Source organism: Tahibacter harae (genome assembly GCF_024437735.1).
Lineage (GTDB): Bacteria > Pseudomonadota > Gammaproteobacteria > Xanthomonadales > Rhodanobacteraceae > Tahibacter > Tahibacter harae.
The window spans coordinates 1-100,907 of sequence record NZ_JANFQO010000022.1; the positions used below are offsets into that span (position 1 = coordinate 1).

Consider the following 100,907-nt stretch of genomic DNA (forward strand, 5'->3'; position numbering starts at 1 on the left):
GGCCGCCTTGGCCGGCGCGGCGGCCGGCGCGGCGGCCGGTGCGTCGGCGGGTGCCGCCTGCCCGGCCGGCGGCGCCGGCGCGGCGCTTTCCTGCGCCCAGCTCGCGCCGCTCAGCAGTGCCGCCAGCAGGACCAGCCTGCGCCACGAATGCTTTGCTGCGGTATTGCCCCTGGAACCCATCTGCACATCCCCTCGCAGTCTGTGGGAGGAAGGCAGTTCTGCATTCCGTCCCGCGGCACGGCCGTCGCCGCGCCCCTGTTCAACGATGCCTGGCGGCCTGTCGCAGGCCGCGCTGGCGCTGGTCCGATTTCACCCCGCCTGCTGCCGCTCCACCTTAGCGCAATCCGCGCCCGTCGCGGAATGCCGGCGCTGCGCAAAATGTGCCTGCAGCAGCGGCAAAAACGCGATCAGCCGCCCCGGAACGGCGGCGGCTGATCGTGACGGTTGCACCCGTACGGCTTACTGGAAGCCGCGCTGGCGCAGCGATTGCGGGGTGAACATGTCCGGCGTGGTCTGGTACGAGAAGTCGTACATGGACTCCTGGTTGTCCAGGCCCGAGACGATGTAGCGGCCGGATTTGAGGTCGTGATGGGTTTCCAGCGTCGACCAGAACAGCGGCACTTCGTAGTAGTTCACGCTGGGCGCCTCGGAATAGCGCCACAGCTTGCCGGCGGCGTCGTAGTGGTCCATCACCAGGATCTGCCAGCTGTCCTCGTCGATGTAGAAGGTGCGGCGCGGATTGATGTGGCGCTGGCCGGCCTTGAGCGTGGCTTCCACCACGTAGACGCGGTGCAGTTCGTAGCGCAGCAGGTCCGGATTGATGAAGCCGGGCTTGACCAGGTCTTCGACCTTGACCTTGTCGCTGTGCGCCTTGTACGAGTTGTACGGCACGTACATCTCGCGCTTGCCGACCAGCTTCCAGTCGTAGCGGTCCATGGCGCCGTTGAACATGTCGGTCTGGTCGTTGGTGCGCAGACCGTCGGACGCCGTGCCCGGGTTGTCATAGGCGACGTTGGGCGCGCGGCGCACGCGGCGCTGGCCGGGGTTGTACACCCACGCCTGGCGCGGCTCCTTCTTGGAATCCAGGGTTTCGTGCACCAGCAGCACCTGGCCGGCCAGGCGCGGCGGCGCGACCACTTCCTGGTAGAAGTAGATCAGGACGTTGTTGATGTCCTTGAGCGTGTTGCCGGGCTTGTAGTAGAGGCCGAGCAGCTCTTCCTTGATGCGCGTCATGGTGTACGCGCCGGTCGCGGTCGGTGCGGCCTGGTTGGCCCAGCGCAGGCCGGCCACGCCCTTGTACTTGAGCTTGTGGTTCCACACGGCCTGGTAGCCAGCGGTGACCGGATCCTTGTCCAGGATCGGGAACGGCACGCCTTCGGCCACGTTGGCGACACCTTCGCCGGCATCGACCAGTTCGCCGGTGGCGGCGTTCTTGATCGACATTTCGTAGGTGCGCGCCGGGTACGAGGCGCTGCGGCGGGTCGGGTAGACCACCATCTTCCAGTTCTTGTACTTCTCGAACATGGCGGCCTGGCCGGCGCCGATCTTGTCGCCCTGTTCCTTGTAGTTGGCCGCGGTGATGGTCAGCACCGGCTTGTCGTCGGCGAAGGGATCCGGGTGGTGGTCGCCCACCTTGTAGCCCGACGGCGGCGAGGTGATGCCGCCCTTCCATTCGGGAATCGTGCCGGCGGCGTTGCCGGCGCGTTCGGCACCCATGGGCGTCAGCGGCGTGCCGCTGACGCCGAGCTTGGCCGCGTCCTGCGGACTGACCTTGGCCAGGGCCGCGGTGGATACCAGCGCCAACGCCACCAGGGCCGCAGTCCGGGTCTTCTTGAGCATCGTCATGTATTTCCCTCCCGCAGAAAACGCTTAGAACGAGTACTTGACCGAGAACGCGACGAAGTCGCGGTCGCTGATCAGGTTCAGATTGCCCGCGCCGAAGAAGTTCGTGTAGCTGACGTCGAAGGCCACCTTGTTGAGGTAGTTGGCTTCGGCGCCCAGCGTGACGGATTTGCGGTCTTCGATGAAGTTGCCGCCGGGGCCCGGGGTGATGCCGTTTACGTCATGGTTGAAGGCGATGCGCGGCGACAGCGTGAAGGCGCCGCCGAAGGCGTTGTTGTAGTCGGCGCGTGCGGCGATGCGGTAGCCCCAGGAGAACGCCGTCGGGAAACCTTCGGTCTGGGTCATCGGGTTGCGCAGCGCGCCGGAGGTCACGTCGTAGCCGCCGCCGGTGTCGGTACCGTCGCCCTGGTAGCGCATCACCGAGGGTTCCGGCAGATCCCAGATATTGGTGAAGCCGACTTCACCCACCAGCGAGATCTGGTCGGCGCCGACGAAGTTGCCCGGGCCGAACACCTTGGTCGCGGTGAGCTGCAGCTGCGAGACCTTGTGGCGTTCCCAGCCGCGCACTTCCTGGCCCGGTGCGAACTGGCCGAGCTGGCTGCTGAAGCGCAGGCCCGGCGCCGGGATCACGGCATTGAGCGGGCTCAGGGCGGCGAACAGCAGTTCCACGTCGTCGATCTGCAGCGGCTGGTTCGGACGGTAGGACAGTTCGCCCTGCAGTGCGACGCCCGGGCCTTCCAGCGGCATGTTGAAGCTGACCGCGTACATGCGGATGTCTTCGGGGTATTCGGCGAAGTAGCGGCCGGTGTTCACCGCCGTGCTGGTCACCGCCGTGCCCGACAGCAGCGGCAGGCGGCTGTGGTAGTTCAGGGCGTAGAAGCCGAATTCGGCGTTGTTGAGCCAGTCGGCCAGGTAGTTCAGGCGCAGACCGTACTGGCCCGAGTCCTTGGCGAAGCGGTCCGGCGAACGCGGCACGGCTGCGCCGCAGGCGGCGGGCTTGAGCGCGGCCGGCAGGTTCGGGTTGTCGGTGCCGGAATTGCCGAAGCAGTAGCCGTAGTAGAAGTCGGGATTGATGACCGGCTGCGGGATGGTGCCGAAGTTCAGCATCACGTAGCTGCCGCCGAGCGTGGCGAAGTCGTTGGTCGAGAAATAGGTACCGGCCGGATCGGCCTCGGTCTGCTCGAACTCGAACATGTACAGGGCTTCGGCCGACAGGTTCTCGGTCAGGTTGAACGAGCCCCAGATCATGTTGACCGGCAGGAAGGCTTCCTTCAGTTCCGCACCGGCCACGCGCAGCTTGGACACGTCGATCGGGTTGATGACGTTGGCGCCGCCCTGGATGAAAGTGCTTTCGCCCCAGCTCACCACCTGCTGGCCGAGGCGGATGGAGCCGGCCTTGTCGCCGATGTTGAAGTTGTGGAAGACGAAGGCGTCGAGGATCTTGGTGTCCTTGCCGACCTTTTCCTTGGCTTCGTGCGAGAGATCGTAGCGGCTGGCGTTTTCCCAGTCGTAGAAGCTGTAGCCGCGGAAGAAGGCGCCGCTGTTGGCGCCGTACATCAGGCTGAGTTCGATGGTGGCCTTGACCGCGTTGGAGAAGACGTCGCCGTCCTGCCACTTGAGGTCGGCGTCGTCGCCGTTGACCGAGTAGCGGCCGCGGGCGGCGCGCTGTTCCGGGCTGCCCAGGGCGAACGGCGGCTGGCTGATGGCCGGATTGAACTGCGCCTTGCCGATCAGATCATCGTCGGGCGAGGCCACGCGCCAGGACACGCCGTAGGTCACGGTGGTATTGACCGTGCCGTGGAAGCCGTCCTGCTCGCCGAATTCGAAGGCCTGGGCGGGCAGCACGGCGCCGCCCAGGGCCAGGGCGACCGCCACGGACAGAGGACGCATGGCGCGGAAGCTGGTGTTCTTCTTCATGTTGGTTATCCCCAAGTTCCTGGTCGCTGCTTACTGCGTCTTGATCACGGAGGTGTCGGTGACCTGCACGGCGGCGCCGCCGCTGACCAGCATGCTGGCCATTTCGCGCTGCATTTCCACCGTGGCCGCGGCCGAGGCGGTCGGATCCAGCAGCGAGCCGTGGTTGCCTGCGGTGAAGCGGGTCGCGCCGCGCACGCCGGTGGCCGACTGCACCGTGCCGGTGATGCTGGACAGGCCCAGGGCGCGGATCAGCGCCTCGGTGCCGGCCAGCGGCGCGCCGGCGACCGTGTTCGGAATGACCTGGTCGGGCAGCACGCTGCCGCCGCCGACGACTTCATGCAGCAGCACGCGCTTGCCGGCCAGGGCGAAAGCGGTATTGAGCGGATCGGCGCCGTCGATCGCCTGCTGGGCCGCGCCCAGGAAGCGGTCGTAGTCCGGCGTGCCGGCGCGCACGCCGGCAGCTTCCAGGCCGGCGCGGATGCGCGGACCGAAGGTGGCCGAACCGTCCAGCAGGCGGGCGATGCCGCCGCCCGGCACGCTGAACACGGCCGTGTTGATGCTGGGCTCGAACGCCGTGAAACTCACGCCGATGATGCTGCCCAGGGACTGGCCGACGAAGCTGATGCGGCCGCCGTCGAAGTCCGCGCCGGCGGCGCCGTCGTAGCTGATGGTCGGGATGGCGCGGGCCAGCGAGAACAGGTCGACGATGCCCTGGCGCAGGTTGTCGCGCGAGGTCAGCAGGCTGCCCAGGTTGATCATGTGCGTGCCGGAGGCATCCGGCTGGCCGTCCGGGCACACGGACTGGCCGGTCGGGCAGGCCGTGCCGTCGTTCTTGACCAGGTCGACGTTGAAGGTGCGCTCATGCGCGCCGGTCGCGGCCAGCGGGGTCGATTCGATATTGAACGGATGGCCCGGCGGCAGGCCGTGCAGCGGAATGTCAATCGCGATCACGGCGAAGCCCTGCGAAGCCAGGGTCTGCGAGATGGCGAAGGCATCGGTGCGGTTGCGCGTGATGCCGTGCTGGTAGATCACGATGGGCCAGCCGGTGGACGGGCGGGTCTTGCCCGAAGCGGCGTTGGGCACGGTCAGCAGCAGCGGGATGGTCTCGGTCTTGGTGGCGACCGGGAACGGATTGGCGAAGGTGACGTTGGTCGAGGTCGACGACAGGCCGGCCTGGTTGAACGGCGGCACGTAGGCGCCCGGCGCGGCCTGCCAGAAGCCGGTCAGCACCGCGGCGGCCTGGGCCTGCGGCGTGGCCGCGGCCGGCGCCTTCAGGTAGTACGGCACGTCGATGGTGCCGATGTAGATGTCGGCGATGGGCGGCAGGCCCAGGCCGAGGTCGCCGATGGTCTTGCCGGTGGGCGCGACGCGGGTCAGCGGAGCCGGCGTCTGGCCGACCTTGCCGACGGCGGCCTGCAGCACCGGGGTGATGGCCTGGGTGGTGAACACCCAGCTCACCACCACCTTGTCGGCGCTGATGCCCTGGCCCGCGGCGGCGGCCAGGTGGGAATTGGTCAGCCGGCGCAGCGGCTCCAGCGCACAGGCGGTGGCGGCCGGCAGCAGCGGTTCGGTCGAGGCGCCGTCCACGCACAGGGCGCTGGTGCGCTTGGACAGGAAATAGGTCTGGTCCGGCGTGGCGTCATTGCCGTTGTTGTCGGTGACGCCGCTGGTGACCACCGCCATGTAGCTGGTCAGCTGCTTGAGCGGCTTGGTCGGCACGATGGCGACGGTGCGGGCGGAACTGTCCGAGGGCGCGATGGCGGTGACGAAATCGCCCGGTGCGGAGAGTTCGCGCACCACGCCGGTGACGCCGCCGCCGGGGCCGCTGAGGGTCACTTCAAATACGCGGATGGTCTGGCCCGGCACCACGGTGCTGGCCTTGGGCGCGGCGGAGAACTGCACCTGGCCCGGGCCTATCGTGCTCCAGCCGTCCAGCGCGTTCACCGCGACCTGCGGATCGGCGAAGTTGTTCGGATTGGCGACCGGGATGTTGAGGGTGAGGTCGGTGGTGCCCGACAGCAGCAGGTTGTTCGGCAGCGGGATCACACGCTGGGCCGGATCTGCATTGGAAGGATCGAAGCGGGCCGCGATCACGCCGGTGACCGGCGTGCCGTTTCCATTGTTCGCCGGCGGTGTCGGCGTGGCGCGGGGACTGTTACTGCCGCCGCCACAGGCGGCAAGCAGCGCGGACGTCAACGCCAGTGCCAAACTCTTTCGGGCCTGCATAGGGAATTCCTTAGCCAAGGTGGATACACAACGCTTTCGTATCTTAGGGAGTTCAAACGCTCGTTGGCAACGCTGATTTAACGAACTCTCCGGGACAGTTTTTACTGTTGCAACGCAACAAATTTAGCTGACTTTGCATTCTTTTCCACAATTCATGATGCATCCGCGACAGCCGCATGACCGGCCGCTTGCGCAGCGGCGATCCAGCAGTCTGGCCCGGGCCTGAAGCTGCGCGGATTGACGCCGAGCAGGGCCTGCAAAGGACCGTTGTCGGCGACCAGATCCTGCTTGAGGCGCTGCACCATGCCGCCGCCGCGGCCTGTGATCCAGGTCACTGCACGCAGAAGATTAATGTCCAGCGGCAGGGCCAGAGTGGGCCGTCCGAGTCCGGCGCGCACGCGGCAGAGCATCTGCGCGTAGCTCAGGCGCTCGCCGCCGCCCAGCTCCAGCACCTGCCCCGCCGCCGTCCCCGCCAGTGCCGCGACGCAGGCCGCGGCCACATCGTCGGCATGTACCGGCTGGCGCAGGCCGCAGGCCGCGGGCAGCAGCGGAAACACGCGCCAGCGCTGCGCGCGCCGCGCCAGCGGGGTGAGGCTGCGGTCCAGGCCCGCGCCGTAGATCAGGGTGGGACGCAGCACGATCCAGTCCACGCCCAGCGCGGCGCAGCGCGCGGCCAGATCCTGCTCGGCCCGGCCCAGGCGCGCGGCCAGTTCGCGCTCGGCCGGATCGGACGAGGCGAGCTTGCTCGCCGCGCTCATGGAACTCAGCGCGACCACGCGGCGCAGCCGGCCCGGCGCCGCCTGCCGCAGCCAGGTGGCGAACTGGTCCAGCGGACCGGCGCTGACGATGCTGTCGCAGTCGGGCATGGCCAGCGCCGCGTCCAGGCCGCCGTGCAGCCAGCGCAAGCCGGCCGCATCGGTGCGGGCGGTGCGGCTCAGGGCGAGGATGTCGTGGCCGGCCGCGCGCAGGCGCGCGAGCAGGAAGCCGCCGACGGCGCCGCTGCCGCCTATGACCAGCACTGCAGACATCGAGGAAATCCCGCGGGAGAAGGCGCGAATGTAGCCGCTGGGCGGCGGCGCGGACAGCTGTGGCGGATCAGTGCGGGATCGCCGGGCTGTGCGCGTCAGGCCCTCGCGGCGGAACAATCGCCGCGGAAACCGCCGCGGTGGCAACGACCGCCAGTGAAACAGCCGCTTTGAAAACGGGCGCGGCGGAAACGGCCATCAACCCTGGAAATGGCCGCCGCGGCGACAGCGGCCGCGGAACAGCTGCCGGAGAACAGCGCGGCACGGATCGCCGCGCGGGAACGGCGGATCAGATCCGCACGCCGCCTACGCCGAACAGCCGCGCCGGCAGCGAGCGGATGCGGCTGAGCAGGGAGTTGGGCAGCTTGGTCTGGGCGCGCACGGTTTCCTCGCTCGGCGTCACGCCGTAGCGGCGCACCGCCTTGGGCTGCTGCTTGAGCTTCCAGTAGCGGCCCAGGGCCGAGTCCACGCTGAGCCGGCACGAACCCATGCGCACGGGCTTGATCAGCATGCGATAGACCTGGCCTTCGTTGATCAGCTCGATCACCGTCTGCGCGTTGGCGCGCTCGGTGATGACGACCGTGGCGATATGCGGGTGGTATTGCTTGAGCGCCTTGAGCATCAGGGTGAGATCGGCGCCGTGGTTGGTCGCGGTCTCGGAAATCACCACGCCGGTCTCGTGCTGTTCCAGCACCTGCAGCGCGCGTTCGGCGGTGCTGGCGAAGCGCACCTGGTAGTGCGGCTGCAGGATCTCGCGCAGGCGCTGCTGCACGGTGGTGTCGTCCTCGATCACCAGCACGCCGACCTGGGAACGCGCGGTGTTCTGCTCGTTCGGGCTGAGCTGGTCGCCGATGGCGGGGGACTCGCGCGCGATCTCGCCGGCTTCCAGCACGAGGGCGCGCAGGTCGGCGTTGATCCAGGGCTTGTTGACGAAACGGTAGACCTCGCCCTCGTTGACCGAGCCGAGCACGGCCTTGAGATCGGAATAGCCGGTCAGCAGTATGCGCATTGCGCGCGGATGCTGTTCGCGGATCTCGCGCAGCACATCCACGCCCAGCATTTCCGGCATGCGCTGGTCGCAGACCACCACATCGACATTGTGCTTGAGCGCCAGCGCCGGCGCCTCGCGCGGCTCGGTCGTGAAATACACCTCGAGATCGCGGAACAGCGCCTTGAGCGCGCGCAGGATGCGCGCCTCGTCGTCGATGAACAGTACCCGCAGCGGCCCCCGGTTGGGGTCGGCGGCGGGCATCTCGAAATCCTGTCCTAACATGTACTGGCCGCCTCAGTGCAGGGTGGGACGCGCCGCTTCCGACGGCAGCATGACAGTGAATTCGGAACCGCGGTTGGGCGTAGTGCGCACTTTGATGGAACCGCCGTGCGACTTGACGATCTTGTGCACGATGGAAAGCCCCAGGCCGGTGCCTTCGCCCGGCGCCTTGGTGGTGAAGAAGGGATCGAAGATCTTGGGCAGCACGTCGTCGGGAATGCCGCAGCCGGTGTCGGCGAAGGCGATTTCCACGCCGCTTTCGCTGCTGCGCGTGGTCACGGTCAGGGTGCCTTCGTCTTCCATCGCCTGGGCGGCGTTGGTGATGAGGTTGAGGAAGACCTGGTTGAGCTGGGAGGGCATGCCGCGCACGCGCGGCACCTGCTGTTCCAGCTTGCGCACCACCTGGATGCGGTCGCGCAGCTGGTGCGCGGCGATCATCAGCGCGCTTTCCACGCCTTCGTTCACATCCATCAGGTCCATGCCGTCGCGGTCGACGCGGGCGAAGCCCTTGAGGTTCTGCACCAGCGAGGCGAGCTGGGTGATGCCGTCGCGCGAATCGGCCAGCAGTTCCTTGGCCTCGTTCAGCAGCGGGCTTTTCTCCACCGCGCGGCGCGCCTCGAACAGGCGGCGGCGGGATTCCTCCACGTGCTTGACCAGTTTGTCCAGCGATTCCTTGTCGGCGCTGAACATCAGGTCCACCGGCTGCTGGCACAGCTGCACGGCGACATCGTAATCCTTGACCAGTTTGCGGTAGTCGTCGAGCAGGTCGCCGACCACTTCCACATTGCTCTTGACGAAGCCCAGCGGAGTGTTCAGCTCGTGCGCGACGCCGGCGACCATCTGGCCCAGCGAGGCCAGCTTGGTGGTGTGGATCACCTGCGCCTGGCTGGACTGCAGCTGCTTGAGTTCGACTTCGGCCTGCTGGTGCTCCGCCGCCAGCTGGGACTTCGCCGCCTCGGCCTGGCGCAGGCGCCAGAACAGCGCTGCCGCCGCTCCCGCCAGGATCAGCACCAGTATGACGAGCACTACAGTCACGAAACTCTCCCCATTACATTCCCCCATGATCCACAGCCCCGCCCTGGCCGTGGTGGATTGCTGGCTGGCGTCCGGCCTGTCAGCGAACCCGGGTGGCTGCATCAAGCAATTGACGGATCCTCGACACGCATCCGTTGCCTACAGTTCCAGCCGCAGTATAAACACGCCTGCCGCCAGCATATTCCGGCTAATGTACCGTCTGTCGGCGCTTTCGTGACCGGGGTCACCGAAAAGCCGCGCCGGCCGCGCGGCCGCCGGGCGCGCCGGCCGATTCCCAGCCAAAAGCGTTTCCCCTAAGCTGCCGACGCCGACTGCGTCCGGAGATTGCGCATGATTGCCCGTATCTGGCGTGGTGTGACCCTGGCTTCCCGGGCCGACGAATACCTCGAACACCTGCGCGAGACCGGCCTGCGCGACTTCGCCCAGACCCCGGGCAACCGCGGCGTGCAGGTGATCCGCCGGGTGCAGGGCGAGCATTGCGAGTTCCAGATCATCTCGCTGTGGGATTCCATGGAGGCCGTGCGCCTTTTCGCCGGCAAGGAAGCCGAGCGCTCGCGCTACTGGGACGCCGACGAGGAATTCCTGCTGGAGATGGAGCCGCTGGTGCGGCACTACGAAGTGGCGGATCAGATTCCGGATCCGACCGCCAGCAGCGGCAAGGACTGAACGCTTGCCGCTGGTCCAGCGCAGCCGCGCGAGGCCCGCAACGCTGTTTCCTGCCTGATCGCGCAATCGGACCGGACGCCGGCGCCCGCCGTCCAAGGCGAGCGCCAGCTGCGCAGCCATTGCGGCCGCACCACTCCGACCCATTGCAGGCGCACTGCGCCCAGCCGTGGGCCGAACTCGCGCCAGAGTGCGTCGCGCCGACGGCGATACAGTCACCGGCAACGCAAGGGCGCGGCGGAAACCGTCAGCAGCATCATGTCCCGGAAAACCAGCAGCGAGACGTCGTTCACCTGCCACCTGCCCATCCCTGTCCGTGACAGGCTCAGCTTATCGGCCGGCAGCGGACCTGTCAGCCGCGCACCGCCGGTCCGCGGCGGTGCGCAGCGGGCGGCATCAGGCCGCCTTCTTGGCCTTGGCCTCCACTTCCAACGCCTCGGCCACGGCCGGACGCGCGGCGACGCGGTCGACGTAGCGGGCGATGGCCGGCCACTGGTTCAGGTCGATATGGAAGTACTTGCTCCAGCCCAGCACCGTGAACAGGTAGGCGTCGGCGACGCTGAACTGGCTGCCGGTGAGGTAATCCTGCTTTTCCAGCACCGGGGCGATCTCGGCGAAGCGCTGCGCCAGCTTGGCCTTCTGCGCGTCCTTGACCGAATCGGGGTTGGCCGGATTGAACAGCGGGCTGAACTGCTTGTGGATTTCGGTAGAGATGAAATTCAGCCATTCCTGCAGGCGGTAGCGCGGCATGCTGCCGTTGGCCGGGGCGAGGCCGGCTTCCGGCTTCTGGTCGGCCAGGTACTGCACGATGGCCGGGCCTTCGGTCAGCACTTCGCCGCTGTCCAGCTGCAGCGCCGGCACATAGCCCTTGGGATTGACCGCGCGGAAATCGGCGCCGTCGGCCGTGGTCTTGCTGGCGAGATCGACCTTGATCGCCTCGAACGGCAGGCCCAGCTCGCGCAGCACGATATGCGGCGACAGCGAGCAGGCACCGGGGGAGAAGTACAGTTTCATGCGGACACTCCTGTGAAAGGGAAAGGCGGGAATCGGAAAGGACACGCACGCCGTCCAGGGACTGCCGTCGCGGCGTGGCGCCGTCAGCAGTTGCGGCTGCGGCACGGCGCGATCAAGGGCACGGGGCGAGCCGGGCCGTGAAAGGACTGTTCACGCTGGTGCAACGGCACGCGCGGCACCGGCCGGACAGCACGGCTGGCGCGGCATGGGACGGGAGTGCGCAGGCGCGGACTGCCGGGTCTTGCCGCTGCGGGCAGGGCGACGGCACCGGCCTTATCCGGACTGCGCCGGCCGCCTAGCCGGCCAGCGCCCAGTCCGCCGCCGCCTCGGCATGGATGCGGGCGGTATCGAAGGTGGGTACGGTCACGTCGCCGGGGCCGACCAGCAGGCCGATCTCGGTGCAGCCCAGGATGATGCCCTCGGCGCCGGCGGCGACCAGTTCGGCCATGACCTGGCGGTAGACCTCGCGCGAGTCCTCGCGCACTTCGCCGCGGCAAAGTTCCTCGTAGATGATGCGGTGCACCGCCTCGCGCCGGGCCGGCGGCGGTACGACCACGTCCAGGCCGTGGCCGGCCAGGCGGCCGCCGTAGAAATCCTGTTCCATAGTGAAGCGCGTGCCCAGCAGGCCGACCCGGACCAGCCCCGCCGCGCGGATGCGCGCCGCGGTCGCGTCGGCGATATGAAGCAGCGGCAGGCCACTGCCCTGCTCCACCGCAGCAGCCACCTTGTGCATGGTGTTGGTGCAGATCACGATGCCTTCGGCGCCGGCCCTGGCCAGCCCGGCGGCGGCTTCGCCGAGTTCGCGCCCGGCCTGGTCCCAGTCGCCGCGCACCTGCAGTTGCTCTATGCCGGCGAAATCGACGCTGTGCATTACCAGCCGCGCCGAATGCAGGCCGCCCAGGCGTTCGCGCACGCGCTCGTTGATGATGCGGTAGTAGGGAATCGTCGATTCCCAGCTCATGCCGGCCAGAAGACCCAGGGTACGCATTGCATGCGGCTCGCAGTGGAGGAATCCGCTGACCTTAGCGGATTTGCCGTGCCGGCTTCAGCCACTGCGCGCGCCAGATCCGGTATGCGATCACGCCATCGGCCGGCAGGCGCCTGGCGCTGGCGCGGGAATCGGGCCGCGCCGGCGCGCAGGCCGCGTCAGCAGGTGCCGCCGCAGCCGGAGTGCAGCGCGCCCACCTCCTGCGCGCTGCCGGCGGCGGACGGAGCTCAGATCGGCAGGCCGGCGGCGTGAGCCAGCTTGACCAGCACGTAGGCCAGCGTGGCGGCGATGGGCAGGGTCAGTATCCAGGCCCAGATCATGCGCTCCACCACCGTCCACTTGATCGCGTTCAGGCGCTTGGCCGTGCCCACGCCCATGATCGCGGCGGAAATGTTGTGCGTGGTCGAGACCGGAATGCCCATGCTGGAAGCCGTCAGGATCATGGTCGCCGAAGCGGTTTCCGCGGCGAAGCCGTGCACCGGATGCAGCTTCACCATCTTGTGGCCCAGGGTCTTGATGATGCGCCAGCCGCCGGCGGCGGTGCCCGCGGCCATCACCACGGCGCAGGCGACCTTGATCCACAGCGCGATCTCCAGATTCTTGGGATCGCCTTCCACGCGCAGGAAATTCAGCCACTGCGGCAGGCCGTCGAGCTGGCCGGCCAGGGTGGCCGAGGCCAGCGCCAGGGCGATGATGCCCATGGTCTTCTGCGCGTCATTGGAACCGTGCGCCCAGCCCATGGCGCTGGCCGAGAGGATCTGCAGCTTGCCGAACAGCGAATTGGCGAAGCGCGGCCGGCCTATCTTCTGCAGCGTGCCCTTGCGGTCGGCGAGGAAGGAGAACAGCGCGAACAGCAGGCCCATGATGACGATGCCGAGGATGAAACCCGCCAGCGGCGAGAGGATCATTGGGATCACCACCTTGGGCAGCAGGCCCTTGCCCTGCCACCAGTGTTCGCCGCCGGGCACGTTCCAGATGATCGCGTCCCAGTTGTCGCCGGCCGCGGCGAAGGCCGCGCCGCAGAGGCCGCCGACCAGGGCGTGCGAGGACGAGGACGGCAAGCCCCACCACCAGGTAATCAGGTTCCAGATCACGCCGCCGGACAGGGCGCAGATCAGCACCATCGAGGTGACGTTGATGACGCCGGTATCGATCAGACCCGAGGCGATGGTCTTGGCCACCGCGGTGCCCATCAGCGCGCCGATCAGGTTCATGCCGGCGGCCAGCATCACCGCCTGGCCCGGGCTGAGCACCTTGGTCGCCACCACGGTGGCGATGGAGTTGGCGGTGTCGTGGAAGCCGTTGATGTATTCGAACACGAGCGCAATGACGATCACGCTGATGACCAGGGTCAGTTCCACGGCGCGGGCCTCAGGAGTTCTTCAGCACGATCGCGTAGACGACGTTGCCGGCGTCGCGGCAGCGGTCGATGGCTTTTTCCAGGATCTCGAACAGATCCTTGCGCAGCAGGAAGCGCACCGGGTCGCTCTCGTTGCGGTACATGTCGCGGTACAGCTCCAGGATCAGGCGGTCGGCCTCGTTCTCGATCGCCTGCAGGCGGTCGTTGAGATCCTTCATCGGCTCCAGCTTCATGGCGCGCAGCTGGCCGACCATCTGCTCCAGCACCTCGCAGGCCTTTTCCAGCATGCGTGCGCGGGAGACGAAATCCACGTCGCCGAGGCGGTCGCCGACCAGCGAATAGCGCTCGGCGAATTTCTCGATCACCTTGGGAATCTTGTACAGGGCGCTGGACAGGGCCTCGATATCCTCGCGCTCCAGCGCGGTGACGAAGGTGTTGACCAGGGCCTGGCTGATCTCGGCTGCCAGCTCCTTTTCGCGCTGGCGCGCCAGGCGGAACTCGTCCAGCGAGCCGGCGGCGCCCTTGTCGGCGAGGAAGGTGCTCAGCGCCGCAGCGCTCTTGCGCGCGGCGCCGGCGCTGGCCTCCAGCAGGCCGTAGAACTTGTCGCCCTTGCCGAAGATAGTCTGCAGGGAAAACATGGCGTAGCGGCCTCCGGGGTCGGCAAAACAATGAATTACAAGGGAAATGGCGGCACGACAGGATTCGCCGCCGGGATCTGGGTGGCGAAAATATGTCGTTTACATGACAGTCATGTTACAGCAGCCCCGGGGCCGGCCGCACCGGCGACGCATGACCGCCGGGCCACAGGGCCGTCACTCCGGGCTGTTACACTGGCCCGCCCGGGACTACACGCCGCGCGATGCTGACCGAGATACTGGTTGTCCTCATCCTCATTCTGCTCAACGGATTCTTCGCCCTGTCGGAGATGTCCGTGGTGACGGCGCGCAAGTCGCGCCTGAAGCAGATGGCGGAGACCAGCACGCGGGCGCAGAACGCGCTGCGCCTGAGCGAAAGCCCGGAGCGCTTCCTGTCCACGGTACAGGTCGGCATCACCCTGATCGGCGTGCTCACCGGCGTCTACGGCGGCGCCACCATCGGCGCACGCATCGGCGAGCTGCTGCAGGCCAACGGCGTGGAACGCGATTTCGCCAACGGCCTGGGCCTGGCGCTCAGCGTCGGCGCGATCACCTATGTCTCGATCATCGTCGGCGAGCTGCTGCCCAAGCGCCTGGCCCTGGTCGCACCGGAACGCTTCGCGGTGTGGATCGCCTTCCCCATGCGCCTGTTCGCCGTGGTAGCCGCGCCCTTCGTCTGGCTGCTGTCGTTCAGCACGCGCGTACTGCTGCGCGCCCTGCGCCTGGACCGCGGCACGCGCGATCCGGTCACGGAAGAGGAAATCCGCCTGCTGGTGGCCGAAAGCGCCGAACAGGGCGTAATCGACAGCGACGAACACAACATGGTCAACCGCGTGCTGCGCCTGGGCGACCGCCAGGTCGCCAGCCTGATGACGCCGCGCACGCGCATCGCCTGGCTGGACGTGGCCGCGCCGCTGGCGGAAAACCTGGCCGTGATGCGCGATACGCCCTACTCGCGCTATCCGGTCTACCGCGGCGGCAATGAGCAGGACGTGGTCGGCATACTGGAGACCAAGTCCCTGCTGGATTCGCTGGGCTCGCCCAACATCGACCTGTTCCGCACCCTGAACAAGGCCGTGTTCGTGCCCTCGGTGGCGCGTGCGCTGGACCTGCTGGAAGAACTGCGCGAATCCGAGGCCACCGTCGCCCTGGTGGTGGACGAATACGGCGACATCGAAGGGCTGGTCAGCCTCAACGACATCCTGGGCGCGGTACTGGGCAAAACTGCCAGCCTCAACGTGGAAACCGTCGGCGCGCCCATCGTGCGGCGCGAGGACGGCAGCTATCTCGTCGACGGCGCCCTGGGCACCGACGACCTGCGCGAACTCTTGAGCCTGAGCCAGCTGCCCAACGAAGAGGATCACGATTTCCGCACCGCCGCGGGCATGGTCATGGCCCAGTTCGGACGCATACCCGCCGTCGGCGAGTCCTTCCGCTGGCGCGACCTGCGTTTTGAAGTGGTCGACCTCGACGGCCCGCGCATTGACAAATTGCTGATCGCCCGCATCAACGCCGAAGCGGCGCCCTAGGCGAACGCGCCTAGCCACGGACCACGAGAGCCAGGGATGACCGTTCCGCACGATCCGCGCACCACCGAACTGTTCCAGCGCGCGCTGGAACAGAACACCGGCGAGACCATTTCGCTGGAGCAGTTCATCGCGCCGCTGGAAACCCGCGCCTACGGTTTCCTCGTCGTACTGCTGTCCCTGCCGAACTTCATTCCCATCCCCATGGGCGTGGGCGGCGTCTGCGGCACCCTGCTGATCGTGATCGGCGCACAGATGCTCTGGGGCCTGCCGCGGCCGTGGCTGCCGCGCTTCGCCCGCCAGCACGGCTTCCCGCGCAGTTCGGTGGAGACTTTCGTCAGCCACATGACGCCGATGTTCAACCGGCTGGAGCGGGTCTGCCGGCCGCGCTGGGAACAGATCACGCACAAGCCCTACAGTCATTTCAGCGGCCTGATGCTGATTCTGCTCGGCATCCTGCTGGCGCTGCCCATCCCGTTCACCAACTACCCGTTCGGGCTGCTGATCATGGGCTTCGGCGTGGCCCTGATCGAACGCGACGGCGGCCTGCTCGCGGTGATCTGGGCAGCAACGCTGACTTCCAGCGTGACGGTGGCGAGCCTGAGCAATCTGATGGTTTCGATCGTCAGGCACTTCTTCGGCTGACGCGGGCGCCGCCGCCTGCTTCAGCGCTTGTCGCGCGCCAGCCGGGCCATGCGCTGCGCATCCGCCAGGATGCCGCGCAGTACGCGCAGTTCGCGTTCGTCCGGCGCCGCGCGCAGGAACAGCTTGCGCAGGCGCAGCATGATGACCTCGGGCGAGCGGCCCTTGTGGAAATCGATCTCGTCCAGCGTCGCATACAGATGATCGAAGAAGCCTTCCATCGCGCCGGCTGAAGCCGGCGGATCGGCGCGCTGCGACTGCGACGGCGGCGCCGGATCGTCAAGCAGGCGCACGCGCAGTTCGTAGGCCAGCACCTGCACCGCCTGGGCCAGGTTGAGCGAGCTGTAGTCCGGCGCGGCCGGAATATGCACGGCGCCGTGGCACAGGGCGAGTTCGTCATTCTCCAGCCCGGTGCGTTCGTTGCCGAAGACCAGGGCGACCTCGGCGCCGGCCAGGGCATCCGCCTGGATCCGCGCGGCGACCTGGCGCGGCGTATGCTCCGCCAGCGCCACCGCCCGCTGCCGCGCGGTGGCGCCGTAGACCGCTCGGCAATCGGCGATGGCGCTGCGCAGGTCGGGCACGATCACGGCCTGCTGCAGCACATCGTCGGCACCGGCGGCGAAGGCGGTGGCTTCCGGATCCGGATAACGCTGCGGCGCGACCAGGACCAAGCGCGAAAACCCCATCGTACGGATGGCCCGCGCCGCCGCACCGATATTGCCGGGCTGGGAGGTGCGGACCAGGACGTAGCGGATACGCGCGGTGATGTCGGAAAGGTCAGGCATGTGGGTCGACGGACAGACGGGGCGGCAAGGATACCGGGGAATCGGCGCGGCTCGGCGGTTCGGGTTGTGGGTGTCCCGATCCTGCCCTCCCGATCCTGCCCGGGTGTCCCGATCCTGCCCCGATCCGGCCGAAGGGAATGGAGGCGCCTGGGCTGGCAGGGATTGCGGGGGTCCCGTCTCTTCGGCCTGCGGGAGGTTGCGGCTCGATCCCGGCGGACCGGGAGATCGCGGACATCCCGGAACTCGTCCCGAATCTCGGCAGTAGCTGCCCGCACCCGCGCGCTCCGGAGCCCGCACGCCCCGGCGACTTCTGCTACCCTTCGCGCCCCGCCCGGCCCTGACGCCGGTGCCGCTCTTTCAATTCATCTGTTCGGAGTTTCCATGCCCAGACCCGCCATCAATGTCGCGGTCCGCGCCGCGCGTGCCGCCGGCAACCTGATCGTGCGCAATATGAACCGCGTGGAAGGCCTGGCGGTGATGGAGAAAGAGCGCATGGACTTCGTTTCCGAAGTCGATCGCATGGCCGAACAGCTGATCATCCGCGACCTCAAGCGCGCCTATCCCGGTCACGCCTTCATCGGCGAGGAAACCGGCGAGACCGGGCGCAGCCGCCAGACCTGGGTGATCGACCCGCTCGACGGCACGCACAATTTCCTGCGCGGCTTTCCGCATTTCTGCGTCTCCATCGCCATGCTGGAGAACGGCGAGCCGGTCTACGGCGTGATCTACGACCCGCTGCGCGACGAAACCTTCACTGCGAGCAAGGGCGACGGCGCTTTCCTCAACGAACGCCGCATCCGCGTGACCACGCGCGACGGCCTTTCCGGCGCCCTGCTCTGCACCGGCTTTCCCTACCGCCAGCGCCGCCACCTCGACGCCCAGATCGGGATGACCAGGACTCTGCTGGCCAGTGCCGAGGACATACGCCGCACCGGCTCGGCTGCCCTGGACCTGGCTTACGTGGCCTGCGGCCGCCTCGACGGCTACTACGAGACCGGGCTGAAGCTGTGGGACATGGCCGCGGGCTGCCTGATCGTGCGCGAGGCCGGCGGCCGCTACTGCGACATGGCCGGGCGCGAGGGAATTCCGGAGTCGGGCAATCTGATCGCCGGCAACCACAAGGTGGCATTCGCGCTGGTGGATGCGCTGCAGCCAGTGCTGACGCCGGAGCTGCTGGCGGGGTAAATTGATTTCCACCTGACGGCCGCCCAGGCATCGCCGGGCGCCGTCATGGGTAGGGATTCGCGGGAATGGCTCGTCTAGGTGGGGGCATCGCGCGAACGCAGCAGGTCCGTTGGCTTCCCTCCCTCCGATTCTTGCCACGTTACTCGCCCTTTGCCTTCCCCCCCTGGTGGGGGCGGCGTTCGTGCGGTGCTCTCTATATTGTGCGCGCTCTTGGCGCCAACCGTTTGATTTAGAAAGCGTTTTGTCCGCTGCAGCGGCGGGCCTTCCCGAAACCCGAAAAACCAATCCCGACTGATCGCTTCGTCCGCCTGCGGCGGCCGACCTACTTTCTTTTGCTTGTGCAAAAGAAAGTAGGCAAAGAAAACACACCCCCAGAAGCCGCGGCCTACGGGCATCCTGCCCTTCGGCTTCGCGAGGCGGCTACGGGGTCCGCTGAAGGGCCATCCTGGCCCTGCGGACTCGCGCTGCGCGCGGGCTGTTCCTGCGCCGCCTCGCCACGGCTTATGGGGCCCCGCCAAGGCGGCGCACATCCTTGTGCACAGAAACAACAGCAACGGCAAAAGCCGCCCGCAGGCTGCGGGACCGGGCTGGGCAGATTGACGCACAACCAGCTTCTGTGGGTGTCCTAAAAAGAAGCGGGGGTCCTAAAAAGCGATATTTGTGGGTGTCCTGAAAAGAAAGCGGGTGCCCTGAAAGGCGATAACCATTTGATAGATCTGGCAACGCTGTCGGAGCTGGGAGAGTCTGGCAGGTCAGTGCTTTTGGGGCGCCCTGAAATAGTGGGTGTCCTGAAATCCCGTCTCCTGAAATCCCGTCCTGAAATGCCGGGATGCCCCCTCGACTCGCCCGCAGCGTCTGCTACCCAGCTCCAGCATTTCCACACGCCACTCCCCGCTTCTGGCCGCCCCCCAGCGCTCCCGGCGCACACTCAGCTTTTGCCTTTCCGCGGCAACTGCAAATGCTGCTCGACCGGCTGCTCCGGCTCGGGCGCGGATGCGGGTGGCGGGACGCTGTCCCAGCAGTTTGCGCGTGTGGTGTTGTTGGTGACCCAGTACCGGGTCGTCGCCGGAAGGCTGCCGTTCGCGTAGTAAGCCCAGCCGCCGTAGCTTGGGTGACCGCTTTCGGCGCTGCCGGTGATCAGGCCGTCGTGGAATTCGGCCATGCGCCAGCCGTCGCCGAAGTGTCGCCGGCACAGGGCGTCAGCGGCGAGGCGGCTGGTCAGGGTGGTGCCGGCCAGGGGCGGGGTGGCGGCGAGTTCGCCGGCGGCCCAGCCGGAGTAGAAATTGCCGGGCATGGCCAGGTTCGGGCTGTTCGAGCCTTCGGCCAGGCCGGGCGGTCGCGGGCGACCGTCGACCTTGAGGCAAAGCAGGGGCAATTCGACGTGACAGGCGGTATCGCCGTTATGGGGCTCGCAGCTGCCGAAGGGGCTGGCTGGTTTGCCGTGGCAGCTGACCAGCACTACGCCGTCGGCGCCGGACGGGTTGCTGCCCCAGGTCATGCCGCGGGGCTCGGCGGCGATTTTCGGTTCGGCGGCGGTCGCCGGTATGGCGGCGACAAGCAGGACGGCGACGGCGATCAGACTACGCATGGACGGTTCCCGGGCTGGCGGCAGGTCAGACGCAAACGCAGGGATCGCGGCAGCGGGGTTTGCGGCATCCCATTTGCCCGGGTTCAGCGCTTGCTGCGGCCGATTCTGCCTGCCGCAAACCCGGCGTCATCGTGACCGGTTCCGCAGCAGGCGTGCCGCCTGCCGCACCCGATGCTGCCGCCTGCAAAACCATCGTCCACAAAAAAGCCCGGTCGCCCGGGCTTTCCTGTGAATTCGCGGTGCCGCTTACGGCCGGCGCGCGAGTTCCGGATCTTCCTTGGACCTGGGCATCAGGTCCTGCTTGGACACGCCCAGCCACAGCAGGATGGGGTTGGCGAAGAAGATCGAGGACAGCGTACCGACCGCAATACCGATCAGCATGATCAGGCCGAAGTTCTCCAGCGCCGGACCGCCGACGAAATACAGCGTGCCGACGGCAAGGCTGGTGGTCAGGCCGGTCATGATGGTGCGCGACATGGTCGAGTTGATCGAGCGGTTGAGGATCTCGTACGGCTCGCCCTTGCGCGAGGAGCGGAAGATTTCACGCACGCGGTCGAATACGACGACCTTGTCGTTGATCGAGTAGCCCACCACCGACAGCACCGCGGCCAGGGCCGGCAGGTCGAACTCGCGCGCGGTCAGGGCGAAGATGCCGACGGTGATCAGGGTATCGTGGATTTCGCTGGCCACGGCCGCCACGGCGAAGCGCCATTCGAAGCGCATCCACAGGTAGACCATGATGCCGAGGATCACGAACAGCACCGCGACCAGGCCCTGCTCGCGCAGTTCCTCGCCGACGCTGGAGCCGACGAAGTCGCTGCGCTTGATGCTGGCGTCGGCGCGGCTGACCTTCAGCGCCTTGAGCACTTCGGCGGCGATCTTGTCGGTTTCGGTCTTGCCCGCGCTTTCGGGCTTGGCCGCTTCCGCCGGCGCCGCCTTGTCGGCTTCAGGCTTGGGCGCTTCGGCCGCGGCTGCACCGACGTGGGCGTCTTCCGGCTTGATGCGGATGGAGTATTCCGTCGCCGTGCCCAGGCTCTGCACGACGGCGCTCTTGAGGCCGCCGGCTTCCAGCGCGTTGCGGATGTCGGCGATCTCGGCCGACTTCTCGTACTTCACCTCGATCATCACGCCGCCTTCGAAATCCATGCTGTAGTCGAGGCCGCGCCCGAAGATGATGGCCAGCGACAACAGGCAGAGGATCGCCGAGATGACCAGGCTCGGCTTGCGCCAGGCCATGAAGTCGAAATTGGTTTCGGACTTGAAAAGTTCCATGTTTCGAGACTCCTGGCTCTCAGACCGACAGCGTCTTGAGGCGGCGGCCGCCGAAGATCAGGCCGACCAGTACGTGGGTGACCATCACCGAGGTGAACATCGAGGTCACGATACCGATGGCCAGCGTGATGGCGAAGCCCTTGATCGGGCCGGAGCCGAAGGCCATCAGGCCGATGGCGGCGATCAGGTGGGTGACGTTGGCGTCGAGAATGGTCGCCCAGGCCTTGTCGTAGCCGCGGCTGATCGCGGCCATCGGCGTGGAACCGTTGCGCAACTCCTCGCGTATGCGCTCGCAGATCAGCACGTTCGCGTCGATGGCCATGCCCAATGTGAGCACTATGCCGGCGATGCCGGGCAAGGTCAGCGTGGCCTGGAAAACCGACAGGATCGCGACCAGCAGGATCAGGTTGAGGACCAGCGCCACGTCGGCGATCAGGCCGAACAGCTTGTAGTAGATGCCGACGAACAGCACCACCAGGAACACCGCGATGAGCACCGCGTGCATGCCCTTCTTGATGTTGTCCTGGCCCAGGCTGGGACCGATCACGCGCTCCTCGACGATATCCACCGGCGCGGCCAGCGAACCGGCATTCAGCAGCAGGGCGAGTTCGTTGGCTTCCTTCATGCTGTCCAGGCCGGTGGTCTGGAACTGCGGACCGAACACGCCCTGGATGGTGGCGACGTTGATCACTTCTTCCTTGACCCGCTTGGTGCGCACTTCCTTGCCGTCGACGATCTTCACCTCGGGGATGGTCTCGGTGTAGACCACGCCCATGGGCTTGCCGACGTTCTGCATGGTGAAGTCCAGCATCTTCTGGCCGCCCTTGGCGCTGAGCTTGATCGACACGGCCGGCGTGCCGCTCTGCGGGTCGGGCAGGGCCGCGGCGCTGACCAGGTCGGCGCCGCTCACGATGAGCTTCTTCTTCAGCAGCACCGGCGAGCCGTCGCCACGTCGGGTATAGAGCTTGGAATCCGGCGGCACGGCGCCGCCGTTGAGCGCGTCCAGCGCGTTGGAGCTTTCGTCGACGGCGCGGTATTCCAGGGTCGCGGTCGCGCCGATGATCTTCTTGGCCTGGGCCGGATCCTGCAGGCCCGGCAGTTCCAGCACGATGCGCGAATCGCCCTGCTGGGCAATGATGGGTTCGGCCACACCCAGCTCGTTGACGCGGTTGCGCAGCGTGCCGAGGTTCTGCTTGATGGTGTTGGTGGCCAGCTCGCGCACCTTCTCGTCGCTGACGCGCACCATCAGGGTATAGGCGTCATCGCTGGTATTGCCGTTGCTGACGCGCAGTTCCGGCATGCTCACGCCGATTTCCGAGGCCAGGCGGTCGCGATCCGCGGCGCTGCGCGCGGTGGCGATGATGCCCTGGGTGCCGCGGTTGGCGGTGACGCGTGGGATCTTCTTGTCCTTGGCCAGGCTGACGATCTCGCTGGCGTAGTGCTGTTCCTGCTTCTCCAGCACGCTCTTCTGGTCGACTTCCATCAGGAAGTGCACGCCGCCCTGCAGGTCCAGGCCCAGCGGCATGGAATTGGCGCGGATCGCGGCCAGCCAGTGGGGCACGGTCGAAGCCAGGTTCAGGGCCACCACATAGTTCGACCCCAGGCCCACGCGCAGCACGTCCGATGCCTTGGTCTGCACGTCGGTATTGGCCAGGCGGATCACCAGGCGATCGCCGTCGATGTCGATGGACTTGAAAGGAACCTTGTCGGTTTCCAGCATGCCCTGCGCTTTTTCCTTCAGCGCCGTATCGATGGTGAAGCCGCGGTTCGCGGAGATCTGCACCGACGGTTCCTTGGGGAACAGGTTGGGCAGCGCGTAGAGGAAGCCGAACACCAGCGCCAGCACCACCAGCGCGTATTTCCAGCGGGGAAACTCGTTCATGCCTTGAATCCCAGGTTGATCCTGCGTGCATGCGTCATGTCATGCACTCGATTGGGTACAGCGGTACAGCCGGTGCCGCCGCCGGCGGCGGCGCGGTCTCAGGCCGACTTCAGCGTGCCCTTGGGCAGCACGGCGGTGATTGCCTGCTTCTGCAGCTTGACCACCACGTTCGGTGCGATCTCCACGCTGACGTAGGACTCGCTGATCTCGGTGATGGTGCCCAGCATGCCGGTGGTGGTGGCCACTTCGTCGCCCTTGTTCAGGGCCGCGATCATGGCGCGCTGTTCCTTGGCGCGCTTCATCTGCGGGCGGATCAGCATGAAATAGAAGATCGCGAACATCGCGACCATCATGAAGATGGAACTCATGCCGCCGGCCGCACCGGCCGGAGCACCCTGCGCGGCCTGGGCCTGCGCGGTGGAAATCAGGAAGTCCATGGGTTTTCTCGCTGGTTGGAGCCGGGGCCATGAGACGCCCAGGCTTGCAAAGTCGCGCAGTATGCCATGCAGGCCAGTCCCGCGCACCGCAAGTGGCGTGGTGGCGGGGCGCGGGCGATTCAAGCCCGGGCCCCGGCCCGCCTACAATCCGGCCATGACCTTGCTGCGCATACCCGGCGGCCTGGTGCTGCCGCCGCCGCCCGCGGCCGCCGCCGGCCCCCTGCTCCCCTGCCCGCTGCCCGCCTGCCTGTACCTGCCGCTGGTGCAGGCGGACGGACGGCCGCTGCAGCGCCTGGCGGCGCCCGGCCAGACCGTGCGCCGCGGTACGCCGCTGGCCCTGGGCCAGGACGCCGCCGCGACCGCGCTGCCGGCACCGGCCTCGGGGCGCATCGTCGATCTGCTGCCGCTGGACCTGCCCGGCGGCGGCCAGGCTCCGGCCCTGCTGCTGCAACCCGAAGGCCGCGACGAGGCCGCCGCCTTCGCGCCGCTGCCGGACTGGCAGGCCCAGTCCCCGGCCGCCTTGCGCCGGCGCCTGGCCGAAGCCGGCCTCACCGGGCTGGGCGGGGCTGGCTTTCCGGCGGCGCTCAAGCTCAATCATCAGGTTCGGACACTGATTCTCAATGGCGCCGAATGCGAACCGTATATCGGCTGCGACGAGGCCTTGCTGCGCGCCAGGGCCGCAGAAGTCGTCGCGGGCGCGGCCCTGCTCGCGCGCATCGTGGATGCGGCCGAGGTGGTCATCGCGCTGGAAGACCGCATGCACGAAGCCGCCGCGGCGGTCGCCGCCGCCCTGGCGCAGTGGCCGGGCCTGCGCCTGCAGCCGGTGCCCACGGTCTATCCCCAGGGCGGCGAGCGCCAGCTGATACAGGTGGTGTGCGGCCGCGAAGTGCCCAGCGGCCGCTGGCCGCCGGCCATGGGCGTGCTGGTACACAACGTGGCCACGGCGCAGGCGGCCTGGCGCGCCGTGGTCCATGGCGAGGCGCTGACCACGCGCATCGTCAGCGTCGGCGGCCGCGGCGTCGCGGTGCCGGGCAATTACGAGGTGCGCCTGGGTACCCTGGTCGAAGACCTGATCGCCGCGGCCGGCGGCTACACCGCCCAGGCCGCGCGCCTGGTGCTGGGCGGCCCGCTGATGGGCCAGGCCCTGCCGCACGACCGCATCGCGCTGGATGCGCGCGCCAATTCGGTACTGGTGCTGGGCGAGGACGACATCCGCCCGCACGCGCCGCAACAACCCTGCATACGCTGCGGCGACTGCGCCCGGGCCTGCCCGGTGCAATTGCAGCCGCAGGAGCTGCTGCGGCTGCTGGACGGCGGCGACCTGGACGGCGCTGCCGCGCTGGGCCTGCGCGATTGCATCGAATGCGGCTGCTGCGCCTATGTCTGTCCTTCGCAGATTCCGCTGGTGGACAGCTATCGCCGCGGCAAATCGGAACTGGCCCGGCGCGGCGCCGAACGCGCCCGCGCCGACCTGGCGCGCGCGCGCTACGAGGCACGCCAGCGCCGCCTGCAGCGGGAGCAGGCTGAAAAGGTCGCGCGCGTGGCCGCACGGCGGGAAGCAGTGCAGCAGGAGCAGGCGACTGCCGCTTCTGCGGCGGCGGTGGTTGCGCCGGGTGCGGACAGCATCGCGCCAGGCGCGCCCGCCGTATCCAGCGCAGCGGTGGCTGCGGACAACACGAACCCGGCGAACACCGCTTCCGCGGTGCCGGCGCCTTCGACAGCGATGGACAAGTCCGCCGTACTCGCCGCGATCGCCCGCGGCCGCGCCAAGCGCGCGGCGGCGGCAGCCGCGCCGGAAAGTACGGCACCGCCGCACGCCGCGGCGGCCGACGGCGCGCCGGCGCCCGCGACCGGGAATCCAGCGACAGCGTCCGCGGCGCCGGATGACGCAGAGGCCAGGCCTCCAGCGCCCGCGCAAAAACCGGCGGAACCCTCGCCATGAAGACCTTCGCCACTGCTGGCGCGCCCCATCTGCGCGCAGCGGCCAGCGTGCGCCGGGTCATGGCCGATGTGCTGCTGGCCCTGCTGCCGGGTATTGCCGTCCATGTCTGGGCGTTCGGGCCGGGCCTGCTGTTGCAGCTCGGGCTCGCGGCCGGCTTCGCGCTGGCGTTCGAGGCCGCGCTGCTGCGCCTGCGCGGAGGGCCGGTGCGGGCCGGGCTGGAAGATCTGTCGGCCCTGGTCACGGCGGTACTTTTCGCCTTGTGCATTCCTCCGCTTTGTCCCTGGTGGGTGAGCGCGCTCGGCCTGCTGGCGGCGCTGGGCCTGGCCAAGCACGCCTACGGCGGACTGGGCGCGAATCTGTTCAATCCGGCCATGGTCGGCTATGCGGTGGTGCTGGTCGCATTTCCGCGCGAGCTGTCGCAATGGACCGGTGCCGGCCTGACGCCGCCGGACCTGGCTACCGCCGCGGCCGCCGTCTTCGCCGGCCAGCTGCCGCCGCACTGGGACACGCTGGCCTCGGCCACGCCGCTGGATGCGCTGCGCCAGGCCGCAGCGGCGCAGCGCACATTGGCGGAGATCCGCAGCCAGCCGGTGTTCGGCCATGCAGGCGCCGCCGGCTGGGAATTGATCGCGCTGGCCTATGCCCTGGGCGGGCTGTATCTGCTCTGGCGCCGCGTGATCGGCTGGCAGGTGCCGGCCGGCGTGATCCTGAGCGTGCTGCTGCTGACCGGCGCGGCCTGGCTGTTCGATGCGGAACGCAATCCGCCGCCGCTGCAGCACCTGCTCAGCGGCGGCCTGATGCTGGCCGCCTGGTTCGTCGCCGCCGATCCGGTGACCGGTTGCACCTCGCCGCGCGGCCGCCTGCTGTTCGGCGCCGGCGTCGCGGTGCTGACCCTGGCCCTGCGCCGCTGGGGCCTGCACGCCGACGGCGTCGCCTTCGCCGTGCTGCTGATGAACGCCGCCGCGCCGCTGATCGACGAATTCACCCGGCCGCGCATCTACGGACACGGCCGGCATGACTGAGCCACGCCGGCCGCTGCACTACCTGGTCCTGAGCGCCGTCTGCGCGCTGGCGCTGCTGGCCGCCGCGCTGTACAGCCACGGCCGCATCGCCCGCGCCCGCCACCAGCTGGCCCTGGACGCGCTGGCCGGCGTGCTGCCGCGCGACAGCTACGACAACGATCCGCTGCGCGACCGCATCCTGCTCACGCATCCGGCCCTGGGCAGCGCCGCGCCGCTGCCGCTGCTGCGGGCGCGCCGCGGCGGTGCGCCGGCCGCGCTGGTGGTCGAGGCCGTGGCGCAGGGCTATGCCGGCCCCATCCGCCTGCATGTGGGCATAGCCCGCGACGGCCGCGTGCTCGGCGTGCGCGTGCTGAGCCAGCAGGAAACGCCGGGCCTGGGCGATGCATTCCAGCGCGACGGCGGCTACTGGCTGGGCCGTTTCGACGGCCGCTCGCTGCAGGATCCCGTCCCCGAAGGCTGGCGCCTGCGCCGCGACGGCGGCGAGTTCGATCAGTTCGCCGGTGCCACGGTCACGCCGCGCGCGATCGTACTGCGCCTGCGCGATGTGCTGCAGGCCTATGCCCAGGACGGCGAACAATGGTTCGCACAGCCGGCCCAGCCTTGATGCGGTCCTTGCACACCGGCCCCGTGGACGCCGCGAGCCCTCCGCGGCCGATCCGCTCAGCCGCGCTGCGCCCCCTCAGCCCGGCGCCGCGCCCCGCACCTACAATCCGCCCATGCCCGCCCATCCGCTGATCGCCCCCGCCCTGCTCGCCCTGGCGCCCTTGCTGCTGCTCACCGCCAACCCGCGCACCGGCGTGGCGCCGGCCCTGGCCGTGCTGCCCTTGTTCGGCACGCTGCAATTGCTGCTGATGCTGCTGCCGCGCGTACTGCGCCGCGACGCCTTCAGCGCCGCCGTGGTCGCCGCCACCGCGACGGCCTGCACGAGCTGGGTGCTGGGCGCGCAGCAGCCGTATGCACAGGCGCAGCTGGCCCAGTTCCTGCCGGTGCTCGCGGCCAATGCCGCCTGGTGGCAGCTGGCGCGCAGCGACGAACCGCCGTGGCGCCTGTTCGCCCTCAGCCTGCTGCTGGCCGCCGCGCCCTGGCTGCTGATCCTGCTGCGCGCGGCACTGGAAGAAGCGCTGCGCTGGCTGCCCGCGGCCGGTCCCGGCCTGGGCCGGCTGCTGCATTCGGCGCCGCTGCAGCTGATGCTCGCCGCCGCCCTGGTCGCACTGGGCCAATATCTGCGCCACCGTTACGCCGCCCCGGAAACCCCAACCGCATGAACAATGCCAAACGTGCGGAAATCTTCCGCCGCCTGCGCGAACTCAATCCGCAGCCGACCACCGAGCTGGAATACACCACGCCGTTCGAACTGCTGGTCGCCGTGACCCTGTCGGCCCAGGCCACCGACGTGGGCGTGAACAAGGCCACGCGGCGCCTGTTCCCGGTCGCCAACACGCCCCGGGCGATACTGGACCTGGGCGAAGAAGGCCTGAAGAAATACATATCCACTATTGGCCTCTACAACGCCAAAGCCAAGAACGTGATCGCCACCTGCCGCATCCTGCTGGAGCAGTACGGCGGCGAAGTGCCGCAGACGCGCGAGGAACTGGAAGCGCTGCCCGGCGTGGGCCGCAAGACCGCCAACGTGGTGCTGAACACGGCCTACGGCCAGCCCACCATCGCGGTGGACACGCATATCTTCCGCGTCGCCAACCGCACCGGCCTGGCCAAGGGCGCCACAGTGCGCGCGGTGGAAGACAAGCTGGAAAAAACCACGCCGGCGGAATTCAGGCAGGACGCCCACCACTGGCTGATCCTGCACGGCCGCTACGTGTGCAAGGCGCGCAAGCCCGACTGCCCCGCCTGCGTCATCCGCGATCTGTGCGAATACCCGGACAAGACGCCGCCGGCCGCGGCGAAAACGGTATAAGTACAGGAGTCCTCGCTACTTCGGCCGCCGCGGGCGGGGTGTTGCAATCTCACCACCTTCTTCTACAGCCCGCGAAGATTTCCATGACCGAAGCACTATCGCCCCGCCTGCCGCCCGCCGCCGTCCGCTCCGCGCTGGGCCTTGCCCTGGCCCTCGCGCTGACCGCGCCGGCCCAGGCCTATGACCTGCTCAACGAGTGGCCGACCAAGTTCAAGACCAAGTCCGGCGTCGAATTCGGCACCCGCGCCACGCTGCAGTACGACACCAACCATTTCTCCGACGACACCCTGCCCAACGGTACGGCGCGCTTCGAGGACCTGGAAACCTGGCGGCGCAAGGAGGTCTATCTCTACGCGCGCAAGAGCGGCTCCTGGGAACTGGCCGCGGGCTACGATTTCCAGTCCAAGCTCTGGGTCGACGCCTATCTGCGCCTGTTCAACAAGGAGATCGGCGACTTCCGCATCGGCCAGATCAAGACGCCGGTGGGCTTCGACGAAGGCGCCATCGGCTCGGGCTCGACCACGTTCATGGAGCGCGCGCTGGCCGTGCAGGCCGTGAACCAGGGCCGCCGCATCGGCCTGGACTGGACTTACGAGAAAATCCCGGGCTGGCTGCTCAATGCGGGCTTCTTCAGCGGCGGCGATCTCAACGGCGACAACGATGGCACCACCTGGGCCGCGCGCGCGGTCTACAACCCGGTCAAGACCGAGGACAGCGTGGTGCACCTGGGCATCGCCGGCTCCATCGAGGACCGCGACGACGAAGTCGCCCGCATCCGCGCCCGCCCCGAGGCCAACCTGACCGCGATCCGCCTGGTCGACACCGGCAATCTCAGCCGCACCGAGCAGATCCGCCGCTTCGGCCTGGAAGGTGCCTGGGCGCAGGGGCCGTTCTCGCTGCAGGCCGAATACCTGACCATCGGCGCCGAACGGCGCAACGCGGCGGATTTCAGCGGCAAGGGCGCCTACGCCTATGCCAGCTGGGTGCTGACCGGCGAGAACCGGCCGTACAAGAGCGGCGCCTTTTCCAACGTCAAGCCGAAGAACAGCTACGGCGCGGTGGAAGCGGCACTGCGCTTCTCCACCCTGGACCTCAACGACGGCCTGACCCGCGGCGGCAAACAGCACGACTGGACGCTGGGCCTGAACTGGTACCTGGGCCAGCACATCAAGCTGCAGGCCAACTACATCCGCGCCTTCAGCGATCGCGGCAATCTCTCGCTGGATCCCAAGATCACGGAGCTGCGCGCGCAGGTTTATTTCTGAACGATTGCGGGATTCGTACGCTGCCGCACTGGCCGCGGCGGGGCGGCACGCAGCGGGGATCCGGGATTGGCAATGACATCGGCGGCGGCAGGATCTTATCGGGCTTGCCGCCGCCGATGGCGTTTCGCTGCGCCTGTACCGCCTCGCCTGCCGCCACTGCCCCGAACCTGGATCAAGAGTCCACACCCGCGCCCCGCATCCCGAATCATCCTCAATCCCGAATCCCCGCCCCACTGTGCAATTCCCGCCTTTCCGCAAGGCACTGCAACCTTCTCCTTCCCGCCGGGCACAGACATCGCTCACCATCGGCGGCATCGCAGGTTCTTAACCGGCATATCGGTATGAAAGAATTTGCGTGACCGCCCGGTCTGCTAGTCCAAGCTGACGCGCTGCAGTGCAACAAATCCACGTTGCCGCAGCGCGCCGGCCTACTGTCTGCGCGCCAGCACGAACGGAGGGCAGAACCCCGGCACACCGGCAGGTTCTCCGGCTTCTGGCGCGTTACTGCTGCATGTCGCAGCCGTTACCCCTGCGGGCGGAAACGCCCGTCCACCACGGAGAACTTGCAATGTCCACCAAGATTGCGAAACCGCTGACGCTCGCTCTCGGCACCGCTTTCATCGGCACCCTGTCGCTGTCGCAGATGGCCAGCGCCGACACGGCCTTCCAGCTCAACCAGCTCGCCAGCGGCTACATGGCCACCGGCTTCGGCGAAGGCAAGTGCGGCGAAGGCAAGTGCGGCGAGGGCAAGTGCGGCATGGCCAAGATGGACACCAACAAGGACGGCTCGGTCTCCAAGGCCGAATTCGACGCCGCCAAGGGCCAGCACTTCGACAAGATCGACACCGACAAGAACGGTTCGCTGAGCCAGGCCGAGATCGACGCCCACCACAAGGCCATGGGCGCCGAAGGCAAGTGCGGCGAAGGCAAGTGCGGCGGCGACGCCAAGAAGGCGAAGGAAGGTTCCTGCGGCGGCGACAAGAAGGCCAAGGAAGGTTCCTGTGGCGGCGACAAGAAGGGCAAGGAAGGCTCCTGCGGCGGCGACGCCAAGAAGGGCAAGGAAGGTTCCTGCGGCGGCCACGCTTCCTGAGACCCGCCATGAGCCCGCGCTCACTTCCCTGCGGCGCGGGCCTGGGCCTGCGGCGGGCCCTGCTGGGCCCGCTTGCCGACCACGGCTATCCCGCGGCCGCCGCCCCGGCGGCCGCGATCGATTTCTTCGAGATCGCGCCGGAAAACTGGATCAATGTCGGCGGCGCCCTGGGGCGCAAGCTGCGCAGCTATACCGAACGTCACGCCTTTGCCTGTCACGGGCTCTCGCTGAGCCTGGGCGGCCCGGAGCCGCTGGACGAAACCCTCCTGGTGAAGATCCGCCGCCTGCTCGATGCCCACGGCATCGCGCAGTACAGCGAGCACCTGTCCTACTGCTCCGACGACGGCCACCTGTACGACCTGATGCCGATTCCGTTCACCCGCGCCGCGGTGGACTGGGCCGCCGCGCGGGTGCGCCGCACGCAGGACCTGCTCGGCCGCCGCATCGCCATCGAAAACGTGTCCTACTACGCCGCGCCGGGACGCGAGATGGACGAGGCCGACTTCGTGCGCGAAGTGGTGCAGGCCGCCGACTGCGACCTGTTGCTGGACATCAACAACATCTACGTCAACAGCATCAACCACGGCTATGACGCCGAGACTTTCCTCGACGCCATGCCGGGCGATCGCATCGCCTATTTCCACGTCGCCGGGCACTACGACGAGGAACCCGGCCTGAAAGTGGATACCCACGGCGCAGCCGTGATCGACCCGGTCTGGCGCCTGCTGGAACGCGCCTACGCCCGCTTCGGCCCGCGCCCCACCCTGCTGGAACGCGATTTCAATTTCCCGCCGCTGGCCGAACTCACGGCCGAGCTGGAACACATCCGCCGCCTGCAGCGCGCCGGCGCCGGCACCGCCGGGGAGCGTCATGTCGCCGCTGGCTGAATTGCACGCGCTGCAGCGCGATTTCGCCGCCTGCATACGCCAGCCCGAGCGCGCGGACCTGCCGCCCGGCGTCGCCGCCCGGCGCATGCAGGTCTACCGCGAGCTGTTCTTCAACAATGTGGAAGGATTGCTTTCGAGCAATTTTCCGGTGATACGCACCTTGTACGGCGAGGACGACTGGCTGGCCCTGGTCGGCGTGTTCCTGCGCGAGCACCGCGCGCAGACGCCGCTGTTTCCGGAGCTGGGACGGGAATTCCTGCGCTTCGTGCAGAACCGCGCCGAGGCCGGCTGCGCCGATCCGCCGTTCCTGACCGAGCTGGCGCATTACGAATGGGCCGAGCTGGCGCTGTCGCTGGACGAGCAGGAAATCGGCGATCTGCCGCACGACCCTCGCGGCGACGTGGTCGAAGGCGTGCCCGTGGTCTCGCCGCTGGCCTGGCCCCTGGGCTACCGCTTCCCGGTGCACCGCATACGCCCGGACTTCCGCCCCGACGACGCGCCGGCCGAGCCGACCTTGCTGCTGCTCGTGCGCGGCCGCGACGACGAAGTGCGCTTCCTGGAGATCAATGCGCTGACCGCGGCCTTGCTCGAACGCCTGCAGGCCAATACCGGGGCCAGCGGCGGCGCGGTGCTGGATGCGCTGCTGGCCGAGGTTGCCCCGGCGAACGCCGACGCACTGCGCCCGGCCGGCCGCGCCATCCTGCGCGACCTGCACCAGCGCGCCGCCCTGCTCGGCACGCGGCGCTGAGGAAAAAATCCAGTCTGCGGCGAAAGCAAGCGCGGCCTGCAGCGGTCCTTGAAGCATCTCCCACGCCGCAGGCCGCTTCGCCATGACCGCACCGTTCGCCCGTCTGATCACGCTCTGGGAACTCCTGGTTTCGCGCCTGCAGGGCATGGCCGAAGTGATTCCGCCGGCCGTGCTGCGCCTGGTCATGGGCTGGGAGTTCTACGAATCCGGCCTGGAGAAACTGCACGGCGACAACTGGTTCGCCGATATCCAGGGCAAGTTCCCCTGGCCGTTCAGCGTGATCCCGACGGACCTGTCCTGGCAGCTGGCGACCGGGTTCGAGATCGTCGGCGCGCTGATGCTGTGGCTGGGCCTGGGCACGCGCTTTTTCGCCTTTTCCCTGGTGTTTCTCACCTTCGTCGCGACGGCGGCCGTGCACTGGCCGGACATGTGGAGCATGTGGGGCGACCTGCTCAAGGGCTATTCCGTCAGCGATGCCGGCCACGGCAATTTCAAGCTGCCGCTGCTGTTCGTCATCATGCTGCTGCCGCTGATCTTCGGCGGTCCCGGCAAGCTCAGCCTGGATCACGTGCTCGCGCGCCGCCTGGGCACGGCGCAGCCCGCGGCGGTGAGCGACCTGTGGGCCTGGGCGCTGGCCCTGGCAGTGCTCGGGCTGCCTTTCCTGATGCTGATTCCGAAGCTGGGCTTCGCCCTGCTCGCCACGGCGGCGGCGCTGGCCGTCGCGGCGCGCTGGCTGCGCAGCTGAACGCAGGCGCGCACACAGTCATGGGCGGCCACGGAATCATCCGGTATCCTGCCGCCATGTCCGACGCCAAATCCGTCAATTTCGCCCAGCGTTTCCGCGGTTTCCTGCCCGTCGTCGTCGACGTGGAAACCGGCGGATTCGACCCCGATCGCGATGCGCTGCTGGAAATCGCCGCCGTCGCCATCCGCATGGATGCCGACGGCTGGCTGCATCCCGAGCCGGTCATTTCCACTCACGTGGTGCCGTTTCCCGGCGCGAACATCGACCCGCGCGCACTGGAGATCACCGGCATCGATCCCACCCATCCCTTCCGCGCCGCGCTGGACGAGAAGGAAGCGCTGGACCACATCTTCCGCCCCGTGCGCAAGGCCATGCGCGAAGCCGACTGCCAGCGCGCCATCCTGGTCGGCCACAACGCCTCGTTCGACCTGAGCTTCCTCAATGCGGCCATCCGCCGCACCGGACACAAACGCAGCCCCTTCCACTTGTTCAGCTGTTTCGACACCGCCACGCTGGCCGGCCTGGCCTACGGCCAGACCGTGCTGTCCAAGGCGCTGACCGCGGCCGGCTTCGACTGGGACAGCAACGAAGCGCACTCGGCCGTCTACGACACCGAGCAGACCGCGCGCCTGTTCTGCCGCATCGTCAACCGCTGGAAGGCCATGGAAGACGCCTACCGCGCCGCCGGCGGCGACGCCCTGCCGGCGTTGCTGGGCACGGCGGCCGACAGCGTCGCCGTGGCTTGAGGCCGGCCGCCGCCGCCCTCACCTGCCGCAGCAGCCCACGGACACCGCCATGCCTATCTACGAATACGTTGCCACCGGTCCGGGCTGCGACTATTGCAGCCCGGGCTTCGATCACCTGCAGAAACTCAGCGAAGCCGATCTCACGGCCTGCCCGCGCTGCGGCGCGGCGCTGCAGCGGCGCATTTCCGCGCCCAATACCATCATCGGCAACAGCCACCTGACCAGCGAAGGCCACGCCGCCAAGCACGGCTTCACCCAGTACCGCCGCGCCGGCGGCGGGGTGTACGAGAAGACCGCGGGCAAGGGCCCGGACTACATCAGCGGCGACTGAAGCGCCTCAGGCTATGCCCAGGCCCTCGATCGCGGCGATGGACTGCGGATCGAAACCGGCCAGCTGGGTGAAGGCGCGGCCGCGATCGGCGTAGTCGTGGAACTGGTCGAAGCTGGGCGCGCCCGGCGACAGCAGCACCACGCCGCCGGCCGGCGTGAGCTGGCGCGCCGCGGCGACCGCCTCGGCGAGTGAAATGCGCTGCTCCAGCCGGAACGCCGGCTGCGCCGCGGCCAGCTGCTGCGCGATGCGCACGCCGCTGGCGCCCAGGCAGATCACCGCCAGCGGCGGATGCAGCTGTACATGACGCTGGAATTCGCCCCAGTCCAGCCCGCGGTCGAAGCCGCCGACCAGCACGCTGACCGGCCGCCCTTCCAGGCTGCGCAGGGCTTCTATCGTCGCCTGCGGCGTGGTGGAAATACTGTCATTGACGAAGGTCAGCCCGGCGCGTTCGCCCAGGGTCTGCAGGCGGTGCGGCAGCGGCACGAAATCGCGCACCGCCGGCAGGGCGGCGCGGGCGTCCAGGCCCAGTGCCTCGATCGCGGTCAGCGCGGCGCAGAGGTTGAGGCCGTTGTGTTCGCCCGGCAGCGGCAGCTGCGCCAGCGCGAACAGGACTTCGCCGCCGCAGCAGACCTGTCCGCCGGCCAGATGCCAGCCCGCCTCGCTGCCGAACACGCGCCGCGCCGCATGCGCGGCGGTGCGCGCCAGCAGTTCGGGCTGCAGGCCGTTGAGCACCAGCACCGCGGCGCGGTCGGCCAGGGCCAGCTTGTCGGCCACGTAGCGTTCGCGCGAGCCGTGCCAGTCCAGGTGTTCCTCATAGACGTTGTTGACCAGACCCACGGCCAGGTGCGTGGGCGCGGAAGTCTGGAAGCTGGACAGTTCCACCACCCAGAAATCCACTTTTTCCGGCGTATCCAGCAACTCCAGCAGCGGCAGGCCGATATTGCCGGCCAGGGCCACGCGCCGGCCCAGGCGGCGCAGCAGATGGGCGATCAGCGCGCTGGTGGTGCTCTTGCCCTTGGTGCCGGTCACGCCGATGACGCGGGCGTCCGGGTTTTCGCCGAACCACAGCGCGGTCGAGGACGTGAAGCGCACGCCGGCGGCCTCGGCTTCGCGTATCGCCGGCAGATAGGCGCTGATGCCGGGCGACTTCACCACGATGTCGAAACTCCACAGCAGCCCGGCGTAGGGCTCCTGGGTGATGTAGTCCAGCGCATCGCCGTGGAAGGTGCGCGCCTGCTCCGCCTCGGCCTCGCTGCAGATCAGGCTGACGCGCTGGCCCGGCAGGCGCCGGCGCAGCGCGGCCAGGGTGGCGCGGCCTTCGCGGCCGTAGCCCCAGACCGCAACCTTGCGCCCGGCCAGCTCAGCGAAGCGCATCGACGATCCCGGCCAGGCGCGGCGGCAGGCCGTGCGGTCCTTCCACCTGGAGCAGCGGCTCCAGCGCCAGCTCCGCGGCGTCCAGCTGCGGCAGCAGCAGGCGGGCGAAGCGCGCGACCAGGGCGTCCTCGCGCCATTCCGCACGCTGGCTCAGCGCGTACATGGCGGCGCGGGATTCGCGCCCTTCGCCCACGCACTCGAACGGCTTGTGGCCGTTGAATTCCATCAGCGCGTCGAAACCGGCCTGCTGGGTCTCGTCATCGAGCAGGTTGCGGCCGAAGATCGCAAGCAGGCGCGGCTTGGGCAGGAACGGCGCCAGGGCCAGGAATACAAAATGGCACTTGGGACATTGTCCACACCAGCGGTCGGCCGGGCGCGGCCCCAGGATGCGGAAGTTGCGGTTGCAGCTGGAGAACACGCCGTCGTAGCGCGACTCGCGCGCGAACAGGCGCGTCACCGCCAGCTCCGACAGCGGGCGCAGCAGCGAGCAGTAGTTCAGGTCCGCCGCCACATGGCTGCGCAGCCAGGCGGCCAGGGACTGCTCGAACTCCCAGCCCTTGCTCCACTGGTGGTTCACCGCCTGGCCCTGGTATTCCAGAGTGGCGCTGGAGGCGGAACGCTCGTTGGAGAACACGATGCTGTCATAGCCGTACAGCAGCGCCGCCATCACCAGGATGGCCGAGTTGATCGCGGTCACCGGGATATGTCCGTTCCAGGCGCCGGCCTTGTTGTACTCGAACAGTTGCGGCGCCAGCTGACGCTGGATGTTCAGGCCGGAAAGCCCGGTCGTGGCCACACAGGCGGCGATCAGCGGCGAATTGCCGACCCACGCCGCCGTGGCCGGCTCGCCCGCCTGGCGCAGCAGTTCCACGGTGACCAGCGAATCCTTGCCACCGCCGACCGGCACCAGGCTGCGCGCCGGCAGGCCCAGGCTGGCGGCCGGCACATGGCTGCCGGCGTGGGGAAAGTGAATGTGTTCGCGCAGATCCAGCTTGTTCTGGTAAGCGAATTCGCCCAGGCCGTTCAGGTACAGCGCATCCAGCAGCCGGGCCGTGGCGGCATCCAGCGGGCTTTCCTCGATCTCGATGCGGCGCGGCACGCCGGCCTTGTAGTAGCTGATGCCGGCGATCAGGTGCAGCAGCTTCAGCGCCGCGGCCAGGCCGGCGCGGCGCTCCGGCAGCACTTCCGGCGCGGCCGGGAACACGATGCGCTCCGCCAGCTCCGGCCCGCCGTCGAAGGCATAGACCAGCTGCGCCTCGCCATCGGCGTAGGCGGCACGGACGAAACGGAAGGCCGCGGCTTGGCGCGGATCAGGCAGGGACACGGGCAGGCTCCTGGCGCAGCGGAATCGGGGCGAGAGCGGCGCGGCTCTGGCGGGAGGCGGACAGGCAATCTAAAAGTATAAAAAACAAGAAATTATTCCAGTCGCGGCCGGCGGCGCGCGGATTGTACTGCCAAGCCGGCGGGATGCCGCAGCCGGCGGTTTTCAGTTACCGGCCGGCGCCGCCAGCTCCCCGCGCCGCAGCCGGCACAGCCCGGCGGCCAGGCCCATCAGGGCGGGCGCGGTGGCCCAGCCGGCCAGCATCAGCGAAAGAAATACGAAGAAGACCATGCTGCGCAGCAGCTCGCCCAGGTCGGACAGGACCGCATGCTTGAGACTCAGCCCCAGCGACAGCAGCACGCCGAACAGCACGTGGGTCAGCACCGCCATGAACAGCCCGGCCAGGACAGGCCGCACCAGACCGGGCCGCCGCGCCGCGCTGTCCAGCAGCGGCCAGCCGGCCAGCGCCGCTAACTGGGCCGCGAGCATGGCGAAGCCCGCCAGCGGCGGGATCTCCGCCGCATTGCCGCCGGCCACGCCGACGGCAATGCCGATCACCAGCGCCGGCAACACCAGCGCGGCAGCGTGCAGCAGCAGGCGGGTGAAGCTCATGCGCGGTCTTCCTGCTGCGGCCCCTTCATGGCGCGACTTCCGCCGGCGCATCCGCCAGGCGATGCAGATCCGCGGCCCCGGCCAGCTCGGCGCGGCGGCGCCGCTGCAGCAGCACGCACAGCAGCATCACCGCCGGCGCGGTGGCCCAGCCGACGAAAGCGCACGACAGACCGGCGACCAGGAGAACGCCTTGCAGCCGTAGGTACAAGCCAGCCAATCCCGCGCGCTCGGGGCCGGCACCACTCAGCGTCACCCACAACTCCATCACCACGCCGGACAGCAGATGGGTCAGCAGCGCCATAGCCAGGCCCGCCAGCGCGGGCCGGATCCAGCCCCGCCGGCGCGCGCTGCGATCCAGCAACCACCAGCCCGGCAGCACCGCCAGCTGCGCCGCCACCACCGCCACGCCGGCGAGCAGGAAAAACTCGTCTGCGCCCTTGAAGAACACCGACAGCATGAGCGCGCCCGCCGCCAGCACCGGCAGCACCAGCGCGGCCAGATGCAGCAGCAGGCGCGCCCGGCTCATATCACCACTTCCGCGGCCGGGGCGCGCAGGTTGTAGTGCGACGCCATGGCCGCGCCGTAGGCGCCGGCCTGGGCGATCAGCAGCACATCGCCATCGGCGCATTCGGGCAGGCGGCGGTTGGAGCCGAGCACGTCGCCGGATTCGCAGATCGGGCCCACCACCTGGTACAGCGTATCGGCCGCCTCATCGCAGCGGCTCAGGTTCACGATCTCGTGCCAGGCGTCGTACAGGGCCGGACGAATCAGCGAGTTCATGCCGGTATCCACGCCGACGTAGCGGTAGTCGCCCTTGCGCTTGAGCTGGGTCACCCGCGCCAGCAGCACGCCAGCGTCGGCGACGAGGTAACGGCCGGGTTCCAGCCACAGTTCAAACTGCGGATAGGCGGCCTTGATCTCGGCCAGCTGGGCGTCCAGCGCGGCAAGGTCCAGCGGCGTATCCAGCGGTTGCGAGGGCACGCCCAGGCCGCCGCCGATATTGATGGCCTCGACCCGGTTGAAGCCCTGCGCCAGGGCGGCGAGCTGGGCGTAGACCTCGCGCCAGTGGCCGCTGTCGAGGATGCCCGAGCCCAGGTGCGCATGCAGGCCGACCACGGCCAGGTCCAGCTCGCGCGCGAGGCGGCGGAATTCATCGAGCTGGTCCAGGCTGAGGCCGAACTTGGAGCCCGCGCCGCCGGTGCGCACCTTGTCGTGGTGGCCGCGGCCGCTGCCCAGGTCGACGCGCAGCATCACCGCGCGGCCGCGGAAGGTCTCGCCCCAGTGCTGCAGCGGATGCAGGTTGTCCAGGGTGACCCGCGCACCGCGGGCAAAGGCCGCGGCGTATTCGGCCTGGGGCGCGAAATTGGGCGTGAACAGCAGGCGTTCCGGGCCGACCAGGCCGGCGGCCAGCTCCAGCTCCGGCAGCGACACGCATTCCAGGCCCAGGCCGGCCTCGGCGATGACGGCCAGCACGGCCGGATGGCTGTTGGCCTTGAGCGCATAGAACCAGCGGTCCGGCGCCTTGAGCGCGCGCAGCGCGGCGGCGCGTTCGCGCACGCTGGCCAGGTCGTAGACATAGCGCGCGCCGTCGCGGGCCAGTTGCAGCAGTTCCTCGCGCCGGCGCCGCCACCAGGGCTGCGCCTGGGGCGCCTGGGCGTGGGCGTACAGCTCGCGCCAGGCCGGTCCGAACACGGCCGGATCCTCCGCGCGCAGCGCCTCGGCCTTTATCAGGGCCGCGTGCAGATTCGGCACCAGGCCGTCGGCCGCGGCTTCGTCCAGCACGATGGTCAGGTTGAGATTGTTGGAGGACTGCGACACCAGGTGCACGCGCTGCAGGTCGAACTCCGCCAGCACCCCGGCCAGGCGCGGCAGCAGCGAGCGCATGCCGCGGCCGACCAGGGTCACCGCGGTACACGGCGCGATCACCTTGACCCGGCAGACCTCGGCCAGGTCCACCGCCAGGGCCGAGAGCACGTCGGAATTGACCAGGTTCTCGGACGGATCCAGCGACACGGTGACGTTGGTCTCGGCCGAGCTGATCAGGTCTATGGACAAGCCGTGCCGCTTGAAGCGTTCAAACACATCCGCCAGGAAGCCGACCTGCTGCCACATGCCGACGGATTCCATCGAGATCAGGGTAATGCCGCGGCGCTCGCTGACCGCCTTCACGCTGGGCGCCGCGGCGCCGGCCGAGGCGCCGATCTCGGTGCCGGCCAGTTCCGGCCGGTTGGTGTCGCGCACCAGCAGCGGCACGCCGGCCTCGCGCACCGGATTGAGGCAGCGCGGATGCAGCACCTTGGCACCGGTGGTAGCGATTTCCTGCGCCTCTTCGTAATCCAGCCGCGACAGCAGCCGCGCCGCGGGCACGATGCGTGGATTGGCCGAGAACATGCCGGCGACATCCGTCCAGATTTCGACTTTTTCCGCCTTCAGCAGGGCGCCGAAATACGCCGCCGAGGTATCCGAGCCGCCGCGGCCGAGGATGACTGTCTCGCCGGCGGCATTGCGCGCCATGAAGCCCTGGCTGATGAATACCTCGCCCTGGGCGGCCAGCGCGGCCGCCAGCGCCGGATCCGGCGCCGTCGGCACCGAGGCCGACAGATAGCAGCCCCAGGCGTTCTGGTTGGGCAGCGCCTGGGCCAGCAGGTGCTGGCGCGCATCCAGCCAGCGCGCCGGCAGGCCCTGGGCGCTGAGATAGGCCGCGCCCAGGGTGGAGGAAAGCTGCTCGCCCAGGGCCAGTACCTCGGCCTGCCAGGCCAGCGCACCGGTTTCGGCGCGCGCATCGGTGCTCAGCGCGGCGAGGCGGTCCAGCCAGTATTGCAGGGTGGCGCGATCGTCCAGGCCCAGTTCGGCGAACATGGCTTCGTGGCGGGCCAGGATTTCCGCGTGCAGGGCCTGGCGCCGCGCGGCGTCGCCGCCGGATTCGGCGATGGCCTTGAGTTTGTCGGTGATCCCCGAAAGCGCCGACACCACGATCAGCACCCGTTTTCCCTGCGCATGCCAGTCGCGGGCGATGCGGCAGATGGTGTCCCAGCGGGGGCGCGTGGAGACGCTGGTGCCGCCGAACTTCACGACGACCCAGCCGCCGTGTGCGGCGTTTGCAGATTCGAGGGTGTTCACACCGTTCCTTTCGTTTTGCCGGTACATGCGCGCGCTCGCGCGGAACCGACGATTCTTTCCGTGGGCGCAGCAGAACGCAATGAAACCGCCATGGCGAGGCGGAATAAGGGCAATTTGCCGGCACGCGCCGGCGGCGGGCAATGCGCGGCGGACGGGCGCGGCAGGCAGGCGGGGCGGCGCACGGCGCGGCCGGGGCTACGGGGTTGGTGCGGGCGGCCGATGCGGCATGGCACCTGGGGCCGCGCCGTTCAGGGCCGGCGGCGGCAGCGGTTCGCAACTGAACGCGGCGGGCGCGGCCGCGACATCGCGCCGGCGGCCGCACGTCGTCAGGGGACGAGATAACGCGGCAGTGCACAGCAGCCGAAGATTCGCCGTGCACCGCCGCCGTGTGCCTCCGCCCCTCGGCGGCGGCACACGCCGTAGTCATTCATTCAAAGCCGTTGCAGTACACCGAATCCTGCATCACGCCGTTCACATCCGCGCCGGCATCGCGCAGGGCCTGGATCTGCGCAGCGGAGAAATTGCGCAGATTGAAACCCGCCTGGCCGTTCATGCCGACCACGCTACCGGTGACCTTGTAGCAGCCGGCGATGGTGTTGGCGTCGGCGGTCAGGGTGACTTCGCCGTTGCTGTCGGTGAAGGCCACGACGACGCGGCCGGATTGGCCGCCGATGCCGTACAGCGTCGCGCTGGGGCCGCTGGCCGGCGCTTCCAGCGTGACCAGCACGTCGGGCACGGGATTGTTGTTCTCGTCCTTGACCAGGGCCTTCATCGTGAACGGGAAGGGCTGGCCCAGGGCCGCGCCCTGGGAGCCGCCGCCGCTGACGGTCAGGGTGGAATTGCCCGACGGCACCGTGCTCTGCGCCAGGCGCACGCCGGAAAATTCGGCCGTGTCGATCAGGCCGGCGGTGAGCAGGCCCTGGGGCCGGTCGAACAGCTGCACGGTGACGGGGCCGGAGGCGATGGCGCCGGTGTCGTAGGTCAGGGCGATGCGCGCGGTCAGCGCGTCGATCGTATCGGCACGCACATGAGTCGAGGGCGCGGTGGTGCTGCTGGCGACGGGGCCGGTATTGGACAGCAGCATGATGCCGGTGCCGGCGGCGCTGAGCAGCGGCAGATCGAGCACGACGCCGGTGTCCAGGTTGGCGATCAGGGTATAGCGCTTGTTCGGCTGCCAGTTGCTGCTGAGGGTCTGGCCGAAGTGGCCGCCGTTGTTGACGATGCTCAGGGCGTTGATGCCGAGCAGGCCGTCGATGACGGCGGTGCCGTTGACCGAGTTGATTGCCAGCGTCGGCGGCGCGAGCAGGCCGATCACGCCGTTGTAGGTGGCCGTCCAGGGACCCGCGCCGATCGGCACGTTGGTGCCCGAGGCGCCGAGCACGCCGCCGCCGACGGAACCCGCATTGCCGGCATCGCTGAAATCGCCGTTGGGGACGGTGAGGAATCCTGCGCTGACGCCGCCGCAGCAACCCGCGGCCAGCAACGCCACCAGCATCGCGCGCATCCGCAGCGAGCGGCGCACGACGGGACGTTCAGAAACGAAATCCTGAGTAAGTTTCATGACGCTCTCCGGCTTCTGGCGAGCACACGCCACCCGCAACGGGAGGAAGGACCGCGGCCGCTCGCCTACGAGATAACTGCCGGAAAACCGATGTATTCCTTCACTTTTGCGTGGCGGATTTCCGGGTTAGGCCGCACCCGTACGGCCGGGTACGCCTTGCGGGCCACCCTAGTCCCGCGTACCGAAATTTACAATCTATTAAACCAATGGATTTCTTCACACGGTTGATAAATTGCACTTATCGACCCCGCTCCGCGCGCAGGTCGTTTCACCGGCTTCGGATGAGTAAAAACCCGGATCCGTGCGCAGCAGAAATGCAAAGCCGGCGCGGCGGCGCGGCCAGGTTCCGTTGAAAATCAGCGCATTGGAACAAGCGGCCGGCAAAGGCGCCGGCGCGGCCGAAAAATGGCCTCAGCGCGGCGGCGGCAGCGCGCCGTACATGAATCTGCCGTCGACCAGGGTTGCCGCGACTTTTGCTGAGGGAATTTCACCGGGCCGGATGAGGAACACATCCGAGTCCAATACCGTGAGATCCGCCGTCTTGCCTGCGGCAATACTGCCCAGACGCGCCTCGGCGAAGCCGGCGTAGGCCGCGCCGAGTGAAAAACCGCGCAGGGCTTCAACCATCTTCAGACGCTGGTCCGGCAACCAGCCCCGCGCCGGCTGGCCGGAAAGATCCTGCCGCGTGACCGCGGCGTAGAGGCCCAGCAGCGGGCTGAACTGTTCCACCGGAAAATCCGAACCCAGCGCCAGCGGCACGCCGGCGTCGAGGAAGCGCCGCCAGGCATAGGCGCCAGGCAGGCGCGCGCGGCCGATGCGCGCCTGCACCCAGGGCATGTCGCTGGTGGCGTGGGTGGGCTGCATGGACGCGATCAGGCCCAGCCTGGCGAAGCGCGCGATATCCGGCACCGCGACGATCTGGGCATGCTCGACGCGCCAGCGGTGATCGCTTTTCGCCTGCGCGCCCAGCACCGCGGCATAGGTGTCCAGCACCAGTTCGTTGCCGCGGTCGCCGATGGCGTGCGTGGCGACCTGGACCTTGCAGCGTTGCGCCTTTTCCACGCTGCGGCGGAATGCCTGCGGCGAAGTCACCAGCAGGCCGCGGTTGCCCGCATCGTCGCTGTAGTCGGCCTTGAGCGCGGCGCCGCGGCTGCCCAGGGCGCCATCCACATAGAGCTTTACCGCGCGCATCTGCAGGCGCCCGCCGGCATGGGCGTAGAGGCCGTCGCGGCACAGCGCGTCCAGCGCCGGGCCGTCCGCATCGGCCATGGTGTAGAGGCGCAGCGGCAGCTTGCCGGCGTCGGCCAGTTCGCGCAGCACGGCCAGGTCGTCCAGGCTCACGCCGGCGTCGTGCACGCCGGTCAGGCCGGCGGCGAGCAGTTTGTCGAAGGCCAGGGCGTAGGCCTTGCGCTTGAGCGCCGCATCCGGCTTGGGCACCGCGCCGTCGAGCAGATCCATGGCGGCGTCGACCAGCACGCCGCTGGCCTTGCCGTCCCTGCGTTCTATGCGGCCGCCTTCGGGCTGCCAGTCGCCGTCCAGATCGCGCGCCGCGCGGCGCAGCGCCGCGCTGTTGGCCCAGCTCGCATGGCCGTCTATACGGCTGAGATAGACGGGGCGGTCGGGAAACGCGGCGTCCAGGTCGGCCGCCGTGGGAAACACTTTCTCCGGCCAGTCGTTCTGGTCCCAGCCGCGTCCGAGCAGCCAGCTGTCCGGCGGCAGTTGCTGCGCGTGGGCGCGCAGCCGCGCCAGCACCTCGGCCTTGCTCGCCGTGCCGCGCAGGTCGGCATTGAGCAGGGACAGCCCCAGGCCGAGCACATGGCCGTGGGCGTCGGTCAGGCCGGGCAGCACGCTGCGACCGCCGGCATCCAGGCGCTGCGCCGCGGGGAACTGCTGCTGCAGGGCGGCGCTGTCGCCGACGGCGAGGATGCGTCCCGCCTCGTCCCAGGCCAGGGCCTGGGCCTCGGGCACGGCCGCATCCAGGGTATGGATGCGCGCGTTCAGCAGCAGCGTATCGGCGGCGGCCGGGACGCAGGCCAGGGCGATGAACAGGGCCAGGGTGGATCGCAGCACGGCGGACTCCTCGCACGGTGTCCGGCAACTGTGGCCGCCGCCGGCAAGACTGACAAGCCATGGCGGCGCGGCGGGAACAATCGCATCGGCACCCGCAGGCGGCGTCCTGCCCACCCGCGCCGCAGCCGCATTGCCAATGCCGCAGGCCTGCCCCATCCTCCGCCATCCCCGCAGAGAGCCGCCGATGAGCGACAGCACCAATCCCGGATATGCACGCCGTCTGGGCGTGCTGGACGCCACCATGGTGGTCGTCGGCGGCATCATCGGCTCGGGCATCTTTCTCAACCCCGCCCTGGTTGCGCAGCGCACGGATTCGTCCGGCATGACCCTGCTGGCCTGGGCCCTGGGCGGCGTGTTCGCCCTGGCCGGCGCCTTCATCTATGCCGAACTCGGCGCGCGCCGGCCCCAGGCCGGCGGCGGCTACGTGTATCTGCGCGAATCCTACGGCCCGCTGATCGCCTTCCTGTTCGGCTGGATCATGCTGCTGGTCAACTATTCCGGCTCCATCGCCGCGGTGGCGACTACGTTCGCGGTGTATGCCTGCCAGGTCGCCGGCCTGTCCGACAATCTGGTCAAGCCGCTGGCGGTCGGCGCCATCCTGCTGCTGGCCGGCATCAATTTCTTCGGCATCCGCGCCGGCGCCCTGGTGCAGAACCTGGCCACGGTGCTCAAGCTGCTGGCGGTGGTCGCCGTCGTCGTGGCCGGCCTGGCCTTTGGCGGCGCGGCCGCGCCGCCGCCCGCCGGTGCCGCGCCCGGCGGCGGCAGCCTGGGCAGCGCCATGCTGCCGGTGCTGTTCGCGTACAGCGGCTGGTTCTACGTGAACAACATCGCCGGCGAGATCCGCGAGCCGCAGAAGAACATCCCGCGCGCCCTGGTGCTGGGCATGCTCACCTGCACCGCCTGCTACCTGCTGGCCAACTACGCCTATCTGCACGTGCTCGGCCATGCCGGCCTGGCCGCAAGCAAGGCGCCCGCGGCGGAACTGATGCAGGGTGCGTTCGGCCCCACCGGCGCGGTGCTGATCGCCGCGGGCATCGCGATCTCCACCTTCGGCTTCTGCAATATCTCCATCCTCGGCGGCGCACGCATGTTCCAGGTGATGGGCGCCGACGGCGTGTTCTTCCGCGCCGCGGCCCATCTCAATCCGCAGTACCGCTCGCCCGATGTGGCCCTGGCCGGGCTGGCGCTGTGGGCCTGCGTACTGGTGCTCAGCGGCAGCTACGGCCAGCTGCTGGACTACGCCACCGTCGGCGACTGGATAGGCAGCGCCATGGTCGCCGCCACCCTGTTCCACTACCGTCGCCACGACGCCGGCAACCATGTGTTCCGCGCGCCGCTGCATCCGCTGCTGGCGCTGGGCTTCATCGCCGCGGTGGCCTATGTGGTGGTGTCCAGCGCCATCGCCCAGCCGCAGCAGACCCTGATCGGCCTGGGCATCATCGCCGCCGGCGTGCCCGCCTACTACGCCTGGCGCCGCAGCAACGCCGCGCGCTGAAGCGTGCGCCCAACCGCGGCCGCGGCACGGCCGGCGGCAGCCCGGCCCCTGTTCGCCTTCCGGCGCTGCTGCGACAATCCCGGCCTGCATTGCGGAGAGTCAAATGCCCTCACCCCCTTTGAAGACCGGGAAACAGCCCAGCGCGCCCGTCGCTGCGGCCGAGCCCGGTCCTATCGAGCTGACCATCAACGGCGAGACCTACCGCCACTCCGGCGCGCCGGACATGCCGCTGCTGTGGTATCTGCGCGACGTGCTGCGCCTGACCGGCAGCAAGTTCGGCTGCGGCGTAGGTCAGTGCGGCGCCTGCACCGTGCATGTGGACGGCAAGGCGCAGCGCTCCTGCCTGCTGCCGGTGAGCGCCCTGGCCGGCCAGTCCATCACCACGATCGAAGGCCTGGCCAGCGGTGAGGACCTGCACGCCGTGCAGCAGGCCTGGGTGGAGGAAGACGTGCCCCAGTGCGGCTACTGCCAGGCCGGCCAGATCATGGCCGCGGTGGACCTGCTCAAGCGCAAGGCCCAGCCCAGCGACAGCGACATCGCCCAGCTCACCAACCTGTGCCGCTGCGGCACCTACCCGCGCATCCGCAAGGCGGTCAAGCGCGCCGCCCAGCTGATCGCCGCCGCACGCACGGCCGAGGCCAAGCCATGAGCGGACTGAGCCGGCGCCAGTTCATCCGCGTGATGCTGTCGGCCAGCGGCGCCCTGGTCGTGGGCGTAGGCCCGGCCTCCGCCGCGTTCACGCCCACCGTGCCCATGGAACTGCTGGGCGAGGCGCTGACCTCGCTCGGTGCCTTCGTACGCATAGAACGCAACAACCGCATTGTCATCGGCGCGCGCGGCTGCGAGATCGGCCAGGGCGTCATCACCTCGCTGCCCATGCTCGTGGCCGAGGAACTGGACGCGGACTGGACCCGCGTGCGCGTGGAACAGCTGCCCTACGGCTACGAGATAGGCCCGGACGGCCCGACCAACCGCTACGGCCCCCAGGGCGCCGGCGGCAGCACCAGCATCACCGACGGCTGGAAGGATCTGCGCCAGGCCGGCGCCGTCGCGCGCTGGCTGCTGATCGAAGCCGCCGCGCAGCACTGGCAGCTGCCGCACGAACGCATCAGCACCGAGGCCAGCCACGTCGTCCACCCGGACGGCACGCGCATGCCCTATGCCGAACTGGTGGAGCGCGCCGCGGCGATACTGCCGCCGGCCGAGCCGGTGCCGGTGAAGACGCCGGACCAGTTCCGCGTCATCGGCAAGCCCGCGCGCACGGTGGACGCCCGCGCCATCGTCACCGGCCAGGCCCAGTTCGGCATCGACGCCTATCTCGGCGGCGCGCTGGTCGCGGTCATGCTGCGTTGTCCGCATCTGGACGGCAGCGTGGAATCGGTCGACGACAGCGATGCGCGCAAGGTCGCCGGCGTGCGCGAGGTATTCGCACTGGACGGCCCGGTGCCGGGTTCGTCCTTCGACGGCAACCTCGCCGCCGGCGTAGTCGTGCTGGCCGACAACACCTGGGCCGCCCTGAAGGGCCGCAACGCGCTCAAGGTGACCTGGAAGCCCGGTCCCTGGGCCGAGGAATCCACCGCGAAGCTCGAAGCCCAGGCCGCCGAGGCGTTCAAGGGCGAAGGCGTGAACGTGCGCACGGACGGCGACATGGCCGCGGCGCGCAAGGCGGCCAAGCGCGTGCTGGAAGCGCGCTACCAGGTGCCGTTCCTGGCCCACGCCACCATGGAACCGCCGGCCGCGCTCATCAAGATCGAGCCCGACCGCGCCCTGTTCATTGGCTCGCTGCAGAACCCCAGCGGCGCCTCCAGCGTCATCGCCAACCTCACCGGCCTGGCGCGGGAGAAGATCGAGATACGCATGACCCGCGCCGGCGGCGGCTTCGGCCGGCGCCTGGAGAACGACTACGTCGCCGAAGCGGTGATGATCGCCAAGAAGGCGGGCAAGCCGGTCAAGCTGCTGTGGACCCGCGACGACGACCTGCGCCACGACTTCTACCGCCCCTTCGGCGTGCACCAGATGAGCGCGACGCTGGACCGCAAGAACCAGCTCACCGGCTTCGCGCACCTGTGCGCGGCGACCTCGCTGAACTACCGCATTGCGCGCAAGAAGGAACGCCCGCCCGGCCAGGGCTGCCTGGAAGCCGACGATTTCCCCGCCGGCCTGCTGCCCAACCTGGACAAGCGCTTCTTCAGCCTGGAATCGGGCATGCCGCGCGGCCCCTGGCGCGCACCGCTGCATACCTTTCATGCCTTCGCCGTGCAGAGCTTCATCGACGAGATCGCGGTGGAGACCAAGCAGGATGCCGTCGCCCTGCGCCTGGCCCTGCTCGGCGAAGCGCGCGAGCTGGATTACTCCGGCCACGGCGGGCCCAAGTTCGATACCGGCCGCCTGGCCGCGGTGCTGAGCCGCTGTGCCGAGGCGATCGACTGGAAGCGCAAGCGCAGCGACGGCCGCGGCGTGGGCATCGCCTGCCATTTCACCTTCGGCGGCTATGCCGCGCACGCCTTCGAGGTTTCCGTCGACGGCCGCGACCTGCGCATACACCGCGCCATCTGCGTGGCCGACGTGGGCCGCGTGGTCAATCCGCTGGGCGTGGAAGCGATGATGATGGGCGGCACCATCGATGGCATCTCCACCGCGCTGAACCTGGCCATCACGGTCAAGGACGGCCAGGTGCAGCAGTCCAGCTTCGGCGACTACGCCCTGGGCCGCATGGCGCAGATGCCCAATGAGGTCGAGGTCATCATCCTGCCCAGCGAACTCGAACCGTCCGGCGCCGGCGAAATGGGCATTCCCAGCGTGGCGCCGGCCCTGGCCAACGCGATCTACGCAGCCACCACGGTGCGGGTGCGCAAGCTGCCGATATTGCCGGAGCTGAACCGGTTGCTTTGAGGCCGGGATTCGGAATTCGGGCGAGGCTGACCTAAAGCTGCGCCGCCGGCGACGGCGGCGCAGCTTTTTTGCCATTTAGCGATTGCCGAGAATTTCCAAGGTATCCGCCAGCAGGCCCTGCGCCGTGACATCGGCGCCAGCACCGGGACCGACCACGACCAGCGGACGTTCGCGGTAGCGCGTGGTGGTGAAGGCGAACAGGTTGTCCGCGCCGCGCAGCGCGGCGCAGGGATGGTCCGCATCCACCGCGCGCAGGCCGACGCGGGCACGGCCGGACACATCCAGCGAGGCGAGGTAGCGCAGCACCTTGCCCTGGGACCGGGCTTCGCGGAAGCGGCGCTCCACATAGGTGTCGATCTCGCCCAGGCGCGCCTGGAAGGCCTTGCTGTCCAGCGCGGCCAGGTGCGGCGGCACCAGTCCTTCGACCTCCACTTCCGATTCCTCCAGCTCCACGCCGGCGACGCGGGCCAGGATCAGCAGCTTGCGCGCCACATCCGCGCCGGAAAGGTCCGCGCGCGGATCCGGCTCGGTATAGCCGCGCTCGCGCGCCTCGTGCAGCAGGGCCGAGAACGGCTGGCTGCCGTCGTAGCGGTTGAACAGGAACGAGAGCGAACCCGACAGCACGCCGTCCAGCGCCAGCAGGCGGTCGCCGCTGCGGCACAGCCGGCGCAGGCTGGACAGGGCCGGCAGGCCGGCGCCGACCGTGGCGCTGTCGCCGTAGCGCGTATCGCCGTGGCGGCGCGCGCGCTGCACTTCATGCCAGTCGGCCAGGCGGCTGCCCTGGGCGATCTTGTTGGCGGTGACCACGTGTATGCCCTGGGCCAGCCAGCGCGCATGGCGCTGCGCCACGGCCTGGGCCGGGGTGGCGTCGATCACGATGCGCAGCGGCAGCTCGCTGGACTTGAGCACCGCGGCGACGGCGTCGAGATCGCAGCTGGCCGAATCTTCCAGCCGCGGCAGCAGGTCGGCGCTGGCCAGCCCGGCGGGATCGAACAGGCTGTGGCGCGAATTGGCCACGCCGAGCAGGCGCAGCGGCGCGACATCGGCCGCGGTTTCTTCCAGCAGGCGCAGCAGCGCGCCGCCGACCAGGCCGGTGCCGAGTACGACGACCGCAGCCTGGGCCGCATCCGGGGCGAGCCGCGGCGTGGAATGGGTGACCGCCAGTGCCACGGCGCTCATGCACGTATCCTCTGTTTGGCGTTGGCCGCGGCTTCGGCGCGTTCCAGGCCGGCGCGGATATCGGCCACCAGATCCTGCGCATCCTCGATGCCCACGGACAGGCGCAGCAGGTTGTCGGCGATGCCCGCCGCGCGGCGCGCTTCCACCGCCATGGCCGCATGCGTCATCGAGGCCGGATGCGCGACCAGGCTTTCCACGCCGCCCAGCGATTCGGCCAGCGAGAAACACTTCAGGCCGTCCAGGAACGCGGCGATGCCGTCATTGTCCGCCGCCAGCTCGAAGCTCAGCATGGCGCCGAAGCCGGACTGCTGGCGCGCCGCCAGCGCATGGCCCGGATGATCGGCCAGGCCCGGGTAGTAGACCTTCTCCACCGCCGCATGGCCCTGCAGCAGTTCCGCCAGAGCGGCCGCGTTCTCCTGGTGTGCGCGCAGGCGCGGGCCCAGCGTGCGCAGGCCGCGCAGGGTGAGGAAGCTGTCGAACGGCGCGCCGGTCAGGCCGATGCAGTTGGCCCACCAGGTCAGCTGCTGCGCGACCGCGGGATCCTTGGCCACCACCGCGCCGCCGACCACATCGCTATGGCCGTTGATGTACTTGGTGGTGGAGTGGACGACGATGTCCGCGCCCAGGGTGATGGGCTGCTGCAGCGCCGGCGAGAGGAAAGTGTTGTCGACCACGACCAGGGCGCCCGCCGCGTGCGCGGCCTGGGCGACGTGGCGCACGTCGGTGATGCGCAGCAGCGGGTTGGACGGCGTTTCCACCCAGACCAGGGCCGGCTTGTCGGCCAGCGCCTCGGCCAGGGCCAGCGGATCGGTCAGGTTGACGAAGCGCACCTGGAAGCGGCCCTTCTTCTGCCAGGCGTCGAGCAGGCGCCAGGTGCCGCCGTAGCAGTCGTGCGCGGCGATCACGGTCGCGCCGGCCGGCACCAGTTCCAGCACCAGGGCCACCGCCGCCATGCCGCTGGCCGTCACCACCGCGCCGGCGCCGTGTTCGAGTTCGGCCAGGGCGTTGCCGAGCAGGTCGCGGGTGGGGTTGCCGCTGCGCGAATAGTCGTAGGCACGCTTCTGGCCGAAGCCGGCGAAGGTGTAGTTGGTGGACAGGTGCAGGGCCGGTACCACCGCACCGTGCTGGGTGTCGGATTCGATGCCGGCGCGCACGGCGCGGGTGTTGGCGGTCAGTTCGCTCATGATCGGAGAGTCCTTGCAATCAACAGCTGGAGAGAGCGGCGGCAACCAGCGCGCCTATGCGGGCGGTTTCCTTGAGAAAAGCGTCGTGGCCGTAACGCGAGTCGATCTCGTGGTAGCGCGCGCCGGCGGCGGCGGCCAGATCGCGCAGGTCCTGCACCGGCACCAGGCGGTCGCTGCTGACCGCAACCACGTCGCAGGGCAGGCGCAGGCCGGTCACGTCGACGCGGTGCAGGTCGATGGATTCGGACAGGCTGAGGTAGCGCTGCGCGTCGAAGCGCGCGACGAACTTGCGCCCGGCGGCGGCGAGGTAATCCTCGACCGGAAAATGGAAGCGGCCGTCGCGGAATTCGGGCTCGGCGTCGAAGCGCTCGGCGAATTCGTCGGCGCCGCGGTAGGTGGTCATGGCCAGCTGGCGCGCCAGGCCCAGCGCCGCGTCCACCGTGCCGGCGGCGACGCCGGCGCGCACGATCTCGCGCTGGATCGCACGCAGCGCCGTAGCCAGCGGGTGGGCGCGGTGGGCGCCGCTGATCGCGACCAGGCGGCCCAGGCGCGCCGGATGGCGCGCGGCCAGGGCCAGGCCGACCATGGCGCCGTAGGAGGAACCGATGAAGGCCTTGGCCTGGACGATGCCCAGCGCATCGAGCAGGGCGACCAGGGCCTCGGCCTGGTCCTCGCTGGACACCGCGGCGGCGCCGTCCAGGTCGGCGGCGGCGAGCCAGTCGATGCTGAGCACGCGGTGGCTGGCCAGGTCCAGCGGCTTGCCGGTGCCGACCAGGTCGTCCCACCAGCCGGCGCTGCCGGCATGGCTGCACACGTCGCGGCTGGCGGAGATACCGCCCTGGACGATGACGGTGGGCGCATCGGCCGCGCCATGCCAGAAATAGCGCAGGGTGACCGTGCACGGGCCGCGGCCGTAGCGCGGCGTGATGCGGACCACGGCTTCACTGTGCGCCGGGCGCGGAATCGGCTGCAGGAAAGCGGCGGATTCGTAGGCGAACGGCGCCGCATCGAAAGCGGCGAAGGAAGTGGCGCTGGTGAGGCTCATGCGGGTCTCCGGCAGTGGTCGAGCCTCCTGCGGGAACCGGCGACGGCGGCGGCAGCGGCGCCCGGAGACACCGGACGGCTGCGGCTACCCATCTCTCGGCATGGCGCGTGCGCGCCTCCGTAGGAGTTGGCACCGTGCGGTTTCCCGTCGGTTGCCCCGGCTTCCAAGGGCCTTTCCCTCAGCCGGTCTCGATGGATCGTGGGCGGCACTTTAGTTGCCGCCCGCCGCTTCGTCAATAGACGTTTAGACGGCTAAACGTCCATATGGCCAATCGGACTATCGCCGGGAGCGGCCCCAGGTACGGGCGGCTCAGGCGGGAAGCTGCCTGCACGTCCGCGATCCCGGCCTGTGCCGCCGCGGCGCGGGGCAGTTCCGGCCGGCCGCCGCGGCGCGGCGCCCGACGGGCGCGAGGCGAGCCGGAACCTGAAGGAATGCGACGCGGCTGCGGCCGGCAGTCGGCGGAGCGCGGCTTGCGGCGCTCCGCACGGCGTGCCGCTGAAGCGCCGGGCGGCGCCAGTCAAAATCAATTCGTATACAAAGAAGAAAGAAATGCCGGGCGGCGCTGCGCCGCCGAAGATGCGCGGCAAGCGTGCCGCGCGCGCCGCGGCACCGACGGACTGCGCCTGGCGCCACATCGGCTGCCGGAACCACCTGGAACCGGAAAAGCCGGCCGCGCGCCGCCGGCACACGAAACCGCCTGCGGCAGAACCCATCGGCGCCCAGGACGCGCCGGGCGCGGAATCAATCCTCGCGCGTGACCCTGAGCACCTCGTCCACCGAAGTGACGCCGGCCAGGCATTTCGCCCAGCCGTCCGCCGCGATCGAGGCCGCGCGCGTGCGCACGTAGCGCTCCATCTCGGCCTCCGACGCGCCTTCGTGGATCTGCCGGCGGAAATTCTCGTCCACGCCGATCAGCTCGTAGATGCCGGTGCGGCCGCGGTATCCGGAAGCCCGCCCGACCAGCCCGTCCGCCGGCTTGTACAGGATCGCGTGCGCATCGGCGGGCTGTCCGAACGCTGTCAGCTCGCGCACGCTGGCCGGATAGGCCTCGCGCGTGACCGGGTCCAGCACCCGCACCAGCCGCTGCGCCAGCACGCCGATCAGCGACGAGGACAGCAGGAAGGGCTCCACGCCCATGTCGCGCAGGCGCGTCACCGCACCCACCGCCGAATTCGTGTGCAGGGTGGACAGCACCAGATGACCGGTCAGCGAAGCCTGGACCGCGATCTGCGCGGTTTCCAGGTCGCGGATTTCGCCCACCATCACCACGTCCGGATCCTGGCGCAGGATGGCGCGCAGGCCGCGGGCAAAGGTCATCTCGACCTTGGTGTTGACCTGGGTCTGGCCGACGCCGTCGATGTAGTACTCGATCGGGTCTTCCACCGTCATGATGTTGCGGCTGGCGTCGTTGAGCTTGAGCAGCGCGGCGTAGAGCGTGGTGGTCTTGCCCGAGCCGGTGGGGCCGGTGACCAGGAAGATGCCGTGCGGCCGCGAGATGATCGCCTCCAGCCGCGCGCGGTCGTCGGCGGCCATGCCGAGCTGCACCAGGTCCAGCCGGCCGGCCTGCTTGTCCAGCAGACGCAGCACGACGCGCTCGCCGTGACCGGCGGGAATGGTGGACACGCGCACGTCGACCGGACGCCCGGCGATCTTCAGGCCGATGCGGCCGTCCTGCGGCAGGCGCTTCTCGGCGATGTCGAGCTTGGCCATGACCTTGATGCGGCTGACCACGGCATTGGCGACGGCCTTCTGCGGCGAGAGGATCTCGCGCAGCACCCCGTCGATGCGGAAGCGCACGACCAGGCGGTTCTCGTAGGGCTCGATATGGATGTCGGACGCGCCTTCCTTCACCGCCTCGGTCAGCAGCGCGTTGATGAGGCGGATGATGGGCGCGTCGTCGTCGCTTTCGAGCAGGTCTTCCGGCTCGGGCAGGTCGTCGGCGATGGAGCGCAGGTCCAGCGACTCGTCCATGTCCGAAACCACGCCGCGCGCGTCGTCGCCCTGTTCGTACAGGCGGCGCAGCAGCTGCTCGAAATCCGCCGCGCTGTGGCGGGTGAGTTTCAGCGGCGCGCCGAGGTAGCGGCGCAGCTCCGCCAGCACTTCGGGCTTTACGCCCTCGCGGCAGGCGACTTCGGCGTGATCGTCATGCCAGGCGACCAGGGTGGCGCCGTTGCGCCGGGCGAAGCCGAAGTTGGGCCGGGCCGGGCGTGCCGGCCGGGCTGCTTCGTCCGCACCGGCTTGCGGCGGGCGCGCTTCACTCACTTGCTGCCTCTGGCCGCGGCGGGCTTCTTGGCGCCGGCCTTGGCCGCCGGCCGCGGCGGCGGCGCCGGCGTGGCCGGGCCGTTCGGATCGGCCATGAAATCGTGCATTTCCGGCGCGACCGGCTGGCGCGACACGGGCGTCAGCGCCTCGCGGTTGGTGCGCATCTGGATCTGCTCGGTGCGGATGTAATTGTATTTTTCGCTGGATACCGCCTGCTCGGTGGCCGCATCGCGCAGGATCTTGGGATGCAGGAAGATCATCAGGTCGCGCTTGGACGCCTTGTTGCTGCGGTAGCGGAACAGGTTGCCCAGCACCGGGATGCTGCCCAGGCCGGGCACCTTCTGGTTGCTGTCGTTGGCGCTCTGGTCGATCAGGCCGCCCAGCACCAGGGTGGCGTCATCGGCGACCAGCACGCTGGTGGACAGTTCGCGCTTGTTGGTGATGAGGTCGACCGCGCCGTCCACGGAAGGTGCCAGCGAGGACACTTCCTGGTGCAGGTCCAGGCGCACCGAATCGCCTTCGTTGATATGCGGCGTGACCTTCAGCGTCAGGCCCACGTCCTTGCGCTCGATGGTCTGGAATGGATTGAGCTGGTTGTTGTTGCCGCCGGTGCCCGAGGCATTGGTGTATTGGCCGGTCTTGAACGGCACTTCCTGGGCGACCTTGATGGTGGCCTCGGTATTGTCCAGGGTCAGCACCGACGGCGTGGACAGCACGTTGGACTTGCCATCGCCCTTGAGCATGCGCAGCAGGAAGCCGAGATTGACGATGTCGCCGATGCCGGGAATGTTGGTGGTGCCGGTGATGTAGCCCAGCGACAGGCCGGAACCCAGCGCGCGCGGATCCTGCGCCACGTCGATGATGTTGCCGCGGCCGTCGGAGCCGGTGAAATTGGTGCCGCCTATCCAGTTGTTGTCGGTGCCGTTGAGCGGCGCCTGCCACTGCACGCCGATCTCGCTGGCGGTCTCGTCGGAGACCTCGGCGATGATGGCTTCGATCAGCACCTGGGCGCGGCGCACGTCGAGCTGGCGGATCACGCCTTCGAGCGAGCGGAACACCGCGGGGGCGGCGCTGATGATCAGCGCATTGGTTTCCTCGTGCGCCTGGATGGTCGCCGTATTGCCGCCGGCAGCACCGCCGGGGGCCGCTGCGCCGCCCGGGGCCACCACGGGCGCGCCGCTGGCGGTCACTTCGCCATTGAGCGTGGCGGCCACGCCGCTGAGTATGGGCACCAGGTCCTTGGCCTTGGCATAGCGCAGGTAGACCACGTTGGTGCCGCCGCCGCTCTGCAGCGGCGTATCCAGGTGGGTCACCAGGGTGCGCATGCGCAGGCGGCCGCTCTTGGCGCCGGCAATCAGGATGGAATTGGTGCGTTCGTCGGCCAGGATGCGCGGCGCTTCGCCGCTGGCCTGGGTGGACTTGTCCTCGGCCAGGATGGTCAGGGTGCGCGCCATCTCCGAGGCGTTGGCGTGCTGCAGCGGCAGCACTTCCACTTCCGCGTCGGAAACGGTGTCGATGCGCGCGACGATGCCGGCCACGCGCTGGATGTTGCTGGCGCGGTCGGACACCACCAGCGAGTTGCTGGTCTGGTGCGCGATCAGCTGCGCGCCCTGCGGCAGCAGCGGACGCAGGATGGGCACCAGCTCGGCCGCGGCCACGTGCCGCAACGGCAGGATCTGGGTGACGATCGCATCGCCGGATTCGGCGGTGGCGACACTGTTGGTGCCTTCGGCCTGGGCCATGGCCTCGGGCACGATCTTGATCATGCTGCCGGCCGGCACCGCGGCGTAGCCGTGTACGCGCAGCACCGACAGGAACACGTCGTAGATCTCGTCAGGCTGCATGGGCCGGGCCGAGATCACGCTGACCTTGCCCTGCACATTCGGGCCGACGATGAAGTTCTTGCCGGTGATTTCCGACACCGTCGCGATCAGCGCCTGGATGTCGGCATCCTTGAGATTCAGCGTATGCGTACCGGGCGGGTTGCCCGCGGCCGAGGGCGGCGGCTGGGCCACGGAAGCGCCGCCGGCCAATACCAGGGCCAGGGCGAGTGCGCAGGCGCGCAGATGGAAGGTCGGGGTGCGCATCATTTGATGTTCACGCTCAAGGTGACGGGCTTGCCGTCGCGGTTCACCGTGACGGTGACGCGATTGGCGTTGGTTAGGCTTTGCACGACTTGGTTCGCGCGCGCCATGGAATCCAGCGGCACGTTGTTGATCGAGGTGACGATGTCGCTGGGCTGCAGGCCGAGCTGGGCGACCAGCGCCGCGTTCGGACCGCCGGAAAGACGCACCCCGGCCATGCGGCCGTTCTCCATCACCGGCTGGGCGTTGATCTGGCGCATCAGCTGGGCCGGATCGGGCACGCCCAGCTGCTGCTGGATCTTGGAAAAATCCACCGCGCCCTGGGCCATCTGCGGCGGCACGAACACCGGCGCGGCGGCGGGAATCTGGTCGGGCGCAGGTGCGGAGGCCGAGGCCGCCGCGGCCGCGCGGCCATGCATGGCCGGCGCGGGCGCCGCGGCAGTCGCGGCCGGCGCGCTGGCGGACGGCACGCCGGGCTGGTCGTAGGGCAGGCCCAGGGTTTCCTGCGCGCCTTCGTGCAACAGGATCACGCGGTCGGGATAGACGCCGTCGAGGCTGGCGCCGCCGGGCAGCGCATCGCCGACGCGGTAGGCACGCTCGCCCGAGACCGGATCGGCGATCACCGCCATGCCGGCGCGGGGATCGGCTTCGGCCAGGGTGCCGCGCAGTTGCAGCTGCAATTGCGTCGCCGGCGCGCTGCGCGCGAGCTGGGCGTTGGTCAGGCCGGCGCTGCCGAACAGATGCCACTTGGACACGCTGACCGCCGCCTTGCCGCCGGACACCGGCACCGCCGCGGCGGGCGGCAGGGCCATTTCCGGCTCCGCCGCACCGGGCAGCACCAGCCAGATCAACTTGACCGCCAGCCACAGGCAAGTCAGCGCCAGCACGGCGCAGGCGAGCATGCCGCCGAGCAGGGAAATCCGCTCGACCTGGGCACTGCTCAGTTCCCGCGTGGCCATGACTGCCATCACCCTTCCCCCGACTTACCTTGCTTCAACGTGCCTTGCCTCGATCCCTGTCCGTCACGCTTCCGGTGCCGGCGGCGCGGCGCTCTCGCCGGCAGGGCCGGCGTTTCCGCCTTCGCTGCCGTTGCCGCGGCTGCCACCCCGGCCGCCGCGGCGGCGGCGGCGGCGCTTGGCCGCAGCCGGCTGGCTGCCTTCGCCGGACGCGGCTTCACCGGCACTGGCCTCGCCGCCCGGGTTTTCGCCGGACGCGGCAGCAGGCTGGGCCTCGCGCTTCTTTTCGCCTTCGCCGGAACGGCCGCCCGGGCGGCCGCCGCCGGAGCGTCCGCCACCGGGACGGCGGCCGGACCTGTCGCCGCGCGGGCGCGGCGGACGCGGCGGCGCATCCAGCGCGTCGGCCTCGTCATCCAGTGCATTCTGTGCATCGGCCGGGTGCTCGGCGCGTTCGCGCCGCGGCGGCGGCACCAGCAGTTCCCGCGTCACCGTGGCAACCGGGATCTTCTGCTGGATGAATTGCTCGATATCGGGCAGGCCCATCGCATACAGGTCGCAGGCGAAGCTGATCGCATCACCCTCGGCGCCCAGGCGCGCGGTGCGGCCTATGCGGTGGACATAGTCTTCCGGATCGTGCGGCAGGTCGTAATTGAAGACATGGCTGACGGCCGGGATATGCAGGCCGCGCGCGGCCACGTCGGTGGCGACCAGCACGTCGACCTCGCCGCGCTGGAAGCGCTCCAGCAGCTTCTGCCGCTTCTTCTGCGGCACATCGCCCGACAGCGCGCCGACGCGGAAGCCGTGCCGCTCCAGCCGCGTGGTCACGCGCTCGGCGGCGATCTTGGTGTTCACGAACACGATGCTGCGCTGTACGTCGGCAGCCGACATCAGGTTCAGCAGCAGCGGCATCTTTTCCTCGGTGGCCGGGAAATAGACGCTCTGGCGCACACGCGAAGCCGTCACCGATTCAGTCTCGGCCGACAGCTTCTCGGGGTTGTTCATATGCTCGTAGGCCAGCTCCAGCACGCGGTAGCTCAGCGTGGCGGAGAACAGCAGGCCCAGGCGCTTGTCGCGCGGCGGCAGGCGCCGCATCAGGAAGCGCACGTCCTTGATGAAGCCCAGGTCGAACATGCGGTCGGCTTCGTCGATGACCATGACGTCGACCGCGCGCAGGGCGAATACGTGCTGCTTGAAATAATCGATCAGGCGGCCCGGCGTGGCGATGATGATGTCGACGCCGCCGCGCAGCTGGTCGCGCTGCTTGTCGTAGTCCACGCCGCCGTAGATCAGGGCCGACTTCAGCCCGGTATGCCGGCCCAGGTTCTTGAAGTCCTTGTCGATCTGGATGGCCAGTTCGCGGGTCGGCGCCAGCACCAGGCAGCGCGGATCGGTCTCCTTGCGCTCGGCCAGGGCCGGCTGGGTCAGCAGGCGCTGCATGGCCGCGATCAGGAAGGCGCCGGTCTTGCCGGTGCCGGTCTGGGCCTGGCCGGCGACGTCGCGCCCGGCCAGGGCCACCGGCAGGGTCAGCGCCTGGATCGGCGTGCAGCGCGTGAAGCCGGACTCGTGCAACCCTGCCAGCAGGCTGGGATGCAGGTCAAAATTGTCGAAAAAAGAATCGGTTAGTACTTGCTCGGACATTCAACTGGCCAGATAGGCCGGGCGTTCTTCACGAAACGCACCGGGGGACTTGAGGACTATTCCACGAGGCCCAACTTGAAACGTGCGGCCGGTTGGGCTGAAATGCCGCCCCGCCTTCCGCGCCTGCCACGCTCCGCGTTTGCCCAGCAACGCGCCGAGTGTAGCCTAAACCCAAACATTTCCGCAGCTTGGCGGAAACTCTTAAGACGGAGAATTCCCTTGAGCCAGCTCATCGCCGAGACCAGCGACGATACCTTCGAAACCGATGTACTGAATTCGGCTGAGCCGGTACTGGTCGATTTCTGGGCCACCTGGTGTGGCCCCTGCAAGGTGATAGCGCCGATGCTGGACGAAATCGCGACCAACTACCAGGGCCGCATGAAAGTCGTCAAAGTCAACATCGAGCAGAACCCGAAGACGCCGCGCACCTATGGCATCCGCGGCGTGCCCACGCTGCTGATCTTCAAGAACGGCAAGGTCGAAGGCACGCAGCTCGGCGCGCCGCCGACCAAGAACCACCTGACCCAGTTCGTCGACCGCACCCTCTGATCCCTGCCGCCGCGGCGCCGCATCCAGCGCGCGCCGCGGCCGCCACGCACCCGCCCGCCGGCGTGCCGCCCCTCCGGATGCGGCACGCTCTGCCGCCAGCGCCGCACAGGCGGACGATCGGCACAGGTTCGGTGGCATTCATGGCTTTACGCTGCACTTTCACAGTGCTAACGTAATTGACAGTTGCCGGGGCGCAGCGCCCCATCCCTTCCGGTTCACCCCCTGATTCCATCCCGCCGGCGCGACACATGCCGGCCAACGGCGCCCATGCGAGGTTTGCCCGTGTCTGATATCGAGAACAAGGAAAACGGCTCGGCCGCAACGGCTGACGCGCGTCCCGAAACCACGGCTGCGGCCGAACCGCGCGTGTCGCGCCGCGAAGCCCAGGCCGCGCGCGCCGCCGCCAAGGCCGAAGCCGCCGCCCGCGCCGAAGGCGCCGCCGGCGGCGAAGCCCCGCCGCCGCGCGAAGAACGCGCCGAGCGCAGCGAACCGCAGGAGCGCGCCGAGCGTCCCGAACGCCAGCACCGCCCCGACCGCGGCGAGCGCCAGGACCGCGGCAACGAGCGCCCCGCGCAGCCCAGCAACGATCTTTTCGCCAATCCGGGCCAGGGTGGCGGCAACAATCCCGGCAACGGCAACACCCCCGGCAACCCGGGTTTCCAGGGCAGCCAGGGCAATGACGGCGGTCACGACGGCGGCGATGCCCAGTACAGCGGCAACGGCAACGGCAACAACGGCGGCGGCGAAGGCGGCCAGAATCCGAACAACCCGAACCAGAATCAGGGCGGCCAGCACCAGGGCCAGGGCCGCCGCGAAGGCCGCAACCGCAACCGCAACCGGCAGAACCGCCAGCAGCAGCAACAGATGCGCGGCGGCAACTACGAGGACGAGATCCCCGACGAGCGCAACGGCGGCGGCAACGGCCCGCTGATCAACCTCACCGAACTCAAGCGCAAGCCCGCCGCGGCCGTGCTGGAGATCGCCGAGGGACTGGGCATCCAGGAAGGCGTGGCCCGCGCGCGCAAGCAGGACGTCATCTTCAACATCCTCAAGGCGCACGCCCGCTCCGGCGGCGGCATCTGGGGCGAAGGCGTACTGGAAATCCTGCAGGACGGTTTCGGCTTCCTGCGCTCCGGCGACGAGTCCTACCTGGCCGGCCCCGACGACATCTACGTCAGCCCCAGCCAGATCCGCCGCTTCAACCTGCGCACCGGCGACTACATCACCGGCCGCATCCGCCCGCCGAAAGACGGTGAACGCTATTTCGCCCTGCTCAAGGTGGACGACATCAACGGCGAGCCGCCGGAAGCGTCCAAGAACAAGGTCCTGTTCGAGAACCTCACCCCGCTGTTCCCGCGCAAGGCGTTCCGCCTGGAACGCGGCAACGGCTCCTCGGAAGACATCACCGGCCGCATCCTCGATCTGATGTCGCCGATCGGCAAGGGCCAGCGCGGCCTCATCGTCTCGCCGCCCAAGGCCGGCAAGACCATGATGCTGCAGAACGTGGCCCAGGCCATCGTCAACAACCATCCGGAAGTGCACCTGATCATCCTGCTGATCGACGAGCGCCCGGAAGAAGTGACCGAAATGGTCCGCGGCGTGCGCGCCGCCGAAGTCATCAGCTCCACCTTCGACGAGCCCGCCGCACGCCACGTGCAGGTCGCCGACATGGTGATCGAGCGCGCCAAGCGCCTGGTCGAGCACAAGAAGGACGTGGTCATCCTGCTCGACTCCATCACCCGCCTGGCGCGCGCCTACAACACCGTGGTGCCCAGCTCCGGCAAGGTGCTCACCGGCGGTGTCGACGCCAACGCCCTGCAGCGCCCCAAGCGCTTCTTCGGCGCCGCGCGCAATGTGGAAGAAGGCGGCTCGCTGACCATCCTCGCCACCGCGCTGGTCGATACCGGCTCGAAGATGGACGAAGTGATCTACGAAGAGTTCAAGGGCACCGGCAACATGGAAGTGCACCTGGACCGCCGCATCACCGAAAAGCGCGTCTACCCGGCCATCAACATCAACCGCTCCGGCACCCGCCGCGAGGAACTGCTGATCGAGCCGGACATGCTGCAGAAAATCTGGATCCTGCGAAAGCTGCTGCATCCCATGGACGAACTGGCGGCAATGGAATTCCTGCTCGACAAGATGAAGAACACCAAGTCCAACGACGAGTTCTTCGCCACGATGAAGCGCGGCTGACACAGCCCGCGGCATCCGGCGGCATTACGAAGGCGCGGCCCATGGGCTGCGCCTTTGTCGTTTCTGGAGCCGCGATTCGGGATTCGGGATTCGAGATTCGAGATTCGCAGGGAATGTGCGGCGGAACCCACGGTTCTTGGCATCAGGAATTGCCGCGATTTTGAAAAAAAAAAAGAAAGCTCCCTCTCCCCCGAGCTTGCTCGGGGGAGAGGTTTGGGGTGAGGGGGCGACGATCAACGCGCCTCGACGTTTGGATTCTCGCCAGATTCTTCAATGACCCGGAAACCGCGAAAACCATGCTGCTTCGCAAACTGACGCGGCGCCCCCTCACCCAACCCTCTCCCCCGAGCAAGCTCGGGGGGAGAGGGCTAAAGCGGCGGAACTCCGGCAGAGGAACTCCGGCAACGGAACTCCGGCAGCAGGACTCCGGCAGAGGAACTCCGGCGACGGAACTCCGGCAACGGAACTCCGGCAGCAGGGCTCCGGCGACAGGACTCACGGCTTCGCAGCCTCGCAAATACCGCGGCGCTCAATACGCGCCATCAAGGCGCAGCCCTCAGCTCCCGATCCGTCTTCTCCGCCGCCACCCGCGAAATCTCGGTCGGCATCAGTGTTTCCCGCAGTACCGGCAGCGCCGTATCCAGCAGTGTGCGCGCCGCGGTGCGCTCGGCGTCTTTCAGCGGCGCGGCGACCAGTCCGGCGTTCCTGAGCCTTGCCGCCGCCAGCTCACTGCGCGCAATCGCCAGGTCCACCGGCTGCGCCGCCGCGGCCTCGAAGCCTTTGACCGCGGCTTCCAGCTCCCGCGCCGCCAGCGCCACATCCCCCTGATCCAGCGCGAACGCAGCACGGGCGCGGCGCATATGCAGGAAGATCGGATGCGTGGCGGGGATCAGCGGCGGCCACAGTTTTTCGGCTTCGCCCAGCAGGGCCAGCCCGCGCTCGGGGTCGTGCATCTGCCGCGCCAGCAGCACCAACTGCCAGGTCACCATGGCGTATTCGATCGAATCCTCGCCGTCCAGGCGTGCCGCGCGTGCGCGCAGATCGGTCAGCATGGCCTGGGCGCGGCTGAATTCGCCCGCGCGGCCCAGGGTGCGCGCCTCGCTGCGGGCCAGGCGCCGGCGCACTTGGTGGTCGGCATCGATGCCGCCTTCGTCGAGCGCGCGCATGGCCTGGCGGAACTCGGCCAGGGCGGCCGTATAGTCGCCCGCATTTTCCAGAATGCCGCCGTAATTGCCGTGCGATACCGCGCGATCAGTCGCGCCGCTGAGCCCGGCCTCGCTCATATGCCGGTCGGACTGGCGCAGCGCCTCCACCGCCTCGCGGTAGCGGCCCTGGTCGTTCAGCGCCAGCGCCAGGTCGTTGGTCAGCACCATCATGCGCGAGCCGCCCGGATCGACCACTTTCTGCTGCAGCGCGATGGCCCGGCGCAGCAGCGTCTCGGCCGCGGCGGGATCGCCGTCCGCGCTCAGCGCCATGGCCTTGGCGCGCAGCAGCAGGATATGTTCCGGCGATTCCGGCGGACGCTGCAGATTCACCCGCTTGAGCGCCTCGTCGACCACCGCCAGCGCCGCGCTGGCCTCACTGGCGGTGGCCAGCAGCGAGGCCAGTGGCTGGGCCACTTCCACATACAGCGCCAGCGGCACGTCGCTGCGCGTGCGGCCCAGCTCCAGCGCCTGGCGCAGCAGGGCGATGGCTTTCTCGTCGTCGCCGCCGCGATGCTGCGCCACGCCCAGCCCCAGCAGCGTGCGTACCTGCGCCACCGCGTCGTCGGGCGCGAAGCGTTCGCGCCAGGCGCCGGCCTGCTGCGCCGCGGCCAGCGAGGCGGCGGCATCGCCTTCCATGCCGAGCAGATTGGCGAAGTCATCGTAGTCCTCGGCCAGGCGCAGCGCCTGGGCGCGGTCGACCGGCTCCACGCCGGCGGTGCCGGCGCGCATCAGCTTCAGCGCCGCGGCCACATCGCCGAGTTCGCCGTACAGCTTGCCCAGCAGGCGCTGCATGGACTGCACCAGCGACGGATCGGTACGCGCCGACAGCTGCGCCTGGGCCGCGTCGAGCAGGCTGCGCACGCTGACGTCGCGGCTCATCGCGTTGTCGGGCGAGGCCGCCTCGAACGCATCGGTGAGGAATGCCAGCGCCTCGCGCGCCCGCGCCGCCTCGCGCTCGGACGCGGCCAGCGCCTGCTGCGCCGCGGCTTCCGCGGCGAGGGCGCGTTCGCGCGCCAGATCCAGGCGCCAGACGAAGAATGCCGCCGCCAGCAGCGCCGCGGTCGCGGCGGCTGCGCCCCAGCGGTGACGCTGCAGGAATTTGCGCAGGCGGTACCAGCGCGTCAGCCGCGCCGCGCGCACCGGACGGCCGTCGAGATAGCGCTGCAGGTCGTCGCGCAGCGCGCCGGCGCTGGCGTAGCGGCGCGCCGGGTCGGCGTCGGCGGCCTTGGCCACGATGCCGGCCAGCTCCGCATCCGGCGTCAGCGCAGCGAGTCCGTCCTGGGCCGGGCTGCCATCGGCGCGGCGCGCGGTGATGAGTTCGCCCAGCAGCACGCCCAGGCTGTAGATGTCGCTTGCGGTGGTGACGGCGCGGCCCTGCTGCTGCTCCGGGCTGGCATAGCCGGCGCTGAAGATGCGCGTGGAGGCGTCGTCGGCGCCGTCCGTGCTGTCGACCGCGACCAGGCGCGCAATACCGAAATCCAGCAGCTTGACCTGGCCGCCGCGGGCGACCATCACATTCGCCGGCTTGAGATCGCGATGCACGATCAGGTGCTGATGAGCATGCCCTACCGCCTCCAGCATCGCGTCGAACAGGGCCAGGCGTTCGCGCAGCCGCGGCGCGTGCTGCGCGGCGTGTTCCAGCAGCGGCAGGCCGTCGACGTATTCCAGCGCCAGCCAGGGCTGGCCGTCCGCGGTCTCGCCGCCGTCGAGCAGGCGCGCGATATGCGGATGATCCAGCGCGGCAAGGATCTGCCGCTCCTGGCGCAGACGGCGCAGGCCGTCGCTGGTGGGAAAGCCGCGCAGCAGCTTGATCGCGACCTGCTGGCTGAAGCCGCCGCTGACGCGCTCGGCCAGCAGCACCGTGCCCATGCCGCCGGAGCCGAGTTCGCGCAGCAGGCGATACGGCCCCAGTTGTTCGACCCGCTCCGCGCCCAGGCGCGCGGCGCTGGCGCTCAGCGTCTGCGCCAGCGGATCGCCGGTCTGCGCATCGGCGGCGAGCAGGCGCGCGAGTATGGCGCGGTCCTGCGGCGCGAGATCCAGCGCCTCCAGCGCCGCCGCGCGCTGTTCCGGCGGCAATCCGCGCAGGCGGTCGAACTCGGCGGCGAAGCGGTCCAGCGAGGCCATGGCTAGTTCCCGCGACGGCGAACGGATCGCCCGGCATTCCCGCGCGGCGCGCCGCGCTCAGTCGGCGCGGGCGTAACACACGGCAGCGTGGGCGCGGGCATCGGTGCGGCTCAGGGCCAGACCGGCGGCCGCTTCACACGCTGCCAGCGCGCCAGCGCCTCGCGCGTGCGCTGGCGGCCTATCTCGATGACTTCCTCGGCGCGCTGGAATTCGTAGAAAGCGCAGACATTGCGCGGTATCGGGATCACCAGATCCGGCGGCTGCGCCGCGAGCTTGTAGCGGGTGAGCGTTTCCTGCACCACGTCCAGAGAACGCGCGAACAATTCCAGCATGCCCGGCTCGTTGATTACCACACGCTTGCTGCGCTGGCCGACATAGCGCTCCCACAGCGCGCCGAGACGGGCCAGGCCGGTCGCCCGGACGCGCTCTTCCTCGGCTTCGGGATCGGCCAGTTCGGGCTGGGTGATCGGCGTCTCGCGTTCGGCCACGCCTTCGGCTTCGGCGTTCACATCGACGGCGATGGTCGCGTCGGTGAGGTCGCGCAGGGTCGGCGTCACCGGCACCGGATTGAGCAGGCCGCCGTCGACCAGGCGCCGGCCCTGGTACAGGTGCGGCCGGAACACGGTCGGTATCGAGATCGAGGCGCGGATCGCATCGAACAGCGAACCGCGCGAGAACCACACCTCGCGCTGCGCGTCGATATCCACCGCCACCGCGGTATAGCTGATCGGCAATTGCTCAATGTTGATCTCGCCGACCAGCTCGCGCAGCGCGCCGATCACGCGATGCCCCTTGATCAGGCCGCCGCCGCGCCAGGTCCAGTCGACCAGGCGCAGTACGTCGAAGGTTTTCAGGCCGCAGGCCCAGTCGCGGTATTCGGGCAGCTTGCCTGCGGCGTACACGCCGCCGACCAGCGCGCCCATGGAGCTGCCGGCGACAGAGCGGATCTCGTAGCCGCTGGCCAGCAGTTCCTCGATCACGCCCACGTGCGCATAGCCGCGCGCGCCGCCGGAACCCAGCACCAGGGAAATGGCGCCGCGGCGCGGCGGCTCGGTGACGCTGGGCGGATTCTCCACGCGGGGCTCCACGAAGGACGGCGCTACTGGTACGCGCCTATGGACAACTGCAACAGGATCTTCATTTCCTCGCGCAGGCTCAGCGGCGCGATCACTTCCGCATCGGGACCGTACTTGAGCACGTCCATCAGCAGTTCCTTGGAATTGCTGTAGGGCACCTTGAGTTCGTAGCGGCCGTCGCTGAGGAAACTGCCCTGCTGCTGCGAATGCCAGTGCTCGTCGGCCACCCAGCGCGCCGCGTGCGGCGAGAAGCGCAGCGTGGCCCAGGCCTTGGGCGGGCCGGAGAAGATGCCGTAGCTCGCGGCCAGATGCTGGTTCAATTCGGCGTCGTCGCGGTCGATGGCGGCGGCGTCGAGCATCTGCGGCGCGCTGATGCGGTCCACCGCGAAGCTGCGCAGGCCTTCGCGCTCGTGGTCCCAGGCGTCCAGGTACCAGTTGTCGCGGTAGTGGGCCAGGCGCTGCGGCGAAACCAGGCGTTCGGTGGTGGAGCCGGTGGAACGCGCCTTGTAGCTGAACTTGAGCTGGCGCCGCGCCATCACCGCGCCGGCCACCACGCGGAAACTGATCTGGTCCAGCTTGCGCATGCCGCTGGCGATCACGCGGATGCGCTCCACCGGCAGGCGCGCGCCGCTGGCGTGATCCGAGAGCAGGCTTTGCATGCGCTTCTCGAACGGCGCCAGCGCATCGGCCAGTATGCCCGGCCCGCTGCGTGCGACCAGCTCGTTCAGCGCAAGCAGGGCCGAGAGTTCATCGCTGGTCAGCCACAGGCCGGGCAGTTCGAAGCGCTCGGCCTCGGCCGCGTCGTAGCGGAACGCGGCCTGGTCGCCCTCGCCGCTTTCGATGGGCGCGCCCAGCGCATCGCGCAGGAAGGCGATATCGCGGTACAAGGTGGCGCGGGAACACCCCAGTTCGTCCTTGAGGCGCTGCAGGCTGACCGGATAACGCGCGGTCTTCAGCAGGCGGTGCAGGCTCAGAATGCGTTCGTATCGGTCCATATCCCGATTGTGGCGGCAGGCCGGTGACAGACGCTAGTGGTAAGCGCGGGAGGCAAAGCATGCCGGACGGCCGTCTCAGCGGCCGCGACCGGGAAACCCCGCCGCGGCGCGGCGCGCGAACCTGCGCCCTGCGCCGCCGGTCGACCGGATCGCCGCGCTCGCCCGCTGTCGTCCGGCGCCGCCGGAATCCGTATTAGCATGCCGCCGCCCCTGAACCCGGAGACCGCCATGTCCCTGCCCCAGTCCCTGCTGGCGCTAGCCCTGGCCCTGTGCGCCGGCACTATCGCCGCCGCGCCCAAGGACGACCTGCACCAGGCCTACAGCCGCTTCCTCGCCGCCCGGAGCTTCCGCGCCAGCGTCACCGACGTGAACAAAGGCCAGCAACTGTCCAAACTGCAATTTGTCGCCCCGGACCGCTACCACATCGAAAACGGCCAGGGCCAGATGGAGCAGATCCTGATTGGCGCGGATGCCTACACCCTGGTCGACGGCCGCCGCCTCAAGCTGCCCATGCCCATCCAGGTCGAGCGCATCGTCGGCCAGTATCGCAACCGCGACACGCTGGACCAGCTCGCCAACGGCCTGGAAGTGACCGACCTGGGCAGCGAGACCGTCGACGGCATCGCCACCCGCGTCTATACCTACCGCGTGACCCAACCGTCCAAGGCCGACGTCAAGGTCTGGATAGACAGCGCCAGCGGCCTGCCGCTGCAGCTGGAATCCTCCGGCAGCTTCCTGCGGGTGAAATCGACCACGCGCATCCGCTACTACGACTACGACGATCCCGGCATACGCATAGAAGCGCCGCAGTAAACCGCACGGACGCAAAGCCGCAAAAGCGCAAAGAAGGGAAAATCGCGAAGGCGGGCCGCTGCGCCGCGCACGGGCGCAACGTCAAGTCGGCTATGCTGCGGCCATGCCCGCCCCTTCCGTACACCTGAGCCTGGACGCCGTCATCGTCGCCGTGACGGCCGAAGCGCCGCGCGTGCTGACCGTGCGCGGCGACAGCGGCGACGATGCCCTGCCCTCCGGCCCGCTGGACCTGGAAACCCACCAGACCCTGGAACGCGGCGTGCGCGACTGGGTCGCCCAGCAGACCGGCCTGGCCCTGGGCTACGTGGAGCAGTTGTATACCTTTGGCGACCGCTTCCGCGATCCGCGCGAACGCGCCGGCGGCGCCCGGGTCGTGTCCATGACCTATCTCGCCCTGGTGCGCGAACAGGCCCTGCCGGCGGAGTTGAGCGCGCACTGGCGCGACTGCTACGCCTTCCTGCCCTGGGAAGACTGGCGCGGCGGCCGGCCCGCACTGATCGCGCGCGAGCTGGCGCCTCGCCTGCACGCCTGGGCCGGCGCCGACGCGCGCAAGCACGAGCGCGTCGACCTCACCTTCGGCCTGGACACTGCGCCCTGGGATCCGGAACGCACGCTGGAACGCTACGAACTGCTGTGGGAAGCCGGCCTGGTCGCCGAAGCCAGCCGCGACCGCGACCAGAGCGCCGCCTCCGCCCCCGGCAGCGGCAGCGCGCTGGCCCTGGACCACCGCCGCATCCTGGCCACCGCGCTGGGCCGCCTGCGCGGCAAGCTGAAATACCGTCCGGTGGTGTTTGAACTGCTGCCGCCGGAGTTCACCTTGCTGCAATTGCAACAAGTGGTCGAGGCACTGAGCGGCAACCTGCTGCACAAGCAGAACTTCCGCCGCCTGGTGGAAAGCGCCGGCCTGGTCGAAGGCACCGGCCGCCTGGCCACCGGCACCGGCGGGCGTCCCGCGGAGCTTTTCCGCTTCCGCCGCGAAGTGTTCCGCGAACGGCCCGATCCCGGCGTGTATTTCCCCGGCGCGTGGTGGAGCCGCTGAGGCAGCGGCATTCGTGCGGTTGCGCGAACGCCGCCGAGGCTCAGCCGGAAAACTGCGCAGCTGCGCGCTAGCGGATCGTCAGCAGATAAATGCCCATGTCTCCGGTGCTCTGCGTGGTGTTGCCGATGTTGCATACGCGCACCTGCACCGTATCGGCGGCGACCACGCGCAGCGGCTGTATCAGCATGTTCGGCGGCAATGCGGCGCTGCTCTGCAGATTGAACAGCAGCAGATCATTCAGCTGCGCACCGGGAATGCTGAGGTTGTAGTCATTGCAGTCGTTCGCGCCCACGGTAAAGGCGACCGCACCGTTGCTGTAGCCGCCGGCCATCTTGCTGCGGGTGATACTGTCGCTGGCGATCTTCGACGTATCCACCGCGCCGCCGGCGATCTTGTCGCTGGTAACCGCGGCATTGGCCAGGTCGCTGTTGCCGACGGCGCCGCTGGCGATTTTCGACGAGGAAACCGAATCCGCCGCGAGCTTGGAATTGGTCACGGCGGCGAAAGCAATCGCGGCATTGTCGACCGAACCTGCCGCCAGCCCGGGATTGGGATACGTGCCGGCCAGCGCGCCGCCGGCCGGCCCGCTGATGCTGCCGCTCAAGCTGTACTGCGCCACCGGTGCCGTAGCGACGGCCTGGCGCGGCAGCAGCGGCGTACCTTCGACGCTGACCTGCAGATACAGCTGCGTACCGGTGAATGCGCCGGGAAAGCTCAGCGAAACGCTGAAAATGCCGTCGGCCACGGGAAAATCCGCCTCGTTCACCGTGGCCCCCACCTGGCTGCCGCCGCTGGGCTGGTCGTACAGCGCAAACGCGAGGTCGAAATTGCCGTTGGCCGGCGCGCCGTTCTGCTGCAACCGTCCCTGATAGGTGAAATCCGGCAATTGTGGAGAAGGCTGCGCAACGGCCGCAGCGGCACAGACCAGGCCGGACGCAAGCACCAGGCAGCGCAGCAGCGCGCGAAAAGACCGCTGTTCGTTCATCACGTGCACTCCTCGAAACCCGCGGAAAACACACTGTCGCGCTGCTGGCTGCCAGGCCCCGCCCAATAGCCCGCCCGCAACGTGAACCCGCCGCCGCTGGCCGCGCCCGCGGCCGGCTCGCCGATGCTGCCCTCCAGCACCCGGCAGCCGCCCGGCGAACGGCTGACGCCGCCGCCGGCGGCGATGAGATGGCTGCTGATCTGCTGAGCCAGGGCCGGGGCCGCCAGCACGGCGAACGCGAGCAGAAGAAATCCGAATCGCGGTGGACGCGGATGCCGCCGCCGACATGTCGATGCGTTGCGCATGGAAAGCCTCCCCGTGCCGAGACGATGTCACCAGGGCAAACGTGCGCAAGCGACCGAACGAACATTGACTATCCGCAACCGTGACGACCTGCACAAAAAACCCCGTTACGGCAGGCAGAAACGTGGAAAATCACGACCAGGGGCCAAGCGGGCAATCCGCATCGAACGACGCTTTGCACGAGCGCGGATCAGCTCGTCATCCAGCGCCGCGCTTCGCTGCTTCCGCCGAGGGCAGACAACAATCCGGCTGCACATTCACACCGTGTCAGCTGTGCCGGCCGTTGACGGTTTTATACGCCCGCCATGGCGCTCATCGTCTCCAATGCAAAGCCTTCGTCGATCCAGCCCGTGATACCACCCGCCATCACCTTCACCGGCCGCCCCAGCTGCGCCAGCCGCAGCGCCGCGCGTGCGGCACCGTTGCAGTGCGGACCGGCGCAGTAGGTGACGAACAGCGTTGCCGCCGGCCATTGCGCCATCTTCGACGCGATGATCTTGCCGTGCGGCAAGCTGATCGCGCCGGGCACATGGCCCCGGGCATACAGCGCCGGGCTGCGCACATCCAGCAGCACGAAGCCGGGATCGGGCTGCTGCAGTGCTTCGTGCGTGTCCCAGCAGTCGGTCTCGTAGGCGAACAGGCGCTCGAAATGCGCCAGGGCGTCGGCGGCAGCGGCGGCGGGAACGGCGGTGACGTTGTTGCGCATGGGCGGTCTCCAATGGCGATGGACCGATTGTGCGCGGCGCCGCCGCGGCGGAGAATTGGCGGCAATGCCAAGATCCGATCAAATCCCGCCAAAGCCCGACCGCCGCGTCGCCGTGCTGGTGTACGACGGCCTGTGCCTGTTCGAATTTTCCTCGGCCGCCGAAGTATTCGGCCTGGAGCGGCCGGAAGCGGGCAAGGACTGGTACCGCTTCGGCACGGTATCGACGAACGGCAAATCCGTGCGCACGCAGTACGGCGGCAGGCTCGAACCCGACGCCGGCCTCGGCGCGCTGCGCCGTGCCGGCACCATCGTCATTCCGGGCTGGAGCGGCATCGACGTACCGGTGCCGCAGGAACTGGTCGGCGCCCTGCGCGCCGCCCATCGCCGCGGCGCACGGCTGTTGTCGATCTGCTCCGGCGCCTTCGTGCTCGCCGCCACCGGCCTGCTCGACGGCCGGCGCGCGACCACGCACTGGCGCTATGCCGAGGTCTTCCGCCGCCGTCATCCGCAGATCGCACTGGACCCGGACGTGCTCTATGTCGACAACGGACAGCTGCTGACCTCCGCCGGCAGCGCGGCGGGGCTGGACCTCTGCCTGCACCTGGTGCGCCGCGATTTCGGCAGCGCGATGGCCAACGCCGTCGCGCGCCGGCTGGTGATTGCGCCGCATCGCGAAGGCGGCCAGGCGCAGTTCGTGCCGCAGCCTGTAGCGCAGCAAAAGAAGGATGCGCTGTCGCCGCTGCTCGACCGCCTGCGGCGTACGCTCGATCGCCCGCACACCGTCGCCGGACTTGCCGCCAGCGTCGCCATGAGCGAACGCAGCTTACTGCGCCGTTTCCATGCCGCCACCGGTACCTCGCCCGCCGCCTGGCTCACCGAAGCGCGCCTGCAGCATGCCCGCGACCTGCTCGAACGCACGGCGCTCAGCGTGGAACAGGTCGCCGAACGCAGCGGCTTCGGCACGGCCATGACGCTGCGGCATCATTTCCGGCGGAAGCTCGGGACCAGTCCGCTGGCTTATCGGCGCCGGTTCGGCGCAAGGGCGCCGAAGCGACGGAAATCCTGAAATCCGCGGACTGCCCAGTGCGCGGCGAGAACAACCCAACCCCGATCAAACCGGTTGACACGGCGTGCACGGCAGCTGGGCTATCCCTGTTCCCCATCTCCGCTTTTCCGGATAACGCCATGCACCGCCACCTCTTCACCGCCGTCGCATTGCTGCTTTCCGCCGGCGCCGGCAGCGCGGAACCGCCCTCGACCAGTGCATCCGACACCCCGCTGGCGACCGGCTTCCCCAACATTCCCGCCGATGCCCGCCGCGTCGCCGAGCGCCTGGCCGCCTGCAATCACTTCGCCGGCGAGATCAACGGCGACGGCGGCGAGCGCGACAAGGAAGTCGGCGTCAGCATGACCGGACTGGGCTGCGCCACCATCGAGAAGGACGTCGCCGCAATACGGCGCAAGTACGCGGCGGATCCGACGGTGGAAGAAGCGTTGAAGCAGGCGGAGGAGCAGTAGCTGCTGCCTGCCGGACCGCGCGCAAGCTGGCGGTGCGCCGACCTTCGCAACGGCAATCCCGGCTATCTGCCGCGGGGATTCCGAAGCCAGTACAGGCAGTGCGTGCAGTAATCAACATCCTGCAGCGGCAGGCGATTCCAGCTGCCCGCCGGAGGCTTGCCGCAATTCGGGCATCGCAGATGCGCGGCGTAGCCGTAGCGGATCGTGACGGCCGCGGCCAGCACCAGCAGCGCCAGCGCCGGAAGATAAGGAACTGGCGGCAGAACGCCCGCGGCGGCCGGCGCAACGACAAGCGCCGTCACGACACCCAGGATGATCCAGCGCCGCTTGCGCGATTTTCGAAGCCCGGCCACGCCCTGTTCCCAGGCATCCACGACAGAAGGATCGAATTTGCTTTCCATAGGTGTCTCCTGCTATCGGACCGGCCGATACATCGCCGTCCTGTCACAGCGGCCGCCGCCGTCGGAGAAGGGACGTCATCGGCGACCGCTCCTGTCTTCCCTCACGCGCCTGCGGGCGGCGTGATCTCCACCTTGACATCGTATTCGTAGTCGATCTGCGTGACGGTGGTGGTCGCTCCCATCGTGAGCGTGTCGATACGTTGCAGCGGCCGCTTGCGCGCGGTGTCGAGCACCAGCGTGGTTTCGCTCTGGCCCGACAGCTGCAGCACTTTCACCGCGCGACCGTCGCGCATTTCGCTGCGCACGGCGGTGATGATGGCATCGCCTATGGGAGAAAGCCCTGCCAGGGCGGCGCTGCCGTCGTCATCGGGCATGGCCGTCCAGGCCGTACCGTCCGCGCTGGTCCAGACCTTGGATCCGCTGCGCAGGAATACGACCTTGGCGGCGCCGGTCTCGAACGTGGTACGGCTGTGCGTGGCGTCGGCGTATTCGACGATCTGGCGGGTGGTGCCGCCATCGGCCTGTCCGCCGCGGGTGCTGGAACTCAGGGTGGAGCGGTAGTTCTTCGTCTTCTGCAGACCGGCCCAGGCCTGTTCGAATTCCTGCACCAGCGCCTTGCGCTCCGCGGCGCCGACGCCGTCGCCGGCCTTGCTGTTCTGTGCATCGGCCTGGCTGTGTGCGGCCATGCCGGCGAAGTCGGCGGCCAGGGCCACCTCGGCGCGCACGAACGAGCCGCGATTCCTGCCGCCGGGGTTCGGCTTCGGCTGCCACAGATAGGCCGAGGAATAGGTGGGCACATCATCGAAAGTCAGCAGTGCGTCGGTAGTGCGCGCGGCAAAGGCTTCATCTTCCACCGTGCACACGACCGGCCCCTGTTCGCCCATATGGTGGCAGGTGAGGCTGTTCCTGCCTTCGGGCAAAGTGATGACGCCGGCGATGGGCATGGTGGCCAGATCTTTGCCGGAAATCTGATAGCGATTGCAGGGCGCGCCTTCCTTGCGGCCGAACATCACGCCCATCATCCAGCGCTTGCCGGCCTTATCGACGATGACCTTGGCCACGTCCTGCAAGCCGTCGCCGTCGAAATCGCCCCTGGCTTGCCAGGGCGTTTCGCTGCCGGTGTACTTGCGCCAGGCGGCCCAGCCGGTACTGGCGTAATCGGCAGCGGTGGCATCGCGCCAGAGTTCCGCTTCGGTGGTCAGCGAGATGCAGGCATCCTTGTCGGGATTGGCCAGCAGCTTGCCCAGGCGCTCGGCACCGGAGGGTTCGGCGGCCAGGACCGGGGCCGCAAGAAGAGCCAGCAGCGGCAGTGCGAACGTGACCTTCATACTCGCTCCTTGAGTGGTGGGCGGCTTATCGTACGCGAGCGCAAGCCGGTTGCCGAATCAGCCGGGGCCCTGGTGCAGCTGGCGGCGATCCTGGAGACAATCGAGGCGGGTCCTGCGACGGCGGAGCCAGCGCGCAAGCCCACATCGCGCGACTGATGTTCAGCCCGTGCCGATCGAAGTACGACGATTATCTGGATGTCAGTCCTGCGGCGAATGCGCGGCACCGGGGCAACGGAATGTCCGGTTCAGCGCCGCAATGCAGATCCGCCGGTCTTCCGGCGGCAGCGGCGTCAGTCGGCCTATTCGACACTAGCGGTCAAGGAGCATGGGCCACTGCGCCAACCGGCCGCAGGCTTTTGCAGAGACCAGGCCCCTCGCTCCTTGCGCCGGCCGCTCTTGGGTTCACTCGTCCGCCTCGGCCTTGCTCAGAATGTCCGATACCACCGTCCATTGGTGGCCTTCGTCCAGCGTCGCCGTCAGTGCGTAGACGTTGGGCGGGAAGCTGACCGGAAAGGTAGGCAAGGCCGCCGGATCGACCACTTCGCTCTGCGTCAGGTTGCCGAAAGCGAGCCGGTAGTCCGGGCGCGGTGTGAAGCGGTACATCATGTTCGGCTGGGCGGACATGACCGCGCTGGGCTTGCCGGCCATGCCGATGCCGACGGCAACCGCGTCTACAGGCACGGTGTTGTCGGCGCGGATCATGAGAGTGCCAGTGGGCGTGCCGCTCTGGGGCTTGCCGAAGAAAAACGTGCGGTTGGGCGCGTCGTAGGAAAAGTCGATCTGATTGTTGTCGTTCGGGCTGGCCGGCACGACCTGGGAAACGTCGAGTATCACGCCGGGCGAAACCTGACCTGTGCCGGCCCAGACGAAGCAGTAATCCGTATCGTCCCAGGTAAAGCGTACCTGGGTGCCGGGATAGGCGTACTTGGCCAGCCAGATCACGCTGTCGCCCTGCAGCAGGGCAAGCGCAGTCGGCGCAGTGGAATTGTTGACGAGGGTGATCTGGCGTTGGGTCATGGCTTTTCCCCTTTTGACGTAGGCGGCGTGTTGGCGCGTGAGCGGCCGCGGCGCGGCAGCGCTACGTAACGCTAGCGCTGAAACGGCGGCGCGGGCATCACGGGCATGCCAGCAAGCCGGTCCATTGAATACGTTGGAGGGAGATGGCTGCCGGCGCGTACGGCCACGGTGCAGCAGGACGACAGGGAATCGGCACAGGCATTCATCCGCTGCCTCAGCGCTATCCACCTGCCCCGGATTGGCGCAAAGGCGGCCGCGCCGGTGCGGCGCGGAACTTCCTGCCGCCCGGGCCGTCAATCTCCGCCGCACCGTCATGCCGGACAATCAATGAACCCGCGCTCGAAGACCGGAGTTTTGCTGTGTTCTTTTCTGGCGACGATGCTGCCGGCGGCGCCCGCCTCGGCCAATGTGATTTTCCCCGCGTTCGCAGCGCCTTATCTGGCACCGGTAATAGCACCCTGGCTGATTGCCGCCGTCCTCGCCATCGAGACGGCGGTGCTGCTCTACCGCGAACGCCATCTCCAGCTCGGCGGAGCGTTCTTCCTGACCCTACTGACAAACGTCGTGTCCTGGATCGCGGGCATGCTGCTCGCCGCGACGGTGTTTCCTTCGGGGATTGTCCATGACCCGGTGCGGCCGGGCCCGCAGTTCGGGATGTTGCTCTGGTTCGCCTTTCCCGCGGCGCTGGTGCTGAGCATCTTGATCGAGGCGGCCGTGCTCAAGCTGTTCGCGCGCTGGCTGGGCCTTCGCACACCGCTGCAGACCATGCTGATCGCCAATGCCGCCAGCTACCTGCCGGTGGCGCTAGTGTTGCTGGTTCCTGGCCTCCGCTAGCGGAAGCCGCCGCGGCGGACGCACAGCGCGGGGCTGCGCGTCCTGACATCGCCGGGCACAGCCCCGTTCAACGCCACCGCGCCAGCGCCGCCTGTCCGTAGCGCGGATGCACGACACGCCGCCGCGCCAGATCGGGCTCGCCGGTCTTGCCGTCCAGCGGAAACACGGTCAGGTGGCGCGGCTGCACCGTCACCGTCATGCCCGCCTGCAGCGAACGGCGCTGGGCTTCCTCGCCGCCGAGTTCGGCTTCCAGCGTCTGCCCCAGCCCGGGCACGTCCAGTTCCAGGTGGGCGACGCTGCCGGACAGGTATACATGGCGCAATGTCGCCTTCCAGCCGTTTTCCAGCGGCGTCGTGCTCAGGGCCAGGTGTTCGGGACGGACATAGGCGACGGCGCTGCCGTCGGCCAGCCCTTCCAGCGCATCGGCTTCGAAGCGCTGGTCGCCGGCCTGCAGCCGCGCACCGTGGATACGCACCGGGACCTTGTTGGACTTGCCGATGAACTCGAACACGAACGGCGTCGCCGGCTGCTGGTAGATCTCGTCCGGCGTGCCGACCTGTTCGATGCGGCCGCGGTTCATCACGACGACACGGTCGGCGAGTTCCAGAGCTTCTTCCTGGTCATGGGTGACGAAGACCGTGGTCAGGCCCATCTCTTCGTGCAGATGGCGCAGCCAGCGGCGCAGGGCGACGCGGACCTGCGCATCCAGCGCGCCGAACGGCTCGTCCAGCAGCAGCAGGCTGGGTTCGATGGCGAGCGCGCGGGCCAGCGCCACGCGCTGGCGCTGGCCGCCGGAGAGCTGCGCGGGATAGCGCGCAGCCATGCCGTCCAGCTGCACGCGCTTGAGCAGCTTGTCCACGCGCTCGGCGATCTCGGCCTTGCTCGGGCGGCGCGCGCGCGGGCGCACGCGCAGGCCGAAGGCGACGTTCTCGAACACGGTCATGTGGCGGAACAGGGCGTAGTGCTGGAATACAAGACCGACGCCGCGGTCGCGCGCGCTGACTTGCAGCAGATCGCGGCCGTCCTGCAGCAGGTCGCCGGAGTCGGGGAAATCCAGCCCGGCGAGAATACGCAGCAAGGTGGTCTTGCCCGAACCCGAAGGGCCGAGCAAGGCGACGAATTCGCCCGGCGCGATGCTCAGGCTGACATCGTCAAGGGCGCGGAAATCGGCGAAGCGGCGGGCCAGTCGATTGATGGTGATGGTCATGTCAGTGTCCGCGCGGCGCCTTGGCGGCCAGTTCCGAGCCGTAGCGCCATTCCAGGAAGGTTTTCAGGCCCAGCGTAATCAGGGCCAGGAAGGCCAGCAGCGAGGCGACCGCAAACGCGCCGGCATAGTTGTAGTCGTTGTAGAGGATTTCCACATGCAGCGGCAGCGTGTTGGTCAGGCCGCGGATATGGCCGGACACCACCGACACCGCGCCGAACTCGCCCATCGCGCGCGCATTGCACAGCAGTACGCCGTAGAGCAGCGCCCATTTGATATTGGGCAGGGTCACGCGGAAGAAGATCTGCCAGCCGCCGGCGCCGAGCACCCGGGCGGCTTCTTCCTCGTCGCTGCCTTGCGACTGCATCAGCGGAATCAGCTCACGCGCGACGAAGGGCAAGGTGACGAAGATCGTGGCCAGTACCAGGCCGGGCACGGCGAAGATCAGCTTGATGTCGTGTTCCAGCAGCCACGGCCCGAACCAGCCCTGGGCGCCGAACAGCAGCACGTAGATGAGGCCGGATACCACCGGCGAGACCGAGAACGGCAGGTCGATCAGCGCGCCAAGCAGGGCTTTTCCGCGGAACGCGAAGCGCGTCATGGCCCAGGCCGCAGCCACGCCGAACACCGTGTTGAGCGGCACGGCGATGGCCGCGACGAGCAAGGTGAGTTTGATCGCCGCGATGGCCTCGGGATGGACCAGGGCCGCGGTATACGTGCCCAGGCCCTTGCGCAGGGCCTCGACGAACACCGCGGCCAGCGGCAGCAGCAGGAACAGCAGCAGGAAGCCCAGCGCCGCGGCGATCAGCAGCAGCGGCACCAGGCGGCCGGCGCCGGGACGGGAACGGGTCAGGCTTAGCACGGCGTCCATGTCAGCGCTCCGCCCAGCGCCGGCTCCAGCGCTGCAGCAGGCCTATGGCCAGCAGCAGGACGAAGGACAACGCCAGCATGATGACGCCGACGGCAGCCGCGTCGGCATATTTGAATTGTTCCAGTTGTTTCACGATCACCAGCGGCAGGATTTCCGATTTCATGGGGATATTGCCGGCGATGAAAATGACCGAACCGTATTCGCCCACCGCCCGCGCCAGCGCCAGTGCAAAGCCGGTCAGCAGCGCCGGCAGCAGCAGCGGGAACAGCACGCGGAGGAAGGTCTGCAGGCGCGTGGCGCCGAGGCTGGTGGCGGCTTCCTCGATATCGCGGTCCAGCGATTCCAGCACCGGCTGCAGCGTGCGCACCACGAACGGAAAACCGACGAAGATCATCGCGATCAGCACACCCAGCGGCGTGAACGCCACCTTGATCCCCAGCGGCACCAGCCATTCGCCGATCCAGCCCTTGGGTGCGTACAGCGCCGTCAGCGCGATGCCGGCGACGGCGGTGGGCAGGGCGAACGGCAGGTCGACCAGGGCATCGAACAGGCGCCGTCCCGGGAAGGAATAGCGCACCAGCACCCAGGCCACCAGCAGGCCGGCGGCGGCATTGATCAGCGCAGACACCAGCGCCGCGCCGAAGGAAAGCTTGAGCGCCGCCAGTACCGGCGGCGCACTCAGCGTATTCCACAAGCCGGCCAGGCCTATGCCCGATGCCTTGACCGCGAGCGCGGCCAGCGGCAGCAGCACGAGCAGCCCGAGATACGTCAGCACATAGCCCAGGCTGAGGCCGAAACCCGGCAGTACACGGCGCGCCATGGCGGCCTTACTTGCCTACGCCGAGCTGGTCGAACACACCGCCATCGGCGAAATGCGTGGCCTGGGCTTTCTTCCAGCCGCCGAATTCCGCGTCGATGGTGAACGTGTTCACTTTGGTAAAAACGCTGGCGTACTTGGCCGCGGCGGCCGCGTCGTACGGACGGTAGTAGTGGCGGCCGGCGATGTCCTGGGCGGCCGGGCTGTAGAGGAACTTGAGATAGGCCTCGGCCACGGCGCGGGTGCCGCGGCGGTCGACCACCTTGTCGACCACGGCCACCGGCGGCTCGGCCAGAATGGAGAGCGACGGCACCACGATCTCGAACTCGTCCTTGCCCAGTTCCTGGCGGGCGAGCAGGGCTTCGTTTTCCCAGGCCAGCAGCACATCGCCTATGCCGCGCTGGACGAAGGTGGTGGTGGAACCGCGCGCACCGGTATCGAGCACGGGCACGTTCTTGAACAGGGCAGCGACGAATTCCTTGGCCTTGGCTTCATTGCCGCCGGGCTGCTTGAGCGCATAGCCCCAGGCGGCCAGGTAGTTCCAGCGCGCGCCGCCGGAAGTCTTGGGATTGGGCGTAATCACCTCGACGCCGGGCTTGATCAGGTCGTTCCAGTCCTTGATGCCCTTGGGATTGCCCTTGCGCACCAGGAACACGATGGTGGAGGTGTACGGCGTCGAGTTGTGCGGCAGGCGCTTCTGCCAGTCGGGAGCGATCAGGCCTTTCTCGGCGACGGCGTCGATGTCGTAGGCCAGCGCCAGGGTGACCACGTCGGCCTCCAGGCCGTCGATCACCGAGCGCGCCTGCTTGCCCGAACCGCCGTGGGAGGCGTTGATGGTGACGGTCTCGCCCTTGTCGGCCTTCCATTGCGCGGCGAAGGCGGCATTGACGTCCTTGTACAGCTCCCGGGTGGGATCGTAGGAGACATTGAGCAGGCTGGGATCGGCGGCCTGGGCGGCAATCGCCCCGAGCCACAGCAGGGAACCGAGCAGCGTCTGACGCAAGGTGATGAACATGGCAGTGGTACCGGCGGGGAAGTTGAAGGCAGCCTAAACCGGGTGCGGTTAAGCCGGAATTGACACCCTGTTATCACCTTATGCCATGAGTGCTGTTGCAAGGCGGCGCACGCCGGCCGGGCGCAACCCCGCGCGGCGGAGCGCGCCGTTGCAGCTCTCCGACGGCAGCCCGCCGGCGCAGGGGAAACACCATGACAAGCGCAGTCCTCACCCAAGGTTTCCAATGGAAACGCAGCTCCGCCATCAGCGTGACGCTGGCCCTGCACGGGCTGGCCCTGATCGCGATACTGGCGCCTCCGGCCTATGTGGCCGTGGAGCGGGCCGCGCCGGCGCCGGTGCTGGCGGTGACGGTCAAGAAGGAGGAACCGCCGCCCCCGCCGCCGCCGAAGGACCTGGAAGTGGTGAAGTTCAAGCCCAAGGCCGCGGTGCGGCCGCAACCGGTACCGCGGCCGGCGCCGGTGCAGCCGGTAATCACCCAGGAAACCACGCCCATGTCCACGCCGGCGATCGACACGCCGCCGGAACCCGGCCCGGTCGAGGCCGCACCGGTGGAACCCGCACTCGGCGTGCTAGCCTACCGCTCCCGTACCACGGTGCCCTATCCGCGGGAATCGACCCGGGCCAAGGAAGAAGGCACCGTGATCCTGCGCGTGCTGGTCGGCGTGGACGGCGTGCCGCAGGAAATCGAGATTGCGCGCTCGTCCGGCTACGCCCGGCTGGACCGGCAGGCCAAGAACAGCGTGATGAAATGGCGCTTTGAACCCGGCACCCGCAACGGCCAGCCCATCGCCGCCTACGGCCTGGTGCCGGTCGCGTTCAAGCTGACCGAGCTGTGACAGCACCGGGGGCGCGGCGGGGAGCCGCGCCCCCGGCTTTTCGCCCTGTTCCCGCGGGCGCGCCATTAGCGCATTCCGGCATGCTGCCGCAGCACTCCTGCACTTGAATTGCTGCATCGCGAATGCCGAAGATGGGCCATGCGCACCTTCATTCCTGCTCTCGCCCTATTCAGCCTGCTCGCCGCTTCCGCCCCGGGATGGACAGCGACCTTGCAGGTCACCACCACCAGCGACAGTGTCGCCAACGACGGCGCCTGCAGCCTGCGCGAGGCCATCACGGCGGCAAACAACCAGGCCGCCTCGGGCGCGGCCGCCGGCGAATGCGGCGCCGGCGTGCCGGCGCCGTACGATGAGATCCTGCTGCCCGCCGGCAGCTTCCGCCTGGAGCGCACCGGTGCCGCCGACGACACCAATGCCAACGGCGATCTGGACGTCCGCCGCGGCGGCCTGCACATCGTCGGCGCCGGCGCGGACCTGAGCGAGATCCGCGGCGACCGCAACGAGCGTGTCTTCGACATCGGCGCCGGCCTGGCCGCACCCGCCGGCCCCGCCGTGACGCTGCGCGGCCTGACCATCCGCAACGGCCGCGCCGACAGCGGCGGCGGCATCCGCAGCGCCGCGGGCTGGCCTGTCCAGATCGACGCCTGCACCATCGCCAACAATTCCGCCGATACGGCGGGCGGCATAGACGCCGCCGGCCCGCTGGGGCTGACCTTAAGCACGCTGCACGCAAACTCGGCCACCGCGCCCACCGGCCCCGGCGGCGGCGGCCTGCGCTATACCGGCACCACGCCGGCCCAGCTGCGCAACGTCAGCTTCGAGGCCAACGACAGCCTGACCGACGCCGGCGCCGCGCTGTTCGTCGGCCCGGCCCAGCTCAACAACGTCACCGTCGCCGGCAACAGCAGCGACAGCGATTTCAACGACAGCGGCAGCGGCGCCGTGGTGGCGCAGGGCGTTGTGGAAATATCCAATACGCTACTCGCCACCAACATCGATTTCAGCATCGTCGTCGGTGGCAGCGTCAGCCCGGACTGCGTCGGCGGCTCCAGCCAGCTCGTCTCGCGCGGCCACAACTTCATCGGCAACCCCGGCGCGGGCTGCCTGCCGACGCCGCAGCCCGGCGACCAGATCGGCACCCCGACCCAGCCGCTCAACCCGCGGCTGCTGCCGCCCGGCCCCAACGGCGGCACCACCGAGACGCAGATGCCGGCGGCAGACAGCCCCGCCGTGGACGCAGGCGCGCCGGCAGTTTCCGACTATCCCTGCGAAGCAACCGACCAGCGCGGCAGGCCGCGGCCGCTGGGCCCGCGCTGCGATATCGGCGCGGTGGAATCGGACGACCGGATTTTCGCGGACGGGTTCGAGCTGCCGCTGTGATCTGGGGGGATTCGGGATTCGGGATTCGGGATTCGGGATTCGGGATTCGGGATTCGGGATTCGGGATTCGGGATTCGGGATTCGGGATTCGGGATTCGGGATTCGGGATTCGCAGGGAGTGTGCGGCGGAATCCGGAGTTTCCGGCAAGTGAAATTTGCCGGGTTTCTTCGAGAAAAAGCGGAAAGCTCCCTCTCCCCCAAGCTTGCTTGGGGGAGAGGGCTGGGTGAGGGGGGCAGCGACCAACGCGCCTCGCCATTTGGATTTCCGCCAAAATCTTCAACACACAGAGAACACCGCAAAAACCGGAATTCTTCGCAAACTGAAACGTCACCCCCTCGCCCCCTCACCCCCAGGCGCGTTCCGCGCTTGGGAGAGGGCTCAAGCAAGGACATCGCTGCGCTGAAAAAGCCCGGCGCCGACTCTCACTCCCAACCCTCACCCCTGCGGCCTGCGCCGCGAAGACAGCGCGCCGCCGTCATCGTCCCAATACCCGAACCAGCGCCGCGCGATGTACTTGTACAGGCGCTTCCCGGTTGCCTTCCAGGTGCGCGCCAGCCAGGAGCGCCGCTTGAGCAGGCGCCATTCCACCGGCGTCAGCGCCTGCGGGCAATAGGTACGCTTGTGCTTGAGCAGATGGCGCAGGTCTTCCCGTGCCAGCATGCGGAACCATCCGCCGCGGCGCCGGCTGATCCAGCAGATCTGCAGATCCAGCACGGCCGGCGAGCCGTCGGCGCGGACCAGCCAGTTCGGCTCCTTGGCCAGGTCGTTGTGGGCCAGGCCGCGGGCACGCAGAGCCTTGACCAGGCGGTGGGCGGCGCGGTACCAGCGTGGATCGCGCGGTTGCGCCACCTGCATGGGCGCACCGGCGATGTAACTGCGCTCCAGCACCCGGCCGTCCCAGCGGCGCAGCTGCGGCACGCCATCCAGGCCCTGCAGCCGCTGCAGGCCGCGCGCCTCGTGCGCGGCGGCCCAGCGCGCCAGGCCGCGCAGCAGCCAGTGGGCGCTGCGGGTGTCGCGGCGCACGAAAATCTCCGCGCCGTCTTGTACGCGCTCGATATGACCAAACGTATCGGCCTTGAGCAGTTCGCGGGTTTCCGTCGGACTATCCTTCATCGGCGCAGCGTAGCATGCGCCTGCAACGCGGCCCGGCCGCCCAGGAATCCGCCCCATGACGATTGCGCTGTACCTGCTCGCCGCCGTATTGATCGTGGTCGGCCTGCTGGGCACGGTATTGCCGGCCCTGCCCGGCATCCCGCTGATGTTCGTGGGCATGGTGATCGCGGCCTGGGCGGATAATTTCGTCCACGTCGGGCCCATCACCCTGGGCATACTCGGCGTAATCTGCGCCTTGGCCATCGCCGCCGACGTGATCGCCAGCCTGCTCGGGGCCAAGCGCGTGGGCGCCAGCCGCTGGGCCCTGGTCGGGGCTGCCATCGGCACGCTGGCCGGTTTCTTCTTCGGCCTGCCCGGGCTGGTCCTCGGCCCCTTCGTCGGCGCCCTGGCCGGTGAACTGATCGCCGGCGGCACCCTGCGCCGCGCCGCCCATGTGGGCCTGGGCACGTGGCTGGGGCTGCTGTTCGGCACCCTGGTCAAGGTGGCGCTGGCCTTCATGATGATCGGCATTTTCCTGTTCAAGCTGTTCCTGCCGGTGGGCTGAGGCGGTTCGCGCCGCACCGGCACCGAATCGCCTGCGATGCCTGTCTGCCGCACCGCTGGCAAAGCTCGTGCGGCTTCGTATATTTCCTCCGCGCGCTCGCGACCTCCGGCACATACCCTGCGCCGGCCCGGCCGCGAAACTGCCCCCTTGCCCCTGGAGAACTACCGCATGAAACGCCTGCGCTGCCTTGCCGCCGCCTGCCTGCTCGCCCTCGCCCTGCCCGCCGCCGCCGCCAAGAACGACTGGGTCGCGCGCAGCAACGACTACGCCAAGCCGGCGCTGAAGGCGCTGGCCGACGCCGCGCCGGAACTCGCCAGCAGCCTGGGCCTGCCCGGCTACGACGGCGGCGTGCTCGATCTGAAGGCCAACAACGCCGAACGCTTCCGCAGCGCCCTGGCCGCGGCCAAGACCCAGCTGGAAAAGCGCCGCGCCGGTGAAAAGGATGCTCGCCTGCAGCAGGACCTGGACATCATGATCGCGGCCATGCAGCAGCAGATCGAATCCAGCCAGATCAATGAAAAATACCTTTTGCCCTATGTGGACGTGGGCCAGACCACGTTCCAGGGCCTGTTCGCCCTGCTGCAGGACGACGTGCCGGCCAAGCGCCGCGCCGCCGCGCTGACCCGCCTCAAGCGCTACGCCGGCCTGGAATCGGGCTACGAGCCGCTGACCGAGCTGGCCAAGCAGCGCTACAACGAACAGGCGGGCAAGCCCGGCCTGCTCGGCCCGGTCAAGGCCCAGGTGGAGCGCGCGCTGGCCAGCACGCCGCAGTACGTGAAGGGTCTGCGCGATCTCTACGCCAAGTACAAGATCAAGGGCGCGGACAAGGCGCTGGACGCGCTGGAAGCCCAGCTCAAGGACTACGACGAGTGGCAGCGCAGCACCGTGCTGCCGAATGCACGCGAGGACTTCCGCCTGCCGGCGGAGCTGTATGCGGACAATCTGCGCAATGTCGGCCTGGATATCCCGCCGGAAGCGCTGATCCAGAAGGCGCGCCTGTCCTATGCGGAAATCCGCAACGAGATGCAGACCATCGCCAGCCAGATCGCCGCCCAGCGCCAGCTGCCGGACAACGACTACCGCGCCGTCATCAAGCACCTCAAGCAGGAACAGATCCCGGCCGACCAGGTCGAGTCCACCTATCACGAGGTGATCGGCAAACTGGAAGACGTGATCCGCAAGGAACGCATCGTCACCCTGCCCAAGCGGCCCATGCTGATGCGCGTGGCCTCGGCCGCGGAAACCGCGGCGCAGCCGGCGCCGCACATGGATCCACCGCCGCTGATCGGCAACAAGGGCGAGCGCGGCACCTTCGTGCTGACCGCCGGCAATGTCGCCGGCGACGCGGCCGAACGCTATGACGACTTCAGCCACAAGGGTTCCACCTGGACCCTGACCGCGCACGAAGGCCGTCCCGGCCATGAGCTGCAGTTCACCGCCATGGTCGAGCGCGGCGTGTCGCTGGCGCGCACGGTGTTCGCGTTCAACAGTGTCAATGTGGAAGGCTGGGCGCTGTACGCCGAAGCCGAGGCCAAGCCCTACGAACCGCTGGAAGGCCAGCTGTTCGCGCTGCAGGCGCGGCTGCAGCGCGCGGCGCGGGCGATACTCGACCCCATGCTGAACCTGGGCCAGATCAGCAAGGAGCGCGCACACCAGGTGCTGACCGACGAAGTCGGCCTGTCCAATGCCATGGCGACGCAGGAAGTGGACCGCTACACCTTCCGCGCGCCGGGCCAGGCAACCAGCTATTTCTACGGCTATACGCGCCTGATGGAACTGCGTGCCAAGACCGAGATCGCCCTGGGCGCCAAGTTCGACCGGCTGGCCTTCAACGATTTCGTCATCGGCCAGGGGCTGCTGCCGCCGGATCTGCTGGAGAAGGCGGTGGAGGAAGAATTCATTCCTGCGCGCCGCAAGTGAAAGTTCCACGGAAGAAGCCGGCGCGAGCCGGCTTCTTCGTCTGTGTGGCGGAAGCGCTGCCCGGCGTCAGCCGTTCGGCAGCAACAGGATCTTGCCGCTGCGTTCGCCTGCCGCGGCCGCAGCGACGGCTTCCTTGATCCGGTCCAGCGGATAGGTCGCCTGCACCGGCGCACGCAGGGTGCCGCTGGCGATCAGTTTGCCGATCTCGCCGAACACTTCGGCACGGCGCTTCGCATCGGCCGTCTTGAACCATTGCGACAGCCAGAAGCCACGCAGGGTGATGTCGCGGAAAACGAACGAGGCCGGCGAGATCTGGCAGGGTTCGCCGCTCATGGCGCCGTAATTGATCAGGGTGGCGCCGGGGGCGAGGCAACGCGCCAGGTTATCGGTGGCGGCGCCGCCGACGGCGTCGATGCCGAGCCTGATCGCGGCCGAGCCAGTGGCTTCGGCGACGCGCTTGGCCAGTTTTTCGCCGTCGACCAGCACGATCTCGCCGCCGGCCGCGCGCACGGATTCCACCGCCGCTTCGCGCCGCACGATGTTCACGCAGTTGAGGCCGCGCGCCTTGGCAATACCGATCAGATAGCTGCCCACGCCGGAATTGGCCGCGTTCTGGATGACCCAGTCGCCGGGCTGCAGATTGACGAATTCGCTCAGCATCAACAGCGCGGTCGGCGGATTGATCGCAAGCATGGCCAGCTGCTGCACGTCCACGCCGTCGGGCAGCGGCACCAGTGTCGCCGCCGTGGCCAGCAGATGCGTGCGCCAGGTGCCGCTGCCCACCGGCAGCAGCACGGTGCGGCCGCGCCACTGCGCGTCCACGCCGGAACCGAGTTCGACCACGCGCCCGACGCCTTCATTGCCGCCGATGGCCGGCAGCGGCGGCAGCTGGCCGTATTCGCCGGTCAGGGTCAGCACGTCGGAGGGATTGATCGGCGCCGCCAGCACCTCGATCAGCACCTGGCCTTCCGCCGGCGGCGGCAGGTTCATTTCCACGGTGCTGATGACGTCCTGCGGCACCGGGCCGCGGCTGGCGTATTCGGCCTTCTTCATGGGCTGTCTCCGCAAACAGGGATGCACGCCGGCTCAGAGGATGTCGGCCGGCACCACATAAAACAGGATGGAAAAGAAATGCAGGATGCTGCCGAGCAGCACGAAGCCGTGCCAGATGGCATGGCTGAACGGCAGACGCCGCCACAGGTAGAACGGCACGCCCAGGGTATACGCCGCGCCGCCGAGGAACAGCAGCCACAGGCCGCCGCTGGGCACCTTTTCCAGCAGCGGCCCCAGCGCGGCCAGCGCGCTCCAGCCCATGCCGATGTACAGCGCCACGGCGGCGCCGCGGAAACGCTTGAGCGGCGACAGCTCGCAGACTATGCCCAGCACGGCCAGCCCCCAGACCACGCCGAACAGCAGCCAGCCATAGGCGCCGTGCAGGCTGATCAAGGTGTAAGGCGTATACGTGCCGGCGATCAGCAGATAGATCGCGATATGGTCCAGCGCCCGCAGGGTGGGCTTGGCCACTTCGTTGGGAATGCCGTGGTAGAGCGTGGACGCGGTGTACAGCAGCACCAGGGTGGCGCCGAACACGGCGACGCTGCTCACATGCCAGGCATTGCCGTCCAGCGCTGCAAACGCGACCAGCACGGCCAGGCCGGCGATGCTGAGCACGATGCCGACGCCGTGGATGGCGCTGGAGATGATTTCCTCAAGCAGCGGGTAGCGCGGTCCTGCGGCGGGATGCGCCATGGCGGCGTCCTCTGGAATGGCGCAAACGGTGCGGCGACCTTAGCGCAGCCGCCGGCAAAATCCAAACGATCGTTTGATATTGCGACAGTAGCCCGGCGCGGCGAATCGCCGCAGCGGATGGAACGCCTGCCGCACACACGATGGCGGTGCGGGAGCCGCGTCCGCGGAAGTGCGCGATGGGCTGGCGGATTACCGCGCCTCGCCGGATATACAGCGGCATTCTGGTCCGCCCGCAAGCGGATCACGCGGCAGCCGTGACGCCCGCGCAAACCCGTACCGCTCAGGCGCGCAGCCGCGCCTGGTCGCGGATCCGCCGCAGGTAATCCAGCACCCGCCCGGACAGGCTGACCTCGCGCGGCCTCTCCACCGCATGCCGGCGCAGGCGCTGCGGCTCGCTGCGCAGTTCGGCGTGCCGTTCCAGCGCTGCCAGCAGGGCGCGGCGCAGCAGCTCGCGGCCCAGCGGCTTGGGCAGGAAGCGAAACACCTGGCCCTGGTTGATCAGCTCGATCAGCAGGCGGCCGTCGCGCAGCGGGGAACAGGCGATGGACAAGGTGCGCGGGCTGGCCTGCTTGAGCAGCTTGAGCGCGCCGATGACATCGTCGCTGCTATGGCGCAGCTCGGCCAGGATCACGCCGAATTCCTGTTCCTCCAGCCGGGCGAGCGCGGCCTCCACCGTCGCTGCCGTGGCGACCAGACAGTCCGAGGGCAGCAGGCTGCGCACCAGGGTCGCGGTCAGCGGATCTTCGTCCAGCACCAGCACCGGCGCGGCGGCGGCCGGCGCGGCCACGGCGGGCGCCGCGGGCGTATCGGCGAAATCGGCCACGGCGATCTGCGCAGCGGTGGCGATGGCGTCCTGCAGCCTGAGCGCATCCCAGGGTTTTTCCAGGAAGCGGAAGATCTCGCCTTCGTTGACCGCGGCCTCGACCGCGGCCAGGTCGGCATAGCCGGTCAGCAGCAGGCGCATGCTGCGCGGCGAATGTTCGCGGATCTGGCGCAGCAGGGCCACGCCGGTGATCGCCGGCATGCGCTGGTCGCTGACCACCACATGCACCGGGCGCGAACGCACCCATTGCAGCACCTGCACCGGATCGGTGCTGGCCAGCACTTCGTAGCGGCTGCGCAGCAGCAGCGCGAGCGAACGCAGGATGCGCTCCTCGTCGTCGATCAGCACCACGCAGGGCTTGGCGGAAGTCATGGCGCGCTCCTTGCGGCGGCACCGGCCAGCGGCAGCGCCACCACGAAGCGCGTGCCGGTTTCCGGCGCCGAGGTGGCGGCGATGCGGCCGCCGTGGGACTGCACGATCTGCTGGCAGATGGACAGCCCCAGCCCCGTGCCCTGCCCGACCGGCTTGGTGGTGAAGAAGGGTTCAAAGATGCGCGGCAGCACGTCCGGCGGAATGCCGCGGCCGTTGTCCTGTACCGCGATCATGGCGTAGCCGCCCAAGGTCTGCGTGCGGATGGTGACCATGCCGCTGTCGTGGTCTATGGCCTGGGCGGCATTGCCGATCAGGTTCAGCAGCACCTGGTTGATCTGCGCCGGCGCGCAGCGCAGCGGCGGGATCTGGCCGTAATGGCAGCGCACCTGCACATTGTTCTTTTTCAGCAGATGGCCGGCGATGCGCAGGGCCGCGTCGATCAGGCCGTGCAGGTCCACCGCTTCGGCATGGGCCGAATCGACGCGGGAGAAATCCTTGAGATGGGCGACCAGGTCGGCGATCTGGCCGACGCCGTGCAAGGTGTCATCCAGCAGCGCGGTGAGGTCGGCAAACATCGCCGGATCGAACGCGGCGCGCGCGGCGGACAGCTGCTGCAGACTGCTTTCCAGCGCCGCGGCGTCTTCGCCCAGGGCTGCATCCAGCACGGCGGAACCCGCCTGCACCAGGCTGTCGGCCGAGGGCAGCAGGTCGCGCGTCATGGCGAGATTGTTCTGCACATAGCCCAGCGGCGTGTTGATCTCGTGAGCCAGGCCGGCGACCAGCTGGCCCAGGGTGGCCAGCTTCTCCGACTGCACTAGGCGATGCTGCGAGGCCTTGAGGCGCCGGTAGGCATGCTCCAGCTCCTGTGCGTGCTGGCCGACCCTGATCTCCAGCGCGCGCAGCACGTCGAGCACGATGCCCATGCCGGCGTAGCAGCCGTCGGCGCCGGTGAGGACGAAGTCTTCGGTAATGGGCCGGCGCAGGCGCTGGCCGATCAGCTGGCCGGCGGCCTCGATGGACGTTGCGAGGCTGAGACTCAGCGGCTGCGCATTCATCAGTGTGGTAACCGGACGCCGGCCGTGCAGCTCGCGTCCGTACGGCGCCATGTAGACGCGCAGCATCAACTCATGCCGCGTGATGCAGCCGAGCACGCGGCCGGCATCGACGATGGGCAGCGACAGCAGGTTTGCGTGGGCAGGATCGAGGAAGCGCTCGCCGGCTTCGGCCACGCTGCAGCGCGGCGTCAGCGGCGTCGCCGGGATCAGCAGCGCAGCCAGTGCGGCGTCGCCCGCAACCGCGGCCGGCGCGGCGGGGAGACTGGACGGCGAAGTATTCATGACACGCTGGCCTGGTCGGGTTGCGGCAACCCGGCGAGGCTAGCGGTGGCATGCGTCATGCGTGTGACGCGGAAAAATCCGCGGCGAATCGGAATAAGCGCGCGCGCCGCGGGCATATGCCGCGGCGCGTGCAGGGCGCAAAGTCAGCGGCGGCTGATGACGAACTTGCCGAAGTCGATGCCGATATCGACACCTTCGCCGGTGCCGGCCAGGGCGAGCGACACATCGCCCTTGGTCACTACGCTGGCAGCGGAGGATTTCACCGCGCCCGCATGCGCGCCGCCGCTGGCGTAAGTGCCCAGCAGATCCTTGATGTTGTTGACTTCGGAGAATTTGCCGCGGCCGTTGTCGATGCGCTGCTTGCCGAAGGTGATGCCGCCGCCCTTGGTGCGGATGCTGACCTTCATGCTCTGGCCGTTGTTGCAGCGGATGGTGCCGCTGCCTTTGGCGGTCTTGTAGAACGCCGACCAGCCCGACATGCTGAAATCCATCTCGCAATCGATTGCGGCGCTGGCGCTGCCTGCGCCGGCGAGGAAGAACAGGGCCGTGCCCGCTATACCGATCAACCTCTTCATGAGTGAACTCCGTTGGCTAGGGCCAAACCAATGATGCCCGCAAAAAGCCCGGCGGTCATGCCTGCGCAGGGCCGGTGCGGCGTTCGTGCCGGCGGCGGAGCCGGCCGTCGTCCCCTGCTAAGCTAAGCCCTGGTCCGCCATCGCGAGGTGAACGACATGCGCACCCTCGATATCCTGGTACATCTGCGCCAGTACAGCGGCGATCCGCCGGCGCTGCGCGCCGCGCTGGCGCTGAGCCGCCGCCTCGACGCCTGCCTGCACGGCCTGTATGTCGCGCCGATCCCTCCGGCGGCGTTCACCTCGCCGGAAACCGTCGCCGTGCTGGTGCATGAATCCGACCGCCACTACCGCGAAGCCGGCGCCGCCGCGGGCTGGTGGCAGCAGCGCCTGGAAGCCGCCGGCGCGCGCGGCGAATGGTTGGTGGCGCAGTCCGACGCGCTGGATGCCATCGCCTACGCGGCGCGCTGGAACGACCTGATCGTGATTGAACGGCCGCAGCAGCAGCCGGATGCGCCGCTGGGCTGGGGCCTGGTCTCGCGCAGCGCCTTCGCCGCCGGCGCGCCGCTGCTGGTGATACCCGAGAGCGCCGAAGTGACCGAACTGGGCCGGCGCATCGTCGTGCTGTGGAACGGCAGCCGCGAGGCGATTCGCGCGGTGCACGGCGCGCTGCCGCTGCTGCGCAAGGCCGACAGCGTCGTCGTGCTCGACGGCGAAAACCGCGGCAATAGCGGCGGCCTGCTGCAGCTGCCGCCGTTCGACCTGCGCCGGCACCTGGCCGACCACGCCGTGCAGGCCGAATTCCAGCCCTTTACCGCACCGGACGACCGCGGCGCCGGCCTGCTCGCCGCAGCCCGCAACACCGGCGCGGATCTCATCGTCATGGGCGCCTGGGGACATTCGCGCATCGCCGAGCTGATCGTCGGCGGCGTGACCCGGCACCTGTTCCAGCACGCCGACCGCGCGCTGTTCGTCGCACACTGAAACCCACGCCCCTTCCATGGCCCAGCCGATACTGATCGACGATATCGCCCATGTGATCCAGCTTTCGGTTGCGCCGGTGTTCCTGCTCACCGGCGTGGCCGCCCTGCTCGGCGTGCTGACCAGCCGCCTCGCCCGCGTGGTGGACCGCGCGCGGCGCCAGGAGGAACGGCTGGAACACCTCTCCATCGAACGCCACCCCGAACTGCTGGACGAATTGCGCAAGCTGTCACGGCGCGCGCGCTTGATGAACTGGTCCATCAGCCTGGTCACCGGCTGCGCGCTGCTGGTGTCCAGCACCATTGTCGTGCTGTTCGGCGGCGCGCTGTACGGCATCGACGTGAACCTGCCCGCCGCGGCGCTGTTCGTGCTGGGCCTGGTCTGCCTGATCCTGGGCCTGGTGATCTTCCTGCGCGAAATCTATCTGGCCACCATCCATCTGCGTCTTGGACCGTTCCAGAACGGCAAGCGCGACCAAAGCCCATGAGCGAACACCACGCCCGCATCCACTGGCAGCGCAACGACGCCGTCTTCACCGACCAGCGCTATTCGCGCGCCCACCGCTGGCATTTCGACGGCGGCGCGGAGGTCGCTGCGGCGGCCTCGCCCGCGGCGGTATCGCCGCGCTTCACGGATGTCAGCGCGGTCGATCCCGAAGAAGCCTTCGTCGCGGCGATTTCAAGCTGCCACATGCTCTGGTTCCTGTCCCTGGCCGCAGCCGCGGGCTGCTGCGTGGACAGCTACGAGGACGAGGCCGTGGGCTTCCTGCGCGAAGTCGACGGCAAGCTGGTGATCGCCGAGGTGGTGCTGCGGCCGCGCCTGCGTTTCAGCGGCACGCCGCCGCAGGCGGCGCAGCTGGACGAACTGCACGAGGCGGCGCATGCGCGCTGCTTCATCGCCCATTCGGTGCGCTGCGCGATCCGCGTCGAAAGCGCGGACTGACGCACGCCGGCCGCGTAGCGCGGGGCTTCAATCCCCGCCGCCTTCGTCCTTGCGGTCGGAGACGTAGGTCACCTTGCCTGCGGCGATCCAGATCTGGATCAGGCGGCCGCGGCGGCGATACGTCCATTGCTCCGGCGCCTCGGCCTCGCCGGTTTCTTCCTTGGCCACGCTGTCGGGCGCGCCGGCCACTTCGCGCACCCGCTCCACGGTATCGCCGCGGGAAACCATGCGCGAGCCGAAACGCGCGCTTTGCGCCGACAACGGCAGGCTGACCAGCAGCCCGAGCAGCAAGACCCAGTGCTTCATACCTGACTACCCCGGTTATTGCCGCCAAGTATGCATGGGAGCGGTTGCGGTGGCTTTACGACTCTGGTCAGGTGGCGGATCGCAGCGCAGGTCCGACCGGAGACTGAATCCGCGGCGTGACGGGCGCCACAGTTAGCCGGCACAGCTGCAGACAGTTCAGCCAGCATCGTTTTCAATCCGCCCGGAATTCCAGCCGCAGGAGATCCTTCATGGACAGCAAGCTGATGTTGGGCCTCGGCGCGGGCGTCGTGCTCGCGGTGGGCGGCATGGCCGTGGCGCAGCGCTATGCCAGCGAATCCCAGGCCGCCGAGCAGGCCGCGCGCGAAGCCGAGCAGTTCGCCGCGGTGCGCCGGGTCAGTCCGGTGATCGAACAAGTGAGCACGCCGCGCAAGGAGTGCGAGCAGGTCACGGTCAGCAAGCGCCAGGCCGAGCGCGACGGCAATGTCGGCGGCACGCTGATCGGCGCCGTGGTCGGCGGTGCGCTGGGCAATCAGGTCGGCCGCGGCAACGGGCGCAAGGCTGCCACCGTGGCCGGCGCGGTCGCCGGCGGCATGGTCGGCCATGAGATGGACAAGCGCCATCAGGGCGGCAAGGTGGTCAACAGCACCGAAACCCGCTGCCGTACCGTCAACGATGTCAGCGACAAGGTGGTCGGCTACGACGTGACCTATACCCACAAGGGCCGCGAATACACCACCCGCATGGACCACGATCCGGGCGACCGCATCGAGGTCGAGGCGACGATCCAGCCGGTGCAGAGCGCCCGCTGACCGCACTCCGCAACGGTTCGGCGCTTGCCTGCAACGCCCCGGCGCTGGCCCGCGCCGGGGCGTTTGCGTTTGCAGAACTCGCGCGCGGCGCCACAGTCCGAAACGCCCGGAGCGTCCCGATGACCGGGGCGCGGCGCGGGAGGACCTGATGGAGCAGAATCGGCGGTGGATAATGACAGTGCTGCTGGGCCTGGCGTCCGCACTGGGCGGCATCGCGGCACAGGCGGCGCCGGAAACGGCCAAGGCGGCGAAAGAAGCCGTCAAAGTGACAATGTACGTGATGCCGCACTGTGGCTACTGCGAGAAAGCCCGCCAGCAGCTGGCCCGGCGCGGCGTGCAGTGGCAGGAGCTGGACATTCTCGCCTCCGACCAGGCCAGGCAGGAATTCACCGCCCACGGCGGCGTGGGCACGCCGCTGCTGCTGATCGGCGACAGCGTCATCAAGGGCGTGGACCCGGCACGTATCGACGCGGCGCTGCGCGCCAGCGGCCTGCTGGCGCAGTGAAACGGGCGCCTCGCTGCCGTGACAGCGAGGCGTCTGCATTGCCTACTTCTTCTTGCCTGCCGGCGGCAGCCGGGCCGGATCCAGCCCGCCGACTTCGAATTCCAGCGTGCGCTTGCCCTGGTCCTTCCAGTCGGTGTCTATGCTCAGCGTCTTGCTCTTGAGCAGGCGCGCGATCAGCGCCTCGTTCTTGTCGATGAAGATGGCCGGCTCGCCAGTGGGCGGTATGGTGCCGGCCCAGCGTTCGGGCTTGCCGCCGTCGAAACGCAGGGTCAGGGTGCAATCGGCGGGGCAGCGGAAGCCGCTTTCGTCGCGCATCAGGTAAGTGCTCTGGCCCCATTCCGGATGCTGGCGTATGAACAGGGTGACGCGCTGCGGACTTTCGGCCGTAGGCCCGCCCTTGGCGTAGATAGACACGTGGTACTGCTTGCCCTTGCCGGCCGGCGATTCCTGGTAGCTCCACAGGCGCTGCAGGCGGCGCGTCTCGCCGGCTTCCCGCGCCTGCTTCTGCAGTTCGGGCAGGGTCTTGGCCACTTCCTGCGCCGCCGGCGTGCCGGCAAAGCGGGTGGTTATGTCGCTACCGATCTCGGCAGCCAGGTCGTTCTTGCCGGCCGCGCGCAGTTGCTCGTACATCTTGAGCTTCTCCGCCGCCTGCGCGGCGGCCTGCGCTGCCTGCTGCTGGGCCGGCGTGGGCGCGGGCGGCGGCGGCGGCCCGCTGCCGCCGCAGGCGCTCAGTGCGGAACATGACAACAGCAGCGCCAGGGATCGCAGAGGGAGCATGGCCGGACTCGCTAGACGGGGAACGGCCTAAGATAGCAAAGCCGCCGCGGCGCAGGCGGCTACGCGCCGGTATCCAGTCCCGCCGCGTGCCTGAGCGCCGACCAGGCTGCCAGCTTGTCAGCCCGGCTCATGCTGGCATGGGCCGGGCTGGTCGACGGCAGCTCCAGCAGGGTCAGGCCGGATTTGCGCGCTGCGGGTATGTGCGCGGCCACATGGCGCCGGAAAGCCTGGGCCGCCTTGGCGCCGTTGAGCCCCACGGCGCGGATCTGCGACCGCTGCAGCAGCAGTTCGGCGATGGCGTTGGGCACTTCGCTGACGCGGGTTATCGCGCTGTCCAGACTGCCGCGGCGCTCGCAGCCCTGCAGCACGTCCCACAGTCCCACGCCGGCTTCGTGCAGCCGCGCCAGGCGCTGCGCATAGGGCAGCTCCCGCGGCACCGCGTAAAGCGCCTGCATCAGCGGCCAGAACAGGTTCTGCGGATGGGCGTAATACTGCACGGCAGCCAGCGAAGCGACACCGGGCATGGAGCCCAGGATCAGGGTATGGCAATGCGCGCCCAGGCTGGGCGCGAAGCTCTGCACATAGTCCGCGCCGCGTTCGGCGACGCCGGGCGGCGGCTCAGGGCGCTGGGATTTCCGTGGGCGCGGCATCGGCTTCGTGGCGGCGCGCGACGCGGTCCTTGAGGCGGCCGAGGATGATCTCGTAGAGGGTCAGCGCATCCTGCGCCGCCATATCCGGGCGGGCGCCTTCGATCGGGTAGCGGCCCGAGGAAATGATGGCTGCCGCCAGTTCCAGCGCGATCTGCGAAGCACTGGGCGCGGTGACGGTATTGACCACGTTGGAATTGGCCATGGACGGCTCGCGCTGTGGACGGAAAGGTGGCCGCATAATCGTCCACCGGCGCTGCCCGCTGCAAGAGCGGCGCGGCGTTTCCGCGCGGGCTGTCGCATTGTGGGCGGCCGGCCCGCGCCGCCGCGCTGGCCGCGGCGGTTGCGCTGTGCCAGCATTCGCCCCCGAAACCCTCTGCACTGCGCCCCATGCGTCTCAACAAATACATCAGCGACACCGGCCTGTGTTCCCGGCGCGAAGCCGACGATTTGATCGAAGCCGGTCGCGTCACCGTGGACGGCAAAAAGGCCGAAGTCGGCGCAGTGATCGAGGCCGGCGCCGAGGTGCGCGTGGACGGCAACGCGCTGCGCCTGAAGAACAGCCGCGGCGGCGCAAAGTCGGTCTATATCGCGCTGAACAAGCCGGTCGGCATTACCTGTACCACCGAGTCCCACGTCAAGGGCAACATCGTCGATTTCATCGACCATCAGGAACGCATCTTTCCCATAGGCCGGCTGGACAAGGATTCGGAAGGCCTGATCCTGCTGACCAACAACGGCGACATCGTCAACGAGATCCTGCGTTCGGAAAACCGCCACGAGAAAGAGTATCTGGTTGCGGTCAACAAGCCGGTCACCGATGAATTCGTCGTCGGCATGTCCCGCGGCGTGCGCATCCACGGCCAGATGACCAAGCCCTGCAAGGTTTATAAATTGGGCAAATTTGGATTCCGCATCATCCTGACCCAGGGCCTGAACCGGCAGATCCGCCTGATGGCGGCCGAGTTCGGCTATCGCGTGAAGCAGCTGTGCCGGGTGCGCATCGTCAACATCCGCCTGGGCAACCTCAAGCCCGGCCAGTGGCGCAACCTGTCGCCAGCCGAACTGCAGGGGCTGCTGCCGCAGCGCAAATCCTGGTAGGCCGCGCCCGCTTTTCTTGCGGCTTGCACTGCGAGCCGCCGCAACCGTGCAAGTTGCGCAGCCGGCGCCGCTACAACCCATTGATTTCCTAGAATTTCGCTGCTGGCACGAAGCCTGAAGCAGGGAACCAGCGCCGGACTTTCCGCAGTCCCGGCCGAATCCCACTGACAGGAGACTGACCATGCGCTTTCCGACCATTCAGAAGACTGCCGCCGTTCTGCTGCTGAGCGCGACCGCCACGTTTGCCTGGGCGGCTGACAAGGCGCCGGTGAACGACAAGCCCAACTCCCATGAGTCCGAGCAGCCGGTGGGCGATACCTGGATCACCACCAAGGTGAAATCCGAACTGCTGGCCGACAGCGCCGTGAAGGGCACGGATATCAACGTCTCCACGACCAACGGCGTCGTGACCCTGGCCGGCGTGCTGGACAACCAGGCCGCCATCGACAAGGCCATCACCATCGCCAAGAACGTCAAGGGCGTGACCGACGTCGATACCCGCGCGCTGAAGCTGCGCAAGTAACGGCGCCGCCGCACCGCGAATCCCTGCAGGCCATGACGGCCTGTTGCCACGGAAACCGGCATGGCACAGGATCAGCCGGCAACCGCGCCCGGTCGCACCGCGACCGGGCGCTTTCGCGCTGGGCGTTTCATCATTCCTGTTTTCCGGCGAGGGAGATCGCGTGTTCGGCACTGTGCTGAAGTTCTGGTTCGGCGAGGAAGGCCTGCCTGCGGCGGAGCAGGAAACACTGGCGCGGCGCTGGTTCGTCGCCGATCCGGCGTTCGACCAGGAGATCCGCGCGCGCTTTGGCCATCTGGTCGATGCCGCCCGCGCCGGTGAACTCGACAGCTGGGCTGCACAACCGCACAGCTGGCTGGCCCTGCTGCTGGTACTGGACCAGTTCCCGCGCAATATCCATCGCGGCACGCCGCTGGCATTTTCCGGTGATCCCAAAGCCCAGCATTTCGCGCTGGCCGGTATTGCCCGCGGTGACGACCTGCGGCTGCCAGTACAGCAGCGCTGCTTCGCCTACCTGCCGCTGGAGCACGCTGAAGATCTGCGCCTGCAGCAGCGCTGCGTACAGCTGTTCGAGCGCCTGCGCGAGGATCCGGCGGCGACGCCAGCGGAGCCCTACGCCATGTACCTGGACTATGCGCGCCGGCATCTCGACGTGATCCAGCGCTTCGGCCGTTTCCCGCATCGCAATGCAATCCTCGGACGGAGCAGCAGCGCCGCGGAGAAGGCCTATCTCGAAGCGGGCGGAGGGTTCTAGGTGACGCGGATCCGGCGGTGCAGCGGCCTTATACGGTGAAGCCAGAAGCAGGGCATCCGTGAACCCGCCGGTTTTGGGCGGGGCGGCGCGGATAGGCTATCGGCATTGAAATCCGTGGGGAGGCAAGCCGTGGCAAGCGAGCGCCCGGCGCCGCCGGGGCGCCGTCCGGCAGCGGCGTAGAACGGCCGAATCTGCGACAATGGGGATCCGCTCGCGTATCGGAGCGGTCCACCCAACCGTCCAACAGGATTCCGGCTCCAATGTCTGCATTGATCTGCGGCTCGCTCGCGTACGACACCATCATGGTGTTCCAGGACCAGTTCAAGAACCACATCCTGCCGGACAAGGTGCATATCCTGAATGTGGCATTCCTGGTGCCGCGCATGCGCAAGGAATTCGGCGGCGTCGCCGGCAACATCGCCTATAACCTCAAGCTGCTGGGCGAGGATCCGGTGCCGATGGCGACGGTGGGCCAGGATTTCGGTCCGTACCATGAGCATTTCGTCCGTTGCGGCATCCGCCTGGACCAGGTCAAGGTCATCGACGATCTGTATACCGCCCAGGCCTTCATCACCACCGACCTGGATGACAACCAGATCACCGCGTTCCATCCCGGCGCCATGATGCGTTCCTATGAGAACCATGTGCGCGACGTCGAAGGCATCAGCTTCGGCATCGTCGGCCCGGACGGCCGCGAAGCCATGCTGCAGAATGCGGACGAATTCGCCGAGCGCGGCATTCCCTTCATTTTCGACCCGGGCCAGGCCATGCCGCTGTTCAGCGGCGATGAATTCCGCTCCTTCATCGACAAGGCCCAGTACGTCACGGTCAACGACTACGAATCGCAGCTGCTGCAGCGCAATACCGGCTGGAGCGAAGCGCAGATTGCCGAGCGCGTCAAAGCCTATATCGTGACGCGCGGCCCCAAGGGGTCGGTGATTCACACGACCAAGGAAACCATCGAGATCCCGCCGGCGCACGAGCGCCGCGTGTCGGATCCGACCGGCTGCGGCGATGCCTACCGCGCCGGCCTGATCTACGGCCTGATGCGCGACATGGATTTCGCCACCGTCGGCCGCATGGCTTCGCTGATGGGCGCGCTCAAGGTCGAGCATCCGGGCACGCAGAATCAGCGCTTCACCTACGAGGAATTTGCCGATCAGTTCCGCCAGCAGTTCGGTTACGCGCTGGACTGACAGCTCGGCGTCTGCGTAGCAAAAAAGCCCGGGAAAGCGCTGCTTTCCCGGGCTTTTCTTTTGTCACTCTCCACTTTCGCTTAACCCACTGGAACGAATGGAATACCGCGCGGCAGGGTCGGTGTGGCCAGGTAGTGGTCCGCGAGCAGAAAGGCGAACAGGGCCATCAGATAGATGATGGAATAGTTGAACACCTTCATCGCGAAGAACTCATCCGGCGGATTAAGCAGCTTGAAGGCGTAGTAGAGGAACACACCACCCAGCACCAGCGCGCCGCCGAGATAGAACAGACCGCTCATCCCCGTCAGCCAGGGCAGCACGGTGACGACCAGCAGCAGCACGGTGTAATACAGCACGTGCCAGCGGGTGTATTCAACGCCATGGGTGACCGGGAGCATGGGCACCTGCGCACGCGAATAGTCATCGCGCCGGAAGATGGCCAGAGCCCAGAAATGCGGCGGTGTCCATACGAAGATGATCAGGAACAGCAGCAGCGCATACGGATGCACTTCGCCTGTGACCGCGGCCCAGCCCAGTATCGGCGGCGCCGCACCGGCCGCACCACCGATCACGATGTTCTGCGGCGTGGCGCGCTTGAGATAGGCGGTGTAGATGACCGCGTAGCCGATCAGCGAGGCGAAAGTCAGTACGGCGGTAAGCCAGTTGACCCCTAGCACCAGTATCAGCATGGAGATTGTGCCCAGCAACAGGGCGAAGATCAGCACCTGCCTGGGCGACAAGGCCCCGGTCGCCAGCGGCCTGTGCGCAGTGCGCGCCATCACGCGGTCTATGCGCTGATCGATCAGATGATTGATCGCTGCGGCTGATCCCGCGGCCAGCCAGATGCCGATGCCGCCGAGCACGGCCGGCCAAAGCGGCGGCCAACCGGGCACGGCGAGGAACATGCCGATCACCGCGGTGAACACGATCAGCGCAACGACTCGCGGCTTGGTCAGTTCCAGATACTGGTGAAACATGGATGTCTGCATCACTGACTCAATGGCCGCACAAAGCTGCAGAGAATTGTAATGACCCAGCGGTTTCTGCACAGGTCACGCCGCTAATCGATACGCCTCGGCGGGTGTCTTCATGCCCAGCGCCTGATGCGGTCGCCGGGTGTTATAGAACTGGATCCAATCGCTGATCACGCGGCTGGCGTGCTGCTGGCTTTCGAAGCGGTGGCGGTGGATGCATTGCTCCTTCAGTGTCCGGATCACCCGCTCGACCATGCCGTTCTGCTGCGGGCAGTACGGTGTGATGAATTCCTGCTTCAAGCCATAGCTGCGCACCAGTGCGGTGTAACGTCGACTGGAGAACACCAGTCCGTTGTCCGAGCGCAGCAGGAACGGCGTGGTCACACGCCCCAGTGAGCCGAATCGGGCAATCAGCGCCTGCTCCAGTGCCGCTGCGGCCGTCGTCGCCTTGCCGCTGCGCGAGAGCTGCCAACCCAGTAACTGGCGGGTGTAGCAATCGATCACCAGCGCCAGTACCAGCCAACCGTCATGCCCGCCCCAGACGCGACACAGATCCGTCGCCCAGCGTTCGTCCGGCCGCTCCGCCACCGACACTTTCGCCTCAATGCGCGGCCGGCTACCTACGGCGCGTTTCTTCACTTGCCAGCCATTGAGCTGGAAAATCCGCTGCACCGTGTTCTTGTTCAGGCCGAGCAAGCCGGCTACCGTCCGATAGCCGAACGACGGCTCCTGTTCGATGAGTGCCTTGATCGGCTCGGCCAATGTGGCCTGTACCTTCGAAGGCGCCTTGGTTTCGCGGTAATACACCGTTCGCCGTGGCACCTCGAACCAGCGGCACAACTGACTGGTAGTGACCACCACACCATCCGCTTTCAGTCCCTGCTGGAGAGACACAATCAGGTCTCGTCCTTGCCCAGCAGGGACGCCAATTTTTTTCGGGCGCGCAGCTCCAGCATGGCCTCGCCGTAGGCTTCCTGCAGGTCTTTCAGCTGCCGCTCGTACTGCTCGCGAACGT

Annotated in this window: 92 protein-coding genes, 3 pseudogenes and 1 riboswitch; of the genes and pseudogenes, 39 read left to right on the forward strand and 56 right to left on the reverse strand. The window is 68.5% G+C overall.

Annotated features, from left to right (window positions below; all coding sequences use genetic code 11):
• From NM961_RS19195 to NM961_RS19225, 7 genes are all read right to left on the reverse strand, one after another.
• A partial coding sequence (locus NM961_RS19195; protein WP_255916032.1) for a hypothetical protein occupies nt 1-180 on the reverse strand: 180 nt, incomplete at its 3' end.
• A 279-nt stretch (nt 181-459) separates the two neighbouring features.
• Nucleotides 460-1,845 carry a DUF1329 domain-containing protein gene (locus tag NM961_RS19200; protein ID WP_255916033.1) on the reverse strand — a complete coding sequence of 462 codons (1,386 nt, stop codon included), beginning with the start codon at nt 1,843-1,845 and terminating at the stop codon, nt 460-462.
• A gap of 24 nt (nt 1,846-1,869) precedes the next feature.
• Nucleotides 1,870-3,759, reverse strand: a complete 1,890-nt coding sequence (locus NM961_RS19205; protein WP_255916034.1) for a DUF1302 domain-containing protein — start codon at nt 3,757-3,759, stop codon at nt 1,870-1,872.
• A gap of 30 nt (nt 3,760-3,789) precedes the next feature.
• A complete protein-coding gene (locus NM961_RS19210) occupies nt 3,790-5,985 on the reverse strand; it encodes an Ig-like domain-containing protein (RefSeq protein ID WP_255916035.1) in 2,196 nt (731 codons plus the stop codon).
• Between the two features lie 152 nt (nt 5,986-6,137).
• Nucleotides 6,138-7,013 (reverse strand): SDR family oxidoreductase, encoded by an 876-nt coding sequence (locus NM961_RS19215; protein ID WP_255916036.1) that lies wholly within the window; start codon nt 7,011-7,013, stop codon nt 6,138-6,140.
• Between the two features lie 286 nt (nt 7,014-7,299).
• Complete coding sequence (locus tag NM961_RS19220) at nt 7,300-8,262, reverse strand: response regulator (RefSeq protein ID WP_255916037.1); 963 nt, start codon at nt 8,260-8,262, stop codon at nt 7,300-7,302.
• Between the two features lie 33 nt (nt 8,263-8,295).
• Nucleotides 8,296-9,315, reverse strand: a complete 1,020-nt coding sequence (locus tag NM961_RS19225; protein WP_255916038.1) for a sensor histidine kinase — start codon at nt 9,313-9,315, stop codon at nt 8,296-8,298.
• A gap of 330 nt (nt 9,316-9,645) precedes the next feature.
• Here NM961_RS19225 and NM961_RS19230 point away from each other — a divergent pair, with 330 nt between their 5' ends.
• Nucleotides 9,646-9,981 carry an antibiotic biosynthesis monooxygenase family protein gene (locus NM961_RS19230; protein WP_255916039.1) on the forward strand — a complete coding sequence of 112 codons (336 nt, stop codon included), beginning with the start codon at nt 9,646-9,648 and terminating at the stop codon, nt 9,979-9,981.
• 393 nt (nt 9,982-10,374) lie between these two features.
• Here the strand turns inward: NM961_RS19230 and gstA are convergent, their stop codons facing one another.
• The 4 genes from gstA to NM961_RS19250 all read right to left on the reverse strand — a co-directional run bounded on the left by gstA (nt 10,375) and on the right by NM961_RS19250 (nt 13,978).
• Nucleotides 10,375-10,992 (reverse strand): glutathione transferase GstA, encoded by a 618-nt coding sequence (gene gstA / locus NM961_RS19235; protein WP_255916040.1) that lies wholly within the window; start codon nt 10,990-10,992, stop codon nt 10,375-10,377.
• A 295-nt stretch (nt 10,993-11,287) separates the two neighbouring features.
• On the reverse strand, nt 11,288-11,980 hold the full coding sequence (locus NM961_RS19240) for an aspartate/glutamate racemase family protein (RefSeq protein WP_255916041.1): 693 nt from the start codon (nt 11,978-11,980) through the stop codon (nt 11,288-11,290).
• 227 nt (nt 11,981-12,207) lie between these two features.
• Nucleotides 12,208-13,335 carry an inorganic phosphate transporter gene (locus NM961_RS19245; RefSeq protein ID WP_305119270.1) on the reverse strand — a complete coding sequence of 376 codons (1,128 nt, stop codon included), beginning with the start codon at nt 13,333-13,335 and terminating at the stop codon, nt 12,208-12,210.
• 16 nt (nt 13,336-13,351) lie between these two features.
• Nucleotides 13,352-13,978 carry a DUF47 domain-containing protein gene (locus NM961_RS19250; RefSeq protein WP_255916043.1) on the reverse strand — a complete coding sequence of 209 codons (627 nt, stop codon included), beginning with the start codon at nt 13,976-13,978 and terminating at the stop codon, nt 13,352-13,354.
• Nucleotides 13,979-14,199: 221 nt separating this feature from the next.
• Here NM961_RS19250 and NM961_RS19255 point away from each other — a divergent pair, with 221 nt between their 5' ends.
• Entirely contained in the window at nt 14,200-15,504 is a 1,305-nt protein-coding gene (locus tag NM961_RS19255) for a hemolysin family protein (protein WP_255916044.1), read from the forward strand.
• A 36-nt stretch (nt 15,505-15,540) separates the two neighbouring features.
• Nucleotides 15,541-16,146, forward strand: coding sequence for an exopolysaccharide biosynthesis protein (locus NM961_RS19260; RefSeq protein ID WP_255916045.1), 606 nt, complete (start codon nt 15,541-15,543; stop codon nt 16,144-16,146).
• 20 nt (nt 16,147-16,166) lie between these two features.
• Here NM961_RS19260 and NM961_RS19265 read toward each other — a convergent pair whose 3' ends face one another.
• Nucleotides 16,167-16,928, reverse strand: coding sequence for an RNA methyltransferase (locus NM961_RS19265; RefSeq protein ID WP_255916046.1), 762 nt, complete (start codon nt 16,926-16,928; stop codon nt 16,167-16,169).
• 381 nt (nt 16,929-17,309) lie between these two features.
• Between NM961_RS19265 and NM961_RS19270 the strand changes: the two genes are divergently transcribed.
• On the forward strand, nt 17,310-18,113 hold the full coding sequence (locus NM961_RS19270) for an inositol monophosphatase family protein (RefSeq protein WP_255916047.1): 804 nt from the start codon (nt 17,310-17,312) through the stop codon (nt 18,111-18,113).
• 928 nt (nt 18,114-19,041) lie between these two features.
• On the opposite strand, the gene NM961_RS19275 is transcribed toward NM961_RS19270, so the two are convergent.
• From NM961_RS19275 to yajC, 4 genes are all read right to left on the reverse strand, one after another.
• The gene (locus tag NM961_RS19275) at nt 19,042-19,701 is read right to left on the reverse strand and encodes a hypothetical protein (protein WP_255916048.1); all 660 of its coding nucleotides are present in this window, start codon (nt 19,699-19,701) and stop codon (nt 19,042-19,044) included.
• Between the two features lie 246 nt (nt 19,702-19,947).
• The gene (secF, locus tag NM961_RS19280) at nt 19,948-20,973 is read right to left on the reverse strand and encodes a protein translocase subunit SecF (RefSeq protein ID WP_255916049.1); all 1,026 of its coding nucleotides are present in this window, start codon (nt 20,971-20,973) and stop codon (nt 19,948-19,950) included.
• A gap of 19 nt (nt 20,974-20,992) precedes the next feature.
• Entirely contained in the window at nt 20,993-22,855 is a 1,863-nt protein-coding gene (secD, locus tag NM961_RS19285) for a protein translocase subunit SecD (protein WP_255916050.1), read from the reverse strand.
• Between the two features lie 98 nt (nt 22,856-22,953).
• Nucleotides 22,954-23,292: a preprotein translocase subunit YajC gene (gene yajC, locus NM961_RS19290; RefSeq protein ID WP_255916051.1), complete on the reverse strand. Its 339-nt coding sequence runs from the start codon at nt 23,290-23,292 to the stop codon at nt 22,954-22,956.
• A gap of 154 nt (nt 23,293-23,446) precedes the next feature.
• Here yajC and rsxC point away from each other — a divergent pair, with 154 nt between their 5' ends.
• The 12 genes from rsxC to NM961_RS19350 all read left to right on the forward strand — a co-directional run bounded on the left by rsxC (nt 23,447) and on the right by NM961_RS19350 (nt 33,983).
• Nucleotides 23,447-25,234 (forward strand): electron transport complex subunit RsxC, encoded by a 1,788-nt coding sequence (gene rsxC / locus NM961_RS19295; protein ID WP_255916052.1) that lies wholly within the window; start codon nt 23,447-23,449, stop codon nt 25,232-25,234.
• Nucleotides 25,231-26,256, forward strand: coding sequence for an RnfABCDGE type electron transport complex subunit D (locus NM961_RS19300; RefSeq protein ID WP_255916053.1), 1,026 nt, complete (start codon nt 25,231-25,233; stop codon nt 26,254-26,256). Before rsxC ends, NM961_RS19300 begins: the two co-directional genes overlap by 4 nt.
• The gene (locus NM961_RS19305; protein ID WP_255916054.1) at nt 26,249-26,860 is read left to right on the forward strand and encodes an RnfABCDGE type electron transport complex subunit G; all 612 of its coding nucleotides are present in this window, start codon (nt 26,249-26,251) and stop codon (nt 26,858-26,860) included. Before NM961_RS19300 ends, NM961_RS19305 begins: the two co-directional genes overlap by 8 nt.
• 112 nt (nt 26,861-26,972) lie before the next feature.
• Nucleotides 26,973-27,521: a hypothetical protein gene (locus NM961_RS19310; RefSeq protein ID WP_255916055.1), complete on the forward strand. Its 549-nt coding sequence runs from the start codon at nt 26,973-26,975 to the stop codon at nt 27,519-27,521.
• Nucleotides 27,518-28,171 (forward strand): endonuclease III, encoded by a 654-nt coding sequence (gene nth, locus NM961_RS19315; RefSeq protein WP_255916056.1) that lies wholly within the window; start codon nt 27,518-27,520, stop codon nt 28,169-28,171. The genes NM961_RS19310 and nth overlap by 4 nt, the downstream gene beginning before the upstream one ends.
• 83 nt (nt 28,172-28,254) lie before the next feature.
• Nucleotides 28,255-29,436 (forward strand): OprO/OprP family phosphate-selective porin, encoded by a 1,182-nt coding sequence (locus NM961_RS19320; RefSeq protein ID WP_255916057.1) that lies wholly within the window; start codon nt 28,255-28,257, stop codon nt 29,434-29,436.
• A gap of 568 nt (nt 29,437-30,004) precedes the next feature.
• On the forward strand, nt 30,005-30,526 hold the full coding sequence (locus NM961_RS19325) for an HvfA family oxazolone/thioamide-modified RiPP metallophore (RefSeq protein WP_255916058.1): 522 nt from the start codon (nt 30,005-30,007) through the stop codon (nt 30,524-30,526).
• An 8-nt stretch (nt 30,527-30,534) separates the two neighbouring features.
• Nucleotides 30,535-31,413 carry an HvfB family MNIO-type RiPP peptide maturase gene (locus tag NM961_RS19330; RefSeq protein ID WP_255916059.1) on the forward strand — a complete coding sequence of 293 codons (879 nt, stop codon included), beginning with the start codon at nt 30,535-30,537 and terminating at the stop codon, nt 31,411-31,413.
• Complete coding sequence (locus NM961_RS19335) at nt 31,397-32,161, forward strand: HvfC family RiPP maturation protein (RefSeq protein WP_255916060.1); 765 nt, start codon at nt 31,397-31,399, stop codon at nt 32,159-32,161. Before NM961_RS19330 ends, NM961_RS19335 begins: the two co-directional genes overlap by 17 nt.
• 82 nt (nt 32,162-32,243) lie before the next feature.
• Entirely contained in the window at nt 32,244-32,906 is a 663-nt protein-coding gene (locus NM961_RS19340; protein WP_255916061.1) for an HvfX family Cu-binding RiPP maturation protein, read from the forward strand.
• A 56-nt stretch (nt 32,907-32,962) separates the two neighbouring features.
• Entirely contained in the window at nt 32,963-33,652 is a 690-nt protein-coding gene (gene rnt, locus NM961_RS19345) for a ribonuclease T (RefSeq protein WP_255916062.1), read from the forward strand.
• A gap of 49 nt (nt 33,653-33,701) precedes the next feature.
• Nucleotides 33,702-33,983, forward strand: coding sequence for an FmdB family zinc ribbon protein (locus NM961_RS19350; protein WP_255916063.1), 282 nt, complete (start codon nt 33,702-33,704; stop codon nt 33,981-33,983).
• 6 nt (nt 33,984-33,989) lie between these two features.
• Here the strand turns inward: NM961_RS19350 and murD are convergent, their stop codons facing one another.
• The 7 genes from murD to NM961_RS19385 form a co-directional block, all read right to left on the reverse strand.
• A complete protein-coding gene (gene murD, locus NM961_RS19355; protein ID WP_255916064.1) occupies nt 33,990-35,357 on the reverse strand; it encodes a UDP-N-acetylmuramoyl-L-alanine--D-glutamate ligase in 1,368 nt (455 codons plus the stop codon).
• Nucleotides 35,344-36,681, reverse strand: coding sequence for a UDP-N-acetyl-alpha-D-muramoyl-L-alanyl-L-glutamate epimerase (gene murL / locus NM961_RS19360; RefSeq protein ID WP_500691678.1), 1,338 nt, complete (start codon nt 36,679-36,681; stop codon nt 35,344-35,346). The genes murD and murL overlap by 14 nt, the downstream gene beginning before the upstream one ends.
• Before the next feature lie 162 nt (nt 36,682-36,843).
• Nucleotides 36,844-37,290 (reverse strand): hypothetical protein, encoded by a 447-nt coding sequence (locus NM961_RS19365; RefSeq protein WP_255916065.1) that lies wholly within the window; start codon nt 37,288-37,290, stop codon nt 36,844-36,846.
• A 25-nt stretch (nt 37,291-37,315) separates the two neighbouring features.
• On the reverse strand, nt 37,316-37,816 hold the full coding sequence (locus NM961_RS19370) for a hypothetical protein (RefSeq protein WP_255916066.1): 501 nt from the start codon (nt 37,814-37,816) through the stop codon (nt 37,316-37,318).
• Nucleotides 37,813-40,362 (reverse strand): bifunctional aspartate kinase/diaminopimelate decarboxylase, encoded by a 2,550-nt coding sequence (locus tag NM961_RS19375; RefSeq protein WP_255916122.1) that lies wholly within the window; start codon nt 40,360-40,362, stop codon nt 37,813-37,815. The genes NM961_RS19370 and NM961_RS19375 overlap by 4 nt, the downstream gene beginning before the upstream one ends.
• 475 nt (nt 40,363-40,837) lie before the next feature.
• Nucleotides 40,838-41,971: a hypothetical protein gene (locus NM961_RS19380; RefSeq protein ID WP_255916067.1), complete on the reverse strand. Its 1,134-nt coding sequence runs from the start codon at nt 41,969-41,971 to the stop codon at nt 40,838-40,840.
• A gap of 411 nt (nt 41,972-42,382) precedes the next feature.
• Nucleotides 42,383-44,041, reverse strand: a complete 1,659-nt coding sequence (locus NM961_RS19385) for an amidohydrolase (protein ID WP_255916068.1) — start codon at nt 44,039-44,041, stop codon at nt 42,383-42,385.
• Between the two features lie 184 nt (nt 44,042-44,225).
• Between NM961_RS19385 and NM961_RS19390 the strand changes: the two genes are divergently transcribed.
• From NM961_RS19390 to NM961_RS19400, 3 genes are all read left to right on the forward strand, one after another.
• Nucleotides 44,226-45,536, forward strand: coding sequence for an APC family permease (locus tag NM961_RS19390; protein ID WP_255916069.1), 1,311 nt, complete (start codon nt 44,226-44,228; stop codon nt 45,534-45,536).
• A 103-nt stretch (nt 45,537-45,639) separates the two neighbouring features.
• Nucleotides 45,640-46,185: a (2Fe-2S)-binding protein gene (locus NM961_RS19395; protein ID WP_255916070.1), complete on the forward strand. Its 546-nt coding sequence runs from the start codon at nt 45,640-45,642 to the stop codon at nt 46,183-46,185.
• Entirely contained in the window at nt 46,182-48,428 is a 2,247-nt protein-coding gene (locus tag NM961_RS19400; protein ID WP_255916071.1) for a xanthine dehydrogenase family protein molybdopterin-binding subunit, read from the forward strand. Before NM961_RS19395 ends, NM961_RS19400 begins: the two co-directional genes overlap by 4 nt.
• Before the next feature lie 75 nt (nt 48,429-48,503).
• Here the strand turns inward: NM961_RS19400 and NM961_RS19405 are convergent, their stop codons facing one another.
• The 7 genes and pseudogenes from NM961_RS19405 to rhlB all read right to left on the reverse strand — a co-directional run.
• Nucleotides 48,504-49,607, reverse strand: a complete 1,104-nt coding sequence (locus tag NM961_RS19405) for a homoserine dehydrogenase family protein (protein WP_255916072.1) — start codon at nt 49,605-49,607, stop codon at nt 48,504-48,506.
• Nucleotides 49,604-50,791 carry a cystathionine gamma-synthase gene (metB, locus tag NM961_RS19410; RefSeq protein ID WP_255916073.1) on the reverse strand — a complete coding sequence of 396 codons (1,188 nt, stop codon included), beginning with the start codon at nt 50,789-50,791 and terminating at the stop codon, nt 49,604-49,606. Before metB ends, NM961_RS19405 begins: the two co-directional genes overlap by 4 nt.
• A 19-nt stretch (nt 50,792-50,810) precedes the next feature.
• Nucleotides 50,811-51,836: a homoserine O-succinyltransferase MetX gene (gene metX / locus NM961_RS19415; protein ID WP_255916074.1), complete on the reverse strand. Its 1,026-nt coding sequence runs from the start codon at nt 51,834-51,836 to the stop codon at nt 50,811-50,813.
• Between the two features lie 85 nt (nt 51,837-51,921).
• A riboswitch (SAM riboswitch) is annotated at nt 51,922-52,034 on the reverse strand.
• 543 nt (nt 52,035-52,577) lie between these two features.
• On the reverse strand, nt 52,578-54,098 hold the full coding sequence (gene gspE, locus NM961_RS19420) for a type II secretion system ATPase GspE (protein WP_255916075.1): 1,521 nt from the start codon (nt 54,096-54,098) through the stop codon (nt 52,578-52,580).
• Nucleotides 54,095-56,188, reverse strand: a complete 2,094-nt coding sequence (gspD, locus tag NM961_RS19425; protein ID WP_255916076.1) for a type II secretion system secretin GspD — start codon at nt 56,186-56,188, stop codon at nt 54,095-54,097. The genes gspE and gspD overlap by 4 nt, the downstream gene beginning before the upstream one ends.
• Nucleotides 56,185-57,150 (reverse strand): type II secretion system protein GspC, encoded by a 966-nt coding sequence (gene gspC, locus NM961_RS19430; RefSeq protein ID WP_255916077.1) that lies wholly within the window; start codon nt 57,148-57,150, stop codon nt 56,185-56,187. The genes gspD and gspC overlap by 4 nt, the downstream gene beginning before the upstream one ends.
• A 63-nt stretch (nt 57,151-57,213) precedes the next feature.
• Nucleotides 57,214-58,776, reverse strand: a pseudogene (gene rhlB, locus NM961_RS19435) (ATP-dependent RNA helicase RhlB); the annotation flags it as partial.
• Between the two features lie 219 nt (nt 58,777-58,995).
• Here rhlB and trxA point away from each other — a divergent pair.
• The gene (gene trxA, locus NM961_RS19440; RefSeq protein WP_255916078.1) at nt 58,996-59,325 is read left to right on the forward strand and encodes a thioredoxin TrxA; all 330 of its coding nucleotides are present in this window, start codon (nt 58,996-58,998) and stop codon (nt 59,323-59,325) included.
• Between the two features lie 282 nt (nt 59,326-59,607).
• Nucleotides 59,608-61,521 carry a transcription termination factor Rho gene (gene rho / locus NM961_RS19445; RefSeq protein WP_439334231.1) on the forward strand — a complete coding sequence of 638 codons (1,914 nt, stop codon included), beginning with the start codon at nt 59,608-59,610 and terminating at the stop codon, nt 61,519-61,521.
• Nucleotides 61,522-62,063: 542 nt separating this feature from the next.
• Here rho and NM961_RS19450 read toward each other — a convergent pair.
• From NM961_RS19450 to NM961_RS19460, 3 genes are all read right to left on the reverse strand, one after another.
• On the reverse strand, nt 62,064-64,850 hold the full coding sequence (locus tag NM961_RS19450) for a serine/threonine-protein kinase (protein ID WP_255916079.1): 2,787 nt from the start codon (nt 64,848-64,850) through the stop codon (nt 62,064-62,066).
• 110 nt (nt 64,851-64,960) lie between these two features.
• Nucleotides 64,961-65,926 (reverse strand): patatin-like phospholipase family protein, encoded by a 966-nt coding sequence (locus NM961_RS19455; protein ID WP_255916080.1) that lies wholly within the window; start codon nt 65,924-65,926, stop codon nt 64,961-64,963.
• A gap of 23 nt (nt 65,927-65,949) precedes the next feature.
• Complete coding sequence (locus NM961_RS19460; RefSeq protein WP_255916081.1) at nt 65,950-66,921, reverse strand: helix-turn-helix transcriptional regulator; 972 nt, start codon at nt 66,919-66,921, stop codon at nt 65,950-65,952.
• A gap of 228 nt (nt 66,922-67,149) precedes the next feature.
• On the opposite strand from NM961_RS19460, the gene NM961_RS19465 reads away from it, so the two are divergent.
• A complete protein-coding gene (locus NM961_RS19465; RefSeq protein ID WP_255916082.1) occupies nt 67,150-67,734 on the forward strand; it encodes a hypothetical protein in 585 nt (194 codons plus the stop codon).
• 103 nt (nt 67,735-67,837) lie between these two features.
• A complete protein-coding gene (locus NM961_RS19470) occupies nt 67,838-68,773 on the forward strand; it encodes an NUDIX hydrolase (RefSeq protein WP_255916083.1) in 936 nt (311 codons plus the stop codon).
• Between the two features lie 652 nt (nt 68,774-69,425).
• Here NM961_RS19470 and NM961_RS24410 read toward each other — a convergent pair.
• The 3 genes and pseudogenes from NM961_RS24410 to NM961_RS19485 form a co-directional block, all read right to left on the reverse strand.
• Nucleotides 69,426-69,758 (reverse strand): annotated as a pseudogene (locus NM961_RS24410) (DUF8740 domain-containing protein); the annotation flags it as partial.
• On the reverse strand, nt 69,758-70,063 hold the full coding sequence (locus NM961_RS19480) for a hypothetical protein (RefSeq protein WP_255916085.1): 306 nt from the start codon (nt 70,061-70,063) through the stop codon (nt 69,758-69,760). The gene NM961_RS19480 and the pseudogene NM961_RS24410, both read right to left, overlap by 1 nt.
• A 290-nt stretch (nt 70,064-70,353) precedes the next feature.
• Nucleotides 70,354-70,767 (reverse strand): rhodanese-like domain-containing protein, encoded by a 414-nt coding sequence (locus tag NM961_RS19485; RefSeq protein ID WP_255916086.1) that lies wholly within the window; start codon nt 70,765-70,767, stop codon nt 70,354-70,356.
• Between the two features lie 64 nt (nt 70,768-70,831).
• On the opposite strand from NM961_RS19485, the gene ftrA reads away from it, so the two are divergent.
• Both ftrA and NM961_RS19495 read left to right on the forward strand, forming a co-directional pair.
• Nucleotides 70,832-71,833 (forward strand): transcriptional regulator FtrA, encoded by a 1,002-nt coding sequence (gene ftrA / locus NM961_RS19490; RefSeq protein ID WP_255916087.1) that lies wholly within the window; start codon nt 70,832-70,834, stop codon nt 71,831-71,833.
• A 119-nt stretch (nt 71,834-71,952) separates the two neighbouring features.
• Nucleotides 71,953-72,285, forward strand: coding sequence for a hypothetical protein (locus NM961_RS19495; RefSeq protein WP_255916088.1), 333 nt, complete (start codon nt 71,953-71,955; stop codon nt 72,283-72,285).
• A 62-nt stretch (nt 72,286-72,347) separates the two neighbouring features.
• Here the strand turns inward: NM961_RS19495 and NM961_RS19500 are convergent, their stop codons facing one another.
• From NM961_RS19500 to NM961_RS19510, 3 genes are all read right to left on the reverse strand, one after another.
• On the reverse strand, nt 72,348-72,686 hold the full coding sequence (locus NM961_RS19500) for a hypothetical protein (RefSeq protein WP_255916089.1): 339 nt from the start codon (nt 72,684-72,686) through the stop codon (nt 72,348-72,350).
• Nucleotides 72,687-72,787: 101 nt separating this feature from the next.
• Nucleotides 72,788-74,014, reverse strand: a complete 1,227-nt coding sequence (locus NM961_RS19505; RefSeq protein ID WP_255916090.1) for a hypothetical protein — start codon at nt 74,012-74,014, stop codon at nt 72,788-72,790.
• A 402-nt stretch (nt 74,015-74,416) separates the two neighbouring features.
• Nucleotides 74,417-75,031, reverse strand: coding sequence for a RhiA family protein (locus NM961_RS19510; RefSeq protein WP_255916091.1), 615 nt, complete (start codon nt 75,029-75,031; stop codon nt 74,417-74,419).
• A 327-nt stretch (nt 75,032-75,358) separates the two neighbouring features.
• Between NM961_RS19510 and NM961_RS19515 the strand changes: the two genes are divergently transcribed.
• Nucleotides 75,359-75,865: a hypothetical protein gene (locus tag NM961_RS19515; RefSeq protein ID WP_255916092.1), complete on the forward strand. Its 507-nt coding sequence runs from the start codon at nt 75,359-75,361 to the stop codon at nt 75,863-75,865.
• Between the two features lie 67 nt (nt 75,866-75,932).
• On the opposite strand, the gene NM961_RS19520 is transcribed toward NM961_RS19515, so the two are convergent.
• From NM961_RS19520 to NM961_RS19535, 4 genes are read right to left on the reverse strand one after another with little or no spacing between them, the layout of a single operon-like run.
• Nucleotides 75,933-77,072 (reverse strand): sulfate/molybdate ABC transporter ATP-binding protein, encoded by a 1,140-nt coding sequence (locus NM961_RS19520; protein WP_255916093.1) that lies wholly within the window; start codon nt 77,070-77,072, stop codon nt 75,933-75,935.
• A 1-nt stretch (nt 77,073) separates the two neighbouring features.
• Nucleotides 77,074-77,940 carry a sulfate ABC transporter permease subunit CysW gene (cysW, locus tag NM961_RS19525; RefSeq protein WP_255916094.1) on the reverse strand — a complete coding sequence of 289 codons (867 nt, stop codon included), beginning with the start codon at nt 77,938-77,940 and terminating at the stop codon, nt 77,074-77,076.
• A 1-nt stretch (nt 77,941) separates the two neighbouring features.
• Nucleotides 77,942-78,760, reverse strand: coding sequence for a sulfate ABC transporter permease subunit CysT (gene cysT, locus NM961_RS19530; RefSeq protein WP_255916095.1), 819 nt, complete (start codon nt 78,758-78,760; stop codon nt 77,942-77,944).
• A 7-nt stretch (nt 78,761-78,767) separates the two neighbouring features.
• Nucleotides 78,768-79,772 carry a sulfate ABC transporter substrate-binding protein gene (locus tag NM961_RS19535; RefSeq protein WP_255916096.1) on the reverse strand — a complete coding sequence of 335 codons (1,005 nt, stop codon included), beginning with the start codon at nt 79,770-79,772 and terminating at the stop codon, nt 78,768-78,770.
• A 191-nt stretch (nt 79,773-79,963) separates the two neighbouring features.
• Here NM961_RS19535 and NM961_RS19540 point away from each other — a divergent pair, with 191 nt between their 5' ends.
• Complete coding sequence (locus tag NM961_RS19540) at nt 79,964-80,608, forward strand: energy transducer TonB (RefSeq protein ID WP_255916097.1); 645 nt, start codon at nt 79,964-79,966, stop codon at nt 80,606-80,608.
• 138 nt (nt 80,609-80,746) lie between these two features.
• On the forward strand, nt 80,747-81,988 hold the full coding sequence (locus NM961_RS19545) for a CSLREA domain-containing protein (protein WP_255916098.1): 1,242 nt from the start codon (nt 80,747-80,749) through the stop codon (nt 81,986-81,988).
• A 436-nt stretch (nt 81,989-82,424) separates the two neighbouring features.
• Here NM961_RS19545 and NM961_RS19550 read toward each other — a convergent pair whose 3' ends face one another.
• Complete coding sequence (locus NM961_RS19550; protein ID WP_255916099.1) at nt 82,425-83,102, reverse strand: protein kinase family protein; 678 nt, start codon at nt 83,100-83,102, stop codon at nt 82,425-82,427.
• Nucleotides 83,103-83,157: 55 nt separating this feature from the next.
• Here NM961_RS19550 and NM961_RS19555 point away from each other — a divergent pair, with 55 nt between their 5' ends.
• Entirely contained in the window at nt 83,158-83,646 is a 489-nt protein-coding gene (locus NM961_RS19555) for a DUF456 domain-containing protein (RefSeq protein ID WP_255916100.1), read from the forward strand.
• 168 nt (nt 83,647-83,814) lie between these two features.
• On the forward strand, nt 83,815-85,566 hold the full coding sequence (locus NM961_RS19560; protein ID WP_255916101.1) for a DUF885 domain-containing protein: 1,752 nt from the start codon (nt 83,815-83,817) through the stop codon (nt 85,564-85,566).
• A gap of 66 nt (nt 85,567-85,632) precedes the next feature.
• Here the strand turns inward: NM961_RS19560 and NM961_RS19565 are convergent, their stop codons facing one another.
• The 5 genes from NM961_RS19565 to NM961_RS19585 all read right to left on the reverse strand — a co-directional run bounded on the left by NM961_RS19565 (nt 85,633) and on the right by NM961_RS19585 (nt 90,422).
• Nucleotides 85,633-86,619, reverse strand: a complete 987-nt coding sequence (locus tag NM961_RS19565) for a zinc-dependent alcohol dehydrogenase family protein (RefSeq protein ID WP_255916102.1) — start codon at nt 86,617-86,619, stop codon at nt 85,633-85,635.
• Nucleotides 86,620-86,652: 33 nt separating this feature from the next.
• Nucleotides 86,653-87,315, reverse strand: coding sequence for a PAQR family membrane homeostasis protein TrhA (trhA, locus tag NM961_RS19570; protein WP_255916103.1), 663 nt, complete (start codon nt 87,313-87,315; stop codon nt 86,653-86,655).
• 280 nt (nt 87,316-87,595) lie between these two features.
• The gene (locus NM961_RS19575) at nt 87,596-88,510 is read right to left on the reverse strand and encodes a response regulator (protein WP_255916104.1); all 915 of its coding nucleotides are present in this window, start codon (nt 88,508-88,510) and stop codon (nt 87,596-87,598) included.
• On the reverse strand, nt 88,507-89,847 hold the full coding sequence (locus NM961_RS19580) for a sensor histidine kinase (RefSeq protein ID WP_255916105.1): 1,341 nt from the start codon (nt 89,845-89,847) through the stop codon (nt 88,507-88,509). Before NM961_RS19580 ends, NM961_RS19575 begins: the two co-directional genes overlap by 4 nt.
• A gap of 143 nt (nt 89,848-89,990) precedes the next feature.
• Entirely contained in the window at nt 89,991-90,422 is a 432-nt protein-coding gene (locus NM961_RS19585; RefSeq protein WP_255916106.1) for a hypothetical protein, read from the reverse strand.
• Nucleotides 90,423-90,578: 156 nt separating this feature from the next.
• On the opposite strand from NM961_RS19585, the gene NM961_RS19590 reads away from it, so the two are divergent.
• The 3 genes from NM961_RS19590 to NM961_RS19600 are packed head-to-tail and all read left to right on the forward strand — an operon-like array spanning nt 90,579 to nt 92,342.
• A complete protein-coding gene (locus NM961_RS19590) occupies nt 90,579-91,403 on the forward strand; it encodes a universal stress protein (RefSeq protein ID WP_255916107.1) in 825 nt (274 codons plus the stop codon).
• 16 nt (nt 91,404-91,419) lie between these two features.
• Nucleotides 91,420-91,887 carry a DUF2721 domain-containing protein gene (locus NM961_RS19595; protein WP_255916108.1) on the forward strand — a complete coding sequence of 156 codons (468 nt, stop codon included), beginning with the start codon at nt 91,420-91,422 and terminating at the stop codon, nt 91,885-91,887.
• Nucleotides 91,884-92,342, forward strand: coding sequence for an OsmC family protein (locus NM961_RS19600; RefSeq protein ID WP_255916109.1), 459 nt, complete (start codon nt 91,884-91,886; stop codon nt 92,340-92,342). The genes NM961_RS19595 and NM961_RS19600 overlap by 4 nt, the downstream gene beginning before the upstream one ends.
• A 27-nt stretch (nt 92,343-92,369) precedes the next feature.
• Here the strand turns inward: NM961_RS19600 and NM961_RS19605 are convergent, their stop codons facing one another.
• On the reverse strand, nt 92,370-92,648 hold the full coding sequence (locus tag NM961_RS19605) for a hypothetical protein (RefSeq protein ID WP_255916110.1): 279 nt from the start codon (nt 92,646-92,648) through the stop codon (nt 92,370-92,372).
• Between the two features lie 209 nt (nt 92,649-92,857).
• Between NM961_RS19605 and NM961_RS19610 the strand changes: the two genes are divergently transcribed.
• The gene (locus NM961_RS19610) at nt 92,858-93,418 is read left to right on the forward strand and encodes a glycine zipper 2TM domain-containing protein (RefSeq protein ID WP_305119268.1); all 561 of its coding nucleotides are present in this window, start codon (nt 92,858-92,860) and stop codon (nt 93,416-93,418) included.
• Between the two features lie 172 nt (nt 93,419-93,590).
• The gene (locus NM961_RS19615; RefSeq protein WP_255916111.1) at nt 93,591-93,923 is read left to right on the forward strand and encodes a glutaredoxin family protein; all 333 of its coding nucleotides are present in this window, start codon (nt 93,591-93,593) and stop codon (nt 93,921-93,923) included.
• Nucleotides 93,924-93,965: 42 nt separating this feature from the next.
• On the opposite strand, the gene NM961_RS19620 is transcribed toward NM961_RS19615, so the two are convergent.
• The 3 genes from NM961_RS19620 to NM961_RS19630 are packed head-to-tail and all read right to left on the reverse strand — an operon-like array spanning nt 93,966 to nt 95,552.
• The gene (locus tag NM961_RS19620; RefSeq protein ID WP_255916112.1) at nt 93,966-94,700 is read right to left on the reverse strand and encodes a hypothetical protein; all 735 of its coding nucleotides are present in this window, start codon (nt 94,698-94,700) and stop codon (nt 93,966-93,968) included.
• Nucleotides 94,701-94,759: 59 nt separating this feature from the next.
• Complete coding sequence (locus NM961_RS19625) at nt 94,760-95,350, reverse strand: DNA-deoxyinosine glycosylase (RefSeq protein ID WP_255916113.1); 591 nt, start codon at nt 95,348-95,350, stop codon at nt 94,760-94,762.
• Nucleotides 95,319-95,552, reverse strand: coding sequence for a hypothetical protein (locus NM961_RS19630; protein WP_255916114.1), 234 nt, complete (start codon nt 95,550-95,552; stop codon nt 95,319-95,321). Before NM961_RS19630 ends, NM961_RS19625 begins: the two co-directional genes overlap by 32 nt.
• Before the next feature lie 185 nt (nt 95,553-95,737).
• Here NM961_RS19630 and NM961_RS19635 point away from each other — a divergent pair, with 185 nt between their 5' ends.
• The 4 genes from NM961_RS19635 (at nt 95,738) to NM961_RS19650 (ending at nt 98,918) form a co-directional block, all read left to right on the forward strand.
• Nucleotides 95,738-96,448 carry a pseudouridine synthase gene (locus tag NM961_RS19635; protein WP_255916115.1) on the forward strand — a complete coding sequence of 237 codons (711 nt, stop codon included), beginning with the start codon at nt 95,738-95,740 and terminating at the stop codon, nt 96,446-96,448.
• A 181-nt stretch (nt 96,449-96,629) separates the two neighbouring features.
• Entirely contained in the window at nt 96,630-96,971 is a 342-nt protein-coding gene (locus NM961_RS19640) for a BON domain-containing protein (protein ID WP_255916116.1), read from the forward strand.
• Between the two features lie 160 nt (nt 96,972-97,131).
• Complete coding sequence (locus NM961_RS19645; protein WP_255916117.1) at nt 97,132-97,722, forward strand: DUF924 family protein; 591 nt, start codon at nt 97,132-97,134, stop codon at nt 97,720-97,722.
• Between the two features lie 260 nt (nt 97,723-97,982).
• Complete coding sequence (locus NM961_RS19650) at nt 97,983-98,918, forward strand: carbohydrate kinase family protein (protein ID WP_255916118.1); 936 nt, start codon at nt 97,983-97,985, stop codon at nt 98,916-98,918.
• An 80-nt stretch (nt 98,919-98,998) separates the two neighbouring features.
• Here the strand turns inward: NM961_RS19650 and cyoE are convergent, their stop codons facing one another.
• From cyoE to NM961_RS24215, 3 genes and pseudogenes are all read right to left on the reverse strand, one after another.
• Nucleotides 98,999-99,895: a heme o synthase gene (gene cyoE / locus NM961_RS19655; protein ID WP_255916119.1), complete on the reverse strand. Its 897-nt coding sequence runs from the start codon at nt 99,893-99,895 to the stop codon at nt 98,999-99,001.
• A gap of 75 nt (nt 99,896-99,970) precedes the next feature.
• Nucleotides 99,971-100,786: an IS3 family transposase gene (locus NM961_RS19660; RefSeq protein ID WP_255916120.1), complete on the reverse strand. Its 816-nt coding sequence runs from the start codon at nt 100,784-100,786 to the stop codon at nt 99,971-99,973.
• A 2-nt stretch (nt 100,787-100,788) separates the two neighbouring features.
• Nucleotides 100,789-100,907 (reverse strand): annotated as a pseudogene (locus NM961_RS24215) (DUF1153 domain-containing protein); the annotation flags it as partial.

Excerpts from the sequence above, each read along its gene's own strand:
- NM961_RS19200 (WP_255916033.1), bottom strand. The coding sequence starts at position 1,845 with ATGACGATGCTCAAGAAGACCCGGACTGCGGCCCTGGTGGCGTTGGCG.
- NM961_RS19205 (WP_255916034.1), bottom strand. The coding sequence starts at position 3,759 with ATGAAGAAGAACACCAGCTTCCGCGCCATGCGTCCTCTGTCCGTGGCG.
- NM961_RS19210 (WP_255916035.1), bottom strand. The coding sequence starts at position 5,985 with ATGCAGGCCCGAAAGAGTTTGGCACTGGCGTTGACGTCCGCGCTGCTT.
- NM961_RS19215 (WP_255916036.1), bottom strand. The coding sequence starts at position 7,013 with ATGTCTGCAGTGCTGGTCATAGGCGGCAGCGGCGCCGTCGGCGGCTTC.
- NM961_RS19220 (WP_255916037.1), bottom strand. The coding sequence starts at position 8,262 with ATGCCCGCCGCCGACCCCAACCGGGGGCCGCTGCGGGTACTGTTCATC.
- NM961_RS19230 (WP_255916039.1), top strand. The coding sequence starts at position 9,646 with ATGATTGCCCGTATCTGGCGTGGTGTGACCCTGGCTTCCCGGGCCGAC.
- gstA (WP_255916040.1), bottom strand. The coding sequence starts at position 10,992 with ATGAAACTGTACTTCTCCCCCGGTGCCTGCTCGCTGTCGCCGCATATC.
- NM961_RS19240 (WP_255916041.1), bottom strand. The coding sequence starts at position 11,980 with ATGCGTACCCTGGGTCTTCTGGCCGGCATGAGCTGGGAATCGACGATT.
- NM961_RS19250 (WP_255916043.1), bottom strand. The coding sequence starts at position 13,978 with ATGTTTTCCCTGCAGACTATCTTCGGCAAGGGCGACAAGTTCTACGGC.
- NM961_RS19255 (WP_255916044.1), top strand. The coding sequence starts at position 14,200 with ATGCTGACCGAGATACTGGTTGTCCTCATCCTCATTCTGCTCAACGGA.
- NM961_RS19260 (WP_255916045.1), top strand. The coding sequence starts at position 15,541 with ATGACCGTTCCGCACGATCCGCGCACCACCGAACTGTTCCAGCGCGCG.
- NM961_RS19265 (WP_255916046.1), bottom strand. The coding sequence starts at position 16,928 with ATGCCTGACCTTTCCGACATCACCGCGCGTATCCGCTACGTCCTGGTC.
- NM961_RS19270 (WP_255916047.1), top strand. The coding sequence starts at position 17,310 with ATGCCCAGACCCGCCATCAATGTCGCGGTCCGCGCCGCGCGTGCCGCC.
- NM961_RS19275 (WP_255916048.1), bottom strand. The coding sequence starts at position 19,701 with ATGCGTAGTCTGATCGCCGTCGCCGTCCTGCTTGTCGCCGCCATACCG.
- secF (WP_255916049.1), bottom strand. The coding sequence starts at position 20,973 with ATGGAACTTTTCAAGTCCGAAACCAATTTCGACTTCATGGCCTGGCGC.
- secD (WP_255916050.1), bottom strand. The coding sequence starts at position 22,855 with ATGAACGAGTTTCCCCGCTGGAAATACGCGCTGGTGGTGCTGGCGCTG.
- yajC (WP_255916051.1), bottom strand. The coding sequence starts at position 23,292 with ATGGACTTCCTGATTTCCACCGCGCAGGCCCAGGCCGCGCAGGGTGCT.
- rsxC (WP_255916052.1), top strand. The coding sequence starts at position 23,447 with ATGACCTTGCTGCGCATACCCGGCGGCCTGGTGCTGCCGCCGCCGCCC.
- NM961_RS19300 (WP_255916053.1), top strand. The coding sequence starts at position 25,231 with ATGAAGACCTTCGCCACTGCTGGCGCGCCCCATCTGCGCGCAGCGGCC.
- NM961_RS19305 (WP_255916054.1), top strand. The coding sequence starts at position 26,249 with ATGACTGAGCCACGCCGGCCGCTGCACTACCTGGTCCTGAGCGCCGTC.
- NM961_RS19310 (WP_255916055.1), top strand. The coding sequence starts at position 26,973 with ATGCCCGCCCATCCGCTGATCGCCCCCGCCCTGCTCGCCCTGGCGCCC.
- nth (WP_255916056.1), top strand. The coding sequence starts at position 27,518 with ATGAACAATGCCAAACGTGCGGAAATCTTCCGCCGCCTGCGCGAACTC.
- NM961_RS19320 (WP_255916057.1), top strand. The coding sequence starts at position 28,255 with ATGACCGAAGCACTATCGCCCCGCCTGCCGCCCGCCGCCGTCCGCTCC.
- NM961_RS19325 (WP_255916058.1), top strand. The coding sequence starts at position 30,005 with ATGTCCACCAAGATTGCGAAACCGCTGACGCTCGCTCTCGGCACCGCT.
- NM961_RS19330 (WP_255916059.1), top strand. The coding sequence starts at position 30,535 with ATGAGCCCGCGCTCACTTCCCTGCGGCGCGGGCCTGGGCCTGCGGCGG.
- NM961_RS19335 (WP_255916060.1), top strand. The coding sequence starts at position 31,397 with ATGTCGCCGCTGGCTGAATTGCACGCGCTGCAGCGCGATTTCGCCGCC.
- NM961_RS19340 (WP_255916061.1), top strand. The coding sequence starts at position 32,244 with ATGACCGCACCGTTCGCCCGTCTGATCACGCTCTGGGAACTCCTGGTT.
- rnt (WP_255916062.1), top strand. The coding sequence starts at position 32,963 with ATGTCCGACGCCAAATCCGTCAATTTCGCCCAGCGTTTCCGCGGTTTC.
- NM961_RS19350 (WP_255916063.1), top strand. The coding sequence starts at position 33,702 with ATGCCTATCTACGAATACGTTGCCACCGGTCCGGGCTGCGACTATTGC.
- murD (WP_255916064.1), bottom strand. The coding sequence starts at position 35,357 with ATGCGCTTCGCTGAGCTGGCCGGGCGCAAGGTTGCGGTCTGGGGCTAC.
- NM961_RS19365 (WP_255916065.1), bottom strand. The coding sequence starts at position 37,290 with ATGAGCTTCACCCGCCTGCTGCTGCACGCTGCCGCGCTGGTGTTGCCG.
- NM961_RS19370 (WP_255916066.1), bottom strand. The coding sequence starts at position 37,816 with ATGAGCCGGGCGCGCCTGCTGCTGCATCTGGCCGCGCTGGTGCTGCCG.
- NM961_RS19380 (WP_255916067.1), bottom strand. The coding sequence starts at position 41,971 with ATGAAACTTACTCAGGATTTCGTTTCTGAACGTCCCGTCGTGCGCCGC.
- NM961_RS19390 (WP_255916069.1), top strand. The coding sequence starts at position 44,226 with ATGAGCGACAGCACCAATCCCGGATATGCACGCCGTCTGGGCGTGCTG.
- NM961_RS19395 (WP_255916070.1), top strand. The coding sequence starts at position 45,640 with ATGCCCTCACCCCCTTTGAAGACCGGGAAACAGCCCAGCGCGCCCGTC.
- NM961_RS19400 (WP_255916071.1), top strand. The coding sequence starts at position 46,182 with ATGAGCGGACTGAGCCGGCGCCAGTTCATCCGCGTGATGCTGTCGGCC.
- NM961_RS19405 (WP_255916072.1), bottom strand. The coding sequence starts at position 49,607 with ATGAGCGCCGTGGCACTGGCGGTCACCCATTCCACGCCGCGGCTCGCC.
- metB (WP_255916073.1), bottom strand. The coding sequence starts at position 50,791 with ATGAGCGAACTGACCGCCAACACCCGCGCCGTGCGCGCCGGCATCGAA.
- metX (WP_255916074.1), bottom strand. The coding sequence starts at position 51,836 with ATGAGCCTCACCAGCGCCACTTCCTTCGCCGCTTTCGATGCGGCGCCG.
- gspD (WP_255916076.1), bottom strand. The coding sequence starts at position 56,188 with ATGATGCGCACCCCGACCTTCCATCTGCGCGCCTGCGCACTCGCCCTG.
- gspC (WP_255916077.1), bottom strand. The coding sequence starts at position 57,150 with ATGGCAGTCATGGCCACGCGGGAACTGAGCAGTGCCCAGGTCGAGCGG.
- NM961_RS19450 (WP_255916079.1), bottom strand. The coding sequence starts at position 64,850 with ATGGCCTCGCTGGACCGCTTCGCCGCCGAGTTCGACCGCCTGCGCGGA.
- NM961_RS19460 (WP_255916081.1), bottom strand. The coding sequence starts at position 66,921 with ATGGACCGATACGAACGCATTCTGAGCCTGCACCGCCTGCTGAAGACC.
- NM961_RS19465 (WP_255916082.1), top strand. The coding sequence starts at position 67,150 with ATGTCCCTGCCCCAGTCCCTGCTGGCGCTAGCCCTGGCCCTGTGCGCC.
- NM961_RS19470 (WP_255916083.1), top strand. The coding sequence starts at position 67,838 with ATGCCCGCCCCTTCCGTACACCTGAGCCTGGACGCCGTCATCGTCGCC.
- NM961_RS19480 (WP_255916085.1), bottom strand. The coding sequence starts at position 70,063 with ATGCGCAACGCATCGACATGTCGGCGGCGGCATCCGCGTCCACCGCGA.
- NM961_RS19485 (WP_255916086.1), bottom strand. The coding sequence starts at position 70,767 with ATGCGCAACAACGTCACCGCCGTTCCCGCCGCCGCTGCCGCCGACGCC.
- ftrA (WP_255916087.1), top strand. The coding sequence starts at position 70,832 with ATGCCAAGATCCGATCAAATCCCGCCAAAGCCCGACCGCCGCGTCGCC.
- NM961_RS19495 (WP_255916088.1), top strand. The coding sequence starts at position 71,953 with ATGCACCGCCACCTCTTCACCGCCGTCGCATTGCTGCTTTCCGCCGGC.
- NM961_RS19500 (WP_255916089.1), bottom strand. The coding sequence starts at position 72,686 with ATGGAAAGCAAATTCGATCCTTCTGTCGTGGATGCCTGGGAACAGGGC.
- NM961_RS19505 (WP_255916090.1), bottom strand. The coding sequence starts at position 74,014 with ATGAAGGTCACGTTCGCACTGCCGCTGCTGGCTCTTCTTGCGGCCCCG.
- NM961_RS19510 (WP_255916091.1), bottom strand. The coding sequence starts at position 75,031 with ATGACCCAACGCCAGATCACCCTCGTCAACAATTCCACTGCGCCGACT.
- NM961_RS19515 (WP_255916092.1), top strand. The coding sequence starts at position 75,359 with ATGAACCCGCGCTCGAAGACCGGAGTTTTGCTGTGTTCTTTTCTGGCG.
- NM961_RS19520 (WP_255916093.1), bottom strand. The coding sequence starts at position 77,072 with ATGACCATCACCATCAATCGACTGGCCCGCCGCTTCGCCGATTTCCGC.
- cysW (WP_255916094.1), bottom strand. The coding sequence starts at position 77,940 with ATGGACGCCGTGCTAAGCCTGACCCGTTCCCGTCCCGGCGCCGGCCGC.
- cysT (WP_255916095.1), bottom strand. The coding sequence starts at position 78,760 with ATGGCGCGCCGTGTACTGCCGGGTTTCGGCCTCAGCCTGGGCTATGTG.
- NM961_RS19535 (WP_255916096.1), bottom strand. The coding sequence starts at position 79,772 with ATGTTCATCACCTTGCGTCAGACGCTGCTCGGTTCCCTGCTGTGGCTC.
- NM961_RS19540 (WP_255916097.1), top strand. The coding sequence starts at position 79,964 with ATGACAAGCGCAGTCCTCACCCAAGGTTTCCAATGGAAACGCAGCTCC.
- NM961_RS19545 (WP_255916098.1), top strand. The coding sequence starts at position 80,747 with ATGCGCACCTTCATTCCTGCTCTCGCCCTATTCAGCCTGCTCGCCGCT.
- NM961_RS19550 (WP_255916099.1), bottom strand. The coding sequence starts at position 83,102 with ATGAAGGATAGTCCGACGGAAACCCGCGAACTGCTCAAGGCCGATACG.
- NM961_RS19555 (WP_255916100.1), top strand. The coding sequence starts at position 83,158 with ATGACGATTGCGCTGTACCTGCTCGCCGCCGTATTGATCGTGGTCGGC.
- NM961_RS19560 (WP_255916101.1), top strand. The coding sequence starts at position 83,815 with ATGAAACGCCTGCGCTGCCTTGCCGCCGCCTGCCTGCTCGCCCTCGCC.
- NM961_RS19565 (WP_255916102.1), bottom strand. The coding sequence starts at position 86,619 with ATGAAGAAGGCCGAATACGCCAGCCGCGGCCCGGTGCCGCAGGACGTC.
- trhA (WP_255916103.1), bottom strand. The coding sequence starts at position 87,315 with ATGGCGCATCCCGCCGCAGGACCGCGCTACCCGCTGCTTGAGGAAATC.
- NM961_RS19575 (WP_255916104.1), bottom strand. The coding sequence starts at position 88,510 with ATGACTTCCGCCAAGCCCTGCGTGGTGCTGATCGACGACGAGGAGCGC.
- NM961_RS19580 (WP_255916105.1), bottom strand. The coding sequence starts at position 89,847 with ATGAATACTTCGCCGTCCAGTCTCCCCGCCGCGCCGGCCGCGGTTGCG.
- NM961_RS19585 (WP_255916106.1), bottom strand. The coding sequence starts at position 90,422 with ATGAAGAGGTTGATCGGTATAGCGGGCACGGCCCTGTTCTTCCTCGCC.
- NM961_RS19590 (WP_255916107.1), top strand. The coding sequence starts at position 90,579 with ATGCGCACCCTCGATATCCTGGTACATCTGCGCCAGTACAGCGGCGAT.
- NM961_RS19595 (WP_255916108.1), top strand. The coding sequence starts at position 91,420 with ATGGCCCAGCCGATACTGATCGACGATATCGCCCATGTGATCCAGCTT.
- NM961_RS19600 (WP_255916109.1), top strand. The coding sequence starts at position 91,884 with ATGAGCGAACACCACGCCCGCATCCACTGGCAGCGCAACGACGCCGTC.
- NM961_RS19605 (WP_255916110.1), bottom strand. The coding sequence starts at position 92,648 with ATGAAGCACTGGGTCTTGCTGCTCGGGCTGCTGGTCAGCCTGCCGTTG.
- NM961_RS19610 (WP_305119268.1), top strand. The coding sequence starts at position 92,858 with ATGGACAGCAAGCTGATGTTGGGCCTCGGCGCGGGCGTCGTGCTCGCG.
- NM961_RS19615 (WP_255916111.1), top strand. The coding sequence starts at position 93,591 with ATGACAGTGCTGCTGGGCCTGGCGTCCGCACTGGGCGGCATCGCGGCA.
- NM961_RS19620 (WP_255916112.1), bottom strand. The coding sequence starts at position 94,700 with ATGCTCCCTCTGCGATCCCTGGCGCTGCTGTTGTCATGTTCCGCACTG.
- NM961_RS19625 (WP_255916113.1), bottom strand. The coding sequence starts at position 95,350 with ATGCCGCGCCCACGGAAATCCCAGCGCCCTGAGCCGCCGCCCGGCGTC.
- NM961_RS19630 (WP_255916114.1), bottom strand. The coding sequence starts at position 95,552 with ATGGCCAATTCCAACGTGGTCAATACCGTCACCGCGCCCAGTGCTTCG.
- NM961_RS19635 (WP_255916115.1), top strand. The coding sequence starts at position 95,738 with ATGCGTCTCAACAAATACATCAGCGACACCGGCCTGTGTTCCCGGCGC.
- NM961_RS19640 (WP_255916116.1), top strand. The coding sequence starts at position 96,630 with ATGCGCTTTCCGACCATTCAGAAGACTGCCGCCGTTCTGCTGCTGAGC.
- NM961_RS19650 (WP_255916118.1), top strand. The coding sequence starts at position 97,983 with ATGTCTGCATTGATCTGCGGCTCGCTCGCGTACGACACCATCATGGTG.
- cyoE (WP_255916119.1), bottom strand. The coding sequence starts at position 99,895 with ATGTTTCACCAGTATCTGGAACTGACCAAGCCGCGAGTCGTTGCGCTG.